General features: G+C 50.1%; 104 protein-coding genes, 2 pseudogenes, 1 riboswitch and 1 other annotated feature (2 of these 108 cut by a window edge). Of the genes and pseudogenes, 74 read left to right on the top strand and 32 right to left on the bottom strand.

The window, feature by feature from the left end; translation table 11 throughout:
* From A3844_RS32040 to A3844_RS24915, 5 genes are all read left to right on the top strand, one after another.
* A protein-coding gene (locus tag A3844_RS32040) for a glycosyl hydrolase (RefSeq protein WP_244169848.1) crosses the window boundary here: on the top strand, nucleotides 1-368 show its final stretch. Its footprint begins 2,017 nt before the window's first position; only the last 368 of its 2,385 coding nucleotides appear in the window; its start codon lies off the left edge, out of view; its stop codon occupies nucleotides 366-368.
* Between the two features lie 198 nt (nucleotides 369-566).
* Nucleotides 567-2,096: a glycosyl hydrolase gene (locus A3844_RS24900; RefSeq protein ID WP_074101824.1), complete on the top strand. Its 1,530-nt coding sequence runs from the start codon at nucleotides 567-569 to the stop codon at nucleotides 2,094-2,096.
* Between the two features lie 65 nt (nucleotides 2,097-2,161).
* Entirely contained in the window at nucleotides 2,162-4,846 is a 2,685-nt protein-coding gene (locus tag A3844_RS24905) for a discoidin domain-containing protein (protein WP_425270623.1), read from the top strand.
* A gap of 123 nt (nucleotides 4,847-4,969) precedes the next feature.
* Nucleotides 4,970-6,445, top strand: coding sequence for a potassium/proton antiporter (locus tag A3844_RS24910; protein ID WP_074108767.1), 1,476 nt, complete (start codon nucleotides 4,970-4,972; stop codon nucleotides 6,443-6,445).
* 99 nt (nucleotides 6,446-6,544) lie between these two features.
* Entirely contained in the window at nucleotides 6,545-7,000 is a 456-nt protein-coding gene (locus A3844_RS24915) for a Dps family protein (protein ID WP_074083076.1), read from the top strand.
* Between the two features lie 127 nt (nucleotides 7,001-7,127).
* Here A3844_RS24915 and A3844_RS24920 read toward each other — a convergent pair whose 3' ends face one another.
* Both A3844_RS24920 and A3844_RS24925 read right to left on the bottom strand, forming a co-directional pair.
* Nucleotides 7,128-7,832 carry an AIM24 family protein gene (locus A3844_RS24920; RefSeq protein ID WP_074083078.1) on the bottom strand — a complete coding sequence of 235 codons (705 nt, stop codon included), beginning with the start codon at nucleotides 7,830-7,832 and terminating at the stop codon, nucleotides 7,128-7,130.
* A 24-nt stretch (nucleotides 7,833-7,856) separates the two neighbouring features.
* Nucleotides 7,857-8,345 (bottom strand): hypothetical protein, encoded by a 489-nt coding sequence (locus A3844_RS24925; protein WP_074101822.1) that lies wholly within the window; start codon nucleotides 8,343-8,345, stop codon nucleotides 7,857-7,859.
* A gap of 284 nt (nucleotides 8,346-8,629) precedes the next feature.
* Between A3844_RS24925 and A3844_RS24930 the strand changes: the two genes are divergently transcribed.
* From A3844_RS24930 to modB, 10 genes are all read left to right on the top strand, one after another.
* Complete coding sequence (locus tag A3844_RS24930; protein WP_074083082.1) at nucleotides 8,630-9,322, top strand: M50 family metallopeptidase; 693 nt, start codon at nucleotides 8,630-8,632, stop codon at nucleotides 9,320-9,322.
* A gap of 182 nt (nucleotides 9,323-9,504) precedes the next feature.
* Complete coding sequence (locus tag A3844_RS24935) at nucleotides 9,505-10,188, top strand: hypothetical protein (RefSeq protein ID WP_074101821.1); 684 nt, start codon at nucleotides 9,505-9,507, stop codon at nucleotides 10,186-10,188.
* Nucleotides 10,189-10,419: 231 nt separating this feature from the next.
* Complete coding sequence (locus A3844_RS24940; protein ID WP_074083084.1) at nucleotides 10,420-11,385, top strand: helix-turn-helix transcriptional regulator; 966 nt, start codon at nucleotides 10,420-10,422, stop codon at nucleotides 11,383-11,385.
* Between the two features lie 251 nt (nucleotides 11,386-11,636).
* Nucleotides 11,637-12,626 (top strand): ABC transporter ATP-binding protein, encoded by a 990-nt coding sequence (locus A3844_RS24945; RefSeq protein WP_074108768.1) that lies wholly within the window; start codon nucleotides 11,637-11,639, stop codon nucleotides 12,624-12,626.
* A complete protein-coding gene (locus A3844_RS24950) occupies nucleotides 12,623-13,615 on the top strand; it encodes an ABC transporter ATP-binding protein (RefSeq protein WP_074108769.1) in 993 nt (330 codons plus the stop codon). Before A3844_RS24945 ends, A3844_RS24950 begins: the two co-directional genes overlap by 4 nt.
* Before the next feature lie 119 nt (nucleotides 13,616-13,734).
* Complete coding sequence (locus A3844_RS24955; RefSeq protein ID WP_244169849.1) at nucleotides 13,735-15,402, top strand: ABC transporter substrate-binding protein; 1,668 nt, start codon at nucleotides 13,735-13,737, stop codon at nucleotides 15,400-15,402.
* A gap of 80 nt (nucleotides 15,403-15,482) precedes the next feature.
* Nucleotides 15,483-16,487 (top strand): ABC transporter permease, encoded by a 1,005-nt coding sequence (locus A3844_RS24960; protein WP_074108771.1) that lies wholly within the window; start codon nucleotides 15,483-15,485, stop codon nucleotides 16,485-16,487.
* A gap of 11 nt (nucleotides 16,488-16,498) precedes the next feature.
* Nucleotides 16,499-17,395 (top strand): ABC transporter permease, encoded by an 897-nt coding sequence (locus tag A3844_RS24965; protein WP_074108772.1) that lies wholly within the window; start codon nucleotides 16,499-16,501, stop codon nucleotides 17,393-17,395.
* 205 nt (nucleotides 17,396-17,600) lie between these two features.
* Entirely contained in the window at nucleotides 17,601-18,380 is a 780-nt protein-coding gene (gene modA / locus A3844_RS24970) for a molybdate ABC transporter substrate-binding protein (RefSeq protein WP_083607008.1), read from the top strand.
* A gap of 53 nt (nucleotides 18,381-18,433) precedes the next feature.
* The gene (modB, locus tag A3844_RS24975) at nucleotides 18,434-19,096 is read left to right on the top strand and encodes a molybdate ABC transporter permease subunit (protein ID WP_074108774.1); all 663 of its coding nucleotides are present in this window, start codon (nucleotides 18,434-18,436) and stop codon (nucleotides 19,094-19,096) included.
* 395 nt (nucleotides 19,097-19,491) lie between these two features.
* Here the strand turns inward: modB and A3844_RS24980 are convergent, their stop codons facing one another.
* Together A3844_RS24980 and A3844_RS24985 are read right to left on the bottom strand one after the other, a co-directional pair.
* On the bottom strand, nucleotides 19,492-20,487 hold the full coding sequence (locus A3844_RS24980) for a helix-turn-helix transcriptional regulator (RefSeq protein WP_074101813.1): 996 nt from the start codon (nucleotides 20,485-20,487) through the stop codon (nucleotides 19,492-19,494).
* Nucleotides 20,488-20,610: 123 nt separating this feature from the next.
* The gene (locus A3844_RS24985) at nucleotides 20,611-21,399 is read right to left on the bottom strand and encodes a polysaccharide deacetylase family protein (protein WP_244169850.1); all 789 of its coding nucleotides are present in this window, start codon (nucleotides 21,397-21,399) and stop codon (nucleotides 20,611-20,613) included.
* Between the two features lie 175 nt (nucleotides 21,400-21,574).
* Between A3844_RS24985 and A3844_RS24990 the strand changes: the two genes are divergently transcribed.
* The 3 genes from A3844_RS24990 to A3844_RS25000 all read left to right on the top strand — a co-directional run bounded on the left by A3844_RS24990 (nucleotide 21,575) and on the right by A3844_RS25000 (nucleotide 29,672).
* Nucleotides 21,575-22,984 carry a deoxyguanosinetriphosphate triphosphohydrolase family protein gene (locus A3844_RS24990; RefSeq protein WP_074083093.1) on the top strand — a complete coding sequence of 470 codons (1,410 nt, stop codon included), beginning with the start codon at nucleotides 21,575-21,577 and terminating at the stop codon, nucleotides 22,982-22,984.
* A 429-nt stretch (nucleotides 22,985-23,413) separates the two neighbouring features.
* A complete protein-coding gene (locus A3844_RS24995; protein WP_074108775.1) occupies nucleotides 23,414-27,625 on the top strand; it encodes a glycosyl hydrolase in 4,212 nt (1,403 codons plus the stop codon).
* Between the two features lie 256 nt (nucleotides 27,626-27,881).
* Complete coding sequence (locus A3844_RS25000; protein ID WP_074108776.1) at nucleotides 27,882-29,672, top strand: methyl-accepting chemotaxis protein; 1,791 nt, start codon at nucleotides 27,882-27,884, stop codon at nucleotides 29,670-29,672.
* Nucleotides 29,673-29,780: 108 nt separating this feature from the next.
* On the opposite strand, the gene A3844_RS25005 is transcribed toward A3844_RS25000, so the two are convergent.
* Nucleotides 29,781-30,737, bottom strand: coding sequence for a D-2-hydroxyacid dehydrogenase (locus A3844_RS25005; RefSeq protein WP_074108777.1), 957 nt, complete (start codon nucleotides 30,735-30,737; stop codon nucleotides 29,781-29,783).
* 171 nt (nucleotides 30,738-30,908) lie between these two features.
* On the opposite strand from A3844_RS25005, the gene tnpB reads away from it, so the two are divergent.
* The 3 genes from tnpB (at nucleotide 30,909) to A3844_RS25020 (ending at nucleotide 33,738) form a co-directional block, all read left to right on the top strand.
* On the top strand, nucleotides 30,909-31,991 hold the full coding sequence (gene tnpB / locus A3844_RS25010; RefSeq protein WP_074108778.1) for an IS200/IS605 family element RNA-guided endonuclease TnpB: 1,083 nt from the start codon (nucleotides 30,909-30,911) through the stop codon (nucleotides 31,989-31,991).
* A 164-nt stretch (nucleotides 31,992-32,155) separates the two neighbouring features.
* Nucleotides 32,156-32,761 (top strand): RNA 2',3'-cyclic phosphodiesterase, encoded by a 606-nt coding sequence (thpR, locus tag A3844_RS25015; RefSeq protein ID WP_074108779.1) that lies wholly within the window; start codon nucleotides 32,156-32,158, stop codon nucleotides 32,759-32,761.
* 83 nt (nucleotides 32,762-32,844) lie between these two features.
* Complete coding sequence (locus tag A3844_RS25020; RefSeq protein WP_074108780.1) at nucleotides 32,845-33,738, top strand: cell wall hydrolase; 894 nt, start codon at nucleotides 32,845-32,847, stop codon at nucleotides 33,736-33,738.
* Between the two features lie 139 nt (nucleotides 33,739-33,877).
* Here A3844_RS25020 and A3844_RS25025 read toward each other — a convergent pair whose 3' ends face one another.
* Nucleotides 33,878-35,074: an MGDG synthase family glycosyltransferase gene (locus A3844_RS25025; protein ID WP_074108781.1), complete on the bottom strand. Its 1,197-nt coding sequence runs from the start codon at nucleotides 35,072-35,074 to the stop codon at nucleotides 33,878-33,880.
* A gap of 263 nt (nucleotides 35,075-35,337) precedes the next feature.
* Here A3844_RS25025 and A3844_RS25030 point away from each other — a divergent pair, with 263 nt between their 5' ends.
* From A3844_RS25030 to A3844_RS25050, 5 genes are all read left to right on the top strand, one after another.
* Nucleotides 35,338-35,913 (top strand): TetR/AcrR family transcriptional regulator, encoded by a 576-nt coding sequence (locus tag A3844_RS25030; RefSeq protein WP_143186335.1) that lies wholly within the window; start codon nucleotides 35,338-35,340, stop codon nucleotides 35,911-35,913.
* Nucleotides 35,914-36,090: 177 nt separating this feature from the next.
* Nucleotides 36,091-38,445 (top strand): YhgE/Pip domain-containing protein, encoded by a 2,355-nt coding sequence (locus A3844_RS25035; RefSeq protein WP_074108782.1) that lies wholly within the window; start codon nucleotides 36,091-36,093, stop codon nucleotides 38,443-38,445.
* A 431-nt stretch (nucleotides 38,446-38,876) separates the two neighbouring features.
* On the top strand, nucleotides 38,877-43,472 hold the full coding sequence (gene gltB, locus A3844_RS25040; protein WP_074108783.1) for a glutamate synthase large subunit: 4,596 nt from the start codon (nucleotides 38,877-38,879) through the stop codon (nucleotides 43,470-43,472).
* A 336-nt stretch (nucleotides 43,473-43,808) separates the two neighbouring features.
* On the top strand, nucleotides 43,809-44,735 hold the full coding sequence (locus A3844_RS25045) for an ABC transporter ATP-binding protein (RefSeq protein WP_074108832.1): 927 nt from the start codon (nucleotides 43,809-43,811) through the stop codon (nucleotides 44,733-44,735).
* Nucleotides 44,728-45,513 (top strand): ABC transporter permease, encoded by a 786-nt coding sequence (locus A3844_RS25050; protein WP_074083104.1) that lies wholly within the window; start codon nucleotides 44,728-44,730, stop codon nucleotides 45,511-45,513. The genes A3844_RS25045 and A3844_RS25050 overlap by 8 nt, the downstream gene beginning before the upstream one ends.
* Nucleotides 45,514-45,582: 69 nt before the next feature.
* On the opposite strand, the gene A3844_RS25055 is transcribed toward A3844_RS25050, so the two are convergent.
* Nucleotides 45,583-46,023 (bottom strand): bactofilin family protein, encoded by a 441-nt coding sequence (locus A3844_RS25055; protein ID WP_074108784.1) that lies wholly within the window; start codon nucleotides 46,021-46,023, stop codon nucleotides 45,583-45,585.
* Nucleotides 46,024-46,093: 70 nt separating this feature from the next.
* Entirely contained in the window at nucleotides 46,094-47,245 is a 1,152-nt protein-coding gene (locus A3844_RS25060) for a M23 family metallopeptidase (RefSeq protein WP_074083106.1), read from the bottom strand.
* Nucleotides 47,246-47,481: 236 nt separating this feature from the next.
* Between A3844_RS25060 and cls the strand changes: the two genes are divergently transcribed.
* Together cls and A3844_RS25070 are read left to right on the top strand one after the other, a co-directional pair.
* Entirely contained in the window at nucleotides 47,482-48,912 is a 1,431-nt protein-coding gene (gene cls, locus A3844_RS25065; RefSeq protein WP_074108785.1) for a cardiolipin synthase, read from the top strand.
* 122 nt (nucleotides 48,913-49,034) lie between these two features.
* Nucleotides 49,035-49,943, top strand: a complete 909-nt coding sequence (locus A3844_RS25070; protein ID WP_074083108.1) for a YitT family protein — start codon at nucleotides 49,035-49,037, stop codon at nucleotides 49,941-49,943.
* A 192-nt stretch (nucleotides 49,944-50,135) separates the two neighbouring features.
* Here A3844_RS25070 and ligD read toward each other — a convergent pair whose 3' ends face one another.
* From ligD to ku, 3 genes are read right to left on the bottom strand one after another with little or no spacing between them, the layout of a single operon-like run.
* The gene (gene ligD / locus A3844_RS25075; RefSeq protein ID WP_074083109.1) at nucleotides 50,136-51,020 is read right to left on the bottom strand and encodes a non-homologous end-joining DNA ligase; all 885 of its coding nucleotides are present in this window, start codon (nucleotides 51,018-51,020) and stop codon (nucleotides 50,136-50,138) included.
* Nucleotides 51,021-51,059: 39 nt separating this feature from the next.
* Entirely contained in the window at nucleotides 51,060-52,007 is a 948-nt protein-coding gene (locus tag A3844_RS25080; protein WP_074102647.1) for an ATP-dependent DNA ligase, read from the bottom strand.
* Nucleotides 52,008-52,010: 3 nt separating this feature from the next.
* Entirely contained in the window at nucleotides 52,011-52,985 is a 975-nt protein-coding gene (gene ku / locus A3844_RS25085; RefSeq protein WP_074102648.1) for a non-homologous end joining protein Ku, read from the bottom strand.
* Nucleotides 52,986-53,128: 143 nt separating this feature from the next.
* On the opposite strand from ku, the gene A3844_RS25090 reads away from it, so the two are divergent.
* The 7 genes from A3844_RS25090 to A3844_RS25130 all read left to right on the top strand — a co-directional run bounded on the left by A3844_RS25090 (nucleotide 53,129) and on the right by A3844_RS25130 (nucleotide 59,258).
* Nucleotides 53,129-53,326, top strand: a complete 198-nt coding sequence (locus A3844_RS25090) for a hypothetical protein (RefSeq protein ID WP_074083112.1) — start codon at nucleotides 53,129-53,131, stop codon at nucleotides 53,324-53,326.
* On the top strand, nucleotides 53,323-53,508 hold the full coding sequence (locus tag A3844_RS25095; protein WP_074083113.1) for an H-type small acid-soluble spore protein: 186 nt from the start codon (nucleotides 53,323-53,325) through the stop codon (nucleotides 53,506-53,508). Before A3844_RS25090 ends, A3844_RS25095 begins: the two co-directional genes overlap by 4 nt.
* A gap of 335 nt (nucleotides 53,509-53,843) precedes the next feature.
* On the top strand, nucleotides 53,844-54,335 hold the full coding sequence (tsaE, locus tag A3844_RS25100) for a tRNA (adenosine(37)-N6)-threonylcarbamoyltransferase complex ATPase subunit type 1 TsaE (protein ID WP_074108786.1): 492 nt from the start codon (nucleotides 53,844-53,846) through the stop codon (nucleotides 54,333-54,335).
* Nucleotides 54,332-55,153, top strand: a complete 822-nt coding sequence (gene tsaB / locus A3844_RS25105) for a tRNA (adenosine(37)-N6)-threonylcarbamoyltransferase complex dimerization subunit type 1 TsaB (RefSeq protein ID WP_074108787.1) — start codon at nucleotides 54,332-54,334, stop codon at nucleotides 55,151-55,153. The genes tsaE and tsaB overlap by 4 nt, the downstream gene beginning before the upstream one ends.
* Nucleotides 55,153-55,677, top strand: coding sequence for a ribosomal protein S18-alanine N-acetyltransferase (gene rimI / locus A3844_RS25110; protein ID WP_083607010.1), 525 nt, complete (start codon nucleotides 55,153-55,155; stop codon nucleotides 55,675-55,677). The genes tsaB and rimI overlap by 1 nt, the downstream gene beginning before the upstream one ends.
* Nucleotides 55,674-56,723, top strand: a complete 1,050-nt coding sequence (gene tsaD / locus A3844_RS25115) for a tRNA (adenosine(37)-N6)-threonylcarbamoyltransferase complex transferase subunit TsaD (protein ID WP_074108788.1) — start codon at nucleotides 55,674-55,676, stop codon at nucleotides 56,721-56,723. The genes rimI and tsaD overlap by 4 nt, the downstream gene beginning before the upstream one ends.
* 449 nt (nucleotides 56,724-57,172) lie before the next feature.
* Nucleotides 57,173-57,465, top strand: a binding site (T-box leader).
* A gap of 218 nt (nucleotides 57,466-57,683) precedes the next feature.
* Entirely contained in the window at nucleotides 57,684-59,258 is a 1,575-nt protein-coding gene (locus A3844_RS25130; RefSeq protein ID WP_074108790.1) for a 2-isopropylmalate synthase, read from the top strand.
* 495 nt (nucleotides 59,259-59,753) lie between these two features.
* Here A3844_RS25130 and A3844_RS25135 read toward each other — a convergent pair whose 3' ends face one another.
* Entirely contained in the window at nucleotides 59,754-61,709 is a 1,956-nt protein-coding gene (locus A3844_RS25135; RefSeq protein ID WP_074108791.1) for an ABC-F family ATP-binding cassette domain-containing protein, read from the bottom strand.
* Between the two features lie 309 nt (nucleotides 61,710-62,018).
* Between A3844_RS25135 and A3844_RS25140 the strand changes: the two genes are divergently transcribed.
* The 7 genes from A3844_RS25140 (at nucleotide 62,019) to groL (ending at nucleotide 67,477) form a co-directional block, all read left to right on the top strand.
* Entirely contained in the window at nucleotides 62,019-62,666 is a 648-nt protein-coding gene (locus tag A3844_RS25140; RefSeq protein ID WP_074108792.1) for a 5-formyltetrahydrofolate cyclo-ligase, read from the top strand.
* On the top strand, nucleotides 62,657-63,163 hold the full coding sequence (moaC, locus tag A3844_RS25145; protein WP_074108793.1) for a cyclic pyranopterin monophosphate synthase MoaC: 507 nt from the start codon (nucleotides 62,657-62,659) through the stop codon (nucleotides 63,161-63,163). The genes A3844_RS25140 and moaC overlap by 10 nt, the downstream gene beginning before the upstream one ends.
* Nucleotides 63,164-63,216: 53 nt before the next feature.
* Entirely contained in the window at nucleotides 63,217-63,702 is a 486-nt protein-coding gene (locus tag A3844_RS25150) for a MogA/MoaB family molybdenum cofactor biosynthesis protein (RefSeq protein WP_020429419.1), read from the top strand.
* Between the two features lie 129 nt (nucleotides 63,703-63,831).
* The gene (gene tatA / locus A3844_RS25155) at nucleotides 63,832-64,074 is read left to right on the top strand and encodes a twin-arginine translocase TatA/TatE family subunit (protein ID WP_074083122.1); all 243 of its coding nucleotides are present in this window, start codon (nucleotides 63,832-63,834) and stop codon (nucleotides 64,072-64,074) included.
* A 199-nt stretch (nucleotides 64,075-64,273) separates the two neighbouring features.
* On the top strand, nucleotides 64,274-65,047 hold the full coding sequence (gene tatC, locus A3844_RS25160; RefSeq protein ID WP_074102657.1) for a twin-arginine translocase subunit TatC: 774 nt from the start codon (nucleotides 64,274-64,276) through the stop codon (nucleotides 65,045-65,047).
* 388 nt (nucleotides 65,048-65,435) lie between these two features.
* The gene (gene groES, locus A3844_RS25165; RefSeq protein WP_074083124.1) at nucleotides 65,436-65,717 is read left to right on the top strand and encodes a co-chaperone GroES; all 282 of its coding nucleotides are present in this window, start codon (nucleotides 65,436-65,438) and stop codon (nucleotides 65,715-65,717) included.
* A 128-nt stretch (nucleotides 65,718-65,845) separates the two neighbouring features.
* Nucleotides 65,846-67,477, top strand: a complete 1,632-nt coding sequence (groL, locus tag A3844_RS25170; protein ID WP_074083125.1) for a chaperonin GroEL — start codon at nucleotides 65,846-65,848, stop codon at nucleotides 67,475-67,477.
* Between the two features lie 155 nt (nucleotides 67,478-67,632).
* Here the strand turns inward: groL and A3844_RS25175 are convergent, their stop codons facing one another.
* From A3844_RS25175 to A3844_RS25185, 3 genes are all read right to left on the bottom strand, one after another.
* Nucleotides 67,633-68,604: a tRNA dihydrouridine synthase gene (locus tag A3844_RS25175; protein WP_074108794.1), complete on the bottom strand. Its 972-nt coding sequence runs from the start codon at nucleotides 68,602-68,604 to the stop codon at nucleotides 67,633-67,635.
* A gap of 287 nt (nucleotides 68,605-68,891) precedes the next feature.
* The gene (locus A3844_RS25180; protein ID WP_371916029.1) at nucleotides 68,892-70,178 is read right to left on the bottom strand and encodes an ammonium transporter; all 1,287 of its coding nucleotides are present in this window, start codon (nucleotides 70,176-70,178) and stop codon (nucleotides 68,892-68,894) included.
* A gap of 2 nt (nucleotides 70,179-70,180) precedes the next feature.
* The gene (locus A3844_RS25185; RefSeq protein ID WP_074083127.1) at nucleotides 70,181-70,588 is read right to left on the bottom strand and encodes a hypothetical protein; all 408 of its coding nucleotides are present in this window, start codon (nucleotides 70,586-70,588) and stop codon (nucleotides 70,181-70,183) included.
* 184 nt (nucleotides 70,589-70,772) lie between these two features.
* Here A3844_RS25185 and A3844_RS25190 point away from each other — a divergent pair, with 184 nt between their 5' ends.
* On the top strand, nucleotides 70,773-70,958 hold the full coding sequence (locus A3844_RS25190) for a hypothetical protein (protein ID WP_167374735.1): 186 nt from the start codon (nucleotides 70,773-70,775) through the stop codon (nucleotides 70,956-70,958).
* 203 nt (nucleotides 70,959-71,161) lie between these two features.
* On the opposite strand, the gene A3844_RS33915 is transcribed toward A3844_RS25190, so the two are convergent.
* From A3844_RS33915 to A3844_RS25210, 4 genes are all read right to left on the bottom strand, one after another.
* A complete protein-coding gene (locus A3844_RS33915) occupies nucleotides 71,162-71,395 on the bottom strand; it encodes a Rossmann-fold NAD(P)-binding domain-containing protein (protein WP_074108796.1) in 234 nt (77 codons plus the stop codon).
* A 37-nt stretch (nucleotides 71,396-71,432) separates the two neighbouring features.
* On the bottom strand, nucleotides 71,433-71,744 hold the full coding sequence (locus A3844_RS33920) for an NAD-dependent epimerase/dehydratase family protein (RefSeq protein ID WP_074108797.1): 312 nt from the start codon (nucleotides 71,742-71,744) through the stop codon (nucleotides 71,433-71,435).
* A gap of 75 nt (nucleotides 71,745-71,819) precedes the next feature.
* A complete protein-coding gene (locus A3844_RS25205; protein WP_074083131.1) occupies nucleotides 71,820-72,953 on the bottom strand; it encodes an ATP-binding protein in 1,134 nt (377 codons plus the stop codon).
* 185 nt (nucleotides 72,954-73,138) lie between these two features.
* The gene (locus A3844_RS25210; protein ID WP_143192155.1) at nucleotides 73,139-73,885 is read right to left on the bottom strand and encodes a LytR/AlgR family response regulator transcription factor; all 747 of its coding nucleotides are present in this window, start codon (nucleotides 73,883-73,885) and stop codon (nucleotides 73,139-73,141) included.
* Nucleotides 73,886-74,033: 148 nt separating this feature from the next.
* On the opposite strand from A3844_RS25210, the gene A3844_RS25215 reads away from it, so the two are divergent.
* Genes A3844_RS25215 through A3844_RS25230 form a run of 4 tightly spaced genes read left to right on the top strand, consistent with a single transcriptional unit; the run spans nucleotide 74,034 to nucleotide 77,393 of the window.
* A complete protein-coding gene (locus A3844_RS25215; RefSeq protein ID WP_074108799.1) occupies nucleotides 74,034-74,954 on the top strand; it encodes an ABC transporter ATP-binding protein in 921 nt (306 codons plus the stop codon).
* Nucleotides 74,951-75,748, top strand: a complete 798-nt coding sequence (locus A3844_RS25220) for an ABC transporter permease (protein ID WP_074108800.1) — start codon at nucleotides 74,951-74,953, stop codon at nucleotides 75,746-75,748. The genes A3844_RS25215 and A3844_RS25220 overlap by 4 nt, the downstream gene beginning before the upstream one ends.
* 31 nt (nucleotides 75,749-75,779) lie before the next feature.
* On the top strand, nucleotides 75,780-76,742 hold the full coding sequence (gene msrA, locus A3844_RS25225; RefSeq protein ID WP_074108801.1) for a peptide-methionine (S)-S-oxide reductase MsrA: 963 nt from the start codon (nucleotides 75,780-75,782) through the stop codon (nucleotides 76,740-76,742).
* Between the two features lie 54 nt (nucleotides 76,743-76,796).
* On the top strand, nucleotides 76,797-77,393 hold the full coding sequence (locus tag A3844_RS25230) for a Crp/Fnr family transcriptional regulator (protein ID WP_074108802.1): 597 nt from the start codon (nucleotides 76,797-76,799) through the stop codon (nucleotides 77,391-77,393).
* Here the strand turns inward: A3844_RS25230 and A3844_RS25235 are convergent.
* On the bottom strand, nucleotides 77,350-78,060 hold the full coding sequence (locus A3844_RS25235) for a DUF4386 domain-containing protein (RefSeq protein WP_074083137.1): 711 nt from the start codon (nucleotides 78,058-78,060) through the stop codon (nucleotides 77,350-77,352). The two genes, A3844_RS25230 and A3844_RS25235, sit on opposite strands and share 44 nt — an antisense overlap.
* 251 nt (nucleotides 78,061-78,311) lie before the next feature.
* Between A3844_RS25235 and A3844_RS25240 the strand changes: the two genes are divergently transcribed.
* From A3844_RS25240 to A3844_RS25295, 12 genes and pseudogenes are all read left to right on the top strand, one after another.
* Nucleotides 78,312-79,064 carry an alpha/beta hydrolase family protein gene (locus A3844_RS25240; protein ID WP_074108803.1) on the top strand — a complete coding sequence of 251 codons (753 nt, stop codon included), beginning with the start codon at nucleotides 78,312-78,314 and terminating at the stop codon, nucleotides 79,062-79,064.
* 176 nt (nucleotides 79,065-79,240) lie between these two features.
* Nucleotides 79,241-80,263, top strand: coding sequence for a DUF2804 domain-containing protein (locus tag A3844_RS25245; protein ID WP_074108804.1), 1,023 nt, complete (start codon nucleotides 79,241-79,243; stop codon nucleotides 80,261-80,263).
* Nucleotides 80,264-80,478: 215 nt separating this feature from the next.
* A pseudogene (locus tag A3844_RS34070) lies at nucleotides 80,479-80,649 on the top strand (alpha/beta fold hydrolase); the annotation flags it as partial.
* A 93-nt stretch (nucleotides 80,650-80,742) separates the two neighbouring features.
* Nucleotides 80,743-81,045 (top strand): ArsR/SmtB family transcription factor, encoded by a 303-nt coding sequence (locus tag A3844_RS25255; protein WP_074108805.1) that lies wholly within the window; start codon nucleotides 80,743-80,745, stop codon nucleotides 81,043-81,045.
* Nucleotides 81,046-81,075: 30 nt separating this feature from the next.
* Nucleotides 81,076-82,467, top strand: a complete 1,392-nt coding sequence (locus A3844_RS25260; protein ID WP_074108806.1) for an aldehyde dehydrogenase — start codon at nucleotides 81,076-81,078, stop codon at nucleotides 82,465-82,467.
* 32 nt (nucleotides 82,468-82,499) lie between these two features.
* Entirely contained in the window at nucleotides 82,500-82,952 is a 453-nt protein-coding gene (locus A3844_RS25265) for a DUF1569 domain-containing protein (protein WP_074108807.1), read from the top strand.
* 218 nt (nucleotides 82,953-83,170) lie between these two features.
* Nucleotides 83,171-83,251: riboswitch (glycine riboswitch) on the top strand.
* 130 nt (nucleotides 83,252-83,381) lie between these two features.
* Nucleotides 83,382-84,767 (top strand): amino acid permease, encoded by a 1,386-nt coding sequence (locus A3844_RS25270; protein ID WP_074083143.1) that lies wholly within the window; start codon nucleotides 83,382-83,384, stop codon nucleotides 84,765-84,767.
* A 92-nt stretch (nucleotides 84,768-84,859) separates the two neighbouring features.
* Nucleotides 84,860-85,531 (top strand): YdeI/OmpD-associated family protein, encoded by a 672-nt coding sequence (locus A3844_RS25275; protein WP_074108808.1) that lies wholly within the window; start codon nucleotides 84,860-84,862, stop codon nucleotides 85,529-85,531.
* 89 nt (nucleotides 85,532-85,620) lie between these two features.
* The gene (locus tag A3844_RS25280; protein WP_074108809.1) at nucleotides 85,621-86,586 is read left to right on the top strand and encodes an SseB family protein; all 966 of its coding nucleotides are present in this window, start codon (nucleotides 85,621-85,623) and stop codon (nucleotides 86,584-86,586) included.
* A gap of 20 nt (nucleotides 86,587-86,606) precedes the next feature.
* Nucleotides 86,607-87,011, top strand: coding sequence for an acyl-CoA-like ligand-binding transcription factor (locus A3844_RS25285; RefSeq protein ID WP_167374736.1), 405 nt, complete (start codon nucleotides 86,607-86,609; stop codon nucleotides 87,009-87,011).
* 97 nt (nucleotides 87,012-87,108) lie between these two features.
* Nucleotides 87,109-87,846, top strand: a complete 738-nt coding sequence (locus tag A3844_RS25290) for a leucine-rich repeat domain-containing protein (RefSeq protein WP_074108810.1) — start codon at nucleotides 87,109-87,111, stop codon at nucleotides 87,844-87,846.
* 60 nt (nucleotides 87,847-87,906) lie between these two features.
* Nucleotides 87,907-88,389, top strand: coding sequence for a GyrI-like domain-containing protein (locus tag A3844_RS25295; RefSeq protein WP_074083147.1), 483 nt, complete (start codon nucleotides 87,907-87,909; stop codon nucleotides 88,387-88,389).
* 50 nt (nucleotides 88,390-88,439) lie between these two features.
* Here A3844_RS25295 and A3844_RS25300 read toward each other — a convergent pair whose 3' ends face one another.
* From A3844_RS25300 to A3844_RS25310, 3 genes are all read right to left on the bottom strand, one after another.
* A complete protein-coding gene (locus A3844_RS25300; protein WP_074083148.1) occupies nucleotides 88,440-88,766 on the bottom strand; it encodes a Rossmann-fold NAD(P)-binding domain-containing protein in 327 nt (108 codons plus the stop codon).
* A gap of 187 nt (nucleotides 88,767-88,953) precedes the next feature.
* Nucleotides 88,954-89,322: a DUF1304 domain-containing protein gene (locus tag A3844_RS25305; RefSeq protein ID WP_074108811.1), complete on the bottom strand. Its 369-nt coding sequence runs from the start codon at nucleotides 89,320-89,322 to the stop codon at nucleotides 88,954-88,956.
* Between the two features lie 24 nt (nucleotides 89,323-89,346).
* Entirely contained in the window at nucleotides 89,347-89,844 is a 498-nt protein-coding gene (locus tag A3844_RS25310) for a DinB family protein (RefSeq protein WP_074083150.1), read from the bottom strand.
* A gap of 223 nt (nucleotides 89,845-90,067) precedes the next feature.
* On the opposite strand from A3844_RS25310, the gene A3844_RS25315 reads away from it, so the two are divergent.
* The 4 genes from A3844_RS25315 to A3844_RS25330 all read left to right on the top strand — a co-directional run bounded on the left by A3844_RS25315 (nucleotide 90,068) and on the right by A3844_RS25330 (nucleotide 95,650).
* Nucleotides 90,068-90,583 carry a GNAT family N-acetyltransferase gene (locus A3844_RS25315; protein ID WP_074083151.1) on the top strand — a complete coding sequence of 172 codons (516 nt, stop codon included), beginning with the start codon at nucleotides 90,068-90,070 and terminating at the stop codon, nucleotides 90,581-90,583.
* Between the two features lie 87 nt (nucleotides 90,584-90,670).
* On the top strand, nucleotides 90,671-91,402 hold the full coding sequence (locus A3844_RS25320) for a ZIP family metal transporter (RefSeq protein WP_074108812.1): 732 nt from the start codon (nucleotides 90,671-90,673) through the stop codon (nucleotides 91,400-91,402).
* Nucleotides 91,403-91,487: 85 nt separating this feature from the next.
* Nucleotides 91,488-92,912 carry an O-antigen ligase family protein gene (locus A3844_RS25325; RefSeq protein ID WP_208619457.1) on the top strand — a complete coding sequence of 475 codons (1,425 nt, stop codon included), beginning with the start codon at nucleotides 91,488-91,490 and terminating at the stop codon, nucleotides 92,910-92,912.
* 59 nt (nucleotides 92,913-92,971) lie between these two features.
* The gene (locus A3844_RS25330; RefSeq protein WP_074108814.1) at nucleotides 92,972-95,650 is read left to right on the top strand and encodes an S-layer homology domain-containing protein; all 2,679 of its coding nucleotides are present in this window, start codon (nucleotides 92,972-92,974) and stop codon (nucleotides 95,648-95,650) included.
* Between the two features lie 90 nt (nucleotides 95,651-95,740).
* Here the strand turns inward: A3844_RS25330 and A3844_RS25335 are convergent, their stop codons facing one another.
* The 4 genes from A3844_RS25335 to A3844_RS25350 all read right to left on the bottom strand — a co-directional run bounded on the left by A3844_RS25335 (nucleotide 95,741) and on the right by A3844_RS25350 (nucleotide 99,459).
* Nucleotides 95,741-96,649, bottom strand: coding sequence for an aldo/keto reductase (locus A3844_RS25335; protein WP_074108815.1), 909 nt, complete (start codon nucleotides 96,647-96,649; stop codon nucleotides 95,741-95,743).
* Between the two features lie 131 nt (nucleotides 96,650-96,780).
* Nucleotides 96,781-97,770 (bottom strand): aldo/keto reductase, encoded by a 990-nt coding sequence (locus tag A3844_RS25340; protein ID WP_074108816.1) that lies wholly within the window; start codon nucleotides 97,768-97,770, stop codon nucleotides 96,781-96,783.
* 323 nt (nucleotides 97,771-98,093) lie between these two features.
* Nucleotides 98,094-98,942 (bottom strand): AraC family transcriptional regulator, encoded by an 849-nt coding sequence (locus A3844_RS25345; RefSeq protein WP_074101124.1) that lies wholly within the window; start codon nucleotides 98,940-98,942, stop codon nucleotides 98,094-98,096.
* Between the two features lie 205 nt (nucleotides 98,943-99,147).
* Nucleotides 99,148-99,459 (bottom strand): (2Fe-2S) ferredoxin domain-containing protein, encoded by a 312-nt coding sequence (locus A3844_RS25350; protein ID WP_074083158.1) that lies wholly within the window; start codon nucleotides 99,457-99,459, stop codon nucleotides 99,148-99,150.
* Between the two features lie 349 nt (nucleotides 99,460-99,808).
* Between A3844_RS25350 and A3844_RS25355 the strand changes: the two genes are divergently transcribed.
* The 8 genes and pseudogenes from A3844_RS25355 to A3844_RS25395 all read left to right on the top strand — a co-directional run.
* Nucleotides 99,809-100,525: a general stress protein gene (locus tag A3844_RS25355; RefSeq protein WP_074083159.1), complete on the top strand. Its 717-nt coding sequence runs from the start codon at nucleotides 99,809-99,811 to the stop codon at nucleotides 100,523-100,525.
* A 620-nt stretch (nucleotides 100,526-101,145) separates the two neighbouring features.
* Complete coding sequence (locus A3844_RS25365; RefSeq protein ID WP_074101126.1) at nucleotides 101,146-101,667, top strand: MarR family transcriptional regulator; 522 nt, start codon at nucleotides 101,146-101,148, stop codon at nucleotides 101,665-101,667.
* Complete coding sequence (gene sufC, locus A3844_RS25370) at nucleotides 101,648-102,427, top strand: Fe-S cluster assembly ATPase SufC (RefSeq protein WP_074108817.1); 780 nt, start codon at nucleotides 101,648-101,650, stop codon at nucleotides 102,425-102,427. The genes A3844_RS25365 and sufC overlap by 20 nt, the downstream gene beginning before the upstream one ends.
* A gap of 23 nt (nucleotides 102,428-102,450) precedes the next feature.
* Nucleotides 102,451-103,758 (top strand): Fe-S cluster assembly protein SufD, encoded by a 1,308-nt coding sequence (gene sufD, locus A3844_RS25375; RefSeq protein WP_425270624.1) that lies wholly within the window; start codon nucleotides 102,451-102,453, stop codon nucleotides 103,756-103,758.
* A 53-nt stretch (nucleotides 103,759-103,811) separates the two neighbouring features.
* The gene (gene sufB, locus A3844_RS25380; RefSeq protein ID WP_074101128.1) at nucleotides 103,812-105,209 is read left to right on the top strand and encodes a Fe-S cluster assembly protein SufB; all 1,398 of its coding nucleotides are present in this window, start codon (nucleotides 103,812-103,814) and stop codon (nucleotides 105,207-105,209) included.
* 28 nt (nucleotides 105,210-105,237) lie between these two features.
* Complete coding sequence (locus tag A3844_RS25385) at nucleotides 105,238-105,465, top strand: hypothetical protein (protein ID WP_074083164.1); 228 nt, start codon at nucleotides 105,238-105,240, stop codon at nucleotides 105,463-105,465.
* A gap of 32 nt (nucleotides 105,466-105,497) precedes the next feature.
* Nucleotides 105,498-105,737 (top strand): NifU family protein, encoded by a 240-nt coding sequence (locus A3844_RS25390; protein ID WP_074083165.1) that lies wholly within the window; start codon nucleotides 105,498-105,500, stop codon nucleotides 105,735-105,737.
* A 24-nt stretch (nucleotides 105,738-105,761) separates the two neighbouring features.
* Nucleotides 105,762-105,944: pseudogene (locus A3844_RS25395) on the top strand (transposase); the annotation flags it as partial.
* A gap of 327 nt (nucleotides 105,945-106,271) precedes the next feature.
* Here A3844_RS25395 and glpX read toward each other — a convergent pair.
* From glpX to A3844_RS25415, 4 genes are all read right to left on the bottom strand, one after another.
* Nucleotides 106,272-107,267: a class II fructose-bisphosphatase gene (glpX, locus tag A3844_RS25400; protein ID WP_074108820.1), complete on the bottom strand. Its 996-nt coding sequence runs from the start codon at nucleotides 107,265-107,267 to the stop codon at nucleotides 106,272-106,274.
* A gap of 54 nt (nucleotides 107,268-107,321) precedes the next feature.
* On the bottom strand, nucleotides 107,322-108,134 hold the full coding sequence (locus tag A3844_RS25405; RefSeq protein ID WP_074083168.1) for a pyruvate, water dikinase regulatory protein: 813 nt from the start codon (nucleotides 108,132-108,134) through the stop codon (nucleotides 107,322-107,324).
* Between the two features lie 17 nt (nucleotides 108,135-108,151).
* Entirely contained in the window at nucleotides 108,152-108,796 is a 645-nt protein-coding gene (locus A3844_RS25410; protein WP_074101131.1) for a helix-turn-helix transcriptional regulator, read from the bottom strand.
* Nucleotides 108,797-109,420: 624 nt separating this feature from the next.
* Nucleotides 109,421-110,380, bottom strand: coding sequence for a DMT family transporter (locus tag A3844_RS25415; protein WP_074108821.1), 960 nt, complete (start codon nucleotides 110,378-110,380; stop codon nucleotides 109,421-109,423).
* A 201-nt stretch (nucleotides 110,381-110,581) separates the two neighbouring features.
* Between A3844_RS25415 and A3844_RS25420 the strand changes: the two genes are divergently transcribed.
* The 3 genes from A3844_RS25420 to A3844_RS25430 all read left to right on the top strand — a co-directional run bounded on the left by A3844_RS25420 (nucleotide 110,582) and on the right by A3844_RS25430 (nucleotide 114,216).
* A complete protein-coding gene (locus tag A3844_RS25420; protein ID WP_074108822.1) occupies nucleotides 110,582-112,003 on the top strand; it encodes an aminotransferase-like domain-containing protein in 1,422 nt (473 codons plus the stop codon).
* A 164-nt stretch (nucleotides 112,004-112,167) separates the two neighbouring features.
* Entirely contained in the window at nucleotides 112,168-113,436 is a 1,269-nt protein-coding gene (locus A3844_RS25425; RefSeq protein WP_074101134.1) for an alkaline phosphatase, read from the top strand.
* A 228-nt stretch (nucleotides 113,437-113,664) separates the two neighbouring features.
* On the top strand, nucleotides 113,665-114,216 hold the full coding sequence (locus A3844_RS25430) for a hypothetical protein (protein WP_074083174.1): 552 nt from the start codon (nucleotides 113,665-113,667) through the stop codon (nucleotides 114,214-114,216).
* Nucleotides 114,217-114,307: 91 nt separating this feature from the next.
* Here the strand turns inward: A3844_RS25430 and A3844_RS25435 are convergent, their stop codons facing one another.
* Nucleotides 114,308-115,343, bottom strand: partial view of a nucleoside recognition domain-containing protein gene (locus tag A3844_RS25435; protein WP_074108823.1) — the 3' portion only. The gene runs 374 nt beyond the window's last position; 1,036 of the gene's 1,410 nt are visible here — the last part of the coding sequence; the start codon falls outside the window, past its right edge — the gene reads right to left on this strand; it ends in the stop codon at nucleotides 114,308-114,310.

Here is a 115,343-nt window from a genome sequence, read left to right on the forward strand (position 1 = left end):
CCGATGCTTTGCTGGACTTCAACTGGCGGCTGGGTACACCGGATACTGCGATTGGCATTGATTTCTTTTCCGTAAGATGGAGTGGCAAGATCAAACCGCTGTATAGCGAAACCTATCAGATTTATACAACATCAGATGATGGTGTCCGCGTTTGGATCAATAACACTCTTGTCATTGACAGCTGGATGAAGCAGAGCGGGACCGAACGCACAGGAAGCATAAGCCTGCAAGCCGGGCAACTATATGATATCAAAGTGGAGTATTATGAGAACCAAGGGGATGCAAGAGCGCGGCTGATGTGGGAAAGTCCAAGTCAAGTCAAAGGGACGGTCCCTGCCAGCGCACTGTTCCTTCCTTCCGCTTCCTAAAGTACTGCTGAATTCATCACCGAACGCCGATACTGGTTAAGACGTTACAATTCTAAAATCCTAAAAGTCCGATGGCCCTGCTAAACAGCAGGGCTACTAAGCTATTAGTCTGTATGGCCGCAGGTTGGTGTAACCCTTGGAGGGAAGACCATCCATAAGCGTCAATACAGCACTTGAGGCTGGAGAGAGGAGATTACATTGAACACTTACCGTAAGTACCGGCTTTTTATTACGATTATACCTATTATTTTCATCCTTTCCCTGCTGCCATGGAGTGAGGTGCGTAGTCTTGCCGTTGAACGAAGTATAGACATTCCTGCGGAGGCGAAGGCGGAGGCAGTTCCACCAGTGAATCCTGCGGCTTCGAAGGAAGCTGCCAGCCTGCTCAATTATCTGGTTAACCTGGGGGGGAAAGGCATGATTTCCGGGCAGCATGATTATCTGGAGAGCCCGGATGAATACAACAACAAGCTGAAGAATGCAACGGGGGATTATGCCGTCTTGCATGGGTATGAGCTTGGAGCGATCAACAACCAGTCCGAGAGGACTATTGCCCGTCAGCGGCAGGGTGTTGTGGATAGCGCTATCGAATGGTATGAAGATGGCGGCATTGTGGCAATGACGTTCCATCAGAATCTACCCGGCACAACTCCTGAATGGGCGAACGTCCACACGAGTCTTAGCCAGGAGGCGTTCGATGCCTACGTAACTCCGGGCACCCCTCAATACAAAAGCCTCCTTGCTTCCCTTGATGAGATTGCCGTTTATCTGGGGGAATTGCGGGATGCAGGGGTTCCTGTCCTGTGGCGTCCATATCACGAGATGAACGGGAACTGGTTCTGGTGGGGGCAAAAGGATAACTTTTCCAAGCTCTGGGACATCACTTACGACCGTTTGGTCAACAAGCATAAACTAAATAATCTATTGTGGGTGTGGAATCCGAATGCACCGAATGAGTGGGCAGATCCTTATAGTGCCTACTACCCGGGGGCGGATAAGGTGGATATATTGGCAGCAGATATCTACAATAATGATTACAAGCAGTCCTACTATTCAGATTTGCTCAATCTGGCTGATGGCAAGCCTATTGGCATAGGAGAGAGTGGAGAGCTTCCAGACCCTGTCACATTGTCTCAAACCCAGCGTAAATGGGTATATACGATGACATGGGGGAAAATGCTGACTGAAAAAAACGACCTCCAGAAAATCCGAAGCTTTATGACGGATAAGTACACGGTTTCGAGAAAGGAATACATTGAATCCCTAAGCGCCACACCGAACACTCCGGTGCCCGTTATTGCCAAAAAGGGCTTAACAGGAGAATATTTCAACAATGCCGAACTCTCAGGGACGCCTGCACTGATCCGTAATGACAAGAAGATTGATTTTAACTGGCATGGAAACGGTCCGGCTGCGGGCCTTAATAAGGACACATTCTCCGTTCGCTGGACGGGTAAAATTAAGGCAGGCTATAGTGAGATGTATACCTTCACTGCTTCCTCGGATGATGGCATACGTGTATGGATCGGCGGCCAGCTAATCATCGACAGCTGGAAGAAGCAAAGTGGTGTCAGCCGCGAAGGAAGCATGCAGCTAAGCGCAGGAGTCTCTTATGACATTAAGGTCGAGTATTACGAGAACCGCGGAGATGCAAGCATCCGTTTGATGTGGGAAAGTCCGAGCCAGAAGAGTGCGGTCATTTCCCCAAGCGCCCTTTCCTTTCCTTGATGAACGAAGCAGACCAGCCTTTACAGAGTTGAACACGCACCCCGGAAGAAAGCGAGGACAAGGGAATGAGAACTAGGACTAAGAAAAAAACATACAAGCCTCTTCACATACTGCTGAAATTCGTAGCACTGACCGTCTTGTTTCTGTTGTCCGTCTCTGTCTTCGGAGATGAAGGAACGAATAGGGGCAAGGTGGAAGTAGATATGAACAAGCTATCCTCAGCGGGTGATGTGGGACCGGAGCTGCCAGAGGGCACAGTGCTCTGGCAGCTGGGACAGCATGATGGATCTGCTGGAGAATTTGCCGAGACTGGCACCGCGAATGTGGAGGAAACGGTTAATGCCGCTTCTTCCGCTCAAAAAGCCTCTGTACTCCAGAAGATCCCTTCTGGACTCAGGGGGGATACCAATCCCGAACTGCGGATTTCGTACAAGCTGGATAAGATCCCGTTGAACGGGGTCTTATTTCGCGTAAGCATCCTGGATGCATACAAATCCGTTCCGCAGATGAGCGTGTTCTCCAACCGCCAGCTCTCGGGGATCATTCAGATCGCCGGTGTTTCCGGAACGGACAGCAAATATACCTTCCAAAAAACATATGAGCTGTATATTCCGAAGGAGCAGCTGGTTACCGGTACCAATGAGCTGAAGCTGCAGGTAGCGCGCGGAATTTATTCCTCTGACATGGAGGATAAATACAACTGGTGGACCTGGGACAACCTCAGCCTGGAGTCCCTGAAGTCTCCGATCAAGGAGCCGATTCATGGCAGCTACACCCTGACCGGCACTATGGTCAACAATAAGCAGTTTTATTTTGACGAAGGTGCGGTTACGCATCTGCCTTATATTATGAAGTGGCTCGGAGTAGCTTATAGCGGGAATATTATGCGCACCAGCTGTGCCAGCGATGTGGGGCGTTCCTGTTCCAATATGGGGGATTATTACAAGGTCCTCAAAGATTACAATATGCAGGCTGTAGCTTTGTACCTGTATACCGGAGATATCAAGCTTAAGGAAGATGGCTCGTTGCCGGATGATGCGGAGAAGAAGCTAACCGATTATTTCGAACAGTACAGCCCGTACTTCCAGTATTATGAGGTGGATAATGAGCCGGGGCTGTTCAACCGTTCCAAGGCGGTGAACCTGGCTATTGCCGAATGGCTGAACAAAAAAGGCAAGACCATCGCCCCTCATCTGAAGACCGTAGCTCCAGGCTGGGCCTATTGGCCGAATTACAGTAAGGATTCCTGCGGAAATCAGAAGGGCACGGCACGCCAGTGCGGCGATCCGGACGGCTGGGAACGTGATCCGGAGCAGCGGGAGGAGCTGGAGAAAGTCACCGATCTGACGAATGGACATTCCTACGGGGAGTCCTATATTTTCAGCAACGGAGGCAGTTTTACCGAGAATCTCAAAACCTTTGGCGGAGCTGCGGACGGACTTCGCAAAAAAATGCTGACGACGGAGTTCGGAACCTCCGACTCTCATGTGGATGCTTACCAATACGGGGCCTCAGAGCGCACGGCGGCGGTGTTTGACCGGATTATGCGCGCTCATATCGGTTATGCGGATATGTTTGTGCAGCATGCCGCTTTTTTCAAGAATTTTAGTTTGTTCAAATACGGCTTTAATCTGGAAGAGCATGATCCGGCAAAAACGGAAATCTATTATACCAAGAAGGGTGAGGATTCCCGGGTCAGTATCATGAGACGGCTGGATCTGGCCTATGCAACACACGGTGCTCCGCTCAGCTATAACATCACCAATAAGAATGCGTTAGCTGACAAATTGGTCTATGTCCGTGCGGTAGATACCTCTACACTTGAGCCTTTAGCGGGTAGCGGGGCCACCTCAAACAAGGTACTGGTGAACTTTGTGAACTTCGAAGAAACCCCGCAAACCGTTACGGTGAAGGTGACGATGCCTAAGAAAACCGTGTATGAGGGCGAACGCTTTGGTAATGGCGATACGTATGAAGAAGCCCGAAGCTACGTTTCGGATAAAAAGGCTACACCTGTTCTTGAATTTACAGAAACGCTCGCACCAGGAGAGGCAGTACAGTATATACTGGAGCCCTCATCCGAGGTAGCGGACGTTGCGCCTCAAGGCTTAAACGCGGCAGCCGTCAAAGGGCTGGCTGTTAAGCTGAGCTGGCTGGAGGCCCCTGGAGCAAGTTATGAAGTGCTCCGGGCCGAGGGCTCAAGCAGTGATATGAAAGTGATTGCAAATGGTATAACCGATACCGGGTATACAGATAGCAATCTGAATGAAGGCACGCTATATACTTACGCGGTAAGAGTGGCGGGCTCAGAAGTAATGTCGGAAAAAACTCAGATTACCGCGACTGGATTGGTTCCTTTGGACCGTTCGGATTGGAAGGTGTCATCCAATGTGAATACGGAAGCCTCTAATCCGGCGAATGCCATTGACGGAGACAGGCGGACTCGCTGGGATACCGGCAAACACCAGGCATCGGGAGAATATTTTCAGATTGATCTTGGCCAAGTACATTCAGTGGAAGCTGTTGATTTGGACTATACCTTATCTTCGTATGATTATCCCCGGGGCTATGAGCTATATATTTCGGATGATGCTAAGAACTGGAACATGATCGTTTCGGGTAAAGGAAAACTGGAGATGACCAAAATTGTGTTTGCCCCGGTCAAAACCAGATATATCCGGATATTGCAGACCGGATCTGGCGGGAATTACTGGTCGATCCAAGAAATGCAGGTATACTCAAGAGAATAGCATCTGGATAACCTCCGTGGATTCACAGAGCCACTGGGGTTTTTTACTGCGAATTGGGAAAGCTGAATACAGCATTGGTTACTTTGGAGGCCCACTGCTTACCAGAAAGGCGGTACCATAGACATGACTCACCTTGCGGACAATATTATTTTAGTGCTGGCTGCGCTGATGCTGGTGGGTGTGCTCTCCACCAAATTCTCCACACGTTTTGGCATGCCGGCGCTGGTGCTGTTCATCGCTGCGGGAATGGTGCTCAGCCGCTTTGTTTTTTTTAACAATGCCTCATTGACACAAGTAGCCGGTATTTTTGCGTTGATCGTTATTTTGTTTGAGGGCGGTATGCAGACCAGCATGAAGGACATCCGGCCTATCATCGCACCAGCGCTATCATTGGCTACGGTAGGAGTGCTCCTGACGACAGCGATTGTGGGAATATTCGCAAGACTTGTACTGGATGTGCCATGGGCTGAAAGCCTGCTGTTCGGAGCGATCGTGGGCTCCACCGATGCGGCAGCCGTGTTCTCCGTGCTCGGCGGCAAAAATATTGATAAGCGCCTGACTTCTACACTGGAGGCAGAATCAGGAAGTAACGATCCGATGGCTGTTTTTTTGACGGTATCGTTAATTGAATGGATTCAGCATCCCAATACAGCCGTTTGGAGCCTCATGCTGTCCTTTATCTGGGAAATGGGGATAGGCCTGTTCATGGGGATTGCTGTCGGGAAGCTTGCCGTCTATTTGATAAACCGGATTAATCTGGATTCCACCGGGCTGTATCCGGTAATGGCAATAGGATTCGCTGTATTGACCTATGGCCTTGCAGTGACGGTGCACAGCAGCGGCCTTCTGGCGGTATACATCATGGGTCTGACTCTGGGTAACTCCGAGCTGATGTATCACCGTACCATCATGAATTTTAATCACGGCTTTGCATGGATGATGCAAATCGCGATGTTCACACTGCTGGGCCTGCTTGTATTTCCTGATGAGCTGACGGAGATTGCCTGGCAGGGCCTGTTGTTGTCAGTTATTCTCATGCTGGTCGCAAGACCGGTGGGGGTATTCCTAAGCCTGCTGTTTTCCAGGTTCTCGCTCCGGGAGAAAACGCTGATCTCCTGGGCTGGACTTCGCGGGGCGGTACCGATTGTATTGGCGACCTATCCGCTGCTGGCGGGGCTTCCCCAAGGGCAATTATTTTTCAATGTAGTATTCTTTGTGGTATTGACCTCGGCAGTCATTCAAGGAACGACCATTTCCCCGTTGGCCTCCAGACTGAAGCTGGTTGGCAAAGACGATGCCCAGCCTTCGCTAATGGAGCTGGTGGCACTCGGCAAGACGGATTCCGAATTCAATCATATTGCCATCGACAAGCATATGCCCATAGCCGGTATGCAGATCGCACAGATGGGGCTGCCCGATGATATTCTCTTTACTGCCATCATCCGCAATAAAAGTATCGTGACCCCGCACGGGAGTACTGTTATTGAGCCTGGTGATACAGTCTATGTGCTCAGCCCCAAATCCAAGCGAGACGAGATGAGATCCATCTTCCGGAGCGGCAAAGGTAAGGCGGCGGAATCCAATATTCCTATGGTTTAAAAACAGATTGCAAAAGAATGAGAAATGTGTTAAATTGTATATAGATTTAGAACGAGTCTAAATACAAATAATATATATAGGTCACAGGAGGGTATTGGAATGAGTACACAAATTAAAAGCCAGACTGAACTGCACGCTGCCTTGAACCGCCAAACCGCAAATTGGACACTGCTTGGAGTCAAGCTGCATCACTATCACTGGTATGTGAGCGGATCGCAATTCTTCACGCTACATGCCAAATTTGAAGAGCTGTATACCGAAGCAGCTACATATGTGGATGATCTGGCAGAACGCCTGCTTGCTATTGGTGGACAACCGGCCTCGACCATGGCACAATATTTAGCCCTGTCTGAGCTTAAGGAAGCCGTTGGCGGTGAAACAGCCAAGGAAATGGTTGCTCAGCTGGTTAAGGACTTTGCTGTTGTGGCTGAAGAGCTGAAGAGCACGATTTCAGCTGCAGAAGAACTGAGCGATCAGCCTACTGCCGACCTGCTGACTGGAATCAGAAGCAGTGTCGAGAAATCCTCCTGGATGCTGAACGCTTTTATGGGATAATACAGAAGCTGAGGAAGTGAAGAGAGCTTCCCGATCGCTTGAGCATAATAGCAATATATACAAAGAGCGCCGCGCGATGTGAATTCGCGGGCGCTCTTTTGCGGGTGTAGAGGCAATCTCATCTGGGCTACTTAATGAAGACTCCGCCGAAAGGAATGGCTTCACGCAGAAACCGCTTGATAATGCCGTCTTCATTATTGTCACGCTCGAAGCGGCGGCTTTGGCGTCCAGCCTGAAACATCACCGGCCCGTGACCGGTCATTTTCCAGTGGTAGCTCATATGCTGGCTGGCTAAGTGATTGCCGTAGACTGTCAGTTCAAGCTTGGCATTTTCGGGATAAGCGATGATACTGCCGGCATCAATGTATATTGGATCGAAGGGATGCAGCTCGGCTTCACATACCGTTCCTTCGGTCAGAATACCGATGCTCCCCGGTCCGGAGAACTTGACCTTGATAATGTCGCGTGTCACAAACATGTTCTTCATGCTTAGCACTCTTGTCTGCATGGTGATTCCTTTGCTGTAGAAGAACAAATGCCTGAAATCATAGAGCAAATCGCTTTTCCCGTCCAGATGGAAGGTCTTGACGCGGTAGCCGGGAGGTAAAGCGGCTACAAAGCGGCAGGGTCCGGTCATATCCGAACGGATCAGTTTGCGTTTGCGGTACATTCCCTTGACATCCATCAGCCGGTCCGCACGGCCTGAAGAAGGGCCTTGATATGCGATAATTTGCTGCGGATGCAGCACATGGATCTCCTCGTTCGCTTCTACAGTGAAGGCCACGGCTTGTCCGCTGCCGCTGTCACCTTCATCCTGGATATCAATGTTCATCCTTTACACTCCCTCATGTACTCATTAACCCAGGCGGTCACTTTTTCTGGACCGGTGGCGCATGCCCAGCCGCAGCAGCCGGATCATCAGGAAGTAACCGAGTACAAGTGCAATTCCGGTATAAATAGTATTTTTGATCCGGTTATAGTACTTTTCCCTGGCCGTACGATCATCTTTCAGTTCATTGACCACTTGGCTAAGCTTGCGGTTCTGTTCCTGCAGAGCGGCGTTCTGGGCTTGATAGTCTGCCATCTGCTGCAGGGTCTGGCCCAGTTGGTCTTTAGTCTGCCCAAGCTCGTCCTTCGTCTGCTGAAGCTCCTCCGCCGTTTGCTGATAACTCTCCTGCAGCTTGTTAACCTCACCGGGAAGCTCCGAGAAACTCTGCAATCCATTGTATATATCATTGATATAATTAGCTTTTGCCGCAGGAGCGGGAAAGATGACTGACAATCCCAGGAGCAGCAGTGCTGAAGACAACAATTTGGCATAAGTGCGTTTTACCTTTTGCTTCATTATAAATCACCACCTGTATTAGGCTAGCCTTCCTTCTTTATTTTAGCATAGCAGGACAACATTCGCGCGGCATATGGTGCCGAAGATGGGCCGGATTTGGCGGTTTAAGGGGTTATTTCTCCTGAATGACAACCACCTATCAGTAATACCGCATAAGCCTCCTGATGGTTTCTATTTCATGGTTGAAAAGGTACAGTCCTGTAAGTGGGCAGCAAAGGCGTATCTGATGTCTACCGTTTCCGCTTAAATTAACGTATACTTTGTACGGAAAGGGGCTGCATGTTATGAATAAATGGCTCAAAACCCTGCTGTTTCTTGCAGGTTCTGCACTTCTAACCCGGTGGATACCGTTCTCTTCGCTGTTTCGTAATCTGGATACCCTGTTCCATGAATTTGGCCATGCGCTGGTGACACTGTTGCTCTCGGGCAGAGTGCTGCGGATTGAACTGTACGCGGATCACAGCGGAGTTACCTATTCGGCAATCGAAGCGGGTGGAAAAGCGATTCTGGTATCACTTGCGGGTTACCTGTTGGCGTCTGTATTCTCGCTCCTGCTATTCTATTTATATACTAGAGGGCGCTATCCATGGGGGCTGATCATGGCCTCCGGCGTGGCCCTGATCATGCTTGTCCTGTATGTGCGGGGCGGCTTTGGAATGCTGTGGCTAAGCGGATTCATCCTGTTAAATCTCATGATGCTGTTGGTCTGGCCAAAGGCCGGCAAATATTATTATTTATTTCTGGCTTTTCTAACCCTGGAGGAATCCGTCACGGGTACACTGTTTCTGGTCTCAGCTGCGGCAATTACACCAGACCGTGCGGGCGATGCGACCAATCTGGCAAGACTTACACCTCTGCCTGCCTTTGTCTGGGCACTCCTGTTCTTTGTATTCTCGCTGCTGTGTGCAAAATGGGCACTCGGGTTCTTTTTCGAGGGGGAACGGAGCAGACGCTACTCAGACAAACTACTAAAATAATGGCAATCTTCCGCCATCTTTAGACAAAAGAATGAGCTTTCGCAAAGAGGCACTCTACTTTACAGGGGGAGTGGCTCTTTTTTTGTCGATATTATAGGACCGAACATATATTCCATGACAAGGAGTTGTCCGCCAATATTGGTACATTAATAGAAGACCCAAAAAAAGAAAGAGGTGGAAATATGCAAGCAAGTATTCAACCCATATTTACATGGAGCCAGGAACGGATTTTTGCCGGCGGAACCCAAAATGTCATTCTGCTCATAGAGTGGAAGGGGATTTCGGGGAAGGAAGAATCCCGTAGGCAGAGCCGGAAGGTGGTAGCCCGTGAGATTGAACTTAGGATCTGGCTGGAGGCGCATGTGACCTTCACTGAATGTCATGGCTGCACTGCAGAAGCCGGAGAAGGACGTTCTATACTGCTAAGGCTTGGAAAAATACAATCCAAGGCACGTAAATTTATCGCATTGGAATTCTCAATGGCAGCTAAACCGGCGGGAATACATGAGGCTCTCTGGCTGCAGTGGCAATACAAGCAGCCTCCGGTAGAACGGATCCGCGAGCTGCCACTGAAAAAACTCAGCTTGGAGTATTCGCATCATACGGATGTGTTGTCAGAAAAATGCTGCTTCCATGTAGAGAAGCATTTGGAGCTGCTGAAGACAAAAAAACTGCTGGAAGAAGCGGTGTTGCATCGGACAAAAAGCTCTGTGCAGACGGACTTCGAGCATCTCCGGAGGCAAGCGGATGACCTGCTGCTCCTGGCGGCCAGATCAGGAGATATGCAGCTTGTGAAGGAAGCGGAAACCGTGTATAAACAGCTTGACGCAGAGGTTAATGTATGGAGTAAGACCGCAACAAGATAGAGAGCTCTCCGGCATATAAGCAATCCTGCCAATACATACATAAGATCAATCCATCATAGAAGTTTGCTTGGATTTGTTGACTGCTAATATGATTTTTATATGTGGTAATATAGTAAAATAGTTCTATTATATTTATTAATTTCGGTTATAAGATCATTGGTTATAGATACATATAACTAATTTACTTAAAATAATGGGTCTATTTTACCATGAACTCAAGGGGAACTGAAAATGACAGACCGATTGATCCGGCTAATGCGCATCATTACGCTAGTACAAGCCAAACCTGGAATTTTGGCCCGTGAACTGGCGGAACGCTGCGGTAACAGCGAGAGAACGATATACAGGGATATGGACGCGCTGAGTGCCATGCACATCCCTATAACCCATTTGGGACATGGGAAAGGATATGCTTTTATAGGTAATTTTGCTTTATATCCTCTGGATTGGTCGGAAGAAGAATCGGCCGCTTTTTCACAACTGCGAGGCATTTTGGATGATATCAAACCCATGCTGCCTCCCAGCTTTGAGAGCGCCTACGAGAAAGTAATGGCCGCAGCCTATAAGCAGAAGGCGGAAAGGGAAGAAACCATGGAAACTGCCAAGAAAGAAGCAGGACAGCTCTGGATGGAAAGAAGCGGATACCAGGATGAGCCGCCCCCCTTTTTGACTGAAATATTGGCCGCCATTATGAAGCAAAGCAGTATTCTAGCCGACTATAGTTACAATTCCTATGAAGAAAGAGGCATCCGAATTGACCCATACTGCCTTGTTCCCTTGGAGAATCGTTATCATTTAATCGGTTTTTGTCATCGATTCGGGATTATCCGGACGTTTCATCTGGGTGGGTTCTCTAATGTAAAGCCGACGAATCACTGGTTTTCCAAAGAGCAATTTGATCTGCAGGCTTTTATGGAGGAGAAATGGTCTCTGGACCAGGACAGTCTGCAGGTAGAGTTCAAGATCAGGTTTTCGGAACGGATGATGGACCGGATCAAAAATGAGGATATGTTCGTGAGGCCGAGCAAGGTTGACCGTCAGAGCAGGTGTGTGCATTTTAAAGTGGCGGTGGAACAGGACATTGGTTTTGTCCGCTGGATCTTAAAATTTGAAGAAGAGGCGGAGATTGTAGAGCCTCTCTATTATCGGGAATTGCTGAGAAATCAATTGGAAAAATGGCTATCACTATATAAATAGCGATATATTTATTTAATAGGAATTAATTTACTATACTATAACATTTGATGTTAGTTTTATGCATAAGTTTCTCTTGTCTACAGTAGAATTCTATAGTAATGTTATACATTAAATAACAACAATGGTTTTTTAATCCCAAATTCATTCCGCTATGTGTTAGATATGGGTTAATGTTTCTATCTTTTGTGAGGTAAGTCACTTTCCTTTCATTTGACCTTTGTTCAATTTTTAAGTGGAAGAGAGGTATCGTCTTGATCCAGCCTATTTTGAAAATTGAGGATCTTCATACGCATTTTTTTACCGGCCGGGGCGAAGTGCCGGCTGTGGACGGGGTTGATCTGTATATTAATCCGGGTGAGGTTCTGGGTGTGGTAGGAGAATCGGGTTGCGGTAAAAGTGTTACTTCGCTGTCCATTCTGAAGCTCGTTCCGAATCCGCCGGGTAAAATAGTGAGCGGACATATTTGGCTAAAGGGCCTGGATATCGTGCCGCTGAAGGAAAAAGAAATGCGGAAAATCCGCGGTGACACCGTATCCATGATTTTTCAGGAACCAATGACTTCCCTTAATCCTTTGTTTACCGTCGGCCAGCAAATCATAGAAACCGTCCGGCTGCACCGGGGGCTGGCCAAGAAGGATGCGCGTGCACATGCGGTGGATATGCTTCGCAAGGTAGGCATTCCACGGCCGGAGGCCATTATTGATGAGTATCCGCATCAATTGTCAGGAGGGATGCGGCAGAGGGTGATGATTGCGATGTCGATCTCCTGCAGTCCCGAACTGCTCATTGCCGATGAGCCGACAACGGCACTCGATGTGACGATACAGGCACAGATTCTGGACCTGATCCGCAAGCTCAACGAGGAGCAGGGAACGGCGGTTATGCTAATCACTCATGATCTTGGCGTGGTTGCGGAAATGTGCCACAGGGTTGCCGTAATGTATGCCGGCAAGGTGGTGGAGGAAGGCAGCGTGCGGGATATTTTTAAGAATCCTCTGCACCCTTATACTCGAGGGCTTATTGAGTCGGTTCCAAGAATGGGTGAAACCAGAGAGCGGTTGTACTCCATTCCCGGGAATGTCCCTATCCTGAGCAAGGAGATGCAGGGATGCCGGTTCGCGCCCCGCTGCCCGAATAGGATGGAGATCTGCCGTCAATCGCTTCCACAGCTCAAACTGCAGGATGAGAACCACAGCTGCAGATGCTGGCTGCATGATAATCAACGGGAGGATGCGGTATGAGTGAGAGCCTGCTGGAGGTCAAGAACCTCAAAAAGTATTATCCAATCAACAAAGGCTTCTTCAATAAGACTGAGGTGTATGTGAAGGCTGTAGATGATATTTCCTTCGCTGTCAAACCAGGGGAGACCTTTGGCCTTGTCGGGGAAAGCGGCTGCGGCAAATCAACAACCGGACGTTCATTGCTTCGTCTGATTGAGCCCACGGCGGGAGAAATCTGGTTTGAAGGCCAGGATATTACGAAGCTGTCTATGGAAGAGATGCGGAAGCGCCGGAGGGAAATGCAGATTGTTTTCCAGGACCCGTTCTCTTCACTGGACCCGCGTAATACCGTGCAGCGCATCCTCGAGGAACCGATGATTGTGCATGGCGTAGGCAATGCGAAGGAACGGCGGGCTTCAGTGGAGCGGCTGGCAGATGTTGTCGGTCTGGCCAAGGCTCACCTTCAGCGGTATCCGCATCAGTTCTCCGGCGGCCAGCGCCAGCGGATCGGGATTGCCAGAGCGCTTGCACTGCAGCCGAAGCTGATTATTGCTGATGAGCCCGTATCTGCCCTGGATGTGTCTATCCAGTCCCAGGTCATTAATCTAATGCAGGATTTGCAGAAGGAATTCGGACTAACCTACATATTTATAGCCCATGACCTCAGTGTGGTGAAGCATATTTGCGATCGTGTCGCCGTAATGTACCTGGGACGGATTGTGGAAATCACCGACAAGAATAAGCTATATGACCAGCCGGAGCATCCTTATACTCAGGCGCTGCTGTCTGCAGTGCCTGAACCTGATCCGGATATCCGTAAGGAACGGATTATTCTGCAGGGGGAAGTGCCTAGCCCGGCAAATGCGCCGGTAGGCTGTGCTTTTAATACCCGTTGCCCGCGGGTGATGGATATTTGCCGTAACGTAAGGCCCCCGCTGCTGGAGACGGGGGCCGGGCACTTGACCGCATGTAATTTGTATTCCACAGGGGCCAAGGCTCATTTAGCCTAGAGTGTACAGCAGGAAGACTATTCCTTAATCAATCATTAGCCCTGGTTTATGGCTGCACTTTGACGCAGCTCCATATAAACGTTTTAACATTTTAAATGGAAGAAGGGAGCTTTTTAGAGATGAAGAAATGGAGTAGTCTTGCACTGGCAGTAACGCTGGGGACGGTTTTGACGTTAAGCGGCTGCGGAGGTAACAACAACAATTCTGCAGCAGAAGCAACTGCCGGCTCGAATGCGGCGGCGACCACCACACCGGAGAACTCTCCTGAATCGGCAGCAACGCAGGATACATTGATTGTGGGACGCGGCGGCGACTCTGCCTCGCTGGACCCGGCTATTGTGACCGACGGAGAATCTCTGAAGATTGCCCATCAGGTATTCGACTCTCTATTGGAGTATAAACCGGGAACTTCTGAAGTGCAGCCTTCGCTTGCTGACAGCTGGGAGGTTTCTGCAGACGGTCTGACTTACACTTTCAAGCTGCATCCGGGTGTGAAGTTCCACGACGGAACGGATTTTGACGCAGAGGCGGTAGTATTCAATTTCACCCGCTGGAGCGATCCGGCAAGTGAATTCAAATTCGAAGGCGATTCTTTTGATTATTATGATTCCATGTTCGGTCCTGAAGGCAGCCGCGTGATCAAGGGAGTTAAGGCTGTGAATGCGACGACTGTACAATTTACACTGAACCAGCCACAAGCGCCATTCCTGCAAAACATTGCGATGACTTCCTTCGGGATTGCCAGCCCTACAGCTATTAAAGAGAAGAAAGAAAACTTCAAAAATGAGCCTGTAGGCACCGGGCCTTTTGTCTTCACTGAATGGAAGCACAATGAATTCATCACGCTGGACAAGAATCCCAACTACTGGAAAGAAGGACTTCCTAAGCTGAACAAAGTCATCGTTCGTTCTATTCCGGACAATTCGGCACGCTTCAATGCCTTGCAAAACGGCGAGATTGACCTGATGGAGGATTTGAGTCCGGATGATCTGTCTACGCTTGAAGGCAATACTGAACTGCAGAAGATTCAGCGTCCGCCGTTCAATGTCGCTTACCTCGGCTTCAACTTCAAGAAGAAACCTTTTGATAATGTAAAAGTGAGACAAGCGCTGAACTATGCTGTAAATAAACAGGCGATTATCGATGCCTTCTTCTCGGGCCAGGCTACTGTCGCAGTGAACCCTATGCCTCCATCACTGTGGGGCTACAATGATGCTGTGAAGGATTATGAATATGATCTGGATAAAGCCAAGGCGCTCCTGGCTGAAGCCGGATACCCTAATGGTCTGCCGGATACTGTAACGCTGTATGCAATGCCTGTATCCCGTCCTTACATGCCTGACGGCAAAAAGGTTGCAGAAGCCATTCAAGCGGATTGGGAAAAAATCGGCGTCAAAACCGTCATTGAATCCCCGGAATGGGCGACTTATCTTGATGATACCAAAGCCGGAGAAAAAGATGATATCTACATGCTCGGCTGGACAGGCGATAACGGGGACCCGGATAATTTCCTGTACACACTCCTTGATAAGGATGCGATTCCAGGCAACAACCGCACCTTCTATGTAAATGAAAAGCTGCATACCCTCCTGATCAATGCCCAGAAAGAAACGGATCAGACCAAACGTTCCGATCTGTATAAGCAAGCTCAGGAAATCATCAAAGCGGATGCGCCTTGGATTCCACTGGTGCACACCACACCGCTGCTGGCTGCCAAGGCCAATCTGAAAGGTTATGTTCCAGGTCCGACAGGTACGGAATATTACAGCGAAATATATTTCGAATAGTATGCTCCATAAGTATTTCCTTGCCGCCGCTGCCTGCGGCGGCAAGTTATGCTTAAGGAACTCTGGAAGGTGAGCCGAATTTGAACTCCTACCTATTAAAACGCATTATGGTTCTAATCCCTGTGTTGATCGGGATGACAATTATCGTTTTTTCCATTATTCATGCAATACCGGGTGATCCGGCAGAAACTATCCTTGGTCAAAAGGCTACGGAACAGTCGAAGCAGGCGCTTCGGGAGCAGCTCGGTCTGGATAAACCATGGCTGCAGCAGTACTTCAACTATATGGGTGATTTGCTGCAAGGTGATCTGGGAACCTCCATACGGACCAAGACACCGATTGCCAAAGAAATTATGCCTTATCTCGCGGCTACACTGGAGCTTACGGCTGCCAGTATGCTGTTCGCTACAATTGTAGGTGTCAATGCGGGGATTCTGAGCGCTTGGCGGCAAAATTCATGGTTTGACTATACCGCAATGGTTATTGCACTCATTGGCGTATCCATGCCGATCTTCTGGCTTGGGCTGATGGAGCAACTGTTATTCGCGCTGAAGCTGCATTGGCTTCCCTCCATCGGGAGGATGGACCAGCGCAATCCGGTGGAGAGCATCACCAATCTCTACGTAATTGATACCATCATTGCCGGACAGTGGGGACAGCTGTGGACGGTTATTAAGCACCTAATCCTGCCAAGCATCGCGCTGGGCACGATCCCGATGGCAATTATCGCCCGGATGACCCGTTCCAGCATGCTGGAGGTTATGAATTCAGACTACATTCGTACGGCAAAAGCCAAAGGCATGTCGCAATTCCTGGTCGTGTATAAGCATGCGCTCAAGAATGCACTGATACCTGTGCTGACGGTAATAGGTTTGCAGACCGGCGCTCTTCTCGGCGGCGCGGTGCTGACGGAGACAATCTTTGCTTGGCCGGGCGTGGGGAGATATATATTCGAGGCGATCAGTTCCCGTGACTATCCGGTGATTCAAACGGGGATCCTGATCATTGCCTTTATTTTTGTTTTGATCAATCTGCTTGTGGATCTGCTCTACGCTGCTATCGATCCGCGCATCAATTACAAGTGAGGGATGGACCTATGGGACAGGCATCAATTCATGCAACGCCTCCGGCTGCTGTACCTGGCGACAAGGTATCCGGACCTTGGCGTGATGCGTGGAACGCTTTCCGCAAGAACAAGACAGCTATGCTCGGGTTAGGCATTATCGTGTTTTTTGTGCTGATTGCATTGTTGGCACCACTCATCGCGCCGTATGGCTTCAAAGATCAGGAGCTGGTTAACCGGCTAAAAGCACCGTCTGGTGACCATTGGTTCGGCACGGACGATCTGGGGAGAGATATGTTCACCCGCATTATTTATGGGGCGCGTATCTCGCTGTGGGTTGGTTTCTTCTCAGTCATCGGATCTATTATTGCGGGGACCTTTCTGGGCGTGCTGGCCGGCTTCTACGGGAAATGGATTGATATGCTGATCTCGCGTCTGTTCGATATCCTGCTTGCCTTTCCGAGTATTCTGCTCGCTATTGCTATTGTGGCTATTCTTGGACCTTCCTTGCAGAACGCGCTGTACGCTATCGCAATCGTAAATATCCCTTCCTACGGCCGGCTTGTGCGGGCTAAGGTTCTCTCGCTGAAGTCGGAAGAGTACATTACAGCGGCAAGAGCGATCGGGATGACCAACACCCGTATTCTGCTTACCCACATCCTCCCTAACAGTCTGACGCCAATTATTGTGCAGGGTACACTCGGCATCGCTACTGCAATCATCGAAGCGGCCGCCCTTGGCTTCCTTGGCCTTGGCGCCCAGCCGCCAGATCCTGAATGGGGTAAAATGCTCTCTGACTCGCGTCAATTCATCCAGAAGGCTCCCTGGACGGTGGTGTTTCCTGGTCTGTCCATCATGCTGACTGTGCTGGGCTTCAATCTCATGGGGGATGGCCTGCGGGATGTGCTTGATCCACGGATGAAGAATTAGTGAATTAGTGCTCTTCCATGTGGTCCTTTAGGCGTTCGTTACGCCTAAAGGTCTTTTTTTGTGTTAGTTAAGAAACGCCAATTCCAAACAGCCTAACTACACATATCTAAATATATACAAACATAATCAAACGTATAGATAAACCAAAAAGGATATGCTAAAATAGCATCTAAATATACAAGATACATACATGGGAGGAATGGAAATGTTCAAGAAACTTGGAGTAGTTGTAATGGCTGTGCTGCTGGCAGTGGCTTTGTCGGCGGTACCTGAGAAGCAGGTTGAGGCGGCGAAAAAAACGGAAATTATTATCTCTGCCGCAGCGAGCCTGCAGGACAGTCTCGACAAGATTGCTGTACTCTATGAGAAACAGCATCCTGATATTGATCTTGTGTTCAACTACGGTGCTTCCGGTACGCTGCAGAAACAGATAGAGCAAGGCGCTCCGGCCGATCTGTTCTTCTCAGCAGGGGATAAGCAGATGAAAGCTCTCGTCGATGGCGGACTGGTTTCTGACAATACGGAGCTTTTGAAGAATCAGCTGGTGCTGGTTGTGCCTTCCGATTCCAAGACTTCCATTTCAACGATTACTCAACTTACGGATAAAAGCTTCAAAAAAGTGGCTGTAGGACAACCTGAATCGGTTCCGGCGGGACAATATGCGCAGCAGTCATTGACAGCCAAGAACGTATGGGATACGCTGCAAAGCAAGCTGGTATTTGCCAAGGATGTGCGCCAGGTGCTCTCTTATGTGGAAACGGGAAATGCTGATGCCGGATTTGTCTACAAGACGGATGCTCTTACTTCGAACAAAGTGAAGATCGCTCTTACCGTAGGCGCCCATGTGCACAAGGCGATTAATTATCCGGTAGGCCTTGTGAAGGAATCGAAGCATCAGGCGGAGGCCAAAGCCTTTTACAGCTATGTTCAGACCAAGTCGGCAAACGATGTCTTCACCAGCTACGGGTTTAAGCTTGCTAATTAACCTAAGGGAATCTAAAGTTTAACTTATTTAACATATACACGGGGTGAAGAGCGATGGAGATCAATTGGACTGATTTTTTCGCCCCGGTCTGGCTTTCGATTAAGATCTCAGTCATAACCAGTATCATTGTGTTCCTGCTGGCGACACTGGCAGCCAAGATGATGGCGGGACGGAGGTTTCCTGGCTACAGTCTGCTTGAAACGGTGCTGCTGCTTCCGCTGGTGCTGCCGCCTACCGTGGTCGGGTTCGTATTGCTGGTGATTTTGGGCCGGAGGAGCTGGATCGGGAAGCTGTACGAGCAGTTTACGGAGCACACGATTCTATTCACTTGGGGCGCGGCGGTTATTGCTGCGGTTGTCGTTGCTTTTCCCCTCGTATACCGTACAGTGAAGGCGGGCTTTGAAGGGGTGGAAAAGGATCTGGAGGACGCTGCACGTGCGCAGGGAGCCAGCGAGCTTCAGGTGCTTACATATGTGACGCTTCCGCTCGCCGGCCGCTCGCTGGCAGCCGGATATGTACTTGGCTTTGCCCGCGGGCTTGGTGAGTTCGGAGCGACCATTATGGTGGCTGGCAATATTCCCGGCCGGACGCAGACTGTGCCTACTGCCATTTACGTGGCTGTCGATGGCGGGAATATGGCGCTGGCCTGGATGTGGGTATGCTCGATTATTGTCATTTCCGCGCTCATGCTGATGTTCGTTAACCGCCGTTCCTGACAGAGTGAAGGTAGTATGGGTTATCCATGATAGCATACAGAGCAGATCTTTGGGCAGAGCAGTGCCTACAGACCTGCTTTTTGCTGTGTTATTGTTGATAAGCAGCTCATCGAAGGATACCGGGCGGACAGGCGGGAAATGCTCGGACCTTTAGTGGAAAGATACAAGGATGACTTGTACCAGTTCTGCCGCCACCATACCCTGTAACTGTATGATCTGACCATAAGCTGTTCAAAGAGCTGGAGACGAATAAGGAGGGGGAGGAAGAGCTGCAGATACAACAAACCGGCACCTACAAGCTGGAGATCGTAGGAACCGGAACGAAAGGGAGCTATAAGTTCAGCTACAAAAAGGAAAATAAGGATTCTGAGTAAGCTGGCGGCGATAGAAGTGTATCAAGTTTCGTAAATAACGTTGCCGGTCTCGCTAAGGTCATAGCCATGAATGGAGCTGAGCTCGTTCTTAAAGGCGGTTGAACGTAAAATATCAATAACGGTTCCGATCAGTGCTTCGTGCTCCGGTGTCTTGAGTATCACCAGATCGTACCGCTCCTGGATGAGCGGGATGAAATCAACACCGTCAATAATCTTGGCGGCTTTTTCTGTGCCGATGCCCACATCAGCTTCTCCCCTGGCGACTCTGCCGGCAATAGCGAAATGGCTGTTCTCCTCGTTGCCATACCCGCTGATGCTGGAGGAAGAGATGCCATGGAGGCGGAGCTGCTCGTCCAGCAGAACCCGTGCTCCTGCACCGCGTTCCCGGTTGATCAGCTTAATTCCGCCCTGCTGCAGATCGGACCAGTTATGGATGCCTTTCGGATTGCCCTTTTGCACATAGAAGCCTGCACTCCGGGACAGCATATGCACTACGATATAAGAAAAGCCGACCAGCAGTCTGCGGATATAAGGCAGATTGTACTCCCCTGTATCTCCGTCCAGCAGATGGGTGCTGACAATGTCGGATTCCCCGTGGTACATCGCAATCAGGCTGTCCAGACTCCCGGCATACGACCGCAGAGGACGGGCAGAAGACTCGCTGCGTTCCAGATGAGTTGCCAAGATGTCCAGTGACATATCCTGCCCGGTAATCACCACATTCACGCCGGCGGCTTTGCCGGAGTGTCCCTGCGTCTGGTTAAACTGCAGCGGCAGGACGGGCTTAGGCATGGACACCGGCGCTTCGGCCAGCCCTGGGGCTGTCGTCAGACTTCCGGAAGTACCACTGCGCGAGTTCTGTTTGTATGCCTCCAGGTCGGAAAGATCCACACGCATCTGCTTGCCGACCCGGTAGGAGGGCAACTCCCCTTTTTTGATCAGATCATAGACCTTGAGTTTGGATATCTTCAACAACCGGGCGATCTCCTCGGTTGTGTAGGATGTATTTTCGGACATGGATAAAGCCTCCTAAGGATGAACTGCGGCAGTTCTCTGAATACAGCTATAATAGCTCAAGACTACCTTATTTTAAGTTCCTGTGCAATTCATTCACCCGGGAGGCTGGAGACTTAGAGGAGGCTAAAATGCCAGATGTCTGCGTTGCTTGACCTGCTGGAAATCGGACAGTCCGATCATATCGGAAACGGTGACAAAGCGGAAGCCTTGCTTCTGCAGCTCGGGCAGAATAATTTTCAGTGCCTCCAGGGTTTGCGATTGTCCATGAACATGGTCATGCAGCAGCACGATGTCGCCGCTGTGCGCATTGCGGATCACGCGGCTGGCGATGCTGTACACACCCGGGCGCTTCCAGTCACGTGTATCCTGATGCCAAGACCAGAGCACCGGCGTAAGGCCCATGCTGTTGGAGACATCGACCAGGGTCTCGTCGTACATGCCGCCCGGCGGCCTGAACAGGCTGCTGTGCCTGCCGGCTACCTTCACAATCTCCTTCTCGGTCAGCGCAAGCTCCTCTTGAATCTGCTGCCCGGAGACCGGCTTTTTGAAATAGATATGGTTATAGGTGTGGTTGGCCAATTCATGTCCGTCTGTGATCACCCTTCGGGCGACATCGGGGTAGGCTGCGATTCGTTTGCCGATAGCGAAGAAGGTGCATTTGGCGTTGTACTGACGAAGCACCGCCAGAATCTGATCAGTCTCGGAGGGATCGGGACCATCGTCGAAGGTCAGGGCGATTACTTTTTGGCTGGTGTGCACTTCCCAGATCATGTCGCCTCTCTGCTCGTAATAGTCACGGTTTTTGACAATGGGCTTGCCTTGTGCAGGGTTTGTCATGCCAGAGACTAGTATTATTGCTGCAAGTGCAGCGGCAGTGGTTCTCCAGACGGATTTCATTGGCTTCAGGTCCATTCCACTCTGTATCCGGTACAGGTTATTTGCATTGCTGTTCTAGGATGCGCCAGGACGGATATGAAATATTCATACCTGTCCGAGTCCCCCGATTATTTCTATTTAGGAGTGAAAGTTCCGGGTAAAATGACTATAATGAAATACTAAATACAGAACAAGGATGGGGGCAGCGGATATGACACTAATTGAAAAGAGAGAGCACCGGCAATATCCGGAGATTACCCGCCTGGAAACCTCTAGAGCCGCATATGAACGTGATTATTCACGTCTGATTCATTCGCCGACCTTCCGCCGGCTGCAAGGCAAGTCACAGGTATTCGGTGCAGGCACGGGAGACTATTACCGGACGCGTTTGACCCATTCGCTGGAGGTGGCGCAGATTGCCCGTGAGGCGGCCAAAAGCCTGCTGCGCTCCTACCCGGAGGTGGAGACCGGACAAGCAGAGAATCCCGGGCTGGTCATCGATCCGGAAGTGGTGGAGTGTGCAGCGATCGCCCATGACTTCGGTCACCCGCCGTTCGGCCACAAGGGAGAAGAGGTGCTCGACAGCATACTGGAGCAGCTTGTGGCGAAGAAGACAGCGGAGGCGGTTCGCAAATCCGGAGCAGGTCCGGTGCAGCAGCAGACGATCCGTGAGAACATGAGACGGCAATATGAGCATTTTGAAGGCAATGCCCATAATTTCCGGCTGATTATGTTCCTGGAGAAACGCGAAAATATCGACGGGCTAAACCTCTCGGATGCGGTGCTGCTGGGGATCAATAAATACCCTTTTCCCGGTACGGTCTTGAAGAAGGGCATGTATCTGCACGAATGGAATTATATCTCGGACATCCGCAGCCAGTGGGGAGTTCCGGAAGGAAAGAAGACGCTCGAAGCCCAACTGATGGACCTTTGTGATGACATCGCATATTCTGCGCATGATCTGGAGGATGGCATTAAAGCTGGTAAAATTGAGGTGCATGAGCACTTCATGCATGATGCGTATATCCAGAAGCTGATCGTAGAGAAAATCACCACTTTAGAGGATGCCTTCTGGATGGGGTGGAAGGATGCCGACATACACATCAAGGTTGAAGAGGTACTGAGCTCGTTCCTGCGGGTATGGATGGAGAAGATGCCTACCTGTGAGAATGATTATTCCCGTACCCGGCGCGAGGTCAAGGCTTATTGGGTTAGCACCTTTGTAGCCAGCCTTGGTGTCATTGAGGATGGGGACTGGAAGAAGGTTACCTTCATTAAAGATGGTCAAGAGGATGAGGACATGCTGCGGACCGTCAGTGTGCTGAAAAGCTTTGCCTGGGTCACGATGATTCGTGATCTGCGTGTGCAGCGGCTGCAAAAACGCAGCGAGTGGATTCTGCGGCGCTTATGGGAGGCATTCCTGGACCCGGAAGCCTCACGGGCGATTATTCCCAGCGATTGGCTGCAGCGTTTTGAGAAGGATCAGCGTCAGGCTAAGCCCATCTGGACCTGGGAGCATATGGTGATCGATTATATCGCCGGAATGACGGATGCTTTTGCCGAGAAAATATACAATGAGCTGTACGGATTAAAAGTCGGATCGATATATGATCTGGACTAGAATGAAGCTGATCGACGGAAGCTGCTGAAGCTGCTGATCATGAGAGTGAACCTTCCTAAATAAAGTGAGCCGTTCCTGTAAGGGGCGGCTTTTTTCTGGTCTCTTATTTTCTTTTCTGGTCTTTGCTTTAGAATTCTGGTGTTGCCTTGCTCTATTTTGTTATTATATTGTTATTATTTTTGGTTGAGGTAGTTCAGTTGAGCGCCTCCGTTTGTAAAAAGGGGTATTACTAATATGCCCTTGATATACATAGGTTTATGCGAATAATAACTATTTCTTATCTTCAGTAACTTCAATAATAGATAAAAATTTTAGAAAATATTATAATTTTGTTATTGTTTATTTATGGTTGTAGTGCTAATATTGCCAATGTAGTTATTATGTTTCTTCGTAAAAATGAAAACCCTTACACAAAAGGAGGACAAATGGATGAAGAGATTCAAAAAAGGGTTCACGCTGCTCCTCACCTCCATCATGCTGATTTCGATGGCGGCTCCTGCGCTTGCAAGCGGCAAGGCGGATGAGAAGATGGGAATGCACTGGGCCAAGGACAGTATTGCAAAGTGGCAGGAAAACGGTGTGGTTCAGGGTTACCCTGACGGATCATTCCGGCCAGATAATCAGGTGACCCGGGCTGAGCTGGCCAGCATGGTGAATAAGCTCTTCGGATTCAGCGCTGCGGCAGTGAACCCCTTTGCAGATGTACCGGCAGGAGTCTGGTATGCCAAGGATCTGTCTATCGCCAAACAGGCCGGTTATTATAAAGGCTTCCCGGACAACAAAGCGAAAGCGGATACAAAAGTCACCCGTCAGGATGCCGCCGCTCTTTTTGCAGCAGTGTTCTCGTTAAAGCCAAATACTGGTGCGGCATCTGCCGCTTTCACGGACAGTAGCGCTATCAGCGGCTATGCCAGGGAAGCCGTTCAAGCGCTGAACGGAACGCTTAGCGGATATCCTGACGGCAGCTTCCGTCCGGACATTCCCATTACCCGGGCTGAGCTGGTGAGCATCGTTGACAGACTGGTCAGCCGTTACATTAACACGTCCGGAACGGTTACCGGCGGTGCTATTCAGGGCAATGTCCTGATCAACCACACAGGTGCTGTGCTCAAAGACAGTGTGATTTCGGGCAATTTATATTTGGCGCCCGGCATCGGTAGCGGTGAAGCCACCTTGGAGAATGTAACCGTGACAGGTTCCGTATATACTGCTGGAGGCGGAGAGAACTCCATTCATTTCAATCATTCCAAGCTGGCTGCAGTGAATGTCAACCGGCCGGAAGGTAAAGTGCGTATCGCAGACGAGGGCGCTACAACTGTAAGCCGGATGGGAATTGAAAGCGCTTCTATTATTGAGGTGGCCGAGAATGCGGTGATTTCCGAACTTGTAATCGGCAGCGGTGCTGCAGGCACTTCTCTGGCAGGCAAGGGAACGATCAGCAAGCTAGACGTCCGCGCAGCATCCGTTGTCCTGAACGGCCAGCCTCTGGCGGCCGGAATCTATAGTGTTAAGGGCGGAGTGGCTACGGCGTGGACCGCAGCGGGCAGTACTCCGGCTCCAAGCCAGCCGGTTGCCACAGCTTCGCCTGGCAATCCATCTGTAACACCGGTACCAAGCAGCCCGGTGGTCACACCTGCTCCAAGCAGCGGTAACGGGGGAACCGAACCGTCCCCGCGTCTCGTGAATTTGGCAGATGCAGATGCATCGTCTGCCACCCGGTCACTGTTCGCTTATCTGGAAGATATCAGAGGAACAGGCACCCTTTTCGGGCAGCAGCACGTAACCGACGAAGGCCAATCCATCAAGAAGCTTGACGGAACGGAATCCGATGTGAAAAATGCCGTTGGTGCTCATCCGGCCCTGTTCGGCTGGGATACACTCAGCCTGGAAGGCAAAGAGAAGCCGGGAGTATCAGGGGATGTGTATGCCAGTATCGGCAACCTCGTTGCCAGTATGAAGAAAGCCTATGAATCGGGAGGTGTACTTACCCTCAGCTCACATATGCCTAACTTTGTGACCGGAGGCGATTTCTATGACCTTAAGGGCTCTGTCGTATCACATATCCTGCCCGGCGGGGACAAGCATGCCGAGTTCAACACCTTTCTGGATCATATCGCGGCCTTTGCGAACAGTCTGAAAGACGATAGCGGCCAGCCCATTCCGGTTATTTTCCGCCCGTTCCATGAACAGAGCGGCAGCTGGTTCTGGTGGGGGCGTGCTTTTACAACAGAGGATCAATATAAAGAGTTATACCGGTACACAGTGGAATACCTGCGGGACATTAAGAAAGTGCACAACTTCCTGTATGCGTACTCTCCGGGCGGTGGTTTTGGTACGGATGAAGAGCAGTATCTCGAAACCTATCCTGGTGATGATTATGTAGATATTCTGGGCTTCGACAGCTACTACAACGGGGAAGGGCAAAGCTGGTTCGACGGTGTGGCGACAGAGGCCGCAACGCTCTCGAAGATTGCCGATACGAAGCACAAGGTTGCCGCGCTGACTGAATTTGGCTATCAGAACATGAAGGTGGCAGGCAACTCCACTCCGGATTTCTATACCCGTCTCAGTACGGCGTTAAAATCCAGTCCGGATGCCAAGCGAATGGCCTATATGCTGACCTGGGCTGATTTCACCCCAAGCGAGAACTCTTATGTTCCTTATGCGCTTGTTTCTGGAGAACAGCATCAGATGATGGCCGACTTTAAAGCTTTCTTTAATGATGCGTACACACTGTTCAGCGGCGAGATTAACGGTGCTTATACAAAGCTAGTTACCGCTGCTAAGGAGCAGCCGTTCATGCACATTGCCTCTCCGGCAAATCAGGCGACTGTAACGGAGAAGACGACCCGTATTCGTGTTCGCGTACTAAATGTGGAGCCGTCAAAAGTGGTATATTCCATTGGTGGATCTACTGCGGAGATGCCGCTCGTACTGGACCCGGTAACAGGCTTTTATGTGGCAGACTGGTCCCCGGACGCGAAGCTGAACGGTAAGATGGCGACGGTCACGGTGAGGGTATACGGTGAAGGCGGAACCGTATTGTTGGAACAGACGAACACGGTTTATGTAAAAATCAGTGAAGTTCTGCTTGGAGTCTATACATTCGACAACGGCATTGAGGGTGTTCAGAGCAACGGCGGCTATCAGGCGGCAATAGACTCCACCCAGCCGGTTTCGTTCAACGGCAGCGGTGTGCTGAAGGTGAATGCAAGCGGGATGAACCCCGCAGATACTTGGCAGGAGCTGAAGCTGGAGCTCAAAACTGCAAAAACGGTTATAGACAGTGTGTATTTATCGGATGTGACCCGCGTCAAGCTGGAAGCATGGGTTCCATTGTCCGCGCAGCCGGAGAATGGGAAGGCAAGTCTGCAGGCAGTCGTGCAATTGCCTCCGGATTGGAACGGCAAGTATGGGATCGGAACGACACAGGTCACTTTTGCGGATCTGCCAAAAGTAACCATCGATGGCGTGGAATATGTGCATTTTACACCGACTATTGATTTGACTGACGCAGCGGCGCTCCTGGCAGCCGATGATATTGCGGTATCCATTGTGGGCAGTGGACTGGCAAGCGGGAGTATTCCGCTGTATATCGACAATATCGGATTGTACAGCACCTATGTGGAGACCGGAGCTGATCCGGCAATGGTTGACGATTTCGAAGGCTATCTGGGCAGTAACGAGGCGCTGAATACAAAATTTGTGCATGCGGGTGGAGATGCGACCGAAACGGTGCTAGATGCGAATAAGCATAGCGGCAGTTACGGCATGAAGTATACCTATACCCTGGGCACGAGCGGATATTCAGGTGTGACCAAGGCGCTTAACGTGGATTGGTCCGCTTACAATGCACTTCAATTCTGGTATAAGCCGGATGCCAAGGGGCAGAAACTGGTAATACAGATCAATGCCGGTGGCAGCACTTACGAGTACTACCCGGACACGACCACTGACGAGGCTGTACTTGTAACTGCGAAGTTCAGTGAGTTCGTTCCGGCCAATGGCGCTACAGGAACACTGACCAAGACTAACCTGAAGGATGTTCAAAAGTTCTCAATCTACACCAATGCCAGACCGGATGGTACGCAGCTGACATCTTCGATGTACTTTGACGACATTAAGGCGGTTAATGATCCGAATGCCGGAAATGTGCCGGGCGGAAGTACCGGAGGCGGCCTGCCTCTGGGAACCCTGTTTGACTTCGAAGGCTCTGTGCAAGGATGGACATTTGGTGCTAACACTATGGGAGCAAGCCATTTGATATCGGGTACTGACGGAGGCAAAGGGGTACTGAGCGCTGACTATCCGCTTGAGGCGGAAGCCCCGAAGGTCTTCGATCTGAACTTCGTGGGTGATAAGGACCTGAGCAACGGCAGCACCTTGAAGCTTCACGTGCGGGTTTCATCCGGAACGGCCAAGGGCAAGATGTTCCTGAAAAGTGGAGCGAACTGGGACTGGGCCAATACGGATGAAGTGACCTTAACGGATCAATACCAATGGATTTCGCTGGATCTGAATGGATATGACTGGACCGGAAAGGTCAAGATCGATAAGACAATGGTTCGCGCGCTGGGCTTGGAGATATTCTCTACGGACAGTGCAGCTAGCGTATATGTCGATGAAATGATTCTGGAGTAGCAAATCATAACAGCACATCGCCCTCGTGCAGCCGCACGGGGGCTATTCATATACAATAAATGAGGATAGCCCAGCTAATCCCGGTCCACCTGCAAATATGTCTAATTCCCTATTCCTGAACCTTACATAGTATAAAATTCTTAATTCATTCTTCCGAAATAAAGACTATAGTCTTTAGTTTTGCCTATTTATGAAAATGAAAAGTAACAATTGGAAGTTGAAGTTATGTTTTCACAAAGGTTGAGGGGGCGCTGACATGGTTGAGAGGCTTAGGCAGAAAGGTTTTGGGAAGAAAGGTACCTCGGGAAGGTGGAATAGCGGGATCATGAAGCGGGGGGTCGCAAAAGTCAGAGGCAGCATCTCAATAAAGATTGCCTCCGGTTATGTAGTCTTGGCCATTCTGGTTATGGTTCTAGGGGGCGTCTCCCTGTCTCAAATGAAAGGAATGCAGAAGAATACAGGCCAAATCGTCGACGAGATGATTCCTGCGCTGAATCAGATCCACAATATCAATTACTACACAGAACATATTATGTCTGTCAGCATGCAGCATATTTTAGATACCGGGGGTACCGGGAAGGCGAAGCTTGAACAGGAACGTGATTCGTATATCCGCAAGTTGGCTGAAACCATGAAAAGCTATAAGGCTGTCCTCAAGAATGAAGGTCAATTGCAGCAGTTCAATGCTCTCCAGGATAAGTGGGATGAGTATATGACTATCAACAACCAGACGATCAAGCTTAGCGGATCAGGCGATGAGGAGCTTGCCCTGGAAGTCTCGAAAAAAGGGATTGCCGCATTTAACGCCATGCAGATTGATATCGTGAAGCTTGTGGAATCCAGTCAAAAGGAAGCTGCGGATAAAGGAGAGCAGGCTGGTGATATTTACAAGACCTCCTGGACCCTGAGTCTTATCACGCTGGCGTTGGTATTGATTGTAATCGGGGGCATCAACATGCTCATCCGGCGGTTGATGATTCACCCGGTGAAGAAGGTGACTATCCATCTACAGCGTATATCCGGGGGTGACTTGACTGCGGAGGATACCCTTATTGGGAATATGGATGAAATCGGCCTCTTGGCAAAGACAGTGAATGACACGAACCGGACCCTTCTGGAAATCGTCAACCGGATCAGAAGCGTTGCCCAGATTATTACAGAACAAAGTGAAGGCTTGGTAAATAACGTAACTACAACCAAGGAAGGGGGCACCCAGATTGCCCTCACCATGGAGGAGTTGGCCAAGGCGGCAGGAAGTCAGGCCGAAGCGGCTGTGGATGCATCCAGAGCTGTAGAGGACATGAACCGGCTGATTGAGAATTTTGCCGGCAAAGGCATAGAACTGTCGGAGCATTCCGAGCAGGTTAGGATGAAGGGCGATAAAGGTAAGGAATTGATGGAAAGCTCTGTAGCACAAATGGGCCAAATTGCCGAGGTGGTGTCACGATCCATGGAGGCGGTAGAAGAGCTTAATCTCAAGAACGAGGGCATATTCAGGCTGGTGGGATCGATCCGCAGCATTTCTGAACAGACGCATCTTCTGGCGATTAATGCGGCAATCGAGGCTGCTAGAGCCGGTGATAGCGGACGAGGCTTCGCTGTTGTTGCACAGGAGGTGCGCAAGCTGTCGGAGGATGTGCAGCAGACGGTCTCGGAGATTACCGGCATCACACAAGGCATCCAGGATGATTCCAGGGAAATGGTTCAGCAATTACGCAGCGGTGTGGAGAAGACGGAAGAGGGCAGCCGCAAAATCATGGAAACAGGTGAAGCATTGGCCGAAATTAACAAGTCAGTATACGTGATGTCCAGCACCATTGATGAGATGGGCAATGATCTCCAGCAGATGACCGGGGCAAGTGAAACCATGAATGAATTCAGCCAGCACATCTCAGCCCTGGCCCAGGAATCGGCGGCCAGTGTGGAAGAGACTTCGGCATCAGCCCATGAGCAGGTCAGCTCCACCAATGAGGTGGCAACCGGGATAGAACAGCTTAGAACCCTGCTGGGAGAGCTGAAGGAATCAGTTACGCGGTTTCAAGTATAGAAGAGCGGAGCGTTAGCGGATGTTTTGCTGATGCGGAACCTGTTCGTGAACATTAAATAACGGGTGTTGTCCTTGGGAGAGGACAGCACCCGTTATTTGCTTACTCCGTTAATACCGGCGGCTGTAGTCTACCAGATTGCGTGCAGGGGCTCCTGATTTCAAATAGGATTTCATGTTCTCTATAAAAATATCAACCAGCCGGTCCGCATAGCGGTCCGTGGCCCCGGCACAATGCGGGGTGATGATGACCTGTTCCATCCCCCATAGCGGGTGCTCCCGGGGAAGCGGTTCTGCCTCGAAAACATCCAGGCCGGCACCGGCCAAATGTCCGCTGTTCAGCGCCTCCATCAGAGCTTCTGTATGGGTTGTGGCTCCCCGGCCAATATTGATATAATAAGAGCCCTGTTTACAGGCTGAGAAGATCTCAGCATCGAACAGTTGCTTCGTCTCTTCGGTAAGCGGGAGTGTGTTGATCACGAAGTCGCCTTGGCCTACAGCATCTTGAAGTTGACTAGTCGTGTAAACTTCATCGAAGCTGTCAACCGGCTTGCCGGAGCGGCTTACGCCCACGGTTTTCATCCGAAAGGCTTTTGCGATTCTTGCGGTCTCACTGCCAATAGCACCGGTTCCGGCGATAACAGCCGTTTTACCGGTCAGTTCACTCTCATTGCCTTCCGAATGCCAGCGGCGGTTCAATTGATTGCGAACCGCTGTATGCAGATTCCGGGTAAAGAGCAGCATGAAGCCGAAAATGACCGCTGCAATCGGCTCCGCGTGCACACCGCTGGCGTTGGTCAGGAGAATTCCTTTGTCCTCCATCGCATCAAGAGGAAGCTTCTCGATCCCCGCCGACCAGGTCTGCACCCAGCGCAGCGGAGACTCGGGCTTCAGCAGCGTGTCTCTAACTCCTTTGCCCCAGCCGATAACAATTTCGGCTTCGGCAAGCATGGCAAGATCGGGATCTTTGCTGTTTCCAAGTATAAGGGAATAACCTGGAGCGGCTTCGCGGATTAACTCTTGCTGCCGTGGTGAAAGAGTGTGCAAACAAACAATGGATTTCGTCAAGATGGTTCCCTCCCATTATACTATTTAATAATAAGTTGTCAGAATTCCCCCACTTCTAAAGTGGTGGGATGAATGTAAACGGTCTTTCTAATCCATAGGAAATGAACATCCACGCATGCGAACATTTGTGCTATAATGAATTCGTAAATTCCTGGAAAGGAGTTGCGTGGTATGTTCGTACATAAAGCGTATAAGTACCGGATTTATCCTAACCCCGAGCAACAACAATATCTAGCTAAGGTGTTCGGATGTGTCCGGTTTATCTACAACAAAATGCTTGCGGATAAGATCGAACACTATCAACAAACGGAGAAAATGCTCCATAATACACCTGCCAGGTACAAGAAAGCATTCCCGTGGCTGAAAGAAGTGGACAGCCTTGCATTAGCAAACGTTCAGCTCCACCTGGAGAAAGCCTATACGCATTTTTTTCGGGATAAGAACGTGGGTTTCCCTAAATTCAAAAGCAAGAAGACGAACAACCATAGCTTCACAACGAACAATCAAAACGGAACGATAGCCATTGAAGAGGGAACGATTAAAATTCCGAAACTAAAGACAAGAATCCGAATCAAGGTCCATCGTCCATTCACCGGGCGAATCAAATCCTGCACCCTATCCAAAACACCATCAGGAAAATATTTTGCTTCCGTACTGGTGGAAACAGAACGAATCCCTCTGCTGAAAACAGAAAAGAAAATTGGGGTGGATCTGAGACTAAAAAACTTCGCGATAACTTCGGATGGTGAAGTGATCGTAAATCCGAAACATCTACGTCATTCGGAACAACGATTAGCCAAGCTGCAAAAGGACTTGTCGAGAAAGAAAAAAGGGAGCAATAACAGAAATAAGGCAAGGCTGAAGGTTGCCAAGCTTCATGAAAAAATAGCGAATCAACGTAAAGACTTCTTGCACAAAACGTCCACCCAAATGATACGCGATAACCAAGTGATCATGATGGAAGACCTGCGTGTAAAGAACATGATGCAGAATCACAAATTAGCGAAAGCCATCTCCGAAGTATCGTGGAGCCTGTTCAGAGAAATGCTGACCTACAAATCAGAATGGTACGGTAGAGAATTGATGATTGCGCCTAAACACTTCGCAAGTAGTCAATGTTGTTCCTGCTGTGGCTACAAAAATGCAGAAGTGAAAAACCTTGCAGTACGAGAATGGACTTGTCCTGAATGTAGTGTACAACATGACAGAGATGTAAACGCAGCTAAAAACTTACTACAATTAGCCATATCATAGGGCAACGATTGGGCTAGGAACTAGCCTATAAGCTTGGGTAAACTTGGAGCAGTAGCTCTATTGACCAAGAAGCACCCACCTCTTAGGTGGTGTGTAGTTCACTAGGGCTGTCTGATTCTGTATAGAATAAGGATAACAAATCTACCCTGAAAGGTGAAATTGAAATGGATCGTAAGCAGTCCGGCTCTGAAATGGAACGCTTGTTCATCGCGGTGAATCTTCCCTCCCTACTATGTAAGAGCCTGGGAAAAGAGTGCAGCTCCTTGTCTGCCACGCTGAATTTTGCCAAATGGACACATTCTGAGGATTATCACATTACCCTGCAATTTCTCGGGGATACACCCAAGCCGTTGATTCCTGATCTTCTTGAGGCCTTGAAGGAGGTATCCTCCACTTGTAAGCCATTTCAACTGCACCTCACAGAATGGGGGGCTTTTGGGCGCCTGGAAGCGCCAAAAGTGCTCTGGGCGGGGGTTTCCGGAGAGATGGATAAACTGGCGGATCTCCAGAAGCGTGTGATTTCCGCTACCCGTCCTCTTGGTTTCATACCCGAAGCAAGAGAATTTAAACCACATCTTACATTGGCCCGCAAATACCGCGATACCCTCCCGTTCAGCCTCGAGAGGCTTTCTGATTTACGTGCCCAACTGCCCGATGTTGAGGAAGATATTGGAACAGCGGGCTGGACGGTGGATGGTTTTTTGGTGTATGCTACCAGGATGCATGCCATTCCTATGTATGAAATGATCGAAAAATTACCGTTTTTCTGATATAAAATCGATAAGAAAGTTTTCAAAGCTTCCATTTTCGGTTACATACAATAGGAATGTGCCGTAAATTTAGGAGGTAAAAAATGGCAATCTTTAAACAAAACCGCTGTATTGCGCTGCTTGTTGGCGTTATTCTGGTGTGTTTCTCTGCGATAAGCCTGCTTGGTTCTGAAGGAACCGCAAAGGGCAAAAATACAGTACAAATGAATCATTTGAACTCGAAGGGACAAGCTTCGGCGTTGACCCTGTCCAGTGAAGCCTCAACTAGCTTGGTGAGGACAAAGAATACCCCGAAACCCATGCTCTACACCACAGCCGCCAATCTGTTCCATACCCAGAGGATCAGGCAGACCTTGGAATGGATCAGTCCAGATATACTGAAGCCGAAAGGTACAGCAGTAAGGACTGGGATTCTCCGGCAAAAGGCAGCTGTGGTGAAGTCAACTCCGCCCATGGTGCAGCAAGTGGCCAAGACGGCGGTGGCTAAGGGGAGCCAGACCGTAATTACCCAAAAGACGGCAATTCAGCAACATCCCCCCACTCAATTGTTCTTCTCTCGGACAAAGCTATTAAGCCAGGAGCAGCGAGGTCAAGCGACCTGGAGCTACGCGGTGTCCGAAGAAGACCTGCTACTGCTGCAAAAAATCGTCATGGCAGAAGCAGAAGGCGAACCGTACCAGGGCAAGGTGGCAGTCGCCAACGTTGTTCTGAACAGGCTGCGGTCAGCCAATTTTCCCGACACCATACATGATGTAATCTATCAGAAAAGCCAGTTCAGTCCTGTGGGCAACGGGCGTCTTAAGCGCGTGAAGCCCAACGGGGACAGTATTAAAGCTGTTACCGCCGCACTCTCCGGAACCAAGGCAGTGACTGACGATACGTATTTCTTCCTGTCTCTTAAGCTTGCCCAAGATCTGACGGTGCATCATTCCAGGCAGTACGCCAAAAAGATCGGCAATCATACTTTTTATAAATAAATGATAAAGCAGGTGTCCCGAAGTCCTGAAAATGGTATTGGGACATCTTTGCTTCATTACAAGCAGAAACGGTACCGGGCTTTATGCCCGGTACCGTTTCTGCTTGAGTCCTATCCTCTTCCATTGGCCATCGTCTTGCTTAAGGAGTAACGTACACGGCTTCTTCATTTCGTGCTGGAGCAGCAACCCGTGCCCCCCGGAGCTCCGCAGATGTTCCGGCTGCAGGTTTGCCCAGCATCTGCAGGACGGCGGCAGCGCAGTGGCTCGGTTGCTGGCGATCCGGGGCGAGCCGCCGTCTGCGCAGCTCTTCTAGGCCGGCATATTCACGCATCAGCAGTGAGAACCATTTGTCCACCACATCTGAATCGAGTTCCTCGGCAAGGCCCAATTCCACGAAGTATTGGCAGTTCTTTTCTTCCTGGCCGGGAATGGCGCTGTAAAAAAGCATCGGAATGCCTTTGGCCTGGCCTTCCGTACAGGTCATCCCTCCGGGCTTCGTAATCAGCAGATCGGAGGCGTCCATCAGCTTATTGATCTCGCTGCTGTATCCCAAAATTTTCACATTGGGATGGTTCAGCAGCGGATTGGCCCTCATTTTAGCTACAAGCCTGTCGTTGCTGCCCATACAAAACACCAGTTGGATATCATTCGTCCGGGCGGTGAGTGATTTCATGACTTCTTTTCCGAACATGAGCCCCCAGCCGCCTCCCATAATCAGTACGGTAGGGATATCAGCAAGTCCCAGTTCCTTCCGCAACAGCTTTTTGTTCGATCTCTCCCAGAACTTAGGGTGTAAAGGCATGCCTGTGACGGTAACCTTGTCCGGCGAGACCCCCCGGCCGGTAAGTATCGACTTGACCCGGGAAGTGGACACCAGGTACCGGTTTGCTTCTTCATTGATCCAGCTTCCATGTGCATCATAATCCGTAATCAGTGTATACATTGGCACATCCAGCCCCTGCCGCTTCAAGCGGGAAATGACAGCAGCCGGAATGGGATGCGTACAAATAATCAGATCGGGCTTAAGCTGTTCGATGACCTGTGAGGCATGTGTATAAAAAATCCGGTGAAGCGCCAGCTTGGTCAACCGGTTCAGAGATTTATGATATTGGGTTTTGTACATCATGCCGACCAGCTTCGGCTGGCTGCTGACTGTTTTGCGGTAAGCTGAAAGAATCCAGGGAGCGACCGTTGGGTTGAGGAATTTGCCAAGCTCAATGACCCGGCACTGTACATCCGGGCTAAGACGCTTTATTCCTTCGGCCAGAGCATAGGCTGCCCCTGTATGGCCCGTACCGAAGCCTTCCGAAAACAGCAGTACTCTTTTCTTTCGCATAAGTTCACCTGCTACTTTCCTTCATAGGTAGGATTAATCTTCTCTTCTATTATACTAGGGATATTGCTTCTTTTCTCACATTATACAAATAAGACGTAAATAGAAAGTTAAAACACTGCAAAAATAAAAAAAATAAAGATTTCACCCAAGTATTGCAAACAAAGAAGCAACGTGATAAAGTGGGTATTGACCGATTGACCGAAATAGTAAAACAGTCATATCGTATGGCAGGCCTATTTCATGAAGAAAGGAAGTGCGCGCAGGTGGCTGTGGTAGATCGAAGGCAACAGGTGCTCCAGGCCGCAACCAAGTCTTTTTCATTATTCGGCTACAAGGCGACAACAATGGATCAGGTCGCGAAGATCGCAAATGTCGGCAAAGGAACCATCTACACCTTTTTTACGAACAAGGAACAGTTATTTGATGAGATACTGCGTGAAGTGATGATGGATATGAAGGTCATCGCCGAACGGGAGATCAGACGGGAACGGTCATTTTTTGAAAATCTGCACCGTGTTCTCGATGCTCTGCTCGAATTTCGCAGTGAACATGAGCTGTTTATCAAGTTGTCCCAGGAAAGCCGTGATTTCGGCACCCCCCAGGCCAACGAAGGTCTCGACAAGCTTGAGAATGTCGTTCTCGAATATTTGCAGCGGGAAGTAGAGCATGCGATGGATCAAGGGGAAGTGAAGCCTTGTGACCCCAAGATTGTATCGCTGGTAATGTTCAGACTGTATATTGTGCTTACGGCCGAACTGAACAGGGTGCATGAGCCTTTGACCAAGGAGCAGATTAAAAATTATTTTCATCTCTTTTTGGCAGAAGGGTTGGCAGAGTAGCTTCATACATGAGAATGGACAGTCTCAGACGACTCCGGTAGGAGTTTTTATTTGCCCTTGAGTGACCGAATGGGGAAATCAGTCATCTAGTGTTACTGCAAGTTTTCAAGAGATTCACCTTTTTTAGATAGTAATAGGATTTTAAAGAGAGCATATGATCAGAAGGAGAGAACCAGAATGAAATCTTTATCCGTATTTGCCAAGGACCTGGGCGCAGTGTTCAAGAATCCCAAGGTGCTGATTCCCATGTTTGTCGTCCTGTTCATTCCGGTACTATACAGCGGATTGTTCCTCAAGGCATTCTGGGACCCGTACGGCAAAATGAATGAGCTGCCCGTCGCTGTTGTCAATGAAGATAAAGGTGCCGACTATGAGGGAACGAAGCTTACTGCCGGGAATGACCTGGTAGAGGAGCTCAAGAAAACAGACGGGTTCAAATGGAACTTTGTCACCCGGGCGCAGGCGGACGCCGGCATGAAAGACGAAACCTACTATATGACTATCGTCGTTCCGGAAGATTTCTCCGCGAATGCGACTACATTGCTGGATGATAGTCCAAAGCAGGCCAAAATTATCTACGAGCCAAACGAAGGCTATAATTTCTTGGCAGGTCAAATCGGCGGCACAGCCGTGAAAGATATCAAGACAAAAGTATCTGCTAAAATTACGGAAGCTTATACGACCTCTGTTTTTGATAAAATCACAGACATCGCCAGCGGTCTTGGTGAAGCGGGAGACGGCGCCACCAAGATTGCCGACGGCGCGACCAAGCTGGACGACGGTGCGCTCAAGCTGAAGGATAACCTGCTTGTGCTGACCGAAGGTACGGGTAAACTCTTGGATGGAGCAGCACCTCTTACAAAGGGTGTGGCAGATCTGAATACCGGAGCTGCTGCACTGCAGACCGGTAGCAGTACACTTGCAGGCGGACTTCAGCAGTTGTCTGCAGCCCATAAACAGCTGCAGGATGGTGTAGCACAGACAGCGGACGGCAGCAAACAGCTCAATGCCGGATTGCAGAAAGCGTCTGCCGGAGCAGCTGCATTGCAAGCTGGTACAAAATCGGCTGTAGACGGAACCACTCAGCTGCAAGCCGGTACAAAGTCTGTTGTGGATGGAAGCGCGAAGCTGGAAGCGGGCCTGACTTCTTCCGTAGACGGCAGTGCGAAGCTGGAAGAAGGACTTAAAGCTTCGAAGGACGGCAGCGCGAAGGTAAGCGCGGGAGCCAAAGCGGTCGCTGATGGCCTGTCGCAACTGGCCAAATCGAATCCGCAGCTGGCGGCAAGCCCCGATGTGCAGAAGCTGCTCGCAGCCAGCACCGCAGTCGCTCAAGGCACCGCACAGCTGGATCAGAGCCAGCAACAGCTCCTTGATGGCGCAACTGCGCTGCACAGCGGCCAGGAGCAGCTGGTGCAGGGAGCGAACCAGCTGCATACCGGTTCGCAGCAGTTGGATGCCGGAGTGACCCAGCTGCATGACGGGGCACAGCAGCTGAATGCCGGCAGCACACAGCTGCTGGACGGACAGAAGCAGCTCCTGGCTGGAGCCGGAGCGCTTGAAACCGGCGGCACCAAGCTTGCCGCAGGCATGAAGCAGTTCGGTGCGAAGCTGAACGAAGCAGCAGCAGGCGGTGCGAAGCTTGCTAACGGCGGCAAAGCGCTGGAAGCCGGAACGGCTAAACTGCTCGATGGAGCCGGTCAGCTTAGCAGCGGCCTAAGCTCAGTAGCAGACGGCTCGAAGAAGCTAAGCGATGGAGCCGGACAGCTTAAGAACGGACTGGATGACCTGAAGGCCGGCTCCGGTGAGCTGGCAGTGAAGCTCGGTGATGCCGCTTCTCAGACCAGCACCGTGAAGAAGACCGATGCACTTGTATCGATGTTCGCCCAGCCGGTAGAGATTGAAGAGAAAGAATTTACTACAGTACAAAACTATGGTACAGGGTTTGCACCGTACTTCCTGTCGCTTGGTTTGTTCGTAGGCGCACTCATCTGCACCATTGTAATTCCAATGCGTGATTCCGAGGTGATTGGTGCCAGCCGGTTCAACCGTTTCATCAGCCGCACCCTTACTTTCTCAATGATGAGCGTGTTCCAGTCCCTGATGGCAATCCTTATTGTTCTCTACGGACTTGGCCTGGATGTACAGAATGTACCGTTGTTCTATGCCTTTACCTTCATTACCAGTATCGCCTTCATGTGGATGATTCAAGCTATTGTTACCTGGATGGATCAACCAGGACGGTTCGTGGTTATCGTTCTGCTGATATTCCAATTGACAACAAGTGCAGGAACCTTCCCGCTTGAGCTGATTCCGGACTGGATGAAATTCTTCAACCCGTTGTTGCCTATGACTTATAGTGTAAGAGGGTTCAAGGCAGTAATTTCCACCGGTAATTTTGGTACTATGTGGAGCGATGCCGGAATGCTGGCCGTTTACGGAGTAGTATTCCTGGTTTGCACCTTCACTTACTTCATGACCCGTGACCGTGATAGTGAAATGGCTGTGCAGAAAGAACAAGCATTAAGCTTGTAATTGAAAAATAATTCATTGAGTAAACACACAAAGGACGCTCCTTGCCGGGGCGTTCTTTGTTTTTTCCTAAACAAAGAATTTATAGGTTTCACGCAAAGGGCGGCGAAGCTGTTTCTACTTATTTCAGGAATGAAAAACAGTCCAAAAAATACCATGATTGTGTCAGGAAAATGGATGAAACGCTTTCATTGAATAAGAGCTTATTCGTTATTCATGCATATTTATGCATAACAAAGATTTTTTACGCTTCAATTCACTAAAGCTGTGACGCAAAAGCAATTGTTAATCAAGCTCATAAAAAAGTTTAAATTGCGCTCATGTCAGGTCGATGATAAAATAATATAACCAATCTGTCTTGAATATTTATTAAGAATTCCCACTGAAAATTTTTCCTGAAATCCGTCTACTTTATAATAGAAAGGTTGCATACAATGAGACACACTGAACTGCCCGTCAAACAAGGCCTGTACGATCCCCAGTTCGAAAAGGATGCCTGCGGAATGGGGTTTGTCGCCCATATCAAAGGCAAGCCATCCCATGATATTGTAAGTAACGCTTTGACCATGCTCTTCAATATGGAGCATCGGGGAGGCCAGGGAGCAGAACCAAACTCAGGTGACGGAGCCGGCATTATGCTGCAGATTCCGCACCGTTTCTTTACCGGTGAAGCCAGCAAGCTTGGATTTGAACTGCCTGAGCAGGGGCATTACGGTGTAGGCATGATCTTTTTGTCTCACAACGAGGAGATCCGGGCCCGCCACGAAGCGCTCCTTAGCGAGATTATCACCGAGGAAGGCCAGCAGGTGCTCGGCTACCGCGATGTACCTACTTTTGACGAAATGCTGGGCAAGACAGCCAAGGCGGCTAAGCCTTATGTGCGCCAGGTATTCATCGGCCGCTCCGAAGGAATCAAGGATGATCTGGCATTTGAGCGCAAGCTGTACGTCATCCGCAAACGTGCCGAACTATCGATCCGCTATGGCGGAGCAGAAGAAGGCGAATCTTTTTATGTGCCAAGCATGTCCTGCCGAAAGATCGTATACAAAGGCATGCTGACCACAGCGCAGGTAGGCCAGTTCTATCTGGATCTGCAGAATGAAGCGCTGGAATCGGCGATTGCCCTTGTGCATTCCCGGTTCAGCACCAACACATTCCCAAGCTGGGAACGTGCCCACCCTTACCGTTTCATGATCCACAACGGTGAGATCAATACCTTGCGCGGCAATGTGAACTGGATGCACGCGCGCCAATCGCTGTTCAAGAGTGAAGTATTCGGGGAAGACCTGAGCAAGATCAAGCCTGTCGTGAACCCTGACGGCTCCGATACGGCTATGTTCGACAACACCTTCGAGTTCCTGTACCTCAGCGGACGTTCATTGCCGCATGTGGCCATGATGATGGTTCCTGAGCCTTGGGGCAACCATGACAGCATGGACGAGGAGAAGAAGGCATTCTATGAATATCACAGCACACTCATGGAGCCGTGGGACGGACCCGCTGCAATGGGCTTCACCGACGGTGTACAGATCGGTGCGATTCTTGACCGAAACGGCCTTCGCCCTTCACGTTATTATGTAACCAAAGACGATCTGATTATTTTGTCCTCGGAAGCCGGAGTGCTTGATATTCCTGCAGAGGATGTACTATACAAAGACCGGTTAAGACCAGGACGCATGCTGCTGGTGGATACGAAGCAGGGCCGGATCATTTCCGACGAAGAGGTCAAAGCCGAGATTGCTTCTGAACAGCCTTACCGCCAGTGGCTGGATGAGCATCTGATTGGCCTTGACGAGCTTCCTGATGCCCCAGAGCTGCCGAATCCGAAGCATGACAATGTGCAGCAGCTGCAGCAGTCCTTCGGATATACCTTTGAAGATCTGCGCAAGGTGCTGGAGCCGATGGCTTCCACCGGTGCCGAAGCTGTAGGCTCGATGGGCTATGATGCCCCATTGGCGGTACTGTCGGACCGTCCGCAGCGTCTCTATAACTATTTTAAACAAATGTTCGCCCAGGTAACCAATCCGCCGATCGATGCGATCCGTGAAGAGCTGGTGACCTCGACAGCGACAACTATCGGACCTGAACGCAACCTGCTTAAGCCGGAACCCGAGAGCTGCCGGCAGATTTCACTGGATTCACCAATCCTGTCCAATGAGGATTTTGCGAAGATCCGCCATGTCCGCCGCGCAGGGTTCAAGTCGATGTCGATTCCGATTCTGTTCCCGGCTGAGCTGGGTGCGGAAGGGCTGCGTATCGCGCTGGAGCGGATGAATGAAGCGGCTGACCGCGTTATGGCCAAAGGCCATAACATTCTGATTCTGTCTGACCGTGGCGTAGACCGTGAGAATGCGGCTATTCCGGCACTGCTTGCCGTTTCCAGCCTGCATCACCATCTGATCCGCTCGGGAACCCGTACCAAGGTCAGCATTTTGCTGGAATCCGGCGAACCGCGTGAAGTGCATCATTATGCGCTGCTGCTCGGCTATGGGGTGAGTGCGGTCAACCCTTACCTCGCTTTCGAGAGTCTGGATGACATGATCGGCCAGGGCCTGCTGCGCGGCATTTCACATGAGAAGGCTGTGAAGAATTATATTAAAGCTGCGACGAAGAGCGTAGTGAAAATATTGTCCAAAATGGGCATCTCGACGATTCAATCCTACCGGGGCGCGCAGATTTTTGAAGCTGTTGGCCTGAATTCTGAATTCGTGGACCGTTACTTCACCTGGACACCTTCCCGTATCGGAGGCATCGGCCTGGAAGAAGTGGCAGCAGAGGCGCTTGTCTCTCATAACCGCGCCTTTACTGACAAGGATGGCAGTGACAAGGTGCTCGATTCCGGCGGTGAATACCAATGGCGCAGTGACGGGGAAGAGCATTTGTTCAATCCGCAGACCATTCATCTTCTCCAGCACTCCGTGCGTAGCGGCGATTACGGGCTGTACAAGAAGTATGCGGCACTTGTGCAAGGAGAGAGCGAGAAGCATCAGACGCTCCGTTCCATGCTGCAGTTCAAGCCTGCGAATTCACCAGTACCACTGGATGAGGTAGAGTCTGCAGAATCCATCATGAAACGCTTCAAGACCGGTGCCATGTCCTTTGGCTCGATCAGCAAGGAAGCACATGAGACACTGGCGATTGCAATGAACCGCATCGGCGGCAAGAGCAATACCGGTGAAGGCGGAGAAGATCCGGCCCGTTTTACTCCGGACAGCAATGGCGATTCCCGCCGCAGTGCGATCAAGCAGGTGGCATCGGGTCGATTCGGGGTTACCTCGAATTACCTGGTCAATGCTGATGAAATTCAGATCAAGATGGCGCAGGGGGCCAAGCCTGGTGAAGGCGGGCAGCTTCCGGGCCGCAAGGTATATCCTTGGGTCGCAGAAGTGCGCGGCTCCACAGCGGGTGTAGGTCTGATCTCACCGCCACCGCATCATGATATTTACTCTATTGAGGATCTGGCAGAATTGATCTACGATCTGAAAAATGCCAATCCCCGTGCCAATATTAACGTGAAGCTCGTGTCTGAAGTCGGTGTGGGAACCATCGCTGCCGGGGTAGCCAAAGGCCGTGCCGATATTATCCTGATCAGCGGCTACGATGGGGGTACCGGCGCATCGCCGATGAACTCCATCCGTCATGCCGGTCTCCCTTGGGAGCTTGGCCTGGCTGAGACCCATCAGACCTTGATGCTGAACAATCTGCGCGACCGTGTTGTACTGGAAACAGACGGCAAAATGCTTAGCGGCCGTGACCTGGCAGTCGCTGTGCTGCTCGGTGCTGAGGAGTACGGGTTTGCCACTGCACCGCTTGTAGCAGTAGGCTGTATTATGATGCGGGTATGCCAGATGGATACCTGTCCGGTAGGTGTAGCTACCCAGAATCCGGAGCTGCGTAAGAACTTTACCGGTGATCCGCAGCATGTAGTGAACTTTATGACCTTTGTGGCACAGGATCTGCGTGAGATCATGGCGGAGCTTGGTTTCCGCACCATTCAGGAAATGGTTGGACGCACGGACTGCCTGGATGCCGTCAAAGCTTCGAGTCACTGGAAGAAGAAAGGCGTAGATTTGAGTAGCCTGCTGCACATTCCGGCTATGCCGGAAGGAAGCACTCGCTACCGCAGTCAGACCCAGAACCATGGCTTGGAAGAAACATTGGATGTTTCCAAGCTGCTCGATCTTGCTGCACCGGCACTGGAATCCGGTACTGTGGTTGAAGTTTCACTTCCGATCACGAACGTCAACCGTGCGGTAGGAACCATCCTGGGCAGTGAACTGACCCGTAAATATGGAGCAGCAGGTCTTCCGGATGATACGATCCGCCTGCATTTCACCGGTTCGGCGGGACAGAGTCTGGGGGCATTCGTACCGAAGGGAATCACGATCACGGTTGAAGGGGATTCCAATGACTATGTGGGCAAAGGACTTTCCGGCGGCAAGCTGATCATTAAGCCGTCCTCTAAGGCGACCTTCGCCGCCGAAGATAACATCATCATCGGGAATACGGCCCTGTACGGTGCTACCGGCGGTGAAGCTTATATCAGCGGGATTGCCGGCGAACGGTTCGCTGTCCGCAACTCTGGTGCGAATGTCGTTGTGGAAGGCGTGGGCGACCATGGCTGTGAATACATGACCGGCGGCCGTGTGGTTGTGCTTGGTGCAACGGGTCGCAACTTTGCGGCAGGAATGTCGGGCGGTATCGCCTACGTCTATGATCCGGACAATACGTTCGTCAAACGCTGCAACATTGAGATGGTTCTCTTGGAGCGTGTGGAGGAGCCTGAAGAAATTGCTGAACTGCAAGGTCTGATTATCCGCCATACCGAGCTTACAGGCAGTAATGCCGGACAACGCATCCTGGATACATGGGATGAGGCCCTGCCGAAATTTGCCCGTGTCATTCCGAAGGACTATAAACGGATGATGGAGCAGATCCGCAAGGTGGAACAGACCGGTCTGACCGGCGAAGCTGCCCTGATGGCTGCATTTGAAGCGAATATGCGTGAGCTTGCCCGTGTTGGCGGCTAAATGCTAACCACTCTCGAATAAAAGATAAACCAAGGGACAACATCCCCTCCTTAACCGGAGGGAGGTTGTCCCTTTTACTATTGCTGCATTTTTTTCCGCTTTTCAGGAAAAAGGGAAGTTGTGGTAGAATAAAACCCATATAAAATGAATTGTGAAAAAATGAAGGTGAAAGTAACGGAGGGAAGATTGGAACTGGAGGAGCGAATGCGACCGCCAAAAAGCTTTCCAAAGGAAAGCTCGCTTCGGAAGCATTATCAGTTCAGGGATTTCAACCGCATGCACCTCAATTGGAAACTCAAGCTCATTTTATATACACCGACGAAAGGAAGTGAGACCATGCCGAACACGGCAGAAGTGGTGAAGCCCGTAGCCAGTTTAATGGGTGTAACCAAAAAAATGGGCAGCAAGACGCTGGTTAGCGACTTGACGCTCGATATCCCGCCCGGACAAATCTTCGGATTTCTCGGGCCGAATGGTGCCGGTAAAACAACTACCATTCGTATGATGGTCGGACTGATCTCGATCAGCCGCGGAGATATCCTGATTTGCGGCCGCAGCATCAAGGATCATTTTGAAGAAGCGGTTGCGAATATTGGGGCAATCGTGGAGAACCCTGAGATGTACAAGTTCCTCAGCGGATACCAGAATCTGCGCCAATATGCGCGGATGGTGCCAGGTGTAGACAAGAAGCGGATCCAAGAGGTTGTAGAGCTGGTAGGGTTGGGACAGAGGATACACGACAAGGTGAAGACCTATTCACTGGGAATGCGCCAGCGGCTGGGTGTAGCCCAGGCGCTGCTTCACCGTCCCAAGCTGCTGATCCTGGATGAGCCGACGAACGGGCTTGATCCACAGGGAATTCGCGAGCTGCGCGACTATCTGCGCCGATTATGCCAGGAGGAAGGTACAACGGTATTTGTCTCCAGCCATTTGCTGTCTGAGATGGAGCTGATGTGCGATACAGTGGCAATTATCCAGAATGGCAAGCTGATTGACGTGAAACAGCTTAAGGCTGTAGGCACGGAGGTTCTGCCCGTCGGTGAGACGCTGTTTGAGGTTAGTGATCCTGAAGCGGCATTGACCTTGCTGGGGACCGGGGTACTGAAGGATGGTGGAATTGCCGTGGCAGCGGACCGCGAAGCTATCGCTGAATTGAATGCGAAGCTGGTCACAGGCGGGATCAAGGTATACGGCATTAAAGTGCTGGCCCGTTCACTTGAGGATCAATTCCTGGAAATCACCGGAGGTGAAGGCATTGGGTAATTTCGCGGCTCTCATACATAATGAGAACGTTAAAATCTACAGTCGTATACGTACATGGATCATGCTCATTATTCTGGCTGTGATGAGCGCGCTGTTTCCGGCGCTGTTCTACTTTACCAGCAGCGATACCTCCACGACAGAGCTGTGGAACAGCTTTCAAATGACTGTGAGTATCGCTTTTTTCCTCAATACGATTTTTACAGTTGTGATCGCCTCCGACTCCGTTGCGGGCGAATTTTCCTGGGGGACCATTAAGCTGCTGCTGATCCGCCCATGGAGCCGATCCAAAATACTGCTCTCCAAGTACATCTCCCTAATCCTGTTCAGCTTGCTGAGCACGGGTGTACTGATCGTATTTGGATATGTGTCTGCGCTTATCTTCTCCTCTTCCTCCGGGCTTGGAGGAGCCTCTATGTCGGCATGGAGTCCAGCAGAATATACATTCCTGGGCATTCTGTGCAGCTATGCTGAGCTGTTCCTGACCGCTGCTCTGGCTTTTATGGTGTCCAGTGTCTTCCGTGCAAGCGGACTGGCGATCGGGTTATCGCTGTTCATTATGTTTGCCAAGGATATTTTTGTGGCCATCTTTAGCCCTGAGCGCTATGAGTGGGCTAAATATCTGATTTTCACCCATATGGATCTGCATGGTTATCTGTTGTCAGATAAAGGCCCGGGTGGAGTCACGTTGGGATTTGCCATCGCGGTACTAGCCGTCTATTATCTTCTATTCATGCTGGTGTCCTGGATTGTATTCCGTAAAAGAGATGTTGCTGCATAAATCGGGCTGCTGCACCAGCCCGATTCAAGGTTGTTCTGTACAATAAGAATTAATATTTCATAGGGACGGCTAAGCCGTTTCTGCTTGTTTGGAGCCGCGTTTGCCGGCTTTGTCCGTATGACCGTTTTTCTGAAGTCCGCCCGCTTTTTCTGTGGCGGGCTCTTCGGCCATGGTAACGGAGCCATTCAGCAAGCTGCCCTCCATGATGCTTAAGGTGCCAGCCAGAATATTCCCATGCAGCTGTCCGGTACCCGTCATCATTAGCCTCTGATCGGCAACCACATCGCCGTAAACCTTGCCCGCAATGATGATGTCCTGTGCTTTGATGGTGGAACGGACGGTTCCCTGTTCACCGACGGTGACAGTGCCCCGGCAGTGGATTTCTCCGCTGAAGTTGCCCTCAATCCGTAGATTAGTGTCGCAAGTGACTTTGCCCTCCAGCGTACCCCCGTGCCCGATCAGCGAGTCGGTGGATTTCACCGGCGTGTTCTGTTTGTTTTTATTCCACATGCGTTCATCCTCCTGAGTGTTTATTTAGGATTACTCGACTGAATAACGTCGTACTTCACTTTCTTCCTGCTTAAGGCTGTACATAACCCAAAGGATTGACCGGTTTGTTTTGTTTGACCACCTGGAAATGAAGATGGGGTCCCGTGCTGCGTCCGGTATTGCCTAGCAAGCCGATCTTCTGGCCTTTGCTTACCCTGGTGCCCGGGGAGACCAGCATTCCATTCAAATGCATGTACCAGGACTCCAGCCCATTGTCATGTTTGATAATAATATATTTGCCTCGTGCGCCCATTTGCTCGGCGGTGGTGACCACGCCATCCATGGCAGCATATACGGGATCGCCGATACTGCCTGCTATATCGATGCCGGAATGATAGGCTGAAGTCCCGTTGAAAGGGTCGGAACGGTAACCGAAGCTGGAAGTAATGACCTTGGACTGCGTAGGCCAGATGACGGCAGGTGCCAGCCTGGATTTTTCAGCAATAGCCTTTTTGGCCTGGAGAGTAGCTTTAGCGGTATTTGCCTTTTGGGCTTCTGTAATCGTCACAGGGATCCTGCTCATCATTTCATCCAGCATGCTGCGGATTTCCTCATAGTCATCCTTCGTTTCCCGCACCAGCTTCAGGGGATCGTTCGCGTAGACAGCGATATATTCCCCGCCCACCTGTGGCGTGAATGTGCCGTCCGGCGATGCGGCAGCAGCTGATACAGCGGTAAAAGAAGCCCCGCCAGAATAATGCGTTTCTGCCGGAGGAGATAATTCTGTACCCGCTGCAGGTGCAGAGGGATCTACAGTACTGGATGTTTTGGCGGAGGAGGATTCCCCCTTGCCGCTGGCAGCCGGACTGCTTCCCTTGTCAATCAGAGACTGCAGCTGCTGCTCCAGCTCGCTTACGCTTTTCAGTTTGTCTTTGATACTGTCTGCTTCCTCCGATAGTTCAGTAACCTGACTGCGAAGCTGCAGCAAGGCCTGATCTTTATCGGCAACCTTCATTTCCATACGAAGATTGGTCAGGGACAGTGCCGCGGCTTCTGCTTCCAGCTCGGAAATGGAGCGGGAGGCATGAAAATGCATGGAAGTGACCAGACTGGACAGAGAAAGGGCGGCAGCGGCCGGCAGCGCAAGAGCGAGTGGCTTGGATAGCTGAAGCTGCCTTACCGGACGTCCGGCTTCACGGACAACAAGCAGCGTGATCCGGTTATGATCGGGCTGATTCTTCATAGCTTCTCCTTTCCTGCGGCTCGTGCAGCCGCCTTGTATTCACTGAAGTCCTAATTTCTAAGGGCTCATCCGAATCGTCCTACTACTCTATGTATTCCATGTCCGTGGGGAACATGACAACGGTTTGCTGGAACAAAGAGGGAGAATGAAGGTAACAGAAGGTACAAAATTGCCGGGTGCCAGCGACAGCTGGAATGAGAATGGACTCACTATAAAACATTCAAGAGGGTGACAGATTGGTAATATTGGCGTTTATTCTATGTCTTTTTATTCTGCAGATTGCTGTAATCCTGCTGCTCGAATTCCGCCGCCCGCAAAGAGCGTTGGCCTGGTTGCTCGTTACCTTCTGCTGCCCGCCGCTCGGGCTGTTGTTCTATTATTTTTTCGGCCGGGATTATTGGCAGAATCGCAAGCTCGAGAAGAGGTGTATTTCGTTATTTCGGGAGATCCGTGCTCATGTGTCCGGTATAGTCAAGCTTGTGAAACATGCGGAAGAGAGTGGGAATCCGCATTTCTCAGACTATAAAGGACTGTTGTTCCTGCTCTCCCGGCTGTCAGAGATTCCGGTCACCGGCCGGAACAAGTGCCAAGTACTGGTTGACGGACAGGAAGCTTACGACTCTATGCTTGAAGCTATGGAAGCAGCGCGGGAGCATATCCATATGGAATTCTATATTTTTCGTGATGATGAGACCGGGAAGCAGTTTCAGGAGGTCATGATCCGCAAAGCGCGCCAGGGGGTGAGGGTCCGCCTGCTGTGTGATGGACTCGGCAGCCATAAGCTAGGCCGCGACTTCATTGGAAGGCTGAGAAATGCCGGAGTGGAGGTTCATTTCTTCCTGCCGCCATTAAACTCCCTGCTGGAGCGCAGGTTCAATTTCCGGAATCACCGGAAAATCGTTGTTGTCGATGGGCGTGTGGGGTTCACCGGTGGCATGAACGTAGGGGATGATTATCTGGGGAGAAATCCCAAGCTGGGATATTGGCGGGACACCCATCTTCGTCTGGAAGGGGATGCGGTCTACAGCCTGCAGTATGTTTTCCTGAAAGATTGGAGGCTGGCAGCAGGTGAGGGAGTGAGCCATCCCCGCTTTTTCCCGGCGCATGATTGTGCGGAAGAAAAGGCCGTTCTCGTTGTCGCCAGTGGACCGGACGGGGCGCTGGATACCTCACAGGAGATGTATTTCGCATCAATTGCAGCGGCGAAAGAGCGGATATGGATTACCTCACCTTATTTTATTCCCGATCCTACGATCTGCCGGGCGCTCAAAAGTGCGGTGCTTGCTGGAGTGGATGTGCGGATCATCATTCCGGACAAACCGGACAACAGGCTGGTGTACAATGCGTCTCTCTCCTACCTGGAAAACCTGCAGGATGCCGGAGTGAAATTCTACCGGTATCAGAAAGGGTTCATGCATGCCAAAATTATGATTATCGATGATATCCTGGGGACGGTGGGGAGTGCCAATCTGGATATGCGGAGCTTTTACTCCAACTTTGAGCTGACAGCCGTCATGCTTAGTCCGGAGGTGATTACGCTGCTTGCTGCTGGTTTTGAACAGGATCTGGAGCATAGTGAATTTATTGAGCCGGCAATCTTTCGGAGAAGAGGAGGAATTGTCAAATGCATAGAAAACCTTTGTCAGCTGTTATCACCGCTTTTATGACAGTTTAAGCGATAGAAACTTGAGTTTTCGAAGATTCTAACATTTTCTATGCCATAAAGGACCCTCTTTTATGATATAATGAAGGTATAAGAAGTAACTATACTTTTAACAGGGGGAGTTCTATGACTGTAAGCCAGCAATTATTCACGAATGGGGAACAGAAGAAACCTCAGAAATCAGAAGCCTTTAAGAGGGCCAAATTGGTTCAAAGGATCGTAATGATCGTGCTTGGATCAGCGATGATGTCTGTGGCATTGGAGATTTTCCTCGTTCCCAATCAATTGATTGACGGCGGAATTACCGGTATTTCCATTATGATATCCCATATTTTCCATATCCCGCTGGGGATTATATTAACTCTGCTTAACCTGCCGTTCCTTGTAATCGGCTATAAGCAAATCGGTAAAACCTTTGCCTTATCCACTCTGTTTGCTGTAGTTCTGATGTCCATTGGCACTCAACTGCTGCATCCTGTAGCCCCGCTAACGGGCGAACCGCTGCTTGCCGCAGTGTTTGGAGGCGTTATTCTGGGTGTAGGTGTTGGCCTGGTGGTACGGTATGGAGGATCGCTGGATGGAACAGAAATCATCGCTATTCTGGTCTCGAAGAAGCTTCCATTCTCCGTAGGTGAAGTAGTCATGTTCTTCAACCTGTTTATTCTATCCGGTGCAGGCTTTGTGTTTGGCTGGAACAATGCGATGTTCTCTTTAATCGCTTACTACATTGCTTTTAAGGTGATTGATGTTACGCTTGAGGGTTTGGATCAATCGAAATCGGTATGGATCATCAGCGATAAATTCCGTGATATCGGAGAAGCGCTGACCGAGCGACTCGGACGTGGTGTTACTTATCTGGAAGGGGAAGGCGGCTTCTCCGGAGATAACAAGAAAGTGATTTTTGTAGTGATTACCCGCTTGGAAGAAGCGAAGCTTAAAGCTATTGTTGAAGATTGGGATACCGAAGCTTTTGTCGCAATTGGCAATATCCATGATGTTAAGGGCGGCCGCTTTAAGAAAAAATCAATCCATTAGCTTTGCCCGTAATTAACGGGAGCGCTAACCGAAGGAAGGTATATTTACGAACGACAGTGTAATCAATTCGGCGTCTGTATCAAGTATCGCCGCATTCTCATATAGAATACCTTCCGTCCGTAAGATGGACGTCTGATAAGCCCGCAGCCTGAATAGGCATTTGCGGGCTTATTGCTTTTTGGAGAGGAGAAACTATGGGAGCTTGGAAATAAGAGCCTCCACCGGCTGTGCAGGCACTTTGGCGATCAGATCACCCATGCGGCTGAGGCGCTCCTCGATGTTCTGCAGGTGGAAATCAGCAGGCGAGACATTCCGCCGAACCTCTTCCCACAGAAGAGGAGTAGATACGGTAGCCAGCGGGCGGGCTCGTGGCGTATAAGGTGCAGCAAGCGTTTTGCCGCCATAATGTTGAAGGTAATCAAAATAAATTTTGTCCCCCCGATGCTTCTTCAGCCGCTCCAGGGTGAACAGGTCGGGACGTTTCTCTGTCACGTACCGACCGACAAAGTGGCCGATCCGGCGAAGGCCGTCAAAAGTGACTCCGGGGCGGATAGGTACAATAATCTGCACGCCTGTTGCACCGGAGGTCTTCGGGACGGAGGCAATGCCCAGAGATTGGAGCACCTCGCCTACGACTGCAGTCGCTTCCATAATCCGTGGTTCGACTTCAAGCGACGGGTCAAGGTCAATCATCCATTCGCAGGGCAGCTCACTTCCCGCGTAATGAAGCGAAGGATGAAACTCCAGGGCGGCCATATTGCCCAGCCAGAGCAGCTCCGGCAGCCCTTGAAGAAGGATATAAGTGATGTTGTCATGTGTTGCTGTACGGACAAAGTCGGGCAGGGGCTCAGGTGCATTCTTCTGATAAAAGGACATGCCTGGCACGCCGTGCGGATAGCGGATCACCGTTAGGAGACGGTCCCGGCAGTATTGCAGCAGATAAGGGGAAAGGGCGGCCAGTTTTTCCAGGTAAATTCGCTTGGTAATGCCGCGTTCCGGCCACAACAGCTTATCCGGGTTCGTTATGGTGATTTCTTGTCCTCCGATGGTAATGGAACCCCGGATAGTCTTGGGCATCCGGCATCCTCCTTTGGAAATATGAAATATCTTGCATTGTCATCCTTTCTGCTCCAACCGGCAGGACAGCGGGGGAAGGTCCAATTGGGCTTGGATGACAGGTTGACGCAGGGTTCCCGAGTGGTTCCACTCCAGGAAATGCAGTTTGAAGACCAGCTGGGGCTGAATCCAGACGGCTCCCTTACTCCGCTGCGGGACAGTGGTGAAGGGCATGTCTGAAGTTCGAAGCTTCTCAACCTGTGCAGTTAAGCTGCGCCAATCCTGTACGGTCATCCGGCCTGCTCCGGCATGCCCGATATAATGCAGCTTGTCTTCGCTGTCATAAAGGCCAAAGAGCAGAGCATTCACAAGTCCATCCCTATACGTAACACCGCCAACTACGGCGGTTACGTCGGAGATGATCTTACGCTTTTGCCATCGACCGTCTTTTCCGCCGGGTGCATAGGTGCTGTTGATGTCCTTGCACACAATCCCTTCCAGGCTTCCGTTCTGTGCAGCAGCTAAAAGCTCAGACGGGCGGGTATAGCTGGGCACGTTCTGCACATGGGGATGGGGAAGCAGGATGTGGCCTAAGGTCTGCTGCCGGCTCGACAGCGGCTGGTCCAGAAGCCATAAGCCATCATAGTACAAAATATCAAATATCATATAGAGCACGGGCACCTGCGGGCGGACAGCCTTGATGGCTGCGGCATTCTTCAGGCTGTCCCGGCGCATGACCTCATGAAAGGACGGTTTGCCGCCGCTGAGCGCGATGACTTCACCGTCCAGTATCACCGATTCAGCCCTGCAGTAAGCTCTGGGGTCGGCGATTTCAGGGTACTGCAGGGTGCGGCGGTTGCCGCGGCGGTTAATCAATTCAGCGGCTTTCCCATCGTAATAGGAGAGCATACGCACACCGTCCCACTTAATCTGCGCAATCCACTGATCACCCTCCGGCAGTTGTGATGCCAGTATAGGTTCGAAAGGAACTACCGGCTGCAGCTTCATGGGTTAAGCACCGGTTTCTTTGCTCTTGGCTGTGCGCCGTTTGGGTTTGGGCGGCGCTATGACCGGGATCGGACCGGTGGCCTCATTCACGACCGCAGTACCGGCTGGGACTTTGGATGATTTGGCAGTGGGTGTTTTTTTCCTGCCGGCTGCGCCAGTTTGCGGATTCGTCTTGGCGGCAGCGGGCGATGGTCCCGGATCTGTCGGAATATGCTGTACCGCCTCGATACTGGCCTGAAGTGCAGCCATCAGATCGATGACATTGCTCTCCTGGCGGGCCGGAGCAATATGGAATTCCTCGCCGGCAATCTTATGGGTAATCAGGTCAAGCATCCGCTGGCGGTAGTCATCCGTGTATTTGCCCGGCTCAAACGGGGTGGACAGCTGGGAAATCAGCAGCTTGGCCATATCCAGCTCCTTATCACTTACGATACCGGGCTCCGGCAGTCCTGGAACCTGAGATACCGGCCGAACCTCATCGGGATAATATATAGTTTCGATTGCCAGGCAATCAGCCAGCACACGGATGGCGGCGAGGCTGCTTTTGGACCGGATGGAAATTTTGGCGATTCCGATCTTGCCGGTCTGGCGCATGGCTTCCATCAATAGGCGATATGCGTTAGCTCCCGCCTGGTCTGGAGAGAGGTAATATGTTTTTTGAAAATAGATCGGGTCGATCTCCGTTAAGTCCACAAAATCCAAAATGGTAATGTTTTTGCTGCTCTCCTCTGTCAGCTGATCCAGCTCTTCTTTGTCAAACAGGACAAATTTCCCCTTCTCATACTCGTAGCCCTTGCCGATTTCCTCCCAAGCCACTTCCTTGTCGCAGACAGGGCATTTGCGCACATAGGACAGCGGACTGCCGCATTCCTTATGGATGTAGCGTAGTGATATGTCTTTGTCCTCGGTAGCGGAGAACATTTTGACCGGAACATGGACAAGCCCGAAGCTGATGGCCCCTTTCCAAACAGTATGCATGATGATCCCTCCTGATCCAAAGTGCTTTGGCTTAGTATGCGGCAGCAGGTCTTTTTCTAGCCTGATGCATTTTTTGCGCCGGTTGGGAAAAAATAAGCTCAGGCATGAAGGATATACCCTGCGTTCAATTGGAGGTAGCAGAAATGGATCAGGAACGAAACGGATGGATTGATGCTTTGTCAGAGCAGGATATCCCGGCTGAAGCCGTGGATTGGGAGAGTATCGTAGAGACTGGGGAAGACGAAGAGCTGCACGAAAATTTCGACCGGCTGGATGCGGAAGCGACGATCGGCGAACTGCCGGCGGTGGATGATAACCTATTTAAGGAGACCCAAAAATGAACATACAGCGGGCAAAGGAAATTTACGCTTCCGAGGATATGATCTCTGTACATCTGGACGGAGAGCCGGTCTGGATCGAACATGTGGATTCGGATAATGGGATGGCTACAGTGCAGGTGGGCTCACGTCCGACAAATACGCATACAGTAGGCGTGGAGCGTTTGGAAGAGCAGGGCAGCTAGGCCCAGAGATATTGTAAATATGAACCGATTGAGGGGGGCAGTACCCGTTCAATCGGTTTTTTATTATTGACGGAGGCTGAACCAAACCCCTATATTGAACTTGTGAAAATGATGAAAAGAGTTGATCCATGGGGCGTCCTATATTGCTCGGTGTTTGTTCGGTGCTGTTTTTTGCCGTAACGTGTGTACTTAACCGGAGGATGGAGCTGGCAGGCGGGAACTGGGGCAAAGAGTGAAGGACGGCTGTTGCGGTGGAAGTATCATACCGATATAATTGAAAGTATTGTTACTTGGAAAGCTGGAGTATTTTAATATGTAGAGGTGGTAGTTGCAGCTTGAACAACAATGCTGAAACGGTGTTCACTTACCGTTCATATAGCCTGGCGGATACAGATTTGCTGGCAGCTGACCTGGCCGCATTGGTGACTGCCGGCACGGTAATCGGGCTGGACGGCGATTTGGGTGCAGGGAAGACGGCGTTCTCGCAGAGCTTTGCGCGTCATTTGGGCGTGGAAGGGATCGTCAGCAGCCCCACTTTTACGATCATCAAGGAGTATCAGGGACGCCTTCCGCTGTACCATATGGATGTATACCGCATTTCGCTTCAGGAAGCGGATGAACTGGGACTGGATGAGTATTTTTATGGGCAGGGTGTGAGCCTGGTCGAATGGAGCAGTATAATTTCGGATTTGATGCCACTGCAGCATCTCCATATAGCCATGGAAACTTACGGGCCGGAGGAACGGCTGATTACGGTGACCGGAAGCGGGGAGCCTTACGGTGAATTATGCCGGGCTATGATCCAGAAGTGGGGTAATGAAAGATGAAGAATCAAATGGAAGAGCCGCGCAAGCGGTTTTTGGCGCTGGATACATCCACGGCTGTACTCGGAGTAGCAATAACAGAAAACGGCAAGCTGCTGCACGAGACGAATGCTTCCGGGGAACGGAACCATTCCGTGCACCTGCTGCCTATCATTGAGCAGGCACTGCAGGCCACCGGTACGACTTCCGCCATGATTGGCGGAGTCTCTGTGGGCCTGGGTCCCGGCTCTTATACCGGAACACGCATCGCTGTTACAGCTGCCAAGACACTGGCCTGGGCCTGGAAGGTGCCAGTAGCCGGTATTTCCAGCCTGCAGGCGTTGGCTTGGGGCGGTTTGGCGGCAGCTTTGGGGCAGTCGGAGGGGGCAGAAGGGAATCCAATGTCCGGGACAGGCCCGGACTGGATCATTCCTCTCTTGGATGCGCGCCGAGGGCAAGCCTACACTGCACTGTTCGTTGCGGACGGTGATCGGGCGCCCCGCAGGCTTGAACCGGATGCTATCCGGCTTATGGCAGACTGGGTGCAGCACCTGGCCGACAGACTGAAGGAGGCGGCGGCAGAAGGCATGAAGCCGCGCGTGATTTGGTTTGTCGGAGAGACGCAGCTGCACGGCAGCGAAGAAACGACCTTTTTGCTGCGCGAGCTGGGACGGGTACAGGCTGTGCCCTATGAGCTGGAAGGCCGCTGGGCAGGTTATTTAGGGGAAGAACGCCTGCAAGCCGGAAGCGATGATCTGCACAGTCTAATCCCGAATTATACTCAGCTTTCGGAAGCGGAAGCCAATCTGCGCCGGAGCAGTGAAGGGAGCCTGAATCAATAATGATGGAGTCGGAGCCGGTAAAAGATCAGGGAACGGAGCTTGTGTTCCGCCTGATGAAGCTTGAGGATATTCCCGAAGTTCTGATTATTGAACGGGAAGCCTTCACGATGCCGTGGACGGAGGAAGCCTTCCGCAATGAGCTGTCCCATAATCATTTTGCTAAATATATGGTCATGGAGCTGAACGGGCATATTCTTGGTTATGCGGGAATGTGGGCTATTGTCGACGAAGCGCATGTCACCAATATTGCCTTACTTGAGGCGTACCGGGGACGTAAATGGGGAGAAAGACTGCTGGACGAGCTGATGAAGACGGCTGCTTTTTTGGGCATGAAGTCCATCACACTGGAGGTCCGGGTCTCGAATGAGGTTGCCCAGAATTTGTACCGCAAAATGGGCTTCCGTCCTGCAGGTACCCGCAAAGGTTATTATTCGGATAATCGCGAGGATGCACTGATCATGTGGGCGGATCTGCCGGAGTATGGGGAGCAAGGCATGACGGAAGGAAGCGTGGACCTGAAATGAAGATACAAACGGGTGAAGTCCAGCCTGTTCTAATACTGGCTATTGAGACCAGCTGCGATGAGACTTCCGTTGCGGTGGTAAAAGACGGCAGCGAGGTGCTCTCGAACATCATCTCAAGCCAGATCGAAACGCACCGCGCGTTCGGCGGCGTCGTGCCCGAAGTGGCATCCCGCAAGCACGTGGAGGTTATTACACTGGTGATAGAGGAAGCGCTGGCGGTGGCTGGCGTACAACCGGAACAGCTGACGGCTGTTGCGGTTACTCAGGGACCGGGTTTGGTAGGGGCGTTGCTGGTCGGTGTTGTAGCTGCCAAAAGCCTCGCGCTTGCCTGGGGCAAGCCGCTGATCGGCACGCATCATATTGCCGGGCATATATATGCCAACCGGCTGGTAAAAGAGCTGCGATATCCGAACATGACGCTTGTCGTATCCGGCGGACATACGGAACTGGTCAGCATGCAGCGGGAAGGTGAGTTCCGGATTATCGGCCGTACCCGCGACGATGCCGTGGGCGAAGCCTATGACAAAGTTGCACGGGCACTCGGGTTTCCTTATCCCGGGGGTCCCCATGTGGATCGTTTGGCCCGCGAGGCAACCGAAGCTGTGCCGCTTCCACGTGTCTGGCTGGAGCCGGGCTCCTATGATTTCAGCTTCAGCGGCCTGAAGTCGGCGGTGCTGAATGTGGTCAATCAGAGTAAGATGAAGGGGCTTACGCCGGATGTGGCCGGTATTGCCCGAGGCTTCCAGGAGTCAGTGGTCGAGGTACTTGTGGAGAAGGCGATTCGTGCTGTAAAAGCAAACCAAGCCCAGCAGCTCCTGCTAAGCGGAGGCGTAGCGGCCAACAAGGGCTTGCGCGAAGCGCTGACGGCTCGCTGCGGAGCTGAGGGCATCGAGCTGATCATTCCGCCTCCGGTGTACTGCACCGATAATGCAGCTATGATCGGTGCTGCGGCTTATGGGAAGTGGCGGCATGACGGCAGTACGCCGCTGGATATGGTTGCCGATCCGGGGTTCTCGCTGGAAAAATGGTCGGTAGGAGCCTATTGACATCTTTTGGAGCTGGCGGGTATAATCAGTTCAATCATTATTCATAATTTGAACAAACGCGATGAATGGAAGCAGTAAGGAACCTCCGGGATTAGAGAGCTGCGGGTAGGTGCAACGCAGTCGAAGGAGACCTGAACTCGTCCGGGAGCGGAACGGTGGAAGCAGGAGGTTCCTTGTATAGGGACATCAACCGGTGCGTAAGTTTGCCGGACCTTTCGTACACCGTTACGGTTTGCCTCCGTAAGAGGGTCGCCCTGCACAGCAAGGATGGAACAAGTGATTGCTCCTGGTGTGCTTGCAAAGGCGTAGAGTGGATATCGTGAGGAACAGCTAAAGCGCTGGCTGAACCGGGATATCAACAAGAGTGGTACCGCGAAGGTGAACAGCCTGTCGTCTCTTGAATGAGACGGCAGGTTTTTTTGCGTGGGTTGGCACGGAACGTATATAGAGTACATGCGATGAACGGGAGTAGTAGATGATGACGGTGAACAGAGAGCTGCGGGTTGGTGCGACGCAGTCACCGGAGGCATTGAATCTCGCCCGGGAGCAGAGCGGCGGAACAGCAGATGATATGCCGCTACGGATGTCCCCGTTACAGGACCTTCATGGAGTGCTGAGAGCCACTATGGCTTGGCAGGCATCCTGTGGGGAAGAGCTGGACGCAGCTTGAAGCTTTGCTCACATAAGAAAGCTGTGCGTCAAAAAGAGTGGTACCGCGGAGGGGTGACCCGCCGTCTCTTTAATAGAGATGGCGGGTTTTTTGTGTTATTCAGGTGGTTGCTGGCTAAAGCACCATTCTGGAAAAGCAATTGAGAGTGAAGGCTGTCGCATAAATATGCAGTCAGCTACTCTATACTTGCTGCCGGCAGCAGTGGGCGGGATATCAGGAGAGCCGCAAGTCGACGTGGGGCTCTTGCAAGAAACTTTAGGTGAGGACACAAAACTTTCAGGAGGTTTTCCATGATTATTCCGGTAAAGAAACGAATTCAGATTTTTGATACGACGCTGCGTGACGGTGAGCAGGCTCCCGGTGCAAGCCTCACTCCGGAACAAAAGATTATTCTGGCCTATAAACTGGCTGAGCTGGGCGTGGACGTGCTGGAGCCGGGGTTTCCGGTATCCAGCCCGGGGGATTTTGCTGCCGTGGAGACGATCTCCCGGAAGGTGCAAGGGGTGGAAATCTGCGGCTTCGCCCGTGCGGTCAAAGGAGACATTGATGCAGCGGTCCGGGCGACAAGGGATGCTGAGCGGCGGCGGATTCATTTGTTCATCTCCTCCTCCGATATTCATCTTCGCCATCAGCTGCGCAAGAACCGGGCTGAAGTGGTGGCCGCCGCCCGGGAGATGACAGCTTATGCAAGGCAACTTTGCGACGTGGTGGAATTCACTGCTATGGATGCCGCGCGGACGGGCATCGATGATTTGATCGAAATGGTGGAGGCTGTTATTGAGGAAGGCGCAACGATTATCAATCTCCCCGATACGGTAGGCTACGCGCTCCCGCAGGAATACGGCGAGATGTTCCGCCGGGTCCGGCTTGGAGCCAGGGGCGGAGATACCGTGAGCTACAGCGCTCACTGCCACAATGATTTGGGGCTTGCTGTAGCCAATAGTCTGGCCGCTATCGCAGGCGGGGCGACTCAAATTGAGGTAACGGTTAACGGTGTGGGTGAGCGCACCGGCAACTGTGCGCTGGAAGAGCTGGTGATGGCGCTGGAGACCCGGGGAGATGTGCTGGGTGCGGAAACCGGAATTGTACTGGAAAAGCTGTATGACACCTCGCGGATCATCAGCGGCGCGATGCATTTTCCGATCGCCTTCAACAAGCCGGTCGTTGGCAGAAATGCCTTCCAGCATGAATCGGGGATTCACCAGGACGGGCTGCTGAAGGACCGCAGCACTTATGAAATTATGGACCCGGAGCGGCTGGGCATTCCGCGAAGCATGATCATTCTGGGTAAGCACTCCGGCAGGCATGCGCTCAAGGACCGTGCGGCAAAATATGGCATTGCCCTGAGTCCCGGGGAGCTGGACGCCCTGTATGAATCCTTCAAAGAGACGGCTGACCGCCAAAAGGCTGTCAGCGATGACGAACTGCTGCGGATGGTCAGCAGCACAACCGGACAGCAGGCACAGGTCTATGAGCTGGGCGAGGTCCAGGTGCTGGCCGGCAGCGCGCCGCGACGCGTAGCCGCTGTTACGGTGCGGCATTTGAGAAGCGGTGAGGAGACGTCGCATACCAGCACCGGCGACGGGCCGCTGGAAGCCATCATTGCTGCGATTGGGCAGGGGATTGCCGAAGAGATTAACTTTACCGGACTTGAGCTGCATTCCCTCGGCAGCGGGGAGAACGCACAAGCCGAGGCGGCGGTCCTTGTGGAATGGGATGGCAATACATTTAGGGGAACGGCTATTCATCAGGATATTGTAATGGCGGCGGGGATAGCATATATCGCAGCTTGTAACTCGGCATTGCTCTCCTCCGAACAGCAGACGGAGCTGCTTCCGGAAGAAGCGGTACAGATTCCGGAGTAGCTTGCCTGACGCATGTGATCTCCAAGCAGGCGGCAGCGGCCTTTAATACCCATACACAATCTACGAGTCATCTTCCCGGGCGTAGTCCCGGGAGGAGGCTCATTTTTTTATGTAGTTGCTGAATTCCAAGCATTTTTGACGAAAAAATCAGAAATAGATAACAGCAGAATCATTTGTCAAGCTGTGGACAACGTTATCCACATATTCTGTCTGAATTGTGTAAAAACCGTGTAAAATCAGCAATAACAGCATTTTTTATTGCCCGGAAAATACAGATTTACTAAGAGGCGATTTCTTGTGGTAATTGTGGATAATGTGGATAGTTCGGTGGATAAAAAGTCCTTGACAAGGAAAAACGCGATTTTACGCATAAAAAAAGGCCACACGGGCCTTTTTGTGCTATGAGTTATACACGAAAACTGTGGATAGTCTTGTGGATAACTATTTATGAACAAATCGGGAACGGTTAAAAAATATTTATTTAACGTATTTACATTATTCGTCAGCAAGGTTTTCCCATTCGCTAAATAAATTTCCAAGCTGTTCTTTTTTGAGCTTCAAATCACCTTCATGCTCTTGAAGTGCCATATAATCCTGAAAAACCTCGGGTTTGGTCATTTCATTCTCAATCCTGGCGATGGTCTCCTCAAGCTCAGCAATGTTCTCTTCGAGTTCCGAAATCCGCCGCTGGCGGTTCCGTTCCTCCCGTTTGGCCTGCTTTTCCGCTTCATAGGAAAGGGCAGTGCCTTTTTCTGCTGCCTGAGTCTCCGTGTCGGCGTTTTTGGAGGTCTTGGCAGAGGCCAGCTCCGCTTCTTCCAGGGCAATAGCTTCGAGCTCTTTCTTTTTCTCGATATAATCGTCATAATTGCCCAAATATTGATCAATCCCGCCCGGATGAAGCTCCAGTACGCGTTCGGCCATTTTGTTCAGGAAATAACGGTCATGAGAGATGAAGAGCAGGGTACCTTCAAAATCAATCAGCGCTGACTCCAGCACCTCGCGGCTCACCAGATCCAGATGGTTGGTAGGCTCATCGAGAATGAGCATATTGGCACCGCGCAGCATGAGCTTGGATAGCGCCACACGCGCTTTTTCACCGCCGCTCAGTGCGGCAACCTTCTTCAGGACATCTTCGCCGCTGAAGAGGAAATTACCAAGAATGGTGCGGATCCGTGCCTCCTCCAGCATCGGGTATTCGCTCCACAGCTCTTCCAGCACAGTATTGCGCGGATTAAGCCGTGTCTGTTCCTGATCATAGTAAGCTATTTTTACTTTGGTTCCCCAATTGACGGTGCCTGCAGAGGGCTCACGCGTACCGGTCATACACTGCAGCAATGTGGACTTGCCTATACCGTTCGGTCCAATCAAGGCTGCCGTTTCACCCCGGCGCAGCTCAAAAGAGGCGTTCCGGAACAGCGGTGCTGCATCTTTATTAAAAGCTACTGCGACATCCCGCACTTGAAGCACCTCTTTGCCGGACATGAAGTCTGGTTCGAAGGAGAAACTGGCTTTTTTCAAATCACCAAGCGGCTTATCGATACGGTCCATCTTGTCGAGTGCTTTGCGCCGGCTCTGCGCCCGTTTGGTTGTGGAGGCGCGTACGATATTGCGCTGCACGAATTCCTCCATCCGCGAAATCTCGTCCTGCTGCTTCTCGTACTGCTTCAGCCGGATCTCATATTCTGCAGCTTTCAGATCCATATAGCGGCTATAGTTGCCTGTATATCTCCGGGACTGGTGGCGTTCGATCTCGACGATTGTAGTCACCAGGCGGTCAAGAAAATAACGGTCATGGGAGACGACCAGGATGCCTCCGGCATAGCTGCGCAGATAATCCTCCAGCCAGGTGAGTGTTTCGATGTCGAGATGGTTGGTCGGTTCATCCAGCATCAGCAGATCTGGAGCCTGAAGCAGAATGCGGGCCAGCGCCAGCCGGGTTTTCTGACCACCGCTTAGCGTGGCAATCGGCGTATCAGGCGAGAACTCCCCGAAGCCCATCCCATGCAGCACACTGCGGATGCGCGTGTTCATCTCATAGCCGCCATGATCCTTGAACCAATCCGAGCGTCTGGCGTAACGTTCCAGCAGATCCTCATAACGCTTTGGATCATCTGCCAGCTTCGGATCGGCAATATCTGCTTCCAACTGCCGCAGTTCCGCTTCCGCTTCGATCAGCGGGGCGAATACGGCCAGCATCTCCTCTTGAATAGTCTTGTCGGACTGCAACCCGCTATTCTGGGCCAGGTAACCGATAGTGGTTTCCTTGGATTTATGAATCTGCCCGCTGTCAAAGGACATTTCACCTGCGAGAATCTGTAGAAAAGTGGACTTGCCGGCCCCGTTCACACCGACCAATCCTACCCGTTCCTTCTCGTTCACCTGCAGGCTGATGCCGTCCAGCACGCTCTGTACTCCGTATGATTTTGTAATTCCTGTCGCTTGAAGAAGCATACCGATGAAACCTCCACCCTTGCATATTTCGCCACGGCGTCTAAGCCGGGGCTGTATAAAAACCTTATTCTATAGTTTACATGAAAAGCGATTGCTGCGCGAGGGGAGGCGCGGTTTGGCATAGCTGTATTCTCCCGGGCAAGTGATCTCTCCCCCGCAATGGCTGCATCACAGGATAGGGAATTCAGACCTCTGACGATTCCTATAACAGTGTAATAAGTGCAACCTTGGCGAACCGGGGGGAAGAGTGGTAAACTGAGTTTACAAACTATGATAAGCTAGGATATAACCAAAGGGAGGCGGCTGCCTATGACAGGCAACGGTGCGCTGCTTGCCGGACTCAAACGGAATCTTCGTGCAGAGCGAGCTGCAGTCCGTGATGGGATTGCTTCAGACGTACGGGACTTTAAGTCCGCTCAGGTCTGCAGATATGCACACGAGTGGATGCAAAAGGAAAAGGCCGCTTCACTGCTCGCCTATGTTCCATTCCGTTCGGAGCTGGACTGCCGTGCGCTAATTGCGGAGGCTTGGGCACATGGCCGGGAGGTGCTGTTGCCCCGTGTCTTGTCTGAAGCCGAAACGATAAGCTTTCATCCGGTAAGCTCCTGGGAAGAGCTTGCACCGGGAGCTTACGGTATTCTGGAGCCATTGGCCAGCACAGGGAATGAGCAGGAGAAAGGAACGCTCCGGCTTCCGGATGTAGTCTTTGTACCGGGGCTGGCTTTTGACCGGCAGGGCGGACGTCTTGGCTATGGAAGAGGTTATTATGACCGGTTGCGGGCTTCCTGGCAGCAGGGGTCCACGCTTGCTCGAAAGCCTCCGGTTTGGATCGGTTTGGCATTCAGCCAACAACTGGTTCCTGAAGTACCAATGGATGATCATGATGCCTTTATGGACATGCTGATTACGGAAGATGGCATCATTCACTGCCGGAAGGAGAATAAACCATGGAGTTAAGCCATTTCAATGAGCAGGGCAGAGCGCGCATGGTGGATGTGAGCGACAAGGAGATTACCAAACGGACAGCGGCTGCGCGCAGCAGTGTCGGGATGGCCCCCGGAACGCTCACAGCGATCAAGGCAGGCCGGATCGGCAAAGGCGATGTACTGGCCGTTGCCCAGGTTGCCGGAATCATGGCGGCCAAAAAAACTGCAGACTGGATTCCCATGTGCCATCCGCTGCCGGTGACCGGTATTGATATCCGCTTCTGGGATAACAACGAAGACCAGCTATATATAGAAGCAACCGTCAAGACAACAGGAAAGACCGGAGTCGAGATGGAAGCGCTGACCGCCGTTTCGGCAGCCGCGCTGACCGTATACGATATGTGCAAGGCGCTGCAGAAGGATATGATTATCGGACCTACACTGCTGGTACAGAAGAGTGGAGGCAAAACCGGAGATTATGCGCTGGAGGAAACAGAACAGCAAGATGCAGGTCAAAGCGCTGATTAAAGGCCGTGAATGCGGCCGTCTATACATAGAATAGTGAGAAGGAGGGACAACCTATGGCGTGGAAAACAGCAATCCTGACGGCCAGCGATAAAGGGGCCAGAGGCGAACGGGAAGACACGAGCGCCCAGGTTATTCGGGAACTGGTGGAAGAGGAGCTAGGTGGCGAGATCGTTGAATACCGGATCGTACCGGATGAACAGGATGAGATTATTGCTGCTCTGATTGAATTAACGGATTATTTCCAGGCCGATTTGGTGCTGACTACCGGTGGCACCGATCTTGCGATTCGTGATGTTACACCTGAGGCGACCCGGCGTGTCATTGAGCGGGAGGTGCCCGGGCTCTCGGAAGCCATGCGGAGCACGGTCATGCAGAAGAACCGGGCGGTTATGCTGTTCCGGGGAATTTGCGGCATACGTGGAAGAACTCTAATCGTGAACCTGCCGGGTACGCCCAAGGGGGTACATGAGAACCTGGCGGCAATTATGGACCAGCTGCCGGAAGCGTTGCTCATGGTAACTGGCCAATACCGGCAATAATGTCTTTTCCTCCGGTCGTGTCACTAAGAATCGTCAGAGATCACTGATGGATGTGTGACATAAGTTATGGTATTATTAATTTATATTAACAATATCATGAACGGACAGAATGAGAAGGAGGAATAACACATGCTAAGTGGTATTGGTGCTCCCGGGATTATTTTACTGGTTATACTGGCACTGCTGCTCTTTGGTCCTAACAAGCTTCCTGAACTGGGACGTGCCGTCGGACGTACCTTCCGTGAGTTTAAGGATGGGGCGCGGGAAATTATCAGTGATCCGGAACCTGTGAAGAAAAGCGAAGCTCCGGCCGCGGCAGCCCCGCAGACGATGGCAGCAGAACTTCCGCAGGACAGACGTCTGCCGGAATAATACTATTTTTCACGCAGGGGCGTTTCTCTCAGTGCTGTTTAGACTGGGCGGCGCCCTTTTTTTGAAAGACAAGAAATAATATGTTTCACGCTATAAATGGTCCTTCTCTTTCTAGTTGGAACGGATGCCTGAAAGCGATGTGTAGTATCGCGGCTTCAATCCCTTATTATTCATACATAGTCATCGGGTGGTGTCAGTCATGTCTCAGGAAGCGGAAGAAATGTCAGTGGTGGATCATTTAACCGAACTGCGCAAGCGGATTATCTATGTGCTTATTGTATTTGTGGCCGGCCTGATTGCAGGGTTATTCGTGGCCAAACCGATCTATCTCTATCTGATTCACGCCGATCAGGCTCAAGGTTTTGTGCTACATGCGTTTTCCTTCTGGGACGGCATCGGAATGTATATGAAAATCGCCATGGCTGTATCGCTGGCCGTGTCTGTGCCGTTCATCGTCTATCAGCTATGGGCATTTATCAGCCCAGGCCTCCGGCCGGTGGAGCGGAGTGCGGCTTTGCGCTACGTCCCTTACGTCTTTATCCTTTTTATTCTGGGCATCGCGTTCGCCTACTATATTGTGTTCCCGATGGCGCTGTCCTTCACCATTACGATTACCCGCAGCATGGGGCTGGAGGAGACCTACGGGATTGCCCAGTATTTCAGCTTTTTATTCAGTCTGGTCATTCCGCTGGCGCTGCTGTTCGAGCTCCCGCTTGTGGTCATGTTCCTGACCAAGCTGAGGATTCTTAATCCGCTGCGTCTGCGTAAAATGCGCCGGTACGCTTATTTTGCACTCGTCTTTATTGCTGTGGTCATCACACCGCCGGATTTCATTTCGGACTTTCTCGTGACGATCCCCCTCCTGATCCTGTATGAATTCAGCGTGTTCCTGTCCGCCTTCGTCTACCGCAAGCAACTGGCCATGGACAATGAGCTGGAAGCGAGATATGTCAGGGAAGAGGAGTCCAGGTAGGGGCCTTGGCCGCACCTAGGGAACTGCACCCGGGCACGGCCATAGTCTGGGCTGAATTCTCCCCTCACAAAAGTGGCATATTTTGCCCTCCGGTGGATAGAATGTAAGAGAGTATGGGCCGGACAACCCCTCTGACCATATTTTTCCGCAAAAGCTGGATGATTTTACGTAAAAGACTTGAAATCCGTCTTCAAGTTGAGTATCATAAAAATTGTTGTTAGCACTACAGAGGGTTGAGTGCTAACGCTGATGAAAAACAAGGAAATCACCGGTATCTGCCGCGCTGAGAATCCTATTTTTCATAACTGCCGCTGAAACGCCTAAGCTTCACGGTATCCCAGTTATGTTTTCAAGGTAAACAACATATTTCAAAGGAGGCTATTTTTTCATGATCAAACCACTAGGTGAACGCGTATTGGTAGAACCAAGCGAGCAAGAGCAAACCACTTCTTTCGGGATTGTGCTTCCGGACTCCTCCAAAGAGAAGCCGCAAGAAGGTACAATTATCGCTGTAGGCAGCGGTGTCCTGAAAGACGGAGTACGTGTGCCGCTGGAAGTTAAGGAAGGCGACCGCGTGCTGTTCTCGAAATATGCCGGAACTGAAATTAAATACGAAGGCAAAGAATATTTGATTATGAAGGAAAGCGACATTCACGCGATTCTCGACTAATCGGATAGCCTTTCATAAGTGATAACCGAATATACTTACCAAACAAGCCTATGCTTTCGAAGCAAGTTTTGCACGATGTGTAGACGATGAAGTACAGCTCACAAAACTTTTAGGAGGTTAACAACACAATGGCAAAAGAAATTAAATTCAGTGAAGATGCCCGCCGCGCAATGCTGCGTGGGGTTGATGCTTTGGCAAATGCTGTAAAGGTTACACTTGGACCAAAAGGCCGCAACGTGGTGCTGGAGAAGAAATTCGGCAGCCCGCTCATCACTAACGATGGTGTAACTATCGCTAAGGAAATCGAACTGGAAGATGCTTTTGAGAACATGGGCGCACAGCTCGTCAAAGAAGTAGCTACCAAGACTAACGATGTAGCCGGTGACGGTACTACAACTGCAACGGTTCTGGCTCAAGCGATGATCCGCGAAGGTCTGAAGAACGTTACTGCAGGCGCTAACCCAATGGTTATGCGTAAAGGTATCGACAAAGCGGTTAAAGCTGCTGTAGCTGAGCTGCAAAAGATCGCAAAACCAATTGAAGATTCCCAGTCTATCGCACAAGTAGCTGCTATCTCCGCTGCTGACGACGAAGTGGGCCAACTGATTGCTGAAGCTATGGAAAAAGTGGGCAAAGACGGTGTTATCACCGTTGAAGAATCCCGTGGCTTCCTGACTGAGCTTGAAGTAGTAGAAGGTATGCAGTTCGACCGCGGTTACATTTCCCCGTACATGATTACAGATACGGACAAAATGGAAGCTGTTCTGGAGAACCCGTACATCCTGATCACCGACAAAAAGATCAGCAGCACACAGGAAATCCTGCCATTGCTCGAGAAGATCGTGCAGCAGGCACGTCCGCTGGTAATCATCGCTGAAGATATCGAAGGCGAAGCTCAAGCCATGCTGATCGTGAACAAACTGCGCGGAACCTTCAACGCTGTAGCTGTCAAAGCTCCTGGCTTCGGCGACCGTCGTGAAGCTATGCTGCAGGACATCGCTGCTCTGACAGGCGGCCAAGTGATCACTGAGAAGCTCGGTCTGGACCTGAAGAGCACTACTGTGGAGCAACTGGGTAATGCCCGTCAAGTACGCGTAACCAAAGAAAACACTACTATCGTAGACGGCAGTGGCGACAAAGCGGACATTAATGCACGCGTAAGCCAAATCCGTTCCCAACTGGAAGAAACTACTTCCGAGTTCGACAAAGAAAAACTGCAAGAACGTCTGGCTAAATTGGCTGGCGGCGTAGCCGTTGTCAAAGTTGGCGCTGCAACTGAAACTGAATTGAAAGAGCGCAAACTGCGCATCGAAGACGCCCTGAACGCAACCCGCGCTGCGGTTGAAGAAGGTATCGTTTCCGGTGGTGGTACAGCTCTTATAAACGTATATGCTGCTGTAGCTGCTGTTGTAGCTGAAGGCGACGAAAGAACTGGCGTTAACCTCGTGCTGCGGGCGCTCGAAGAGCCAGTCCGTACTATCGCTACTAATGCTGGTCAAGAAGGATCCGTTATCGTGGACCGCTTGAAAAAAGAAGCTGTAGGTATCGGCTACAACGCTGCTACCGATGAGTGGGTGAACATGTTCGAAGCAGGGATCGTTGACCCTGCCAAGGTAACCCGTTACGCGCTGCAGAACGCAGCATCCGTAGCTGCAATGTTCCTGACTACCGAGGCGGTTATCGCTGACAAGCCAGAGCCTGAAAAAGGCGGCGGTATGCCGGATATGGGCGGCATGGGTGGTATGGGCGGCATGATGTAATGAAGTCATTATCGAAGTAATTCGATGATGATCGACCATTGCATGACCTCATAGTGTAAAAATGAGAGACCTTTCAAGAGTTCATTGAACTTTTGGGAGGTCTCTCATTATTTTTGATAAACAAGTTATCGGAACTGGAGTTCTATTTAGGTGCTTCAATCTAACTCTTGATCTAAAAGAGGTTGTACTAAACGACGCACTTCGTCAGTTGATGTGGTATTCATTAGTTGGTCTCTTAGTTCGCCTGCGCCTCTAAATCCACGAACATAGATTTTGAAATAGCGAAGAAGTGGTCTAAATGAACGTGGCAGGGTTTCTGTTGAATATTTATCGTGAAGATCCAACTGCAAAAGAAGTAAATTGAGAAAATCCTTCGCGCTATGTTCTTTAGATTCTTTCTCAAAAGCAAACGGATTGGTGAAAATGCCGCGGCCAATCATGACACCATCAACGTCGTATTGTTCTACTAATTGTAATCCTGTTGCGCGGTCGGGAATATCTCCATTAATGGTTAACAACGTATTTGGAGCAATTTCATCGCGTAATTTTTTTATATCAGGAATTAGTTCCCAGTGTGCATCTACTTTACTCTTCTCTTTTTTTGTACGAAGGTGAATGGAAAGATTCGCAATATCTTGTTTCAATATATGTCCTAACCAATCGCGCCACTCGTCAATAGTAGAGTAACCCAATCTTGTTTTAACACTAACCGGCAATCCACCTGCTTTTGCTGCTTGAATAATTTCTGCTGCAACTTCAGGATGGCGTATTAATCCAGCCCCTTTTCCACTGGATGCGGCGTTTTGTACTGGGCATCCCATGTTTATATCGATACCACGAAAACCAAGTTTTTTCATATCCATACTCATCTGTTCAAAAAGTGCAGGTTTATTGCCCCAAATATGAGCGACAATCGGTTGCTCATCATCTGTGAACATTAATCGGCCACCTACATTTTCTTTTCCAACAGGGTGACAATAATTTTCTGTACTTGTGAATTCCGTGAAAAATACGTCAGGTGTTGCAGCTTCTCTAATGACCTGACGAAATACAATATCTGTGACATCTTCCATTGGAGCTAATATAAAAAACGGCTTTGGTAGATCCATCCAAAAGTTTGATTCCATCTGTTATCTTCTCCTGTTGCAACATATAAAAACGATATAATCTATAGCAAAGTCTTTTACCCATCATACATAGTATCATTATTTTTCGTTTGATGCACAGTGTAGTAGTACGCGCGGCATGATGTAAGACAACAAAACCCCCCTTGCTCCAGCAGGGGGGCGTCTTAAGGAAAATGATCCTTTGATCTTCTTTTGTCTTATTGGCATACATAAAAAAGCCGCCGGTAATTCCGACGGCTTTTCCCTAGTTAGACGTCCCCGGTAGGGGGGCTATTTACTTTCTGGCCTTAATGGAGAGATTTGTCGTCTTCCGCCAGATAATGATCTTCAAGCTCAATGAATTCAGCTGATCGATGTACGGCTATCATGCCGTGATAACTGATATCGAGTCCGATGTCTTCCTCTTCTTCACTGGAACGGACATGGACCAGCTTCCCGATCAGCTTCAGACCACACCAGGTAGTTGCAAATCCCCACGCAGCCAATGTAACCAGACCAAGAGTCTGTACCCCTAGCTGATGCCAACCGCCGCCATAGAGCAGTCCACCATCGGTGGCGAACAAGCCTACAGCTATGGTCCCCCAAGCGCCAGATACGGCATGTACCGGAAAGGCACCCACTGGGTCATCTATGCGGCGGGCTTCCAGCCAGTTGGTAGCTGCCATCATGAGCAGACCGGAGACGGCGCCGATCAGGATAGCTGCACCGTCACTCACAAACGCACAGCCGGCTGTAATACCGACCAGACCGGCGAGGGAGCCGTTGATCACTGAGGGTGCATCTGATCGCTGGTAGCGGAATAAGGTGTAGATCAGTGTGATGCCGCCGCCTGCTGCTGCTGAGAGCATGGTAGCAATTGCGATGTGTCCAATCCTGACATCAGTAGCACTTAAGGTGCTTCCTGCGTTAAAGCCGAACCAGCCGAACCAGAGCAGGAAAGCTCCGACTGAAGCTAACGGCAGATTGCTTGGCAGGGCAACCGTACTGTTCCCGGCCTGATTAAACTTGCCTTTTCTAGGGCCGATCACGATTGCTGCCGCCAGTGCCGAGAATCCTCCAAGGGCATGTATGACGGCTGAACCTGCGAAGTCCTGCAGGCCCAGTTGGTTCAGCCAGCCGCCGCCCCAGGCCCAATGCCCACCCAGGGGATAGATCAGGCCGGTCATTAATATGACGTACAGCAGATAGGCGCGGAAGTTGATCCGTTCGGCAACCGCACCCGATACGATGGAAATAACAGCGATAGTAAATGCCGCCTGGAACAGCCAGAAGGTATCAATCGAGATGGTGAAATGGAGATTGGAGAGATCACCGCCAAGCAGGAATCCGCTCGTGCCCACCAAACCACCGGCGTCTTTACCGTACATGAGCCCAAATCCGAAAATATAAAAAATCAGCGTTCCTATGGTGATATCGGCGAATACTTTCATGATGATGTTCACACTGTTCTTATACCTTACAAAACCGGCTTCCAGCAGGGCAAAACCGCCCTCCATCAGCAAAATCATAGCGGCGCTCAATACGACCCAAATCGTATCTACTCCACCGCCAAGCGACTCCAGCGTCACATTCATTTCTATAGTGCCTCCATACCCCTAATGGTTTTGATTTCACGTATGATCTCTGGTGAGAGCGGGATCTCTTCCGTTGCCGGATGGTTTTCTAGAAGGAGTAGAACCTGATCTAGCTCTAGAATGTCTCTTTTAATGCTGTTTATTCGTTTGAACCGGTCTTTTACATGAACGATATATTCTACGGCTGTGTGATGGCTGGCCGGGTGTCCGGCAAACCATTTGCGGATCGGGGAGAGCGATTGGTACATTGCCTCTTCGGCCCGTCTTTTTTGTTCATATTTGTTGATTTTATCCTTAATCCCCTCGATTTCATCCTCTTTCTTGATCTTGAGGCGTACGATGAGGTCTTTTACTTCCTCTGCAGATAGACGATAAACAACATTATGGTAAACTTCATCTACAATAATCATGTTAGATCTCCTTACATGAAAAGTCATAGACTGATTATAGGGACAATATATTTACAAGTCAATAGGTTTTTGTACCAGGCGGCATGTCAATCCAGTAATGTACTATACGGGGATTGCAAGACCCTCTATTATATAGAGTACAAGACGAACGATCAGCAGGAAGATAGGTGAAAGGATGATGGTTATGACCTACTCGCAGAGGTTGGGCAGATCAGGAGATGCCTCCGATATTCTCTATCTGGAACAGCAGATTGCAGTAGCCAAGCAGGTGATAAAGCGGGCCGAAGCTGCAGGACATAAGGAAGCGCTGGAGGAAGCGATGAACAAGCTTGCGGAACTGGAAACTGAACTGGATGAGCTTGAGAATTAAGGGAGTAGATTACGCCGATTAATTTGCCTGTAAAAAAAGCCGTACTGTAAGGTCTTAAGACCTGTAGTACGGCTTTGCTTATGAGTGTTAGTAACGAGGGTACTTACATCCGTTTTAAATGCCTCCCAAAAGCATACATGACCCATAAATGAGCTTTGGCCTGCGTGTATTTGTACAGAAACCAGGGCAGTGAGGGCAAATAATCATGAATCGCAATGATGCATTCCTGTGAACCGGGAAGCTGGAGGAATTCCAGCCTTCTGAGAAACCCAGAGGCGCGACAGGTTAATAGTCAGAAACGGAATATCGACTAATTTCCGTTTCTTGTGCATGACCTCTGCCGTCTGGATCATCATTTCTTTGCAGGTCATGCTGTCAGGTCCGCCAACATCAATGGCCCGGTTGTACAGTTCCGTGCTCCCAATGCTTGCTGTCAATGCCCGCAGGACATCAGACAGTGCAATGGGGTGGGTCTTAGTGCGCGTCCATGTCCGCGAAGTTTGCCTGTGTCAGCTTCGCTGTCGGCATCATGGAGTGGACCAGATAGATGGCATAGTCAACCCCTTGTAATGCTTTTTCCGCAGAGGATATGGAGAACAGCTCACAGGAACGCCATTCCACATGGCTTTTGTCTTCCTTCTGGTCTCCGTGCCTGGATAACGCGATCACATCATATTCCAGAGTCAGCTGCTCCAGCAGGTTATGTCCGATATATCCGCTCGCTCCGGTTAAGGCGATTTTGAGCCTGTTGCCTGAGCTTTCTGTATTCGTTTCAGTTGTATGCATGGGCATTGCCTCCTGTTGTGCGAACGTAATCGGACGATAAGCAAATAAAGCCGTGCTTTCCAGTACCCGTTTACGCTAAAGTTCAACCTCTTGCAGGTTCCATAAGGCACTAGCGCTATGTGGTCTTTCAATGCCAAACAGTACCCACTCGATCTGAAAGATACCATCTTCATATGAAATATCCAGCAGGCCATTCAGAGCTTCTATGGTTTTTTTGATATTTTTGAGCCCGATGCCATGTGATCTGTGATCGGCCTTCGTCGAACGGATATCGCCGAAAGGACCGGTCTGAACGGTATGGGCATACGGGTTGCGGATTCGTACAAACAGGCTGTCGTTCAAATAATGCATATGTACGGTGATCTGCCGCTCTGGCTCCGGTTCTGTTATTCCCTGGCAGGCCTCTATAGCATTATCCAGGGCGTTGCCGAGAATCACGCAAAGAGCTGCAGTGTCCAGCGTAAGTTGTGGGGGGATGGTCAGCTCCAGGAAGAAAGAAATACCATGGCGGGCAGCATTCTGGATTTTGTAATTTAGCATCGAGTCAACGACCAGGTTTCCGGTATTGCAGCTGTAAGCGTCGGGTTCGAGCCGGCCGAGCAGGGTATCCAGCTCCTGAGCTGTTGCGTCTGGTTCACCGGAATCCAGTTTTACACGCAAGCCCAGCAGGATATGCTTGAAATCGTGCTGAAACTTGAAGCTGTCCTCCTGCATGCTCTGGATCATGTGATATTGATTGAGATAATAGATGTTTTGCTGTTCGAGCAGGAGACGTTTGCTGCGCTCGGATTGGGCGTGCATGATACGGTCACTAAGGACATAAATGAGCAGATTGATGGCCAGCAGCAAAGAGGGAATCACCGGGAATAGCTGCGGGTAGCTCCGAAAAAACAGGTTGTTGGACAGCTGGAGCAGTGTTGTAATACTCAGCAGCGGACACAGAAACAGAAGGCACCAGTACCACCCGGCAAGAGTACCACTTCCGTCTCCTTTGGTAACCCGCAACAAAACGAAGACGAGCAGGAGCATCAGCAGCTTGGAGAAGACCAGGTTTACCAGATAACCCACGTCTGAGAAGGCGAAGGGAATCACTGTATCGTTGAGAAAAAGAAGTGCAGCTATGAATAGCGCACTATACCCCTTCCATTTGCGCTCTCCTGCATACAGCAGCGATAACAGAAGGATTAGGCCGGTGTTCACAGTGATCATCAGGATATCCGCCAGTGGACTGTAATGCAGGAGCATATGGCAGGCGGCATACAGGACGTAGAGCAGGATTAGGCGGCTTCTCCGTTCTATCCGGCAGACAAAGCATCGGCTGAAGAAATAATGAAGAATACCGGGGATCAGAAGGAAAGAGATCAGATATAGCAGTTCCTCGCACAGGATGGTATTCAGGCAAGACTCCCCCTAAAGCTTAAGTAAGCCTTCCGCACGGGAATGCTGTTCTTCTCGCTGACCGGAAGCTCATCGCCAGTAATCAGCCCGATTTTTCGGGCGCTTATCTCCTTTACACTATAAAAGTTAACGATGTAGGACTGATGAATGCGGATAAAATAACGGGCAGGCAGCTTCTGCGCTTCTTCGCCCAAAGTGCCGTAATACTGGATCTCCCCGTCCCTGGTCATCAGGGAAATACGCCGGATGCGGCTCTCCAGATAGTGAATGTCCCGGAACGGAATCAGCAGTTCTTTTCCTTTCTGCTGTACCGGCAGGAAATGTTGCTTGCCCTGCTGGCGGATGCGGATCGCTTTTTGCACAGCAGGGATCAACTTGTTCATGAAAGGCTCCGTCAGGACAGGTTTTTTAATGAAACCGGAAGGCTGCACGTCGAACAGCTTCAGATGATACTGCTCGTAGCTGGAGATATAAATGAGCTGTGCAGGATCATTGGCATCATCCGCACGCAGCGCATGCCCTACCGCAATGCCATCCATTCCCCGCATCTCAATGTCCATAAAAATAATATCAAATACGCTTCCGCACTCCATAGCCTGAACAAACCGTTCGCCCGAATAATAGACAGTAACTTCTATCTTTTCGGAAAAACGCTCTAGGTTGTCCAGAATCAGTCTCTCCACCAGTCCCGCAGCGTGCGGATCATCGTCACAAATGGCGATATGGATCATACGTTCACTCACTTTCCATATGTATCGTTCTATTATACATTTATTCCCTATATACGACAGTAACTCTCGTAAAATGAACAGGCAGAAGATGAGGGCGAACCGCACATGTTATGGTCATTCCAGATGATTATCTAGATAAATCGATAAAGGAGTGTTCCGGTTGAAATTAGCGGTTTTTGAGGCAAAGGATGTAACCAAACGATACAGCTCAGGCTTCGTCCTGCAGGGGCTGGATATGACGATTATGGCAGGGGATATCTACGGATTCGTCGGCGAGAATGGTGCGGGCAAAACAACGTTGATGAAAATCATTGGCGGCCTCGTGCAGCCGACGGGCGGCGAGATCACCCTTTTCGGACAGCGTGGGAAAAAGGAGTTGCGTGTGGCTAGGCGGGGGGTTGGGTTTCTGATTGAAATGCCGGCCCTGTATCCGCATATGAGTGCTGAAGAGAATTTGAAGTTTTATTGCCATGTTCTAGGCATCAGGAACCCCCAACGAATTGATGAAGTGCTGCAGGCTGTGGCCTTAACGGATGCCGGAAATAAAAAAGCCTCGGACTATTCGCTAGGTATGCGGCAACGTCTCGGATTGGCCATTGCTCTTCTGGGAAGTCCGCAGCTGCTTGTACTGGATGAGCCCATTAACGGACTTGATCCTGCAGGTATTGTGGATATGAGACAAATTCTGGAGCGGCTCGTGAAGGAACAGGGCGTAACTGTGTTGATCTCCAGCCATATTCTCAGTGAGCTGCAACTGCTTGCGACCCAATATGGATTTATCCATAAAGGACGGCTCCTCAAAGAGATTTCTGCCGCTGATTTGCTGCGATCCGCCCAGACCCTGCTCTGTATTTCCACTCCGAATGCGGAAAGTGCCGCTGCACTACTTAAGCAAAGGCTCCAAATCGCAGACATTACCGTCAATGCCCCTGGAGAGTTGCGGATTCCCAAAGCCAGCGTGGATCTGGAGCGGCTGATGGCTGTGTTTTTGCAGGAAGGAATTCCTGTGGAAGGGTTCAATATGTCTGCGCCAAATCTGGAGCATTATTATATGGATTTGATTGGAGGCGGAGAACGATGAAGGATTTCCTGAGGGCGGAGGTTTATTTTTTGCGGAAAGATGTGGCGTTTAAGAGCATTACGGTGTTGTTTGCGCTCGCCAGTCTTGGGCTGGCCGTGGCCCTTGGCAGAATAGGAGGATATGCATTAAGCAGTCCCATAGAGCCGTTGCGGACGGCGGTGTCTTTCTCCATATTCCTCTATTTCATCATTCCGATGTTCATATGTTTTTTTATCACGGAAGGGTTTGAATATGGCTCGGTACAGAATATTATCGCTTTGGGGCAGAGCAGACAGGGGTATATTCTAGGGAAATATCTGCTAGGGGTGGTGCTCATTCTGTGGTGGCTGCTTCAATTTTTTGGATTATTTCTAATCGTGTATCTGTCTGCGGCGCTGATTACCGGCTCACCCGTCGGTCATGAGACAACCGCTGAGGATATTAGTACCGCTATGCGGGCTGTCGGGTTAAACATCCTGTATCTGGCAGCTTATTCCGCTGTTGTGATGATGCTGGGAGTGATGATACGAAAAGCGGCTTCCGCCATAGTAGCAACTCTTTTCTTCGTGTTCGGAAATTTTCTGCTTACGGGTTACCTTCAGGGAACGTCTTCGGCATTCCTTCGGCTACTGTCCGATCATGCTCTAATGACGCAGATTATGAAATTCTCCGGGATGTATGTAGAGAACTCACAAGTCATTCTCTTGACGGGTACAAGTGATTACGTTCGTGCGGTGCTGATTCCGGTCATTGTGATCATTGTTTGTCTAACAGCCGCACTGCTGTCTTTGGAAAAAAGAGATATTCATATATAATAGGGAAAATCCGTGAAAGAAGGTGTGCCGGTTGAACGAAAAGAACGGAACGGAGCTTGCCACCTTTGCAGGAGGCTGCTTTTGGTGTATGGTCAAGCCCTTTGACGAGCTGCCGGGCATTGTCTCACTGGTATCCGGGTATACGGGCGGTCACACGGTTAATCCGACTTATGAGGAAGTGGGTACGGAAACAACGGGGCATGTGGAGGCTGTGCAGATTACATTTGAACCGGCGGTGTTCCCGTATGAGCGGCTGCTGGACATTTATTGGCAGCTGATTGATCCGACAGATAAGGGCGGGCAATTCATGGACCGGGGATATTCCTACCGGACGGCGATCTTTGTGCATAATGATGAGCAGCGGAAAAAGGCGGAGGCGTCCAGGACAGCGCTCCAGGCGAGTAAAAGATTCAAGGACCCGATTGTGACGGAGATTCTTCCCGCTGCTCCATTTTACACGGCTGAGGCTATGCATCAGAATTATTATAAAACCCATCCCTTGGATTATAAGCTCTATTTGAAGGGCTCGGGCCGGGACGAATTCCTGGAGCAGCACTGGAACAGCCGTGAGGATCAAAAACGCCTGAAGAGCCAGCTCACCCGGCTGCAATATGAGGTCACGCAGCATAAGGCGATAGAGCCGCTGTATGAGAATGAGTATTGGAACGAATTCCGTGACGGCGTTTATGTGGATGTGATCAGCGGCGACCCGTTGTTTAGCTCGGCGGACAAATTCGATTCCGCCACCGGCTGGCCCAGCTTCACTGGACCGATTGCCGAAGGGCTGATTTGGCGTGAAGCTGACTATAGCGGAGGAGAGGTCCGGACGGCACTGCGCAGCAGGCTGAGCGGAGCCTATCTGGGTCATTTGTTCTTCGATGGGCCGGAGCCGGCGAAGCAGCACTACCGGGTTAACTCTGCCGCGCTCCGGTTCATCCCGAAGGAGGAGCTGGAGGCGAATGGTCTGGAGCGGTATCTGGAGCTGTTAAGATGACCGCAGTAATTAACGCAAGGGTGATTAGTGATAAAAAGAGGGGACGGCTGGAATATGAAGCATCTTTTACTCCAATATATGACCCGGCTGACTTCTTTAAGTAATGAAGAGCAGCAAGCGATTCTGGACGAAATCCTTGTCGAGGAATACAGCAAGGGAACTGTTCTGCTGAGGCAGGGAGGGGTTCCCGGCTATTGCTATTTTGTCCTGAAGGGATGCGTGCGGCAGCATGCAGTTGACGTTATGGGCCGGGACATTACCTCCAACTTCTATACAGAGGAGCAGGCAATCTCCATCTTCAATGCGCATAAGCCGGATAAAACGTCGGAGTACACCCTGACCTGTCTGGAGGACTGTACATTAGTTGTCGGCCCGCTGGATACTGAGAAGGCGATGTACACCAAACATACACAGCTGGAAACTATGACCCGTCAGATGATTGAACAGAGCTTCGGTCAGATGCAGGAGGAATTCGCCGCTTTTATTGCCTCTTCTCCCGAAGAACGCCTGAAGGCTCTCCTTCACAAAAGACCCGCACTGATCAGCCGTGTCCCCCAGCATCAGCTGGCGAGTTATCTCGGAATAACGCCGGAATCACTGAGCCGGATCAAGAAGCGGATTCACCGCGAACCCGCGGAGCCGGGACTCTGAACAGCAGCCATAGGCCAAGGCCCAGCTCTCCCGCTGTCATCGGCAGCATAAATACCCATTTGACTACTTTTATAAATTCTTCATACTCAGGAACGAGTGTGCTGCTCAGATGGAGCAAGATATAACCTGCCCCAGCCAGCAGCAACAGAACACTAATAATCTTCGGGATATTCCCCGATTGGAAGGCCAGCAGGCCCACTATGAGCAAATGCCCCCCAAACAGAATCAAGCCGACCGACCACACTGCTTCAAAAGCGTGAAGAAAAAGCATCATCTCCGCCTGCAGCTCCTGCGGTGTGAAGCCGATCAGTGCCTGACTCCTGCTGTCTTCTGTAAGAAGCGAGACGACAACCAGGCTGGAGACAGCAACCCCCAATACCGCGGTATAAGACAGGCGCAGCCATGCGCCCAGCAGGGACAGTGCGTGCTGCACAGGTTGCAGAACCGTATATAATGCCCATGCGGCTGCAATGTCGCAGGCTAATATCAGCACCCATCCCAGAATTTCAGCCCTGAATAGCAGGGGAGAAGCTTGAAGGTTGCCGAAGGTAGCGGCTGGATCTCCCTCCACCACAAGACTTCCATGAACATATCCATACGAAAATGCGGCGGCCACCGCCATCACAAGTAGTGAAATTCCCCCAGTTCGTGCCACTGCTGCAGTCATTAACACAACCCCCTCTAATTGATTCTGGTTCCATTGTACAAAGAGGGTAAGGAGGGGGCATTAACTTAAGTCAAGGGAGTTCAGATGAGGGATGCAAAAGCGCCGGGTATCGAAGTCAAGCCGGGATAACGCAAGGTTGGTGAAACCGTACCACAAGCAAAGGTGAAATTGTAGGCCATGCAGAATATTTGAAAGAGGGTATCAAAGTTACAAAGCGTTGTGGAAAAGTTCTATGTCATGGAGGGTTAAATATGAACAGTTTTCAAAAAGAAACGGTAAAGATTAAACATCATGGGAGAGAAGTTTTTGGTGTCTCTTACATGCCTAATAAGAAAAAGTGTCCCGTTGTGATCTTCAGCCATGGTTTTAATGGAAAAAATGAAGACTTCGCTATGAATAGTGACTATTTAGCAAAGAATGGTGTGGGCGCCTATTGTTTCGACTTTTGTGGAGGCTCCGTAAACTCAAAGAGTGACCTTAGGACCAATGAAATGTCTATATTTACAGAAAAGGAAGATCTATGCGCTGTCGTTGAGAACATAAAAACTTGGGAGAATGTTGATCCTGATAATATCTTTTTATTTGGAGGAAGCCAGGGAGGATTAGTATCTGCATTAGTAGCTGATGAGTATATAAAAGATATTAAAGGACTCTTATTACTATTTCCAGCGCTGTGTATTGTAGCTGACTGGAATAAAAAGTTTCCAACAATGGAGAGCATTCCTGATGCATATGAGCTATGGGAAGTTCAATTGGGGAGAGTGTTTTTTGAATCCATTCATGAATATGATGTATTTGACCATATTGGCCAATTCGATAAAAATGTTTTGATTTTTCATGGGGATCAGGATGATATTGTGTCACTTGAATATGGGAAGAAGGCATCAATGATATATCCTCATGCTAGAATTGAAGTATTTCCTGGAGAAGGTCACGGTTTTTCAGAAGCTGGTAATCAAAGAGTTGCTGAGATGACGTATGAATTTATAAAAGCAAATATCTAATCTCTAAATGAAATAGATATTATTCCCGGGTCTCTGTCTAGGCCTGGGCCGCCTTTCCTGAACGATCTTACCGCGTGTAAGACAAGCGTAATCCATAGTCTGCGAACGCTCTCATTAGTTAGAGGCGCTTATGAGCGTATCATGGTTTGGCAACTCAAGTCTGGAGGGGTTTACTTATGCAAAATCGAATTCATACGCCCGGTCCTGTGCTTGGCAGCGACGGCGTTTTGCTGCAGCGCGGTTACTCGACCCAAGCTGTGCTTACCTTCAATCGGGACGCAATCAAGGCACCACCCTGGCGAGTGAAGGAATGGGACTTCTATCAAGTGTCGAACGATCAGTATGGCTTGCAGATGACGATAGGGCATGTCTCCTACGCCGGCGATATATCCGTGAAGCTCTTCGAGTTTGAGACCGGTAAACGGTACGATATATCGAACATGCTTATATTGCCATTCGGGCGTTTGAATATGCCGGCAACGGCCGAGCAAGGCGATCTGACGTATCAGAAAAAAGGCTTCCTCATGCAGTTTCAAGTGGTGGACGGAGAGCGCCGGCTTATTTGCAAGTCCGCTGGCAACGGCAAGCAGTTACCGATCGACATCGATATTCGGCTAATCCAGCCTGATTCTACCTCGATTGTGATGGCAACGCCATTTGATGAGGATAGTCGTTTTTTCTATTACAATCATAAAATCAATTGTATGCCTGCTAACGGTTTTGCCCGGATAGGGGAGCAGGAATATCGCTTCGAAGCCGATACCGCTTTCGGGCTTCTCGATTGGGGCCGGGGGGTATGGCCGTTCAGCCACGAGTGGTTCTGGGGAAGCGGCAGCGGTTATGCCTTCGGCAAACGGTTCGGCTTTAACATCGGCTATGGCTTCGGTAACACATCTGCCGCCACGGAGAACATCTTGTTCTATGACGGCGAAGCGCATAAGATCGGTCAAGTTCACTTCGATCTGCAAGGAGGCGGTGGTTACATGGCCAGGAAAACCTTCATCAGCGAAGATGGGCGATTCGAAATGGAGTTCAAGCCGATCTATGATCGGTACACGGAAATGAAACTAAAAATTGTCGATACGCATTGCCACCAGATTTTCGGGAAGTTTAACGGGAAGGCCGTTTTAGACGACGGTACGGTGATCGAGGTTAAGGATCTCGTGGCCTTTGCGGAACATGCGGTCAACCGGTGGTAAAGGGACTTAACGCAATCGGCTTGCGCAGCTTCATATTCCTAGGTTATATATCGGCTTTGGCCATTTGATCCGCAACGTAGCTAGATTGAGAAGTGAGAGGCTAAAGATCCACTTTTTGGGGGGCGTTGACAGTAAGACTATTAATTGTTATATTCTCAGCGTTATAAATATTAACTATATTTTCCACTGGAAGGGGGAGCAAAGAATACGGTGTCCGTTTATACAATCGCGATATTGCGGCTTTTGCTTCGCCGAAAGGCACGCTTGATTGCATCTCGGCATTTAGCTATACCGATTTCCGTGTGGACCTTGAGAAAATGTAATTGCCAACGCTTATTCTCCATGGTGACGCCGATGCGATCGTTCCTGTCGAGATCAGTAGCCGCACTTGATTATTAAACAAGAAAAGTATAGTATGAGTCTACACCATTGGTTTAAATGTTTAAACGTTTAGACTATATAAAAGGGGAGGCACCAGCATGGGAAAGCAGGCATTGCAGATTTTTCGCGAAAGCCTTCCAATTCTTCAAATATTAAGCGATCCGCACCGTCAGGATATTCTGCTCCATCTATCGGAGGATGGCAGAATGACGGTCAATGAAATTACCGATAAGTTGCCCTTGTCGCGGCCGGCAGTTTCCCATCATCTGAAATTGCTCAAAAATGCGGGAGTCATCAAAGTCGAGCAAGTGGGGACCCAGCGATATTATGAGTTGTCCATGCAGGAATCGGTGGATCTGTTAAGAAGGCTTCTAGTTGCCTTAGAGCGGGATTGTCTCTAGACCTATTTCATAGAAAGAGGAGCAGGAAATATGAAGCAGTGGAACTCAGAGCAGGTCAATGAAATCCTGCAGGAGCATCGCCAGAAATTCCATAGCGGTTATACACGAAGCGTGGAGTTTCGTCTGGAGCAGCTGGGGAAGCTGTCGGACGCGATCAAACGGAACGAGCAGCCGTTACTGGCGGCGTTATATCAGGACCTGCACAAAAGTGAATTTGAGGCTTATTCGACAGAGATTGGCTATACGCTGGACAGCATCCGCTACATGAGCAAGCATTTGAAGCGGTGGATGAAGCCGCAAAGGGTAAGAACACCCTTCTATCTTGCTGTATCTAAGAGTTACCAGTATAGAGAGCCCTTCGGAACTGTTCTTATCATCGGACCCTATAATTATCCGTTCCAGCTGCTGATTGAACCGCTGATCGGAGCCATTGCGGCAGGGAACAGCGCGGTCTTAAAACCCTCCGAGAATACTCCAGCAGTTACTGCTGCCGTTAAGAAGCTGATCAGTGAAACTTTTGATGAGACGTATATTAGGGTGATTGAAGGGGAGAAGGAGACCACCTCGGCGCTGATTCACGCTCCCTTTGACTACATCTTTTTTACAGGAAGCGTACCGGTCGGCAAGATCGTCATGAAAGCTGCTGCAGATCACCTTGTGCCCGTTACGCTTGAGCTTGGGGGCAAAAGTCCGGCTATCGTTGAGCGGACTGCGAACCTCGACGTTGCGGCCAAACGGATTATTTGGGGGAAGATGATGAACGCGGGACAGACATGCATTGCCCCGGACTATGTACTTGCCCATGAAGAGATTAGGGAAGAATTGATTGTCCGGATGAAGACGGTGGTGGCAGGCTTCTTCGGACCGGACGCCAGAGTAAGTCCGGATTATGGCCGAATCGTCAATGAACGCCAATTTGACCGCTTGGCCGCAATTCTGGAAGCGGAGCCGAATAGCGTGCTTTCGGGCGGGAAAACAATCAGAGATGAGCTCTACATCGAGCCAACGCTGCTTGCCGCAACCTCTTGGTCGGACCCTGCGATGCAGGATGAACTCTTTGGGCCGATTTTGCCCATTATGGGCTTCCGTCAAGTGGAGGAGGCGATTGAAATGGTGAACGCCCGTCCCAAACCGTTGGCACTGTACTTGTTCACCGAACAACGTCAGGTCGAGGAGGAAGTACTCTCACGCGTCTCCTTCGGCGGTGGGTGTGTGAATGATACGATCAGCCATGTTGCCAATCACCACCTGCCATTTGGGGGAGTAGGAAACGCCGGGATCGGTGCGTATCACGGGAAATACAGCTTCGAGCTGTTCTCCCATACCAAAAGCGTATTGACCAAGAGCACGAAGCTGGATATCCCTTTCTTATTTCCGCCTTATGGCGACAAGGTCAAGTGGGTCAGAAAGATTATGCGTTAATACATGAGGAACGACGATAGGGGGAGAAAAAGATGAATAACGTGCAATTTGCATCACTGGATGATGTGAAGAAAGAACTGCTGATCATGGAGGGGTATGACGTTATCCCAACCAAACAATGGCCGCTCTATGAGATTCTTGCCCATTGCGCCCAGACCATCGAATATTCTATGACAGGTTATCCGCAGCTGAAGCCAAGGATTGTGAGAAAAACCATCGGCCGCATCGTGATCCGGAAATTTTTGAAGCAGGGCCATATGAAGCATGATTTAACGGCACATGTACCAGGTGCGGCGAAGCTTGAAAAGCAGGGAACTGTCAAAGAGGGAATCGGACTTCTGCTCAGGGTAATTGATGCCTTTCAAGCATACGAGGGGAAGTTAGCTCCCCACCTGATCTTCGGAGATCTAAGCAAGGAGGAGTATGACCGGTATTTCACCATGCACGTTACGGATCATTTCTCCGAGGTGCAGTTCGCAAGCTAAGCTAATGACTAGGAGGCAATCACCTGACAGAGGAGCAGCGATGTAATAAGCTTGTTTATATTAAAGAGATTGCCGAAGAGATATGGAAGTAATTGGCTTGAGACTTTTATCACTGATCTGATACTCCCATTGCAAGTAATATGTTAGAATATCAGAAACGCATGGTACATTAACTTCATAATTCGCAAGCTATGATTGCTATGGATCACACTATAGCAGGAGCAGCTTCTGGAGAGACCACGGGAATTCCGTGGCGCCGAAGGGTTCACAATCTCAGGCAAAAGGACAGAAGAGTACGGAATGTATTTGTCATGCTGACAGCAGCAGGACAGGTATTTTTTCATATTCTTATAACCCGGGAGATTGGATGACATCCAGTCTCTTTTTTTATTGGCATCAATGTATTGTATTCATAAGGGGGAACTAGGAATGGCGCAAACAGAATTAAAAAGAGAGCTGGCCAACCGGCATGTTCAACTGATTGCCATCGGAGGTACTATTGGTACAGGATTATTCCTGGGATCGGGCAAGGCGATTCAGCAGGCGGGACCCTCCATCATGATTACCTATCTAATCGTGGGCATCGCTGTGTTTTTCGTGATGAGAGCGCTGGGAGAGCTTCTGTTGTCTAATGCGGGATACCAGTCATTTACAGATATTGCCGAAGACTATCTTGGCCCCCGGGTGGCATTCATCACGGGTTGGACCTATTGGTTCTGCTGGGTCATGACGGCTATGGCTGATGTGATTGCAGTAGGCGTATATGTGCAGTATTGGTTTAATATTCCGCATTGGGTACCTGCTGTCGTCTGCCTGATCATTTTGTTAGGACTCAATTTACTGACTGTCAAAAACTTCGGTGAACTCGAATTCTGGTTTGCTCTAATCAAAGTCATCACGATTCTTGCTTTAATCGGCATAGGTGTCATCTTCCTGATTATGGGGCTCAAGACGGATGCAGGATCGGTAACGGTCCGGAATCTTTGGGAACACGGTGGCGTGTTTCCGAACGGTGTAAAAGGCTTTTTATTTTCCTTCCAAATGGTTGTATTTGCTTATGTTGGTGTGGAATTAGTGGGGGTATCGGCAGCGGAAACAGCAGATCCGGAGAAAAACATCCCATCAGCGATCAACAAAATACCTCTGCGGATTCTCTTCTTCTACGTTGGCGCATTGTTCGTCCTGCTATGCATTAATCCATGGACGGAACTCAGTCCGGCAGAAAGTCCTTTTGTGAAAACCTTTAGTCTAGTAGGGATTCCAATCGCCGCAGGGATTATCAATTTCGTCGTATTAACTTCAGCCGCTTCTGCATGCAACAGCGGGATGTTCTCGACAAGCCGAATTCTTTATAATTTGAGCCGGAAGAATCAGGCCTCTGTTCATTTTGCCAAACTGAATAAAAATCATGTACCCGGGAACTCGTTATTCATTTCTACGCTGGTCATATCTGCCGGTGCTCTACTGAGCAAGCTCATTCCGGAGCAGGCCTTTGGAATCGTAACCACCATAAGTGCCATTTGTTTTATCTGGGTGTGGGGTGTTGTTCTCGTATGTCACATCAAATATAAGAAGACCCGGCCAGACTTACATTTGAAATCCAAATTCAAAGCACCGTTAACGCCGGCGGTTAATGTTGTTGTCCTCGCTTTGTTTGCTGCGATACTCATTATAATGCTGATCGCTAGAGAAACACGTCCGGCATTATTGTTTACGCCTCTATGGTTCATTCTGTTATATGTTCTGTATTCGGTGAATAGCAGGAAGAGGGAGCAGAGCAATAAAATAATCAGTGCAAAACCGACAATCCATTAAGTCAAAGCAGCCCTCAATCCCACAATTCGGTGGTTTTGGGGGCTGCTTTGATTTATTATGGGGAACAGATAACCATTAACGGAGGTCCTTACATGTCTAAAACAATCGCAGACAAATTAAACTTACACAAATTCAAAAAGGTTGCCATATTGAACAGGCCCGAAGATGAGGATAGTCTATCGGGGTTAATAGCTTATGATACTGAGCTGACGGACAACTGTTATGATCTCATTTTTGCTTATGTGCTTAATATGGAAGCGCTGCAGGATCTCATCAATACAGTGATTGATCGTAACTATTTAGATAAGGGCGGCTATTTGTACGCTGCTTACCCCAAAAAGGGAAATAAGGTCTATTCCACCTATATTCATAGGGACAGCCTGTTTGAAGGGGTGGGAGCGGATGAGGACGGATATATTGGGGCGAGCAACCTGAAGTTTGCACGTATGGTGGGGCTAAACGACGTGTTTACCGTTGTTGGTTTCAAAGAGGAGACACGGAAGAAGAATGAGGCGTCCTCCAAGCCAAGTCAGCGGGTGGATGATTATACATCTATGATTCCTGCTGTGGAAAATGACTTACAGGATAGTCCGGAGGCGCTGAAGTTGTACCAATCGCTTACTCCCGGTTACCGGAAGGATTGGGCCCGTTATGTATATAGTGCCGTACAAGAAGGGACTAGAGCAAAGCGAAGAGCAGAAATGAAGAAGATTCTAGGTGAAGGTTATAAGAGCATCGACATTTACCGGAGAGAAAAGCCGTAAGGAAGGAAGGCTTAAAATGATTACCTGAGGATGGCAGGCGGGGAGCAAAGTATAAAAAGACTAGCCCTTGATAGAATGGAGACTTGGCGATGAGCGAGGAACAGAAAGATAAAGCAGCAGGAGAAGTTCTATTTATTTCTCCAATGACAATGGAAGCAAGCAGCGGACTTACGATTCAGGATCTGATCTCTATGATTCAATCTGCTCGGTATTCTAAGGAAAGCGGAGCTTTTGAGACGGGGCACTTTGATGCCAAGACGCTCTTAGACTCATTGAAACGAACCATCTTAAATGCCGAAGCGTTGTATATGGCGTACGATGTCCATACGAATTATCCATACATCGATGGTAATGACCAGGTATGGGTATTCTCTGAGGAAGCATTCTCAGCCAATGCGGCGGATTATTACCTGCAGCAGCTCATTGAGCTGGAAATGAGAAAGATCAGCCGGGAGGGGTTCCGCAGGATGCTCGCTGAGCTGCATCTCCTTGGCATCCGCAACCTTCTCATTGATAACTGGCAAAATACGATCGTGATCAGCAGAGACGATCTATTGCCGCCGCCCGATTGGAGCGGAACGCCGGAGATCAATATTCCCGTAAGCAATCCGGAGCTGCAGCATGCGATGCTTTGTTTTTTTCAGGCGATGTATTCCCGGCAGCAGTATGAAGGCAAGAATCAGTTTCTTCAGGCGGCAGAAGCCCGGATGCTGGATGAACTCGTTCAGGCGAAGTTTTTGGTGCCGATGCAGCTTAAGGAAGAAGAGCCGTCACCCTCTGATGAACAGGGCATGAAGACGTTGAAGCAAGGAACGTACATTCAATTTGCCTCCCTTGGCGTGGAGGGGGAAGGACCTTGGCTGCCAGTATTCACAGATTGGCTTGAGTTTGAAAAAGGATATGATAAAACGGTATGGGGCGGCAATGTCGCTACCTATGAGGATATTGTGTCCCTATCGGAGAACATGAGCGGAGCCGTCATTAATTTCCGGGGGATCGGTTTCCGGTTGGATGACAAGAATAAGCGGATGATCGCCGAATATAAGAGGTTGTAGAGGCTACAAAAGAGGATGTATTGCTTATCGATAACTATGATCCTCTCTTTGTTGCTGCTTTTGAAGACCAGCCTTCTAATCTAAGTCCGCTCCAAGCAATACGTAACGCTATGCTTTCTGGAATTAAGAATATGTCCACAGATGAGCTGACTACGGTGCGTGAACGTAACGAGCTTATTATGAAGGTCCCGGAGCTGAGGGCTGCGAGTCTAAATAACATGACCCAAATGATGCAGTTGATCATGGAATTAATAGCTAAACGAGTAGGCCGTAACCCGGAAGACTTAGCGGTGCGCACTTTTGCTGGTGCAATTATTGGTGTCAATATCTCGGTGATGCTGTACTATGCGGAGAATCCTGATGCCGATTTTGCGAAATTGTTAGATGAAGCTTTGAGTAAATTAGAGGAAGGCTTGCCATTATGAAGCCGAAATAGATGCTCTCCAAGGTGAATAGTTTTCAAGAAAAATCCGATAAAAGAAAGGATGACAACTATTCAAGTTGCGAAAAAGGAGAATCTAAATGCCTGCTAAATTAGTGAAAAATATCATCGTGTTTTGTTTGGTTTTCGTATTCTTACCGGCAACATCCATTTGGGCTGCCTCTGTTATTACGGACCCTGCTTTGGCGAAAGCCATTCGAACGGAATTGAAGCTGCCAGCTAATAAAGAGGTGAAGGCCGCTGATTTGCAGAAGTTGAAGTCTTTGTATCCTATGGAGTCCAAGAATAAAATCGTCAGTTTGCAGGGACTTGAATATGCTGCTAACCTGCAGGACTTATTCCTGCCCGGCCAAAAAATAAAGAATATCACACCCCTCGGCAAGCTGAAAAAACTGACGTTCCTGGCTGTTGACGGGAATCAGATTACTGATCTTTCACCGCTTTCCGGGTTAAGTTCTCTGCAAAAACTGGTGGTTGACGACAATAAAATCAAAAGTCTAGTGCCGCTCAAGAATTTACATAAGCTGACTGATCTTCTTGCCAGCAACAATCAAGTAACAGATCTAAGTCCCCTTAAGGATTTGAAGTTAGAATGGCTTATCCTGAGCGGAAATCAAATTCAAGATTTGACGCCGTTAAAAAATCATCCAACCTTGGAGCACCTTTATCTGGACGATAACCTCATTCAGGAACTTGAAGTGCTCGAGACGATGCCGAATTTAAAGGAAGTATCTTTGGCAAACAACCCGCTGAATGAGCAAGCAAAGCAGGTCATCCAAAACCTGGAGGATAATGGCGTCATTGTGAATATAAATTAAACATGACAGTAAGCTGTCTACTTTCTCCTTGTATAATTTAGTTCAAGAGGAGAGTGAGGCATGAGCACTATTACAATTCACAAGCCAAAGCTAATACTGACTGGAGTAGCTGTACGTACAACGAACGAAGCGGAGGCCGGACCGGATGGGCAATTGGCTAAACTATGGGAAACTTACTTTCAGAGCAATCTCGGTTCCGCAGCTGGTATTAAAAATCCACATTATATTTACGCCCTGTATACGGATTATGAGAGCGATGCAAACGGAGCTTATACGGTTGTTATAGGGCACGAATTAAGCAGTGACACGGCCTTAGGAAACACTAATCATGTAGTTGCGGTCGTCCCTGAAAGTAAATACATGGTATTTACAACGAGAAAGGGACCTGTATATGAAGTAGTGGCTGAGACGTGGCATGAGATATGGGCCTATTTCAAGGAATCTAAGGAAGTAAGGACCTATACGGGCGATTTCGAGCTTTATGATGCCAGAGATTTCGATCCGGCCAATACAGAATTGCAGATTTATATAGCTATACAATAATTGCAAGGGGGTGTTCCAAGCTATTTCAGCTTATGGACACCCCCTATCTATTAATTATCCTTCGAATGTCGTTCCCCAACCTGGAAGTCATCCGCATGTTCGAACATGTACTTCACGGTCATTGCATCCTGCCCCGTCAGTATCTTGAAGTCAGCCGTATAATTATCCATCTTTCCTAACCGGATCGCTTCGCCAAAGGTTACCATCCCCTCAGATGAGAAGGGGGCCTCTGAGCCCTTTTTAAATTCACCCTCGGTTGTTCTTGGAACACATAGTGCGTCAAATATGGCGTAATTTTCTTCATCGGTGATAGGTTCATAGATTACATGATTGCCCGATACTTCATTTCCGATTGCCACAAAGTCGGTGATGGTCATTAGCTCAGTTTCTGTCGATCAATTGGATATTGAACTCGTCCTCAAGCAAGGCGATGTGCTGGCTAACCGTAGTCATGAACCTCCGGCGGCCTAAGTATGACTTGTTATAGCTTACTTTTGCAGCAAAAAAACTGACCCCGATGCAGCATCGGCGCCAGTTATACAAGCTGATCATCAAAAACCGGATTTACAGATTCGCCAGAAGAAGGGCGATAATAGCCAGAAAGGCCGGAAGGCCCTGGACTAACAGAATGGATTTCTTGGCCGTCATGCCGCCATAGACCGCTGCAACTCCGACACAGATTAGAAAAAACAGTTGAAGCTGAAATCCGAACGTGTCGTTCGGATGGAACAAACCCCAGACCAGACCGGCCGCCAGAAAACCATTATACAGACCTTGATTGGCTGCGAGCGATTTCGTATCCTGCGCGAACTCCTTGGTGGTCCCGAACGCCTTCTGCGCTCTGGGGGTAGTCCACATAAACATCTCCAAGGTTAAAATATACACATGCTCCAGCGCTACGAGCGCCACAAGTATAGTACTCAAAATCATCATCTTAATTCCCTCTTTTGTATTAGATTAGGCGGGATAGCCTCCGCCAGGTGGCGGCCAGGCCCCGTGTAGACGGCGAAGCAGAACAATTTCTCCTAGATGGTAGGAATTATGAGAGGCGATATTACGTAAAATTCCGCCCTTGGTCTCCCCAGGAAAACCGGGGAGCGGTTCGTCCAGTTGTACAGTCCGGGCAAAATCAACCGCCTTCTCCACGCCTTGCAGCAAATGCCTCACGGTGTCCTGCCATTCTGCCTCATCCCCCGGGGCTTCCTCCTCAGGCCAGCTATCCATTACACTTCCTGGCGCTTGCGGTTTGCCCCCCTCCAGGAAGGTCAGCATGAAATCCTGCCAATAGCTCATATGTTTCATTAATTGATAAATGCTGTACGGAATTCCTCCCGTACGTTGTCCGGCAAGCTCCGGTGTAATATCCGGCAAGGCTCTGGCAATCGGAATATGTCCCCGTTCGCCAATTAATGATTTCACAAGAGCTTGACCAAAAGCAGAATTGGACTCGGACATCATGAAGCTCCTTTCAATATCTTAATATTTGTGTTTAAATTATATTTTGCAAAATCGAATTTCACAAAAGTAAATATACCTAAGTTCAGTAATTTTGTCAATTGTCCAGGCGATCTGCCCATTCAATGTAAGTAGAAATATCTAAGGCCAGAATACAGGGGAAACCGGTATAATGTTAGCAGGCAGAGTCGAAATATTAACAATCGGGTCAGGAGGTATACCCTTGTACATAAGAATACTGACATCCGCCGATGCGGAGATTTACCGCGAGCTCCGGCTGCAGTCGCTGCTGCAGAGTCCGGAGGCTTTTCTCAGCTCCTATGAGTCGGAGTCCAAAATCTCCATGGTCACCACCCGGATCAGGCTGGAACCCTCGGATGATAATTTTACCCTTGGAGCGTTCATTGCTGAGGAAAAGCTGGTGGGTATTGTAACCCTTTTCCGCGAGAGCAGACCGAAGATCCGTCACAAAGCCCATGTATATTCCGTATACGTCGATCCGTGTGCGCGTAAGCAGGGGGTAGGGCGGGTCTTGATGCTGGAACTGATCAAGCGGGCCAAGCAGGTACCGGGTCTGGAAATCCTTAATCTGACCTTAACCTCCACCAACCTGTCCGCCAAACGGCTATACGAATCTCTGGGGTTTATCCGCTATGGCACAGAGCCGAGGGCGATGAAGCTCGGGGTTGACTACCAGGATGAAGATCTGATGTTTTTGCCGCTAGTGCCGGAGCTGTAGAATATAAATGGAAATTACAGACATAACTGTGCCTGCCGGAAGCATATGCTGGGTCTAGGAGTCCTGTCCACAAAAGGGGTTGAAGACTTGCAAACTGCGCTGCTTGGCAGCTTTTTATCGGCTATGGCTACTGTACTTGGGGTGGTTCCCATTCTGTTCGTCCGAAGATTGTCCGAGCTGTGGAAGGATGTGCTGGTCGCCTTCACTGCCGGAATCATGGTATCCGCATCCACCTTTGGGTTAATGCCGCAGGCGATCAAGGAATCGGGAATCCTTGCGTTAACCCTGGGTCTGATTACCGGTGTACTGTTGCTCGATCTGATCGAGAATAATATTCCGCATATTGATGTGGAGAACAAGCCCGGCTTCACTAACATGGATTCCAAAGCACTGCTGGTGCTGATCGCACTGTTTATTCATAATATTCCCGAAGGTCTCAGCACAGGCTTCAGCTATGCGAGTGAGCAGTCGAGCCTCGGCCCCATGGTGGCGATAGCCATCGGAGCACAGAATATGCCGGAGGGTCTGATTCTGGCAGTGTTTTTGCTGAATTCCCAGGCGACACGGCGCAAAGCATTGATTATGGCCGCCTTAACCGGCCTCATGGAGATGGTGTCGGCGGTGATCGGATATTTTACAGCCAGCTATATGCAGAACGTGGTGGGGTACGGGTTGGCTTTTGCCGCTGGAGCGATGCTTTTTATCGTCTATAAGGAGTTGATTCCGGAGAGCCACGGACACGGGTATGAACGCCCCTCAACGTATTCATTTATCTTTGGCCTGTTGGCGATGGTGTATATTACTCAAGCTTTTGGGTGAGGTCCTAGGAGGAATTCCGTCAGACCTTGTCGAAAACTTCCTTACTATGAAGAAAAATATACCAAACAACAAACCTGCGGAAAAAATGTCTTATTATACTTTGCTCGTGTATATGATTGCCGGAGCGCTCGGAGCGGGATACTTTCATACCCGTTCTTTTTTGGCGTTAGATGCTCTGTTATTTACAGCGGTACTTGTTTACATTCTGCGCACCGGCAGGATCAAGCTGCTGCCGGTGCATTTTTTTCTGCTGATACTTACCTTACTGTACTGGTTGTCTGCCATTTGGGCGGTGGATGTTGAACAAGCTCTGCTGGAAGCGGGCAAAATCTCCTCCCTGCTCCCGCTATCGCTGCTGTTTGCCGGGTTGTCCCGGGAGCTGCGGGACCGGATTTGGTCAGCCTGGGCCTGGTGTGGAACAGCACTGACACTGTGGGGACTGGCCTTTGGGCTGTTCCGCGAAGGCAGGCTGGAATCGACGCTTGGTTATGCGAACAGCTTTGCCGTCATATTGGCGGCAGGAGTTGCGGCAGGCTGGGGTGCTTACAAGCTCTCAGGTCACAAACGCTATTGGATCGTTTGTGTAATCCAGATTGGCGGCTTGCTATGGACCGGCTCCAGAGCGGTACTGGTTCTGGCGGTCATCGGGGCAGTCATTTATGTATTCCTGAACCGGGATGCGCAAAAAGTATCCATGCTGGGAACGATGGCGGCATCAGTCTTGTTGGCGGTGGTCTTAGCCTTTGCTGCGCGTAATGGCGGCGCGGCGTTTCGTGAGATAGCCTGGGATGCTCCCGAATTTGCCCTGCGCCGCATCTATTGGAGCGATGCTTTTCATCTATGGCTGAAGCACTGGCTGCTGGGTGTGGGTGGCGGCGGATGGGCAGTGCTGTATCCTTCCGTATATGTGAAATATGTGCATCAGCAGTATTTGCAGGTTGCTCTGGATACTGGGGTTTTTGGAGCTCTGAGCTTTATAGGTATGATTATCTTCTCTATACGCGCGGGGCTGCGCAGGGGAAAAGAAGGCTGGGGCTCTGTGCTGGCCATTATCCTGTTCTGCGCCCATCTTGCTTTTGATATCGATCTGGCTTATCCGCTGGTGTTCGGCTTGTTCATTATGCTGCTCACCGGAGCAGAGGCCGAAGGCGGGCCCGGACAAGAAATTCCTCTGCCGCGTTTCAGAACTGCAGCTCTGGCTCTGCCCGCAGTAATTGCAATATTTTTCTTTTCGTGGCTGACGGTAGGCTATACCAGCCTTGCCAACGGGGAGTCAGCGATAGCTAGGCAGGATTGGGAAAGGGCGGAACGATCACTGATTGCCGCTGCTGCACAGCTTCCGTGGTCCCATGAGACTCATTACGAATTAGCTGCTCTTTATTCTGCTATAGCCCGGTCCCAGGGTGATGAATCCTATATGCAAAAAGCATTGGAGGAAATGCGAACGGCTTCGGATATGATCCCGGAGAACAGGAGCTATAAAGAGATGGTGAAGCAGGCAGAGAATTGAGGACAATAATGGAATATAAGTTAAATAATACGTTGTAATATGTTGGAATTCCTCGTATTATGGGGAAGGATTTCCGAATCCTACACATCCACCTGGGGGGAATTATTCTGCACAACATTTTACGCAAAATCAGCGCTTCACTGGCAGTCCTCATGCTGCTGGCGTTAAGCGCACCCGTACTGACCTATGCGGCCAGTATGCTGAAAGTATATTACGATGCATCTACCGGAGAGATTTCGGGAGTGATCTACTCCGATCAGAAAGACATTGCAATGGATCTGATTCATTCGAATGGCAGCAAGGTTCAAGTACCTTCATCGGTGCTTGGTGAGGTATATTACTCAGATAGTGCCAAGGCTTACTGGTCTAAGGTAAACGGTACGATTGCTCAAGGTCTGGTACCCGGCTATGCTAAAGTTGTTGCGGGCGATACGAGGGATTTTGCTGCTAGCGTGACGGGGAATGTGTATTCGTTCGGGGATGCTCCAGTGGCCCCGGTGATTTATAGTACGAGCTGGTCCAATCAAACCGATAAGTCTAGCGATATCAGTGTTTATTGGCAAGCCTTTGACAGGTATTCAATTTCATATTACAAGTTTTATAACAATGACCAATTCATCGGAATTACTAAGGCTAACACATTCAAAATCAAAAATCTTCCCGAACATTCTTTGAATCATTTCAAAGTGTCTGCAGTAGACGTATTCGGCCGGGAATCGGATTTTTCACCTACCTATACAATGCGTGTCCGTGGGTTAATGAAGGAAGTGAACTTCCTCTTTAATGGAAAGAAACCCGGTTACGCGCTTCAACCAAATGACATGCTGGTATCATTTGTTGTATCAGGAAACGCTGTAGACCAGCCAGATACATGGGAAGATTTGAGTTTGATTTTATCTGATGCTTCTTCGGATTCTCTTTATAGCCCGTATACAATAAACCATTCAGAATTGAGCGCTTCAGATTTTGAATTAGTCAACAAAGATGGAGCTGTTTTTCCAGTAAGCAACCTCTATAATAATAATAATTATTTTAAATTTATTTTTCCAGTTCCACTAAAAACAGACGAACAATATATTTTGAAACTGACCTCTTCAGCTTCGGGTCATGAGATCAGCTTACCCAATGTTAACTCTCAATATGGAAGTGCTTATCTTTATACCAATGCCTACAAAAATGGCGAAGCCGATGCTTTTGTCTATGAATACCGTCAGAAGGGCATCGTAACCGGCGATCCATTCGCACCTGCTAAGCCTACAGGATTGAAGGCATCTGGCAACGGAAGTCTGTATGTAACCTGGGACAGCAATAAGGAAGATGATCTAGAAGGTTACCTGGTCTGGCTGGATGGCAGTCTGCTGACAGAACCTATTAAGCGAACAAACTTCACTATTAACGGTTTAACCAATGGTAAGATTTATCATGTTAATGTAGCAGCTGTAGACAAAGTGGGCAATCGCTCGCTGCAAGCTTACATTTTTCCAGTGCCTCAGGCTTCTGGAGGGGGGACGTCAGGAGGAGGAAGTACACCAGGCGGAGGCGGAGGTAGTGCAGCAGGAGGAGGCGGGGCCTCAGGACCAAGCTCATCTGTCCCTGCGGTGGTAGCGGTTAAATCTCTTATCAGTGTAGTCGACCTGGCTGGAGTCACGAAGGCCTTAGACATAGCACTCAAAAGTGAGAACGGGAAGGTAACTGTACCTGTAGCCAGCGATATTAAGCAGCTCCTGTTGCCTGCAAGCTCTGAAGTAATCAACAAAGACAATGCTCTGGTTGTCTCCAAAGATAATCTGTCTATTGAAATTCCAGGTGGTGATCTGGAGAAGCTTAAGGCTTCTGTGCCAGCAGAGCAGCTAAAGGATGCGAAGATTTCCGTCTCCTTTACTCCGCTTAGCAGTGATGATATTGCCAAGGCAACAAGCGGAACTACCGGTAAATCGGCGAATACTGCAATTTCCTCCGCTGGTGCGGCTTTTGATTTTGGCTTATCGCTCATAACGGCAGATGGCAAGGAAACGAAGATGTCTGAGCTCGATTTTCCGGTCACGTTGAAATTGAAGGTTAACGAAGGCGTGAATACCCCGCTCTCAGGTGTTTATTATTTGGATGCACAAAGCGGACTGCAGTACACAGCAGGACAACTGGAGAGCGGCTATCTGAGTGTTCAGACCAGTCATTTCAGCAAATACGCTGTGCTGCAATACAGTAAATCGTTCAGTGACGTTTCCGCTACTCATTGGGCATCCGGTGCCATTCAAGCAATGGTGGCTCAGCAGGTGGTGACAGGGACAAGTGATCTGCACTTCTCCCCTAATCAAAAGGTGACACGGGCCGAATTTGCTGCGTTTATTGCCCGCAAGCTGAATCTGAAGGCAGGCAATGCAAGCAGCTTCAGTGATGTTGGAGCGGCCAAATGGTATGCGGATGAGGTTGCTGCAGCTTCTGCGGCCGGTATCGTAACGGGAATCTCCGGTTCGGCATTTGCACCGGACAAGCTTATTTCCCGGCAGGAGATGACAGCCATGCTGATCAAATCTTATCTCTATAAAAATAATAAGTCACTGAGTACGGTAGAAGCTTCTAGTGCTTTTGCCGACTACAGCTCCATTTCAAAGTGGGCCCGGCCATATGTGGCTTATGCTCATGAGCTGGGTCTGATTCAGGGCCGGAGCGGCAACAAGTTCCAGCCTCTGCAGAATGCGACCCGGGCCGAAGCGGTTCAATTGATCTCCAGGCTGTAGAACCAGCAAATCATGTATTATGAAAAGAGGCTGTTCCTGAACTGTTATGACCTAACAGTTACAGGGACAGCCTCTTCGTCATACATATTCTTAGCGGTGCTGCACATACCGGTTGCACTTGCTGGCAGCATGGACAGCTGCCAGCTCTGCGGGAGAGAGCGGGGCGGCTTCAGCGGCAGCCGCATTCAGCCGCAGTTGCCCCAGGCTGCTTGCGCCCGGAATAATGGCGGCAACTGCGGGATTTGCCAGCGGGTAATGCAGCGCTGTCTCCGTCAAGGTACGGTAGCCGCAGCTCTGCTTCAGCAGATGTTCATGCAGCCCTACCAGTTCCTCGCTATCGTAGCCAAGATACTCCCGGTTGGCTTTACTGGCACCATGTTCGGTTAATATGCCGCTTGCCAGCGGTCCCCGGGCAATGAGACTAATGCCTTGCCGTTCCAGCAGGGGCAGAACCTCTTCTTCAGACCGCCGGTCCAGGATGCTGTACTGGCTCATGACACTGACAATATTGGAACGGGAGACGTATTCCTTGATCACATTCGGGCGGATGGAGGAGATGCCGTAGTAGCGGATCAGTCCTTCCTGCTTCAGCTCCTCGAAAGCTTCAATGGTCTCGTCAATCGGATCCTCGAGCGTACCGCCATGTAGCTGGTACAGGTCGATATAATCCGTCTGCAGTCTGTGCAGGCTCTCTTTTACTGCCGACTTTATATAAGCTTTGGAAGGGTCCCAGGTCCAGCCTTCCTGACCGGGGACTCTGCGGTTGCCGACTTTGGTAGCGAGGATAACGTCTGCCCGGCGTTGACGCAGCGCCTGCCCGATAATTTCTTCATTCCGTCCGCTATCATAGAGGTCGGCAGTATCCAGAAAGTTAACGCCTAGCTCAAGCGCCTCATGAATAATCGGAATCGCCGTGGCTTCGTCGGTCCCCAGGGACATGCAGCCGAGTCCCATAGCACTTACGTATAAATCGGAATTTCCTAAACGGTTTTTGTTCATCTGCTTCCCTTTCTGTGTTGTTTTTTTTGTACATTATAGCATTCCCACAGCAAAAGACGGCAATAGAGCGCTGCCGCAGCCTGCCAGCTGTGCGGTCGCTATTGCCGTCTTTGTGTGTGTATGTGTTCAGCTTATCCCCGCAAAATACTCTCGATTTGCTCCAGCTCTTCCGCGCTGAGCTCAGGTGCGTTCAGGGAGGCTACGGCATCCTCGATCTGGCTTACCTTGCTTGCGCCGATCAGAGCCGAGGTCACTTTGCCGCCGCGCAGCACCCATGACAGGGCCAACTGCGACATTTTCTGTCCGCGTGCAGCAGCCAGATCGTTCAGCTGGCTGACCTTGCTGATCACCTCTGCAGTGATTTCCTTCTCTGAGAGGAACACGCTCGGTCCGGCTGCGCGGGAATCCGGTGTGATTCCTTTGAGGTAGCGGTCGGTAAGGATACCTTTTTGCAGCGGAGAGAAGGCGATGGTGCCGATGCCTTCCTCAGCCAGCACATCCTGCAGCCCCTCTTCAATCCAGCGCGACATCATGGAGTAATTCGGCTGGTGGATCAGGCAAGGCGTGCCGAGACGGCGGAGAATCTGAGCCGCTTCCCGCGCTTCGTCAGCCTTGTAATTGGAGATACCGACATACAGCGCTTTACCTTGACGCACAAGCAGATCCAGCGCCGCCATTGTTTCTTCCAGTGGTGTATTCGGGTCCGGGCGGTGATGGTAGAAAATATCCACATAATCCAGTCCCATCCGTTTCAAGCTCTGATCGAGACTGGAGACAAGATATTTCTTCGAGCCCCATTCGCCATAAGGGCCTGGCCACATATAATAGCCTGCTTTGCTGGAGATGATCATCTCGTCGCGGTAGACGGCGAAATCTTTGCGCAGAATCTGCCCGAATGTCTCTTCAGCCGATCCGGCAGGCGGACCGTAGTTATTAGCGAGGTCGAAGTGGGTAATGCCTAGATCGAAGGCCCGTCTGATCATAGCCCGTCCGTTCTCGAACACATCGTTGCCGCCAAAATTATGCCACAGCCCGAGCGAGATTGCCGGGAGGAGCAGGCCGCTGCGGCCGGTACGGTTGTACTTCATATTTGCATAACGTTCAGGACTAGCATTGTACATTTTTTTACCTCCTAAAAGTTTGTGAGCGTTACTTCCTGCATTTACTTCGAACAAACTAGGATCGTAAGCATAAGCTTAAGTTTTGTAAGCCAAAGCATCATCGTGTTACTCCGTACAAAACTAACTTCTTAAGCATTCGCTTAAGACTTGTAAGCGTAATCATCGTGTGATAGAGGAGAGGCGGCTTGCCCTCATTTTTGCCGAAATAAAACCATTGGAATCACCAAGAATAATCACACGTAAGCATTTGTTTCAGCCGATCCCGGTCACGCTCTTATTGTAGCGGATGCACGGAGACAAACGTATGTCAGCAAGGAAGAAGTTTATAGAACAATGTCATTATCGGCATGACGGATGCGGTACTCCTTGGGCGAGCAGCCCTTTACCTTCTTGAACATACGCGAAAAAAGCAGCGGGTCCTGGTAGCCGACAGACCGCGAGATTTCACCAATCGTACAATTTGTATCCGTTAAAAGCTCACACGCTTTGGCGATACGGAAATTGAGTAGGTACTGTTGCGGCGGCAGGCCGACGGTCTTTTTGAATAACGCGGATAAATATTTGCGGTCCAGCTTCAGGGAGGAGGACATCATCTCCACGGTAACATTTTCACAGTAATGGGCATGCAGATAGTGGAGACATTGCTCAACGTAAATACTCTTTTGGCGTGGAACCGGGAAAATGTCCGCCGCCGCAGGAACCGTGCGCAGCAGCAGGCCAAAGAACTCATACATGATCGCCTTGAGCGGCAGATCGAGACTGCCTGTGTGGTCAGCCGCAGCACTAAGCCGGTCATAGAGTACGGGCATCAGTGATTCATCCATCGGAAAGATGGGGTGTTCGGGCGTGAGAGAGGTTTTGGATAGCAGATATCCAATCTCTTCTCCCGTAAAAGCAACCCATGAATACATCCAGGGATGATCCGTGTCCGCCGCATAACGGGTGACAATATGAGGATAAGTCAGGAAGGCTTGTCCAGGCTGCAAAATGTGGGTTTCTTCTCCTACAGTGACTTTGCCGGTTCCTTTGTGAATGAAATGGATTTTGTACAGGTCGCGCACGCCGGGGCCAACGCTATGTCCGGGAGCACACTGCTCACGTCCCCAATAATGAAGATGCAGATCGGAATTGCCCCGGAAGGGGCGCTCTGAATTATATTTGAATATGGCCATGCTTCAGCCTCTTTTCGGTATGGGATGGCTCCGGGATGGATATACACTTCATTATACAATAGATCGTTCGTGGCAGATCAACCGCAAAAAGTCCCAGACCCCAGGCTGAGGGCGGGACTTCCAGGATTTAGAATGGGGAGGCATAGCGGGGCACAGCTTGCTGTACCGGATGACGGAAAAACAGCCAGCCCGGTGTGAACCGGAATCAGGCTTCCATTTTGAGCATTACCAGTTCTTCGACCGGCTCGCCGTTCACGAGATGCTCCTCTACAATACGCGCCACATCATCCGTAGTCACATTGTAATACCAGATGCCGTCGGGATAGACGATAACAAAAGGCCCGTTGCCGCAAAGGCCGAGACAGCTGGTTTTGTTGATTTTGACGGTTTTGTTAATCCCTTTTTCCACGAGCTGTTCCTTGAATTCCTGCATGACCTCTTCCACATCCTGATTATTGCAGTGCTCGCTGCAGCAGAAGAGCAGGTGCTTCTTCAGCACCTTGAGTCGCATATTCATCCTACGCCTCCTTGGTTGTGTGAAAATAGTTGACCCTATCTTACGAGGAGTATAGACCCTTTTGCATCATCTGTAATCGGGTAACGGTCAAAGTTCCCAAAGGCTTAACAAATGCCCTGAAACCAGGATATTCACGTTAGATTATCTAACCCGAATTCTATAAATTTGATGAAAATGTGTCTAGTTTTCTATTTCCCGAATGATTTCCTGTTTCATAAATTGTTTTGTGGATTCAGCGTGAAAAGGGATATTCTACAGTTTCGGCACCGGCTGTTTGGTTAAGTAAGAGGTGTGAAACAAGCTGCATCATCAATGGACACCCAAAACATGCTATCAGGAGGGAATCGTTATGAATAAGAAAATTGTAGGTGTATTTTATACCGAACATGAGGCTTCGCAGGCTATTGAGGAGTTAAAAGGCCGCGGATTTATGACAGAGGATATCTCAGTGATTGCACGGAACAAACAGGATGTCGAAACTATCAATAATGAAACGGGTACCAAAGCGCCTGAGGGAATGGCTTCAGGGGCGGCAACCGGCGGTGTGCTGGGAGGTGTGACCGGACTTCTGGCAGGTATCGGAGCACTGGCGATTCCAGGGATTGGCCCTATTCTTGCGGCGGGACCCATTGCGGCTACGCTGGCGGGAGCTGCGGTGGGAGCGGGAACTGGCGGACTTGTCGGCGGACTGATTGGACTCGGCATACCGGAGGATGAAGCACAGAGCTACGACAACTATGTGGACGAGGGCCGGATTCTTGTCATGGTGGATGCGGACAGCTCCCGGGCCAATGATGTATATTCCGTGCTCCGCAATCATAACTCCGCCAATTCCGACCGTTATGTAGATGAAGCGATTCCTGAAAGTGAGGCTGCGGCCAGCGCCCGTTATTCAGTCAGTGACACTGTAGATGCCGCATTCAACGGCTCTGGTCTGGAGGGACGCGAGGATACTGGGCTGGACACGATGAATTCAGAGCGAAACAGAGAAGAGGAAGAACGCAGGCAGCGCCATCTCCGCCAAGATGAGCTGAATGCTTCCAACAGGCAGAATACGAACCGGTAAAGTGTAAGTTAACAGGTATAGTGGTGTATGACTTAATATATTTTCCATACAAGAAGGGTATCTCAGGTCCAGCCGGACCATGGGATACCCTTCTTGTATGGAGTGAATCAACGGATTGTGATGGGACCAGAATACTAAACCAGATCTCAATTTCGTTTAGCCATGAACAGTGTTTAGGCGTATACACAAACCGAATGTGGTGGCTGGAATCTGCTAAAAATCGTGCACGGCTGGTTTTGGTGGCCAGAATGCCATGCTTTCCCTTTTGATCGAGAGGTTCGTCCAGATGACCACAATCTGGCCGGTCGCCTCTTCCTCTTCATAGGCAATCGCAACGATTTACGACTTGTTGCTTCGTTACACCGGAGCGAAACGGATAAATCCCGGATAATGGAGATGAGACCCAACTGATCGGAACGCAGAATGAAGCTGATGACAATGACAACGAACCAATGAAAAGCGTCTCCAGAATTGCGTCATACTGAACATAATTGATATTGATAATCATTATCAGTTATGTTAATATAGTTTTGTTCACATGTGAACAAAAAAGAATTGCAATATATTGCTGACACTGCACCTTGGTCTGCAACTACTACAAGAGAGGGGAGATTGCAAAATTGGAGTTTCAAAATCATTTTAAAGGTCATCTTTACGAGCAATATATAAGAATGCTGCATCTGAACGAGTTGTATACCGAACAAGAATTTAATTCGTTTCGGCAACAGGCCAGAAAGTACCAGATTGACATGCTCTCCAACAATATTACTAGTGTACACGTTATTGATTGCATTGGTGATTATGAACCGATCAATCATACCGGGATTGTGGAGAAGATGGGGTTGTCCAAAGCTGGCATTACTAAAATTAGTTCAAAGCTGCTGGAAATGGGCTTCATTATGAGAAGTCAACTGAACAACAATCGTAAGGAGATTTACTTTAGTTTAACGGATAAGGGAAGACACGTTTATCATTTGCATAAGGAGCTGCACAAAGAAAAAGAAGAAAGGTTTTACCAATTCATGGAATCCTATTCAGAGGTTGAACTGCAGACTATTGGAAAATTTATGAGTGATTTGGTGGCGCGTGCCGAAGAATACTCCGAAGGGAAGTTTACGATAAATGACGACATTAAAGATTGAGGAATTAAGATCCGAGATTGAAGGGAAAGAAATTTTAAAAGGGCTCACACTGGAGATTCAGGGCGGAGAGATTCATGCGATTATGGGGCCTAACGGGACGGGGAAAAGTACGTTGGCTTCTGCGTTAATGGGCCATCCAAAATATGAGGTTACCGGCGGCAAGGTGACATTGGACGATGAAGACCTTCTGGAGATGGAGGTGGATGAGCGTGCCCGGGCAGGCTTGTTCCTCGCTATGCAATACCCAAGTGAAATTGCCGGCGTAACGAACTCGGACTTTCTCAGAAGTGCCATCAATGCACGGCGTGAAGAGGGCCAGGAGATATCATTAATCCGTTTCATCCGTGAATTGGAGAACAAAATGAAGGGGCTAGAGATGAACCCGGAATTCGCGCATCGTTATTTGAATGAGGGATTTTCGGGCGGTGAAAAAAAGCGGAATGAGATTTTGCAAATGATGCTGCTTGAACCCAAGTTTGTGATTTTGGATGAAGTAGATTCCGGGCTTGATATTGATGCACTGCGTATTGTAGCCAATGGTGTAAATGAGCTGCGCAGTCCAGACAGAGGATTTATCATCATTACCCATTATCAGCGCCTGCTGAACTATATTACCCCGGATTTTGTGCATGTCATGATGCAAGGCCGGATTGTCAAATCTGGCGGCCCGGAGCTTGCACACCGTTTAGAGGCAGAAGGGTACGATTGGGTAAAAGAGGAGCTTGGGATTACGGATGAGACGGTAGGCGGGGAAGTATGAAAGCTGAAGAGGAGGAAAAGCAAGTGGGTATACAAGCAAAAATTTCAATGAATGCGAACGCTTTATGCGCTTGGTCAAGTGCTAAGGATGAACCTCGTTGGTTGCTTGAACACCGGATTCGGGCACTCGAGCTGGCAGGGACGCTGGAGCTGCCTAAAGTGGAGAAAATCAAGCTTGAAAAATGGGATATCTACGAAAGTGGTGATTACAAAGCTGAGAATGCGTGGTCAGGTTTGGAAGATGCGCCGGAGGTTGTTCGAGGTTTGGTTGCCTCTCCGGTGGAAGGCGGACTCATCGTTCAGATCAATTCGGATGTAGTGTACACAGAATTGTCGGCTGATTTAGCCGCCCAGGGAGTAATTTTAACGGACCTGCATACTGCGGCAAAAGAGCATGAGGAGTTGGTTCAACGTTATCTCTTTCAGGCTGTGAAGCCGGAAGAACACAGATTGTCTGCTGTGCACAGTGCCTTATGGAGTGGTGGCGTTTTTCTATATGTCCCAGACGGTATAGAGGTTGAAGTTCCCATTCAAGCGATCTTTTATAGCGATACGAGCGGGGCGCTTTTTGCTCCTCACATCTTGATTGTGACTGGGAACAACAGCAAGATCAGCTATGTGGATCATTGTATATCGAGAAGAGATGATATCAAGGTTTTGCATAATGGTGTGGTAGAGGTGTTTGCAGGGGCAGGCTCCAAGGTGCAGGTCGCTTCTGTTCATCAGCTTGCTGCAGCAACAACGGACTTCACCCAGCGGCGTGCGGTTGTTCTTGCGGATGGCGGTATAGAATGGATTGTCGGCGAGATGAATAATGGCTATACCGCCAGTGATACCAAGACATTACTCCAGGGCAACGGGTCCATCTCTGACGCTAAGGTGATTGCGGTAGGCTCTGGGGACCAGAAATTAAGTTATACTACGCAAGCCCAGCATTTTGGCAGAAGCTCGGTGAGCCAAATGATCACACGCGCAGTAATGCGTGAAGAAGCTATGGCCATTATCAACGGGATTACAAAAATTGAAAAAGGTGCAACCCATTGTGATGGTCAGCAAACAGAACGTGTACTGATGTTAAGTCCAAATGCGCGCGGTGATGCCAATCCGATCCTGCTGATCGATGAGGATGATGTAACCGCCGGTCATGCTGCATCCGTGGGGCAAGTAAATGCGGAACAAATCTATTATCTGATGTCGCGCGGGATCTCACGGAGTGAATCCGAATATCTTGTTATTTTCGGATTCCTCGCTCCTGTCATTTCGGAGATTCCGCTGGAGGGAGTGCGTAGCCGCCTGCAGGATGTAGTGGAGAAAAAGCTTGGCAGATCATAGGCAATCAGAGCCAATCAAAGTGAGGCTTATGAAGGTTAAAAGGAGCGATACTAATGGCTAAAAAAGCGCCGGATATGGGTGAATATAAATATGGGTTTCGCGATGAGCACCAGTCTATTTTTCAATCTGGAAAAGGTCTGACTGAAGAGATTGTCCGGGAAATTTCCCGGATCAAGGAAGAGCCGGAGTGGATGCTCGATTTTCGGCTGAAAGCTTTGAAGCAATTCTACAAAATGCCGATGCCCAAGTGGGGAGCGGATCTGTCCGGACTAAATCTTGATAACATCCAATATTACGTTCGCCCTTCTGAGAAACAGGGGAAGACCTGGGAGGAGGTTCCCTCCGAGATTAAAGCAACCTTTGACAAGCTGGGGATTCCTGAAGCGGAGCAAAAGTTTCTGGCGGGTGTATCCGCTCAATACGAGTCGGAAGTAGTCTATCACAGTATGCGGAAGGAACTGGAGGATCAGGGCGTTGTTTTCCTTGATACAGATACTGCTTTAAAGCAATATCCTGAAGTGTTCAAGCAACATTTTGGAACGATCATCCCGCCCTCCGACAATAAATTTGCTGCGCTTAACAGCGCGGTTTGGTCAGGCGGCAGCTTTGTATACATCCCGAGAGGTGTGCAGTGTGAGGTTCCGATCCAAGGATACTTCCGGATTAATTCTGAAAATATGGGACAATTCGAGCGGACATTAATTATTGCCGAAGAGGGTAGTTTTATCCATTATGTTGAAGGATGCACAGCACCTATTTATAGTACCAGTTCTCTGCATAGCGGAGTGATTGAAATTATTTGCCGCAAAGATTCCCGTGTCCGTTACACGACCATCCAGAATTGGGCTCCTAATATCTACAACCTGGTAACCCAAAGGGCTGTAGCAGAGGAAAATGCCACAATGGAATGGGTGGACGGCAACATCGGCTCTAAGGTAACCATGAAGTATCCGGCTGTAATCTTGAAAGGAAGGGGAGCCAAGGGGTCCATCCTGTCTATTGCCGTAGCCGGTAAAGATCAGCATCAAGATGCCGGCGCGAAGGTAATTCATCTTGCTCCCGAGACAACATCTACGATTATATCCAAATCCATCAGCAAGCAGGGCGGCAAAGTAAACTACAGGGGATTGTCGAGCTTCAGCCGCAATTCTGCAGGGTCCAAGTCCAATATTAAGTGTGATACGTTGATTTTGGATAACCAGTCAACCTCAGATACGATTCCGTACAATGAAGTTAAAAACGATCAGATTACTTTGGAGCATGAGGCAACAGTATCCAAAGTGTCCGAGGAACAATTGTTTTACTTAATGAGCCGCGGGCTTACAGAACAAGATGCCACACAAATGATTGTAATGGGCTTTATTGAGCCGTTTACCAAAGAATTGCCGATGGAATATGCCGTTGAAATGAATCGGCTGATTCAATTTGAAATGGAAGGAAGCATCGGTTGATTCATTAAGGAAGTACGAGGTGTTAGTAATGAAGAAAAAGAATTCGGACAATACAGAACTAGCTCAAATTACCCGAGAGATACGGAAACTTCAGTTCTACTTCAACATGCTGTCAGGATTGAGCGCAAGTTGTGGTGTGATGATACCTTTAGATTCTGTATATACGGCTATAAGGGAACTTTCGGATCAAGAGGCCATTCTTAGGCAAAAAGCAAAGGATCACTCAGACTATCTAGGTGAAAAAGGCTTAAATTGACTGTTGGGAAAACAATGAGAGGAGCTGACATAATGGAGGAGAATGGAATTTTATTCGATGAAGTATCGGAGGTGCTTCTCAAACTACGTCCTTTCTTACTGCGTGACGGTGGAGATGCTGAACTCGTCGAAGTTGAGAACGGTATAGCCAAATTAAGATTTTTGGGAGCTTGCAACGGTTGCCCAAGTGCTACGATTACGCTAAAGGTTGCTATTGAGCGCGCAATTCTTGAGGAAATCGATGAGATTAAAGAAGTTGTACAAGTTTTTTAAACTTCTTTTAACAGAGACGAATTAACAGTGCAGATGGAGGTCATCAATCTCGTCATAGGGATTAACCAGCTCGGCCATCGGGAGATACTCGGATTTTACGTGGAAGGCCATGAGAGTTCAAACGGTTGGCGTGAGGTCCCAGAAGACCTGTATCACCGTGGAGCGACGGAGGTATGGGTAGGCATCTTTGACGCTCCTCCTCCGCTGCTGCCGCCGATTTTTGGGGTTTTTCACTGTATGCTCAGAGGGTCTAATTATCTCTACCTCTGAGCATAAATCCCCGTAGTCAATCCCCTCTATACCATCCTCCAGACAGGCTAGTACATCACAGTTGAAACAAACCCTTCATTTAGGCACAGAGGGGCTTCCCTTCCGGGTCGTCCCCATCGACGACGCCACAATCTGGCCGGTCGCCACGTCAAAACCGGGAATGAGGCTAAGCGTGTAAGAGTTTTCTTCATACTATCTCTTACACATTTTAGGAGCTAGTGAATTGCTGGGATTTTTCAGCTACGTTGTACTAGACGACATCAATTAGATGAGAGCCGCATTTTGCCGGCTGGTGGCCACCTGCGGAATATCCTTGCCAGGCAGGAAGTGTATGCTGCGGATATAACGGATGGTGCGGCTCTGCGCCCGCATAATGACGGAATGGGTCTCGGCACGCTCCTTGCCGATGAAGCGGACTCCGTTAAGGAATTCGCCGGAGGTTACACCGGTCGCCGCGAAGATGACATCTCCCGTACCAACCATATCCTCCATCGAGAGCACGCGTGTCGGGTTCTCAATACCCATTAAGAGGCAGCGCTGCATCTCGAAGGGACCGTCCGGCAGCAGCTTGCCTTGCAGCTCCCCGCCGAGGCATTTCAGTGCGGCAGCAGCCAGCACGCCTTCCGGTGCTCCGCCGGAGCCCATGTACAGATCGACATCGCTGTCCGGCAGTGCTGCCGCGATAGCTCCAGCGACATCGCCGTGGCCGATCAGCTTGACGCGCACGCCCAGCCCGCGCAGGGTGGCGATCAGCTTCTCGTGCCGCTTGCGGTCAAGGACCATTACCGTCAGCTCGGAGAGCGCTTTGCCGGTGATGAGGCTGGCTTTGCGCAATGTGACTTCGGCCGGTTCTTCTAGGCTGAGCCTGCCGGCGAGCTCGGGACCGCAGGCCAGCTTCTCCATATAGATGTCAGGCGCATGCAGCAGGCTGCCCCGGTCGGCGATGGCAATCACGGATTGGGCATTGTGAAGCCCGCAGGCTACTACCTCCGTGCCTTCCAGAGGATCTACGGCTACATCAACGGAGGGACCGGTACGGTTCCCGACCTGCTCGCCGATGTAGAGCATCGGAGCTTCGTCCATCTCACCCTCCCCAATGACCACAGTCCCATCAATGGAGACGGAATCAAACATGGAACGGATGGCGGTTGTAGCCGCATCATCCGCAGCATTTTTATCGCCTCTTCCGATCCAGCGGGCTGAGGATAAAGCGCCCAATTCAGTTACCCGTACAATTTCCAGTGCCAATTCGCGTTCCATATGATTTCCCTCCAGTATAATATTTGTATAGGTTCAAGCCTGAATCAGCAAAGCTTACGGAGAATCGGTAATATAGCCCATAATAATACCTGCTGTTTCTTCAATCGCCTTGTTTGTAATATCAATAACAGGACAGCCCAGCTTGCCGAACAGCAAGGCAGCGTATTCCATCTCTTCAGTAATGCGCTCCAGGCTGGCATATTGCGAACCTGCCGGAAGTCCAAGCTGCTTCAGACGTTCGGAGCGGATCTTCAGCATATACTCGGGCTTCATCGTAAGCCCGATGAGCCGGTTCGGCGGCAGGCTCATCAGCTGCTGCGGCGGGCCGATTTCGGGAACGATCGGGTAGTTCACGACCTTTTTGCCCCGGTGAGCAAGAAAGATACTGAGCGGGGTTTTGGAGGTGCGTGACATGCCCAGCAGTACAATATCCGCCTTTAGCATCGCGCCAAGATCGCGTCCGTCGTCACAGGCCACGGTGAATTCAATCGCCTCGATCCGGCGAAAGTAATCCTCGTCGAGCTGGTGAAGCAGCCCGGGCCGGGCCTGGGGCGCATCATCAAAGGTATCAATGAAGGCTTGCATCATCGGGCCCATGATATCTACAATCCGCAGGTCGAGGCGCACCGCTTCTTCACGGATCATCTCCCGCAGCTCCGGTTGGACCAGCGTGTAGGCGACAAAGCCCTGAAGCTGAGCGGTCTCCTCCATCAGCTTCCTGAGCTCGTCTTCATGTCTTACGTTGCCGTATCTTCTGATCGTGACACGCTGATTCTGGAATTGGTGGATAACAGCCTGCACGACAGCCTCCGCTGTATCCCCAATAGAATCTGAGCATATCGTTATGAAATGTGAGGATGGCTCCATGCTTTTGATTCCCCCCGTTATCCTTTGGCTTCTAGATCGAGGAGTAGTTTGACAATAGAAGTTTTCGTCAGCCGTCCGACAACGTCGAGTTTCGGGCCGCTTTCTTCCACAATACCGGGGATGACCACCGGCAAACTGTCCACCTCGTGAAAAATCATTTTTTGTGCGGCATCAAGCACCGTATCCTCGGGAGAAACGGTCACGACCTTGGGCTGGCGGGTCATTACCATGCTTACGGGCATGGACACTGCTCCGGGATTGCCCAGCGTAACCTTCAAGAAATCCTTGCGCGAGGCCACCCCGGTCAGCTTGCCGTCCCCGTCGCAGATAATCAGCGTGCCGACATCCTGCAGAAACAGTGTGACTACAGCATCCTGAATCGTTGTTGTCTCGCGGATAATAATCGGGATGCTCTGAATATCCTTGACCTTGGTTTCTTTCAGCAAATAGCTGCCGCTGAGGCGCTGCGAGGTTTTTTTGCCGGGAAAATAACCTACCTTGGGTTTCGCGTCAATGTACTCCAGCATGACAAGCACGGACAAATCCGAGCGGATCGTCGGCTTGCTGAGGTTGAGATGCTCCGCAATTTGCTCGGCGGTGATAGGTGCTCTTTTTTTGACGATTTCAATAATTTGCAGTTGACGGGATGTCAGTTCGATCACAGGTTCCCTCCACTTTCCGGATACATTCAGGTGTTCCTTAACAGAAAAGGAGCACCAATAATCGATTCCCCCTTCCATTCTTACGTCCTATTAGAGTATTAAGCCCTTAACTTGCTTATATAATACGCAATAATGATCATTAATGCAATATATAATACGTCATATATATTTTCGGCAGAAGATATTCTAGAGTTATAGAACGTGAACTTCAGTATTTCGGGCTCTTCCTTGAGGAGTACATTGTTGTTCAAGGCGATTTCGCAAGGGTTGTTATCCATGCTCAAGTTAGCCATGTGTGTTGGCACTATTGGAAGTTAAGTTAGGGGAACAGTGCGTATGTTGGGTTAGGCTAGTATGTACGTGTATTGGATTAGCATAGCATGTGCAAGCGTTGAGTTAATGAGAGATATGAGTACTGGTTAGTCCCTCCATATCTCTCGTTTATTCAGCTACCGTTCCAATGCAGATGGACTAAATGTTGCGGACTCAGAAACGTCATTGTCCGCGCCATCCCCGGCCTGTCCCGGCCGGCGTGCCGTTCTCCGCCGTGTGCCCCGACTCCCGCTCAGCAACGCACCCGGCCCACCTGGCACAGCGGCTTACGCCACCCTGGGCCGGCCGTTCTTACAGAATCTGCTTCCGCGGATAAGCCTCTCCTGCCACTGGGTGCACCAGCGGGGTGCTGCGCTTCGGCTTGAACAGCAGTTGCTTAAGCGCACCTGCATTTACGAGCACAGTGCCGGCGATGATGGTGAATACGCCGATGAGGGTGATCCAGGTTACAGCTTCCCCGTAGAAGAGGAAGCCTACACCGACCGCGATCGGCGGGGAGATATACAGCCAGGTGGACGGAAAGACAGGATTGGTTTTCGCCACCAGCCAGTAGAACAGCGTATGGCCGACCATGGAGCCGATTACGGTCAGGTAGAGCAGAGAACCGGCTGTATGGAAGGACAGCAGCACCTCAGGATGTACTTTTTCCGTGAACAGGGACAGGAGGAACAGCAGCGCGCCGCCGTACATCATCTGCGCTGCATTCAGGGCAACGGGCGATTCGCCGGAGAAGGTGCTGGTTACTTTTTTGGAGTAGATGGCTCCCGCCGCGTAGCAGATTTCTCCGATCAGCACCACAGCGCAACCGGTGACCCACAGGGGAGAAACCTCAATGGCAAGGCTGGGCAGCACAAGCAGCAGTACGCCAGCGAAGCCGATAATGCAGCCGATCAGCGAATAGGAAGGCGCTTTTTGCCGGAGAACAGCGGTCTGCATCAGCAGAATCATCATCGGACCGGTTGCGGACAGCACAGCAGCAAGCCCTGAGGAGACATATTGCTCGGCCCAGTACAGTGCGGAAAAGGTTCCGAAGGTTAGTGCAGCGCCGGTGAACAACATCTCTTTGCGCAGGAGCAGGGCGAAGCTGGCTTTGCCTTTCCAGGCCATAAAGAGGAAGAGTACAGCACCTGCAACGAAAAAGCGCAAACCCGCCGAGAAGAACGGAGGTGTACCGGCGTCCACGCCGATTTTTATAGCCAGGAAGGTCGTGCCGAAGATCAGACAGACGAGCGAGTAAGCAAACATAATCATGTTTCAGTTCCCCTTTGTGATGGTAGTGTGGCAGTTGGCTCAAGTGTTCGATTCATCATACCGGAAACTGGACAGAACAGATTGCAGACAATAGAACAGATAGGAGGCGGAATATTGTACAATAAGGCTAAGAGAAGTTAACTATAGGTGGTTATGGACTTAGCTATTGACAGAGTCATCTGGTAAAGGAGCGGCAGACTGATGAAAAAGGTGGCAGGAGCAGAGCAGAACTCCCCATTGTTTCGCCAGGTGTATCAATACATGTACAACCGGATGGAACGCGGAGAATGGAAGGCGCATGACAAGCTGCCGTCGATCCGGCTGCTGGCTGAGGAACTGAAGGTTCACAGGCTTACGGTATTCAAGGCCTACAGGGAGCTGACGGAAGACGGCAAGGTGTATGTAAAAGACAAATCCGGCTATTATATGTCACCGGTCAGCAGTTTGGCGGAAGAAGCGGCAGAGGGTGCGGCGGTATCCGCCTATATGCTGGCGAACCCGATGTCCGATATTCAGCGGATACCGGTCAGCTACCAGTTCTCACAGGCGCTGATTGATCCTGGACTGCTGCCCAACCTGTTCCTGTCCGAATACGTCAAAAAAGTGTTCGATCTCTATCCGAAGGTCATGGGAACGTACTCTTCAGTCCAGGGAGACGAGGAACTACGGGATATGCTTAGCCGCCATTTCCGGGAGAAGCACAAGCTGCAGTTGTCACCGGGTGAACTGCTGGTAACTTCGGGTGCTCAGCAGGCGATTAATCTGATCGCGGGCGTTGTGCTGGGGCCGATGGATGCGGTGCTGGTGGAGCGGCCGACGTATAGCGCGGCGATGGATATTTTCCGGCGTCTGGGAGCCCGGCTGGTACCGGTGGAGATTACTCCGGAGGGTTATGATCTACAGCAGGTCGAGGAACTGATGCGCAGGCACCGGCCAAGGATGTTCTATATGAATCCGACACATCACAATCCCACCGGTTATACGGTTCCGGCGCGGCAGCGCAAGCTACTGGTTGAGCTGGCGGAGCGCTACCGCTGTCTGCTCGTGGAGGATGATCCGTTCCGCGACATGTATTTCACGGAGGAGCCGCCGCCGCCGTTTTTTGCGTATGATACGGAAGGCTGGGTAATCTACATCAGCAGCTTCAGCAAATATGTCGCCCCAGGCTTGCGGATCTGCGCAGTTGGCTGCCGGTACCCGTTCATGGAACAGCTGATTACCGCCAAATCGCTGGCGGACAACGGCACGCCGATTTTGAATCAGAAAATCTTTCTGCACTACTACACCTCGCCGCGCCTGCAGCAGCATCTCGGGAAGCTGCGGATCGCACTCCAGGTGCATAAGGAGATTGTGGAGGAGGAGCTTGCCGCTACCGGATGGGAATGGACAACCCCGCAGGGCGGGCTTAATCTGTGGGTGAAGCTGCCGGAGTCTATTTCCGTACCTGAGCTGTTTGAGCGTTCTATGGAGCAGTCCATCTCCTTTGTCCCCGGTGAAATTCTTGATCCGCTGGGAGAGATGAAGTCCTGGCTGCGGCTGAGCTACTCCTTTGCCAGCGGAGGTGTGCTGCGCGAAGGTATACGCCGTCTGGCGGCGCTTGCGCTTGGGCTGCAAAAGAGGTGACTACGTGCTCATGAAAGAGTATCCGGGTTCCGCAGGAGAATGAAGGAATTTTACAAAAAATGCATAGTTCTTGTGTTGTTTTACATTAATCGGGCGTTCATGAAATATCCCCTTAATATAATTGCTCTAGTATGAGGTAGTAATTAACCTTAAGGAGGGTATATATGAATTCTCAGAAAAAGAATAGATTCAAGACTGCATTAACTGTAACTGCAGCAGGGGCGCTTTTGGCTACGAGTGTAGTGGCTGCACAGTCTGCCAAACCGGCAGAGGCGGCTTCCGCAAAAACGAAGAATGTCATTCTTTTTGTCGGCGACGGCATGGGGACAGCAGCGCGTAATGCGATACGGCTGGCGACCGTAGGCGAAAATGGCAAATTGGCCATGGATGATATGCCCTACGCAGGGCTGGTACATACGAGCTCTACCGTACCGGTTACAGATTCAGCTGCATCCGCTACAGCATATGCCAGCGGGGTGAAGACATATAATGGCGCCATCGGCATGGATGCCAACAAAAAATCGGTTAAAACCATAGCAGAATACGCCAAAGATGCCGGTATGTCCACAGGTGTAGTAACCACCAGCCAAATTACGGATGCTACGGGCGCAGCTTTTGGCGCTCACGTGGAAGACCGCTCGAAACAAAGCGACATTGCACTGCAGCTCTTGACTAAGAGCAAAGTGGACGTTCTGCTCGGCGGCGGTGAGGATTTCTGGTATCCGGCTGGCGAAGCAGGCAAGTTCCCGGATGCTCCGGCTGAAGATCCTTCGGAGAAGAGCAAAGGAAGCCAGGGCAATCTGGTCACCAAAGCGAAACAGCTGGGTTACAACTATATATCGACCAAAGAAGGCTTGAAGCAGGCCAAAAACGGCAAGCTGCTCGGACTGTTCGCCAATGAGGAGATGTTTCAGCAGAATGAGGAAGGTAAAGGGGATATCTACAACCCTGTAGTCTCCCTGCCGGAAATGACCCAGAAAGCGATTGACACCCTGTCCGCTAACAAAAAAGGCTTTTTCCTGATGGTAGAGGAAGAAGGTACGGATGAATTTGCCCACAGAAACAATGCCAAGATGACGATTAAATCCGGCCAGGCTCTGGATGCATCTGTGCAGGTGGCCAAGAATTTTGCCAAAAAGAATCCGGACACGCTGGTGCTGGTGCTGGCTGACCATGAAACCGGAGGACTTTCCATCGAAGCGGTCGATGCAGAGGATGAAACAGGAGACGGTATCTCCAAAGAAGACGGTCCGTTCGCTATCGCCAATTCCAAGCAAAGCTTTGTAGTGGACTGGACAACCTCCGGCCATACGGCGGTGGATATTCCGGTTACAGCAATGGGGAAAAACGCCCAGCTCTTTACGGGAGTTTTTGAGAACACAGCCGTGTTCGAGAAGATGATGCAAGCCTATGGTTTTAAAGCGAAGAAATAGAACGTGAGAGGGAGCTAGTGCCTTTGTAATAGATAAGCTGGCCGGACTTTCGGCTGGCTTTTTCTATATATAAAGATTGTTATGTTTAAGCTAAGAAGCCTATCCGCTGCGTTTGGATTTGGTTCCATGTATTTACATTTTTCTAGTAACATTTGTAACTGACGGAATTGCTAGAAATTGATAAATATAGATTGTAAGCGTTTTAATCATAGGACTGGGGGAATGGTTGTGAAAAAGGTAACAAAATTATTGCTGGTAGCCGGTATCTCCTTGGCTGTTGTAGGCGTAGGAAACAGTGGCGCTCTGAACAATGTCTCTTCTGCTGCAAGCGCACCGCTTAAGGTTGGCCGGGTAGAAGCTGCTGCTCATGGCACGAAATGCTTCACTGTGGCAGTTGCCGTTGTCCAAAATGGTGTAATCGTAGCCGCTTCGCTGGACGATTATCAATTCCTGGGCTCCGATGTGGCAACGGGAGTGCCTAACTCGGACAAGGACTTCGGACAGAACTACAAAGATCCAGCAATGGTCCTGGCTTCCAAGAAAGCCAATGCCAAATATTATAGCGAACATATGAAAGAAGAAGCCAAATCTACGGTTTCTTATGACAAGAACATGGCTGCCATTGAGAAATATGCAACGGGCAAAACAATCAAGTCGCTGGAAGCTACACTGGCTGCAAAGAGCAAAGAGCAAATGGTTGACGCTGTAAGCGGAGCTACTCTTGTAGATACCCAAGGCTACCTGAAAGCTATTGTAGCTGCTGCTAAGGCTGCCAAGTAAGCCATTGATTTAATCATTTCAGGCACCAACTCCTTCACCGTTTCGGCTGTGAAGGAGTTTTTTGCGTTGTTTACTTCTATAGTTTTCTGCATCACACCCAGCCGAACAACCGGGCGGCCTGGGCAACGGCGAAGGTTACCGCAATAGCGATTCCGAGCGGGATGACCGCAGAGAGCACGGCCCATTTCATACTGCGGGTTTCTTTATAAATATTGATTAGCGTGGTGCCGCATGGATAGTGAAGCAGAGAGAACAACATCATATTGAGCGCGGTCAGCCAAGTCCAGCCATGGCTCAGGAAAATATCCTTGATGCCGCTGAGGCCATCGATATCGACCATCGCACCTGAGGACATATATCCCATAAGCAGGATCGGCAGCACGATTTCATTGGCTGGAAGTCCAAGGATGAACGCCATAATAATGAAGCCATCCAGACCCAGCAAATTCGCAAAAGGATCAAAAAAAGCAGCCATGTGGTTAAGTACACTGTCTCCTCCGACCATCAGATTGCCCAGAATCCAGGTGACGATTCCCGCCGGTGCAGCGACGACGATTGCCCGGGTTAGCACGTTCAGGGATTTTTCTTTGGAGGAGATCAATATGGTTTTCCAAATTTGCGGACGGCGGTATGGTGGAAGCTCCAGTGTGTAGTGAGTGGGTACTCCGCGCAGCGCAGTCTTTGACATGACCCAGGAGACGCTCAAGGTAACAATGATTCCAACCAGGACAATGCCCATTAACACCAGTGCAGTTGATAATGTGTGCAGTGCGCCTGCTGCAGCACCTCCGACCATGAACAGAGAAGAGAGCAGAATCAGTGTCGGCCAGCGTCCGTTGCAGGGCACGAAGTTATTGGTCAGGATGGCCAGCATCCGTTCCCGGGGGGACTCGATAATGCGGGTGGAGAGAATGGCAGCAGCATTGCAGCCAAAGCCCATCGACATGGTCAGGGCCTGTTTGCCGTGGCCGCCGGATTTTTTGAACAGCCGGTCCATATTGAATGCCACGCGCGGAAGATAGCCGAAATTCTCCAGCAGGGCAAACACCGGGAAGAAAATCATCATGGGCGGCAGCATGACACTGATCACCCAGGAGGTTCCGCGGTATAGTCCAAGCACGAGAACG

The organism is Paenibacillus helianthi (genome assembly GCF_001909055.1).
Classification (GTDB): Bacteria; Bacillota; Bacilli; order Paenibacillales; family Paenibacillaceae; genus Paenibacillus_AQ; species Paenibacillus_AQ helianthi.

Coding starts and splice junctions, on each gene's coding strand:
- A3844_RS24905 (WP_425270623.1), top strand. CDS start 2,162: ATGAGAACTAGGACTAAGAAAAAAACATACAAGCCTCTTCACATACTG.
- A3844_RS24910 (WP_074108767.1), top strand. CDS start 4,970: ATGACTCACCTTGCGGACAATATTATTTTAGTGCTGGCTGCGCTGATG.
- A3844_RS24915 (WP_074083076.1), top strand. CDS start 6,545: ATGAGTACACAAATTAAAAGCCAGACTGAACTGCACGCTGCCTTGAAC.
- A3844_RS24920 (WP_074083078.1), bottom strand. CDS start 7,832: ATGAACATTGATATCCAGGATGAAGGTGACAGCGGCAGCGGACAAGCC.
- A3844_RS24925 (WP_074101822.1), bottom strand. CDS start 8,345: ATGAAGCAAAAGGTAAAACGCACTTATGCCAAATTGTTGTCTTCAGCA.
- A3844_RS24930 (WP_074083082.1), top strand. CDS start 8,630: ATGAATAAATGGCTCAAAACCCTGCTGTTTCTTGCAGGTTCTGCACTT.
- A3844_RS24935 (WP_074101821.1), top strand. CDS start 9,505: ATGCAAGCAAGTATTCAACCCATATTTACATGGAGCCAGGAACGGATT.
- A3844_RS24940 (WP_074083084.1), top strand. CDS start 10,420: ATGACAGACCGATTGATCCGGCTAATGCGCATCATTACGCTAGTACAA.
- A3844_RS24950 (WP_074108769.1), top strand. CDS start 12,623: ATGAGTGAGAGCCTGCTGGAGGTCAAGAACCTCAAAAAGTATTATCCA.
- A3844_RS24955 (WP_244169849.1), top strand. CDS start 13,735: ATGAAGAAATGGAGTAGTCTTGCACTGGCAGTAACGCTGGGGACGGTT.
- A3844_RS24965 (WP_074108772.1), top strand. CDS start 16,499: ATGGGACAGGCATCAATTCATGCAACGCCTCCGGCTGCTGTACCTGGC.
- modA (WP_083607008.1), top strand. CDS start 17,601: ATGTTCAAGAAACTTGGAGTAGTTGTAATGGCTGTGCTGCTGGCAGTG.
- modB (WP_074108774.1), top strand. CDS start 18,434: ATGGAGATCAATTGGACTGATTTTTTCGCCCCGGTCTGGCTTTCGATT.
- A3844_RS24980 (WP_074101813.1), bottom strand. CDS start 20,487: ATGTCCGAAAATACATCCTACACAACCGAGGAGATCGCCCGGTTGTTG.
- A3844_RS24985 (WP_244169850.1), bottom strand. CDS start 21,399: ATGGACCTGAAGCCAATGAAATCCGTCTGGAGAACCACTGCCGCTGCA.
- A3844_RS24990 (WP_074083093.1), top strand. CDS start 21,575: ATGACACTAATTGAAAAGAGAGAGCACCGGCAATATCCGGAGATTACC.
- A3844_RS24995 (WP_074108775.1), top strand. CDS start 23,414: ATGAAGAGATTCAAAAAAGGGTTCACGCTGCTCCTCACCTCCATCATG.
- A3844_RS25000 (WP_074108776.1), top strand. CDS start 27,882: ATGGTTGAGAGGCTTAGGCAGAAAGGTTTTGGGAAGAAAGGTACCTCG.
- tnpB (WP_074108778.1), top strand. CDS start 30,909: ATGTTCGTACATAAAGCGTATAAGTACCGGATTTATCCTAACCCCGAG.
- thpR (WP_074108779.1), top strand. CDS start 32,156: ATGGATCGTAAGCAGTCCGGCTCTGAAATGGAACGCTTGTTCATCGCG.
- A3844_RS25020 (WP_074108780.1), top strand. CDS start 32,845: ATGGCAATCTTTAAACAAAACCGCTGTATTGCGCTGCTTGTTGGCGTT.
- A3844_RS25025 (WP_074108781.1), bottom strand. CDS start 35,074: ATGCGAAAGAAAAGAGTACTGCTGTTTTCGGAAGGCTTCGGTACGGGC.
- A3844_RS25035 (WP_074108782.1), top strand. CDS start 36,091: ATGAAATCTTTATCCGTATTTGCCAAGGACCTGGGCGCAGTGTTCAAG.
- gltB (WP_074108783.1), top strand. CDS start 38,877: ATGAGACACACTGAACTGCCCGTCAAACAAGGCCTGTACGATCCCCAG.
- A3844_RS25045 (WP_074108832.1), top strand. CDS start 43,809: ATGCCGAACACGGCAGAAGTGGTGAAGCCCGTAGCCAGTTTAATGGGT.
- A3844_RS25055 (WP_074108784.1), bottom strand. CDS start 46,023: ATGTGGAATAAAAACAAACAGAACACGCCGGTGAAATCCACCGACTCG.
- A3844_RS25060 (WP_074083106.1), bottom strand. CDS start 47,245: ATGAAGAATCAGCCCGATCATAACCGGATCACGCTGCTTGTTGTCCGT.
- A3844_RS25070 (WP_074083108.1), top strand. CDS start 49,035: ATGACTGTAAGCCAGCAATTATTCACGAATGGGGAACAGAAGAAACCT.
- ligD (WP_074083109.1), bottom strand. CDS start 51,020: ATGCCCAAGACTATCCGGGGTTCCATTACCATCGGAGGACAAGAAATC.
- A3844_RS25080 (WP_074102647.1), bottom strand. CDS start 52,007: ATGAAGCTGCAGCCGGTAGTTCCTTTCGAACCTATACTGGCATCACAA.
- ku (WP_074102648.1), bottom strand. CDS start 52,985: ATGCATACTGTTTGGAAAGGGGCCATCAGCTTCGGGCTTGTCCATGTT.
- A3844_RS25090 (WP_074083112.1), top strand. CDS start 53,129: ATGGATCAGGAACGAAACGGATGGATTGATGCTTTGTCAGAGCAGGAT.
- A3844_RS25095 (WP_074083113.1), top strand. CDS start 53,323: ATGAACATACAGCGGGCAAAGGAAATTTACGCTTCCGAGGATATGATC.
- tsaB (WP_074108787.1), top strand. CDS start 54,332: ATGAAGAATCAAATGGAAGAGCCGCGCAAGCGGTTTTTGGCGCTGGAT.
- rimI (WP_083607010.1), top strand. CDS start 55,153: ATGATGGAGTCGGAGCCGGTAAAAGATCAGGGAACGGAGCTTGTGTTC.
- tsaD (WP_074108788.1), top strand. CDS start 55,674: ATGAAGATACAAACGGGTGAAGTCCAGCCTGTTCTAATACTGGCTATT.
- A3844_RS25130 (WP_074108790.1), top strand. CDS start 57,684: ATGATTATTCCGGTAAAGAAACGAATTCAGATTTTTGATACGACGCTG.
- A3844_RS25135 (WP_074108791.1), bottom strand. CDS start 61,709: ATGCTTCTTCAAGCGACAGGAATTACAAAATCATACGGAGTACAGAGC.
- A3844_RS25140 (WP_074108792.1), top strand. CDS start 62,019: ATGACAGGCAACGGTGCGCTGCTTGCCGGACTCAAACGGAATCTTCGT.
- moaC (WP_074108793.1), top strand. CDS start 62,657: ATGGAGTTAAGCCATTTCAATGAGCAGGGCAGAGCGCGCATGGTGGAT.
- A3844_RS25150 (WP_020429419.1), top strand. CDS start 63,217: ATGGCGTGGAAAACAGCAATCCTGACGGCCAGCGATAAAGGGGCCAGA.
- tatA (WP_074083122.1), top strand. CDS start 63,832: ATGCTAAGTGGTATTGGTGCTCCCGGGATTATTTTACTGGTTATACTG.
- tatC (WP_074102657.1), top strand. CDS start 64,274: ATGTCTCAGGAAGCGGAAGAAATGTCAGTGGTGGATCATTTAACCGAA.
- groES (WP_074083124.1), top strand. CDS start 65,436: ATGATCAAACCACTAGGTGAACGCGTATTGGTAGAACCAAGCGAGCAA.
- groL (WP_074083125.1), top strand. CDS start 65,846: ATGGCAAAAGAAATTAAATTCAGTGAAGATGCCCGCCGCGCAATGCTG.
- A3844_RS25175 (WP_074108794.1), bottom strand. CDS start 68,604: ATGGAATCAAACTTTTGGATGGATCTACCAAAGCCGTTTTTTATATTA.
- A3844_RS25180 (WP_371916029.1), bottom strand. CDS start 70,178: ATGAATGTGACGCTGGAGTCGCTTGGCGGTGGAGTAGATACGATTTGG.
- A3844_RS25185 (WP_074083127.1), bottom strand. CDS start 70,588: ATGATTATTGTAGATGAAGTTTACCATAATGTTGTTTATCGTCTATCT.
- A3844_RS25190 (WP_167374735.1), top strand. CDS start 70,773: ATGACCTACTCGCAGAGGTTGGGCAGATCAGGAGATGCCTCCGATATT.
- A3844_RS33920 (WP_074108797.1), bottom strand. CDS start 71,744: ATGCATACAACTGAAACGAATACAGAAAGCTCAGGCAACAGGCTCAAA.
- A3844_RS25205 (WP_074083131.1), bottom strand. CDS start 72,953: ATGATCACTGTGAACACCGGCCTAATCCTTCTGTTATCGCTGCTGTAT.
- A3844_RS25220 (WP_074108800.1), top strand. CDS start 74,951: ATGAAGGATTTCCTGAGGGCGGAGGTTTATTTTTTGCGGAAAGATGTG.
- A3844_RS25230 (WP_074108802.1), top strand. CDS start 76,797: ATGAAGCATCTTTTACTCCAATATATGACCCGGCTGACTTCTTTAAGT.
- A3844_RS25235 (WP_074083137.1), bottom strand. CDS start 78,060: ATGACTGCAGCAGTGGCACGAACTGGGGGAATTTCACTACTTGTGATG.
- A3844_RS25240 (WP_074108803.1), top strand. CDS start 78,312: ATGAACAGTTTTCAAAAAGAAACGGTAAAGATTAAACATCATGGGAGA.
- A3844_RS25245 (WP_074108804.1), top strand. CDS start 79,241: ATGCAAAATCGAATTCATACGCCCGGTCCTGTGCTTGGCAGCGACGGC.
- A3844_RS25255 (WP_074108805.1), top strand. CDS start 80,743: ATGGGAAAGCAGGCATTGCAGATTTTTCGCGAAAGCCTTCCAATTCTT.
- A3844_RS25260 (WP_074108806.1), top strand. CDS start 81,076: ATGAAGCAGTGGAACTCAGAGCAGGTCAATGAAATCCTGCAGGAGCAT.
- A3844_RS25265 (WP_074108807.1), top strand. CDS start 82,500: ATGAATAACGTGCAATTTGCATCACTGGATGATGTGAAGAAAGAACTG.
- A3844_RS25270 (WP_074083143.1), top strand. CDS start 83,382: ATGGCGCAAACAGAATTAAAAAGAGAGCTGGCCAACCGGCATGTTCAA.
- A3844_RS25275 (WP_074108808.1), top strand. CDS start 84,860: ATGTCTAAAACAATCGCAGACAAATTAAACTTACACAAATTCAAAAAG.
- A3844_RS25280 (WP_074108809.1), top strand. CDS start 85,621: ATGAGCGAGGAACAGAAAGATAAAGCAGCAGGAGAAGTTCTATTTATT.
- A3844_RS25290 (WP_074108810.1), top strand. CDS start 87,109: ATGCCTGCTAAATTAGTGAAAAATATCATCGTGTTTTGTTTGGTTTTC.
- A3844_RS25295 (WP_074083147.1), top strand. CDS start 87,907: ATGAGCACTATTACAATTCACAAGCCAAAGCTAATACTGACTGGAGTA.
- A3844_RS25300 (WP_074083148.1), bottom strand. CDS start 88,766: ATGACCATCACCGACTTTGTGGCAATCGGAAATGAAGTATCGGGCAAT.
- A3844_RS25305 (WP_074108811.1), bottom strand. CDS start 89,322: ATGATGATTTTGAGTACTATACTTGTGGCGCTCGTAGCGCTGGAGCAT.
- A3844_RS25310 (WP_074083150.1), bottom strand. CDS start 89,844: ATGTCCGAGTCCAATTCTGCTTTTGGTCAAGCTCTTGTGAAATCATTA.
- A3844_RS25325 (WP_208619457.1), top strand. CDS start 91,488: ATGTCTTATTATACTTTGCTCGTGTATATGATTGCCGGAGCGCTCGGA.
- A3844_RS25330 (WP_074108814.1), top strand. CDS start 92,972: ATGGGGAAGGATTTCCGAATCCTACACATCCACCTGGGGGGAATTATT.
- A3844_RS25335 (WP_074108815.1), bottom strand. CDS start 96,649: ATGAACAAAAACCGTTTAGGAAATTCCGATTTATACGTAAGTGCTATG.
- A3844_RS25340 (WP_074108816.1), bottom strand. CDS start 97,770: ATGTACAATGCTAGTCCTGAACGTTATGCAAATATGAAGTACAACCGT.
- A3844_RS25345 (WP_074101124.1), bottom strand. CDS start 98,942: ATGGCCATATTCAAATATAATTCAGAGCGCCCCTTCCGGGGCAATTCC.
- A3844_RS25350 (WP_074083158.1), bottom strand. CDS start 99,459: ATGAATATGCGACTCAAGGTGCTGAAGAAGCACCTGCTCTTCTGCTGC.
- A3844_RS25355 (WP_074083159.1), top strand. CDS start 99,809: ATGAATAAGAAAATTGTAGGTGTATTTTATACCGAACATGAGGCTTCG.
- sufC (WP_074108817.1), top strand. CDS start 101,648: ATGACGACATTAAAGATTGAGGAATTAAGATCCGAGATTGAAGGGAAA.
- sufB (WP_074101128.1), top strand. CDS start 103,812: ATGGCTAAAAAAGCGCCGGATATGGGTGAATATAAATATGGGTTTCGC.
- A3844_RS25385 (WP_074083164.1), top strand. CDS start 105,238: ATGAAGAAAAAGAATTCGGACAATACAGAACTAGCTCAAATTACCCGA.
- A3844_RS25390 (WP_074083165.1), top strand. CDS start 105,498: ATGGAGGAGAATGGAATTTTATTCGATGAAGTATCGGAGGTGCTTCTC.
- glpX (WP_074108820.1), bottom strand. CDS start 107,267: ATGGAACGCGAATTGGCACTGGAAATTGTACGGGTAACTGAATTGGGC.
- A3844_RS25405 (WP_074083168.1), bottom strand. CDS start 108,134: ATGGAGCCATCCTCACATTTCATAACGATATGCTCAGATTCTATTGGG.
- A3844_RS25415 (WP_074108821.1), bottom strand. CDS start 110,380: ATGATTATGTTTGCTTACTCGCTCGTCTGTCTGATCTTCGGCACGACC.
- A3844_RS25420 (WP_074108822.1), top strand. CDS start 110,582: ATGAAAAAGGTGGCAGGAGCAGAGCAGAACTCCCCATTGTTTCGCCAG.
- A3844_RS25425 (WP_074101134.1), top strand. CDS start 112,168: ATGAATTCTCAGAAAAAGAATAGATTCAAGACTGCATTAACTGTAACT.